Source organism: Halocatena halophila, from assembly GCA_027563145.1.
GTDB classification, from domain to species: domain Archaea; phylum Halobacteriota; class Halobacteria; order Halobacteriales; family Haloarculaceae; genus Halocatena; species Halocatena halophila.
Window position 1 is genome coordinate 1,355,910 of record CP071306.1, and the last position, 113,307, is coordinate 1,469,216.

Annotated in this window: 113 protein-coding genes, 6 tRNA genes and 1 pseudogene (2 of these 120 running past the window's edge); 62 read left to right on the forward strand and 58 right to left on the reverse strand. The window is 58.1% G+C overall.

Annotated features, from left to right (window positions below):
• Positions 1-385, forward strand: the 3' end of a protein-coding gene (locus JXQ78_RS07230; RefSeq protein ID WP_330630108.1) for an ABC transporter permease subunit. Its footprint begins 455 nt before the window's first position; the window shows 385 of its 840 coding nt (coding positions 456-840); its start codon lies off the left edge, out of view; its stop codon occupies positions 383-385.
• A gap of 3 nt (positions 386-388) precedes the next feature.
• Here the strand turns inward: JXQ78_RS07230 and JXQ78_RS07235 are convergent, their stop codons facing one another.
• On the reverse strand, positions 389-841 hold the full coding sequence (locus JXQ78_RS07235) for a VanZ family protein (RefSeq protein WP_330630109.1): 453 nt from the start codon (positions 839-841) through the stop codon (positions 389-391).
• A gap of 165 nt (positions 842-1,006) precedes the next feature.
• On the opposite strand from JXQ78_RS07235, the gene JXQ78_RS07240 reads away from it, so the two are divergent.
• Both JXQ78_RS07240 and JXQ78_RS07245 read left to right on the forward strand, forming a co-directional pair.
• Positions 1,007-1,594, forward strand: coding sequence for a 2Fe-2S iron-sulfur cluster-binding protein (locus JXQ78_RS07240; RefSeq protein ID WP_330630110.1), 588 nt, complete (start codon positions 1,007-1,009; stop codon positions 1,592-1,594).
• A gap of 54 nt (positions 1,595-1,648) precedes the next feature.
• Positions 1,649-1,721 (forward strand) — tRNA-Arg (locus JXQ78_RS07245).
• Positions 1,722-1,930: 209 nt separating this feature from the next.
• Here the strand turns inward: JXQ78_RS07245 and JXQ78_RS07250 are convergent.
• Entirely contained in the window at positions 1,931-4,204 is a 2,274-nt protein-coding gene (locus JXQ78_RS07250; RefSeq protein ID WP_330630111.1) for an MBL fold metallo-hydrolase, read from the reverse strand.
• A 205-nt stretch (positions 4,205-4,409) separates the two neighbouring features.
• Between JXQ78_RS07250 and JXQ78_RS07255 the strand changes: the two genes are divergently transcribed.
• Both JXQ78_RS07255 and JXQ78_RS07260 read left to right on the forward strand, forming a co-directional pair.
• Positions 4,410-5,000, forward strand: a complete 591-nt coding sequence (locus tag JXQ78_RS07255) for a hypothetical protein (protein WP_330630112.1) — start codon at positions 4,410-4,412, stop codon at positions 4,998-5,000.
• Between the two features lie 24 nt (positions 5,001-5,024).
• The gene (locus JXQ78_RS07260; RefSeq protein WP_330630113.1) at positions 5,025-5,882 is read left to right on the forward strand and encodes an acyltransferase; all 858 of its coding nucleotides are present in this window, start codon (positions 5,025-5,027) and stop codon (positions 5,880-5,882) included.
• Here JXQ78_RS07260 and JXQ78_RS07265 read toward each other — a convergent pair.
• Positions 5,879-6,250: a hypothetical protein gene (locus JXQ78_RS07265; protein ID WP_330630114.1), complete on the reverse strand. Its 372-nt coding sequence runs from the start codon at positions 6,248-6,250 to the stop codon at positions 5,879-5,881. The genes JXQ78_RS07260 and JXQ78_RS07265 overlap by 4 nt on opposite strands.
• 34 nt (positions 6,251-6,284) lie before the next feature.
• Here JXQ78_RS07265 and JXQ78_RS07270 point away from each other — a divergent pair, with 34 nt between their 5' ends.
• Positions 6,285-7,295: a thiamine pyrophosphate-dependent enzyme gene (locus tag JXQ78_RS07270; RefSeq protein ID WP_330630115.1), complete on the forward strand. Its 1,011-nt coding sequence runs from the start codon at positions 6,285-6,287 to the stop codon at positions 7,293-7,295.
• 4 nt (positions 7,296-7,299) lie between these two features.
• On the opposite strand, the gene JXQ78_RS07275 is transcribed toward JXQ78_RS07270, so the two are convergent.
• Positions 7,300-7,587, reverse strand: a complete 288-nt coding sequence (locus JXQ78_RS07275) for a hypothetical protein (RefSeq protein WP_330630116.1) — start codon at positions 7,585-7,587, stop codon at positions 7,300-7,302.
• A 132-nt stretch (positions 7,588-7,719) separates the two neighbouring features.
• Here JXQ78_RS07275 and JXQ78_RS07280 point away from each other — a divergent pair, with 132 nt between their 5' ends.
• On the forward strand, positions 7,720-8,409 hold the full coding sequence (locus tag JXQ78_RS07280; RefSeq protein WP_330630117.1) for a potassium channel family protein: 690 nt from the start codon (positions 7,720-7,722) through the stop codon (positions 8,407-8,409).
• A 2-nt stretch (positions 8,410-8,411) separates the two neighbouring features.
• On the opposite strand, the gene JXQ78_RS07285 is transcribed toward JXQ78_RS07280, so the two are convergent.
• From JXQ78_RS07285 to JXQ78_RS07300, 4 genes are all read right to left on the reverse strand, one after another.
• On the reverse strand, positions 8,412-8,915 hold the full coding sequence (locus tag JXQ78_RS07285; RefSeq protein WP_330630118.1) for a DUF5813 family protein: 504 nt from the start codon (positions 8,913-8,915) through the stop codon (positions 8,412-8,414).
• A 48-nt stretch (positions 8,916-8,963) separates the two neighbouring features.
• A tRNA-Leu gene (locus JXQ78_RS07290) sits at positions 8,964-9,048 on the reverse strand.
• A 51-nt stretch (positions 9,049-9,099) separates the two neighbouring features.
• Positions 9,100-9,435 carry a ferredoxin gene (locus JXQ78_RS07295; RefSeq protein ID WP_330630119.1) on the reverse strand — a complete coding sequence of 112 codons (336 nt, stop codon included), beginning with the start codon at positions 9,433-9,435 and terminating at the stop codon, positions 9,100-9,102.
• Between the two features lie 46 nt (positions 9,436-9,481).
• A complete protein-coding gene (locus JXQ78_RS07300) occupies positions 9,482-10,105 on the reverse strand; it encodes a nucleotide exchange factor GrpE (protein WP_330630120.1) in 624 nt (207 codons plus the stop codon).
• Between the two features lie 115 nt (positions 10,106-10,220).
• Between JXQ78_RS07300 and JXQ78_RS07305 the strand changes: the two genes are divergently transcribed.
• The 4 genes from JXQ78_RS07305 to JXQ78_RS07320 all read left to right on the forward strand — a co-directional run bounded on the left by JXQ78_RS07305 (position 10,221) and on the right by JXQ78_RS07320 (position 14,678).
• The gene (locus tag JXQ78_RS07305) at positions 10,221-13,181 is read left to right on the forward strand and encodes an FAD-binding and (Fe-S)-binding domain-containing protein (RefSeq protein ID WP_330630121.1); all 2,961 of its coding nucleotides are present in this window, start codon (positions 10,221-10,223) and stop codon (positions 13,179-13,181) included.
• Between the two features lie 36 nt (positions 13,182-13,217).
• A tRNA-His gene (locus JXQ78_RS07310) sits at positions 13,218-13,289 on the forward strand.
• Between the two features lie 129 nt (positions 13,290-13,418).
• Complete coding sequence (locus tag JXQ78_RS07315) at positions 13,419-13,898, forward strand: hypothetical protein (protein WP_330630122.1); 480 nt, start codon at positions 13,419-13,421, stop codon at positions 13,896-13,898.
• Between the two features lie 48 nt (positions 13,899-13,946).
• Positions 13,947-14,678 carry a competence/damage-inducible protein A gene (locus JXQ78_RS07320; protein WP_330630123.1) on the forward strand — a complete coding sequence of 244 codons (732 nt, stop codon included), beginning with the start codon at positions 13,947-13,949 and terminating at the stop codon, positions 14,676-14,678.
• Here the strand turns inward: JXQ78_RS07320 and JXQ78_RS07325 are convergent.
• Positions 14,656-15,843: a site-2 protease family protein gene (locus JXQ78_RS07325; protein ID WP_330630124.1), complete on the reverse strand. Its 1,188-nt coding sequence runs from the start codon at positions 15,841-15,843 to the stop codon at positions 14,656-14,658. The genes JXQ78_RS07320 and JXQ78_RS07325 overlap by 23 nt on opposite strands.
• A gap of 79 nt (positions 15,844-15,922) precedes the next feature.
• On the opposite strand from JXQ78_RS07325, the gene JXQ78_RS07330 reads away from it, so the two are divergent.
• Complete coding sequence (locus JXQ78_RS07330; RefSeq protein ID WP_330630125.1) at positions 15,923-16,303, forward strand: cupin domain-containing protein; 381 nt, start codon at positions 15,923-15,925, stop codon at positions 16,301-16,303.
• A gap of 36 nt (positions 16,304-16,339) precedes the next feature.
• On the opposite strand, the gene JXQ78_RS07335 is transcribed toward JXQ78_RS07330, so the two are convergent.
• Both JXQ78_RS07335 and JXQ78_RS07340 read right to left on the reverse strand, forming a co-directional pair.
• On the reverse strand, positions 16,340-16,516 hold the full coding sequence (locus tag JXQ78_RS07335) for a hypothetical protein (protein WP_330630126.1): 177 nt from the start codon (positions 16,514-16,516) through the stop codon (positions 16,340-16,342).
• Between the two features lie 420 nt (positions 16,517-16,936).
• Positions 16,937-17,113 (reverse strand): hypothetical protein, encoded by a 177-nt coding sequence (locus tag JXQ78_RS07340; protein WP_330630127.1) that lies wholly within the window; start codon positions 17,111-17,113, stop codon positions 16,937-16,939.
• Between the two features lie 83 nt (positions 17,114-17,196).
• Here JXQ78_RS07340 and JXQ78_RS07345 point away from each other — a divergent pair, with 83 nt between their 5' ends.
• From JXQ78_RS07345 to JXQ78_RS07360, 4 genes are all read left to right on the forward strand, one after another.
• Complete coding sequence (locus JXQ78_RS07345) at positions 17,197-17,661, forward strand: MaoC family dehydratase (RefSeq protein ID WP_330630128.1); 465 nt, start codon at positions 17,197-17,199, stop codon at positions 17,659-17,661.
• A 48-nt stretch (positions 17,662-17,709) separates the two neighbouring features.
• Positions 17,710-21,093, forward strand: coding sequence for a UvrD-helicase domain-containing protein (locus JXQ78_RS07350; RefSeq protein WP_330630129.1), 3,384 nt, complete (start codon positions 17,710-17,712; stop codon positions 21,091-21,093).
• A 168-nt stretch (positions 21,094-21,261) separates the two neighbouring features.
• Positions 21,262-21,849: a PH domain-containing protein gene (locus JXQ78_RS07355; RefSeq protein WP_330630130.1), complete on the forward strand. Its 588-nt coding sequence runs from the start codon at positions 21,262-21,264 to the stop codon at positions 21,847-21,849.
• The gene (locus tag JXQ78_RS07360) at positions 21,846-22,430 is read left to right on the forward strand and encodes a PH domain-containing protein (protein WP_330630131.1); all 585 of its coding nucleotides are present in this window, start codon (positions 21,846-21,848) and stop codon (positions 22,428-22,430) included. The genes JXQ78_RS07355 and JXQ78_RS07360 overlap by 4 nt, the downstream gene beginning before the upstream one ends.
• Here JXQ78_RS07360 and JXQ78_RS07365 read toward each other — a convergent pair whose 3' ends face one another.
• The 4 genes from JXQ78_RS07365 to JXQ78_RS07380 are packed head-to-tail and all read right to left on the reverse strand — an operon-like array spanning position 22,431 to position 26,819.
• Positions 22,431-24,137, reverse strand: coding sequence for an acyl-CoA carboxylase subunit beta (locus JXQ78_RS07365; RefSeq protein WP_330630132.1), 1,707 nt, complete (start codon positions 24,135-24,137; stop codon positions 22,431-22,433).
• 59 nt (positions 24,138-24,196) lie between these two features.
• A complete protein-coding gene (locus JXQ78_RS07370) occupies positions 24,197-25,144 on the reverse strand; it encodes a hypothetical protein (protein ID WP_330630133.1) in 948 nt (315 codons plus the stop codon).
• A gap of 53 nt (positions 25,145-25,197) precedes the next feature.
• Complete coding sequence (locus tag JXQ78_RS07375) at positions 25,198-26,034, reverse strand: class 1 fructose-bisphosphatase (RefSeq protein ID WP_330630134.1); 837 nt, start codon at positions 26,032-26,034, stop codon at positions 25,198-25,200.
• Positions 26,031-26,819 (reverse strand): class I fructose-bisphosphate aldolase, encoded by a 789-nt coding sequence (locus tag JXQ78_RS07380; RefSeq protein WP_330630135.1) that lies wholly within the window; start codon positions 26,817-26,819, stop codon positions 26,031-26,033. Before JXQ78_RS07380 ends, JXQ78_RS07375 begins: the two co-directional genes overlap by 4 nt.
• 147 nt (positions 26,820-26,966) lie before the next feature.
• On the opposite strand from JXQ78_RS07380, the gene JXQ78_RS07385 reads away from it, so the two are divergent.
• The 4 genes from JXQ78_RS07385 to JXQ78_RS07400 all read left to right on the forward strand — a co-directional run bounded on the left by JXQ78_RS07385 (position 26,967) and on the right by JXQ78_RS07400 (position 30,128).
• Positions 26,967-27,827 (forward strand): 3-hydroxyacyl-CoA dehydrogenase family protein, encoded by an 861-nt coding sequence (locus tag JXQ78_RS07385; RefSeq protein WP_330630136.1) that lies wholly within the window; start codon positions 26,967-26,969, stop codon positions 27,825-27,827.
• Positions 27,828-27,888: 61 nt separating this feature from the next.
• Positions 27,889-29,028, forward strand: coding sequence for an acyl-CoA dehydrogenase (locus JXQ78_RS07390; RefSeq protein WP_330630137.1), 1,140 nt, complete (start codon positions 27,889-27,891; stop codon positions 29,026-29,028).
• A gap of 44 nt (positions 29,029-29,072) precedes the next feature.
• Positions 29,073-29,327, forward strand: a complete 255-nt coding sequence (locus JXQ78_RS07395) for a DUF7111 family protein (protein ID WP_330630138.1) — start codon at positions 29,073-29,075, stop codon at positions 29,325-29,327.
• Positions 29,328-29,534: 207 nt separating this feature from the next.
• On the forward strand, positions 29,535-30,128 hold the full coding sequence (locus JXQ78_RS07400) for a hypothetical protein (protein WP_330630139.1): 594 nt from the start codon (positions 29,535-29,537) through the stop codon (positions 30,126-30,128).
• Positions 30,129-30,175: 47 nt separating this feature from the next.
• On the opposite strand, the gene JXQ78_RS07405 is transcribed toward JXQ78_RS07400, so the two are convergent.
• Together JXQ78_RS07405 and JXQ78_RS07410 are read right to left on the reverse strand one after the other, a co-directional pair.
• Entirely contained in the window at positions 30,176-31,306 is a 1,131-nt protein-coding gene (locus JXQ78_RS07405; RefSeq protein WP_330630140.1) for a DsbA family protein, read from the reverse strand.
• Positions 31,307-31,827: 521 nt separating this feature from the next.
• Positions 31,828-31,900 (reverse strand) — tRNA-Asp (locus JXQ78_RS07410).
• A 200-nt stretch (positions 31,901-32,100) separates the two neighbouring features.
• On the opposite strand from JXQ78_RS07410, the gene JXQ78_RS07415 reads away from it, so the two are divergent.
• Genes JXQ78_RS07415 through rpoA2 form a run of 5 tightly spaced genes read left to right on the forward strand, consistent with a single transcriptional unit; the run spans position 32,101 to position 39,861 of the window.
• Entirely contained in the window at positions 32,101-32,331 is a 231-nt protein-coding gene (locus JXQ78_RS07415; protein ID WP_330630141.1) for a DNA-directed RNA polymerase subunit H, read from the forward strand.
• Positions 32,328-33,893 carry a DNA-directed RNA polymerase subunit B'' gene (locus JXQ78_RS07420; RefSeq protein ID WP_330630142.1) on the forward strand — a complete coding sequence of 522 codons (1,566 nt, stop codon included), beginning with the start codon at positions 32,328-32,330 and terminating at the stop codon, positions 33,891-33,893. Before JXQ78_RS07415 ends, JXQ78_RS07420 begins: the two co-directional genes overlap by 4 nt.
• A 9-nt stretch (positions 33,894-33,902) precedes the next feature.
• Positions 33,903-35,732 (forward strand): DNA-directed RNA polymerase subunit B, encoded by a 1,830-nt coding sequence (rpoB, locus tag JXQ78_RS07425; RefSeq protein ID WP_330630143.1) that lies wholly within the window; start codon positions 33,903-33,905, stop codon positions 35,730-35,732.
• Complete coding sequence (locus tag JXQ78_RS07430; RefSeq protein ID WP_407934010.1) at positions 35,732-38,668, forward strand: DNA-directed RNA polymerase subunit A'; 2,937 nt, start codon at positions 35,732-35,734, stop codon at positions 38,666-38,668. The genes rpoB and JXQ78_RS07430 overlap by 1 nt, the downstream gene beginning before the upstream one ends.
• Positions 38,668-39,861 (forward strand): DNA-directed RNA polymerase subunit A'', encoded by a 1,194-nt coding sequence (rpoA2, locus tag JXQ78_RS07435; RefSeq protein WP_330630144.1) that lies wholly within the window; start codon positions 38,668-38,670, stop codon positions 39,859-39,861. The genes JXQ78_RS07430 and rpoA2 overlap by 1 nt, the downstream gene beginning before the upstream one ends.
• A 20-nt stretch (positions 39,862-39,881) precedes the next feature.
• Here the strand turns inward: rpoA2 and JXQ78_RS07440 are convergent, their stop codons facing one another.
• A complete protein-coding gene (locus tag JXQ78_RS07440) occupies positions 39,882-40,133 on the reverse strand; it encodes a hypothetical protein (RefSeq protein WP_330630145.1) in 252 nt (83 codons plus the stop codon).
• A 94-nt stretch (positions 40,134-40,227) separates the two neighbouring features.
• Between JXQ78_RS07440 and JXQ78_RS07445 the strand changes: the two genes are divergently transcribed.
• Both JXQ78_RS07445 and JXQ78_RS07450 read left to right on the forward strand, forming a co-directional pair.
• Positions 40,228-40,656, forward strand: coding sequence for a 30S ribosomal protein S12 (locus JXQ78_RS07445; protein ID WP_330630146.1), 429 nt, complete (start codon positions 40,228-40,230; stop codon positions 40,654-40,656).
• A gap of 3 nt (positions 40,657-40,659) precedes the next feature.
• Positions 40,660-41,274, forward strand: a complete 615-nt coding sequence (locus JXQ78_RS07450) for a 30S ribosomal protein S7 (RefSeq protein ID WP_330630147.1) — start codon at positions 40,660-40,662, stop codon at positions 41,272-41,274.
• A 12-nt stretch (positions 41,275-41,286) separates the two neighbouring features.
• Here JXQ78_RS07450 and JXQ78_RS07455 read toward each other — a convergent pair whose 3' ends face one another.
• Complete coding sequence (locus JXQ78_RS07455) at positions 41,287-42,030, reverse strand: DUF5781 family protein (protein ID WP_330632801.1); 744 nt, start codon at positions 42,028-42,030, stop codon at positions 41,287-41,289.
• A 162-nt stretch (positions 42,031-42,192) separates the two neighbouring features.
• Entirely contained in the window at positions 42,193-42,936 is a 744-nt protein-coding gene (locus JXQ78_RS07460; RefSeq protein WP_330632802.1) for a CPBP family intramembrane glutamic endopeptidase, read from the reverse strand.
• 184 nt (positions 42,937-43,120) lie between these two features.
• Here JXQ78_RS07460 and JXQ78_RS07465 point away from each other — a divergent pair, with 184 nt between their 5' ends.
• From JXQ78_RS07465 to JXQ78_RS07485, 5 genes are all read left to right on the forward strand, one after another.
• On the forward strand, positions 43,121-43,870 hold the full coding sequence (locus JXQ78_RS07465; protein WP_330630148.1) for an ABC transporter ATP-binding protein: 750 nt from the start codon (positions 43,121-43,123) through the stop codon (positions 43,868-43,870).
• Entirely contained in the window at positions 43,867-45,477 is a 1,611-nt protein-coding gene (locus tag JXQ78_RS07470; protein ID WP_330630149.1) for a hypothetical protein, read from the forward strand. The genes JXQ78_RS07465 and JXQ78_RS07470 overlap by 4 nt, the downstream gene beginning before the upstream one ends.
• Positions 45,477-47,084, forward strand: coding sequence for a hypothetical protein (locus JXQ78_RS07475; RefSeq protein WP_330630150.1), 1,608 nt, complete (start codon positions 45,477-45,479; stop codon positions 47,082-47,084). Before JXQ78_RS07470 ends, JXQ78_RS07475 begins: the two co-directional genes overlap by 1 nt.
• 109 nt (positions 47,085-47,193) lie before the next feature.
• On the forward strand, positions 47,194-49,386 hold the full coding sequence (locus tag JXQ78_RS07480; RefSeq protein ID WP_330630151.1) for an elongation factor EF-2: 2,193 nt from the start codon (positions 47,194-47,196) through the stop codon (positions 49,384-49,386).
• Positions 49,387-49,479: 93 nt separating this feature from the next.
• Positions 49,480-49,695 carry a hypothetical protein gene (locus JXQ78_RS07485; protein ID WP_330630152.1) on the forward strand — a complete coding sequence of 72 codons (216 nt, stop codon included), beginning with the start codon at positions 49,480-49,482 and terminating at the stop codon, positions 49,693-49,695.
• Positions 49,696-49,699: 4 nt separating this feature from the next.
• Here JXQ78_RS07485 and JXQ78_RS07490 read toward each other — a convergent pair whose 3' ends face one another.
• Positions 49,700-51,169, reverse strand: a complete 1,470-nt coding sequence (locus JXQ78_RS07490) for an ATP-binding protein (RefSeq protein ID WP_330630153.1) — start codon at positions 51,167-51,169, stop codon at positions 49,700-49,702.
• Between the two features lie 82 nt (positions 51,170-51,251).
• Here JXQ78_RS07490 and JXQ78_RS07495 point away from each other — a divergent pair, with 82 nt between their 5' ends.
• The 6 genes from JXQ78_RS07495 to JXQ78_RS07520 all read left to right on the forward strand — a co-directional run bounded on the left by JXQ78_RS07495 (position 51,252) and on the right by JXQ78_RS07520 (position 56,267).
• Positions 51,252-51,782: an amino acid-binding protein gene (locus tag JXQ78_RS07495; protein ID WP_330630154.1), complete on the forward strand. Its 531-nt coding sequence runs from the start codon at positions 51,252-51,254 to the stop codon at positions 51,780-51,782.
• Complete coding sequence (locus tag JXQ78_RS07500; protein WP_330630155.1) at positions 51,779-52,720, forward strand: homoserine dehydrogenase; 942 nt, start codon at positions 51,779-51,781, stop codon at positions 52,718-52,720. The genes JXQ78_RS07495 and JXQ78_RS07500 overlap by 4 nt, the downstream gene beginning before the upstream one ends.
• A gap of 166 nt (positions 52,721-52,886) precedes the next feature.
• Positions 52,887-54,152 (forward strand): translation elongation factor EF-1 subunit alpha, encoded by a 1,266-nt coding sequence (gene tuf / locus JXQ78_RS07505; RefSeq protein ID WP_330630156.1) that lies wholly within the window; start codon positions 52,887-52,889, stop codon positions 54,150-54,152.
• 5 nt (positions 54,153-54,157) lie between these two features.
• Complete coding sequence (gene rpsJ / locus JXQ78_RS07510) at positions 54,158-54,466, forward strand: 30S ribosomal protein S10 (RefSeq protein WP_330630157.1); 309 nt, start codon at positions 54,158-54,160, stop codon at positions 54,464-54,466.
• Positions 54,467-54,577: 111 nt separating this feature from the next.
• Positions 54,578-54,649: transfer RNA gene (locus JXQ78_RS07515), tRNA-Ala, on the forward strand.
• 358 nt (positions 54,650-55,007) lie between these two features.
• On the forward strand, positions 55,008-56,267 hold the full coding sequence (locus tag JXQ78_RS07520; protein WP_330630158.1) for an aryl-sulfate sulfotransferase: 1,260 nt from the start codon (positions 55,008-55,010) through the stop codon (positions 56,265-56,267).
• Here JXQ78_RS07520 and JXQ78_RS07525 read toward each other — a convergent pair.
• The gene (locus JXQ78_RS07525; RefSeq protein WP_330630159.1) at positions 56,261-56,896 is read right to left on the reverse strand and encodes a class I SAM-dependent methyltransferase; all 636 of its coding nucleotides are present in this window, start codon (positions 56,894-56,896) and stop codon (positions 56,261-56,263) included. The two genes, JXQ78_RS07520 and JXQ78_RS07525, sit on opposite strands and share 7 nt — an antisense overlap.
• Before the next feature lie 359 nt (positions 56,897-57,255).
• Between JXQ78_RS07525 and JXQ78_RS07530 the strand changes: the two genes are divergently transcribed.
• Together JXQ78_RS07530 and JXQ78_RS07535 are read left to right on the forward strand one after the other, a co-directional pair.
• Complete coding sequence (locus JXQ78_RS07530; protein WP_330630160.1) at positions 57,256-58,914, forward strand: ammonium transporter; 1,659 nt, start codon at positions 57,256-57,258, stop codon at positions 58,912-58,914.
• A gap of 39 nt (positions 58,915-58,953) precedes the next feature.
• Complete coding sequence (locus JXQ78_RS07535) at positions 58,954-59,418, forward strand: Lrp/AsnC family transcriptional regulator (protein ID WP_330630161.1); 465 nt, start codon at positions 58,954-58,956, stop codon at positions 59,416-59,418.
• Positions 59,419-59,425: 7 nt separating this feature from the next.
• Here the strand turns inward: JXQ78_RS07535 and JXQ78_RS07540 are convergent, their stop codons facing one another.
• From JXQ78_RS07540 to JXQ78_RS07555, 4 genes are all read right to left on the reverse strand, one after another.
• The gene (locus tag JXQ78_RS07540; protein ID WP_330630162.1) at positions 59,426-61,180 is read right to left on the reverse strand and encodes a nitrite/sulfite reductase; all 1,755 of its coding nucleotides are present in this window, start codon (positions 61,178-61,180) and stop codon (positions 59,426-59,428) included.
• Between the two features lie 259 nt (positions 61,181-61,439).
• Positions 61,440-62,762, reverse strand: coding sequence for an MFS transporter (locus tag JXQ78_RS07545; protein WP_407934044.1), 1,323 nt, complete (start codon positions 62,760-62,762; stop codon positions 61,440-61,442).
• An 11-nt stretch (positions 62,763-62,773) separates the two neighbouring features.
• Positions 62,774-64,846 carry an assimilatory nitrate reductase NasA gene (gene nasA, locus JXQ78_RS07550; RefSeq protein ID WP_330630164.1) on the reverse strand — a complete coding sequence of 691 codons (2,073 nt, stop codon included), beginning with the start codon at positions 64,844-64,846 and terminating at the stop codon, positions 62,774-62,776.
• Between the two features lie 329 nt (positions 64,847-65,175).
• Entirely contained in the window at positions 65,176-65,595 is a 420-nt protein-coding gene (locus JXQ78_RS07555) for an ester cyclase (RefSeq protein WP_330630165.1), read from the reverse strand.
• Positions 65,596-65,854: 259 nt separating this feature from the next.
• On the opposite strand from JXQ78_RS07555, the gene JXQ78_RS07560 reads away from it, so the two are divergent.
• The 5 genes and pseudogenes from JXQ78_RS07560 to JXQ78_RS07575 all read left to right on the forward strand — a co-directional run bounded on the left by JXQ78_RS07560 (position 65,855) and on the right by JXQ78_RS07575 (position 67,239).
• Positions 65,855-66,022, forward strand: coding sequence for a hypothetical protein (locus JXQ78_RS07560; RefSeq protein ID WP_330630166.1), 168 nt, complete (start codon positions 65,855-65,857; stop codon positions 66,020-66,022).
• Positions 66,019-66,075 (forward strand): annotated as a pseudogene (locus tag JXQ78_RS19040) (hypothetical protein); the annotation flags it as partial. The gene JXQ78_RS07560 and the pseudogene JXQ78_RS19040, both read left to right, overlap by 4 nt.
• A gap of 39 nt (positions 66,076-66,114) precedes the next feature.
• Entirely contained in the window at positions 66,115-66,447 is a 333-nt protein-coding gene (locus tag JXQ78_RS07565) for a hypothetical protein (protein ID WP_330630167.1), read from the forward strand.
• 189 nt (positions 66,448-66,636) lie between these two features.
• The gene (locus tag JXQ78_RS07570) at positions 66,637-66,831 is read left to right on the forward strand and encodes a hypothetical protein (RefSeq protein WP_330630168.1); all 195 of its coding nucleotides are present in this window, start codon (positions 66,637-66,639) and stop codon (positions 66,829-66,831) included.
• Between the two features lie 60 nt (positions 66,832-66,891).
• Positions 66,892-67,239, forward strand: a complete 348-nt coding sequence (locus JXQ78_RS07575; protein WP_330630169.1) for a hypothetical protein — start codon at positions 66,892-66,894, stop codon at positions 67,237-67,239.
• Here JXQ78_RS07575 and JXQ78_RS07580 read toward each other — a convergent pair.
• Positions 67,231-68,328: a DUF373 family protein gene (locus JXQ78_RS07580; RefSeq protein ID WP_330630170.1), complete on the reverse strand. Its 1,098-nt coding sequence runs from the start codon at positions 68,326-68,328 to the stop codon at positions 67,231-67,233. The two genes, JXQ78_RS07575 and JXQ78_RS07580, sit on opposite strands and share 9 nt — an antisense overlap.
• A gap of 32 nt (positions 68,329-68,360) precedes the next feature.
• On the opposite strand from JXQ78_RS07580, the gene JXQ78_RS07585 reads away from it, so the two are divergent.
• The 4 genes from JXQ78_RS07585 to JXQ78_RS07600 all read left to right on the forward strand — a co-directional run bounded on the left by JXQ78_RS07585 (position 68,361) and on the right by JXQ78_RS07600 (position 71,948).
• Entirely contained in the window at positions 68,361-69,059 is a 699-nt protein-coding gene (locus JXQ78_RS07585) for a YbhB/YbcL family Raf kinase inhibitor-like protein (RefSeq protein WP_330630171.1), read from the forward strand.
• A 12-nt stretch (positions 69,060-69,071) separates the two neighbouring features.
• Positions 69,072-70,064, forward strand: a complete 993-nt coding sequence (locus tag JXQ78_RS07590; protein WP_330630172.1) for a radical SAM protein — start codon at positions 69,072-69,074, stop codon at positions 70,062-70,064.
• 62 nt (positions 70,065-70,126) lie between these two features.
• On the forward strand, positions 70,127-71,011 hold the full coding sequence (locus JXQ78_RS07595) for a DUF7537 family lipoprotein (RefSeq protein ID WP_330630173.1): 885 nt from the start codon (positions 70,127-70,129) through the stop codon (positions 71,009-71,011).
• Between the two features lie 88 nt (positions 71,012-71,099).
• Positions 71,100-71,948: a DUF7537 family lipoprotein gene (locus JXQ78_RS07600; protein WP_330630174.1), complete on the forward strand. Its 849-nt coding sequence runs from the start codon at positions 71,100-71,102 to the stop codon at positions 71,946-71,948.
• A gap of 6 nt (positions 71,949-71,954) precedes the next feature.
• On the opposite strand, the gene JXQ78_RS07605 is transcribed toward JXQ78_RS07600, so the two are convergent.
• From JXQ78_RS07605 to JXQ78_RS07615, 3 genes are read right to left on the reverse strand one after another with little or no spacing between them, the layout of a single operon-like run.
• A complete protein-coding gene (locus tag JXQ78_RS07605; protein WP_330630175.1) occupies positions 71,955-72,269 on the reverse strand; it encodes an MFS transporter in 315 nt (104 codons plus the stop codon).
• The gene (locus tag JXQ78_RS07610; protein ID WP_330630176.1) at positions 72,196-73,167 is read right to left on the reverse strand and encodes an MFS transporter; all 972 of its coding nucleotides are present in this window, start codon (positions 73,165-73,167) and stop codon (positions 72,196-72,198) included. The genes JXQ78_RS07605 and JXQ78_RS07610 overlap by 74 nt, the downstream gene beginning before the upstream one ends.
• A complete protein-coding gene (locus JXQ78_RS07615; protein WP_330630177.1) occupies positions 73,164-73,568 on the reverse strand; it encodes a luciferase domain-containing protein in 405 nt (134 codons plus the stop codon). The genes JXQ78_RS07610 and JXQ78_RS07615 overlap by 4 nt, the downstream gene beginning before the upstream one ends.
• A gap of 216 nt (positions 73,569-73,784) precedes the next feature.
• Here JXQ78_RS07615 and JXQ78_RS07620 point away from each other — a divergent pair, with 216 nt between their 5' ends.
• Positions 73,785-74,441 carry a helix-turn-helix domain-containing protein gene (locus tag JXQ78_RS07620; RefSeq protein ID WP_330630178.1) on the forward strand — a complete coding sequence of 219 codons (657 nt, stop codon included), beginning with the start codon at positions 73,785-73,787 and terminating at the stop codon, positions 74,439-74,441.
• 27 nt (positions 74,442-74,468) lie between these two features.
• Here the strand turns inward: JXQ78_RS07620 and JXQ78_RS07625 are convergent, their stop codons facing one another.
• Together JXQ78_RS07625 and JXQ78_RS07630 are read right to left on the reverse strand one after the other, a co-directional pair.
• Positions 74,469-76,496, reverse strand: coding sequence for a DEAD/DEAH box helicase (locus JXQ78_RS07625; protein WP_330630179.1), 2,028 nt, complete (start codon positions 76,494-76,496; stop codon positions 74,469-74,471).
• Between the two features lie 40 nt (positions 76,497-76,536).
• The gene (locus JXQ78_RS07630) at positions 76,537-77,415 is read right to left on the reverse strand and encodes a complex I NDUFA9 subunit family protein (protein ID WP_330630180.1); all 879 of its coding nucleotides are present in this window, start codon (positions 77,413-77,415) and stop codon (positions 76,537-76,539) included.
• A 95-nt stretch (positions 77,416-77,510) separates the two neighbouring features.
• On the opposite strand from JXQ78_RS07630, the gene tmk reads away from it, so the two are divergent.
• Positions 77,511-78,089, forward strand: a complete 579-nt coding sequence (gene tmk, locus JXQ78_RS07635; RefSeq protein WP_330630181.1) for a dTMP kinase — start codon at positions 77,511-77,513, stop codon at positions 78,087-78,089.
• Positions 78,090-78,119: 30 nt separating this feature from the next.
• Here the strand turns inward: tmk and JXQ78_RS07640 are convergent, their stop codons facing one another.
• The 6 genes from JXQ78_RS07640 to JXQ78_RS07665 all read right to left on the reverse strand — a co-directional run bounded on the left by JXQ78_RS07640 (position 78,120) and on the right by JXQ78_RS07665 (position 82,043).
• A complete protein-coding gene (locus JXQ78_RS07640) occupies positions 78,120-78,542 on the reverse strand; it encodes a type II toxin-antitoxin system VapC family toxin (protein ID WP_330630182.1) in 423 nt (140 codons plus the stop codon).
• Complete coding sequence (locus tag JXQ78_RS07645; RefSeq protein WP_330630183.1) at positions 78,539-78,829, reverse strand: AbrB/MazE/SpoVT family DNA-binding domain-containing protein; 291 nt, start codon at positions 78,827-78,829, stop codon at positions 78,539-78,541. The genes JXQ78_RS07640 and JXQ78_RS07645 overlap by 4 nt, the downstream gene beginning before the upstream one ends.
• Positions 78,830-78,954: 125 nt before the next feature.
• Positions 78,955-79,377: a hypothetical protein gene (locus tag JXQ78_RS07650; protein WP_330630184.1), complete on the reverse strand. Its 423-nt coding sequence runs from the start codon at positions 79,375-79,377 to the stop codon at positions 78,955-78,957.
• A 328-nt stretch (positions 79,378-79,705) separates the two neighbouring features.
• Positions 79,706-80,458, reverse strand: coding sequence for a creatininase family protein (locus JXQ78_RS07655; protein ID WP_330630185.1), 753 nt, complete (start codon positions 80,456-80,458; stop codon positions 79,706-79,708).
• Positions 80,459-80,536: 78 nt separating this feature from the next.
• Positions 80,537-81,307, reverse strand: coding sequence for a sugar phosphate isomerase/epimerase family protein (locus tag JXQ78_RS07660; RefSeq protein ID WP_330630186.1), 771 nt, complete (start codon positions 81,305-81,307; stop codon positions 80,537-80,539).
• The gene (locus JXQ78_RS07665; protein WP_330630187.1) at positions 81,297-82,043 is read right to left on the reverse strand and encodes a 2-phosphosulfolactate phosphatase; all 747 of its coding nucleotides are present in this window, start codon (positions 82,041-82,043) and stop codon (positions 81,297-81,299) included. The genes JXQ78_RS07660 and JXQ78_RS07665 overlap by 11 nt, the downstream gene beginning before the upstream one ends.
• 170 nt (positions 82,044-82,213) lie before the next feature.
• Here JXQ78_RS07665 and JXQ78_RS07670 point away from each other — a divergent pair, with 170 nt between their 5' ends.
• The 5 genes from JXQ78_RS07670 to JXQ78_RS07690 all read left to right on the forward strand — a co-directional run bounded on the left by JXQ78_RS07670 (position 82,214) and on the right by JXQ78_RS07690 (position 88,005).
• Complete coding sequence (locus JXQ78_RS07670; RefSeq protein WP_330630188.1) at positions 82,214-83,071, forward strand: hypothetical protein; 858 nt, start codon at positions 82,214-82,216, stop codon at positions 83,069-83,071.
• A gap of 9 nt (positions 83,072-83,080) precedes the next feature.
• Positions 83,081-84,841: an ABC transporter ATP-binding protein gene (locus tag JXQ78_RS07675; protein ID WP_330630189.1), complete on the forward strand. Its 1,761-nt coding sequence runs from the start codon at positions 83,081-83,083 to the stop codon at positions 84,839-84,841.
• Positions 84,838-85,647 carry an energy-coupling factor transporter transmembrane component T family protein gene (locus tag JXQ78_RS07680; RefSeq protein WP_330630190.1) on the forward strand — a complete coding sequence of 270 codons (810 nt, stop codon included), beginning with the start codon at positions 84,838-84,840 and terminating at the stop codon, positions 85,645-85,647. Before JXQ78_RS07675 ends, JXQ78_RS07680 begins: the two co-directional genes overlap by 4 nt.
• 390 nt (positions 85,648-86,037) lie before the next feature.
• A complete protein-coding gene (locus JXQ78_RS07685) occupies positions 86,038-86,637 on the forward strand; it encodes a hypothetical protein (protein WP_330630191.1) in 600 nt (199 codons plus the stop codon).
• Between the two features lie 606 nt (positions 86,638-87,243).
• Positions 87,244-88,005: a hypothetical protein gene (locus JXQ78_RS07690; RefSeq protein WP_330630192.1), complete on the forward strand. Its 762-nt coding sequence runs from the start codon at positions 87,244-87,246 to the stop codon at positions 88,003-88,005.
• 476 nt (positions 88,006-88,481) lie between these two features.
• Here the strand turns inward: JXQ78_RS07690 and JXQ78_RS07695 are convergent.
• From JXQ78_RS07695 to JXQ78_RS07720, 6 genes are all read right to left on the reverse strand, one after another.
• Positions 88,482-88,554, reverse strand: a tRNA-Pro gene (locus JXQ78_RS07695).
• A gap of 59 nt (positions 88,555-88,613) precedes the next feature.
• The gene (gene trmY / locus JXQ78_RS07700) at positions 88,614-89,210 is read right to left on the reverse strand and encodes a tRNA (pseudouridine(54)-N(1))-methyltransferase TrmY (protein WP_330630193.1); all 597 of its coding nucleotides are present in this window, start codon (positions 89,208-89,210) and stop codon (positions 88,614-88,616) included.
• Positions 89,211-89,257: 47 nt separating this feature from the next.
• Positions 89,258-90,274, reverse strand: a complete 1,017-nt coding sequence (locus JXQ78_RS07705; RefSeq protein ID WP_330630194.1) for a DsbA family protein — start codon at positions 90,272-90,274, stop codon at positions 89,258-89,260.
• A gap of 123 nt (positions 90,275-90,397) precedes the next feature.
• The gene (locus tag JXQ78_RS07710; protein ID WP_330630195.1) at positions 90,398-91,363 is read right to left on the reverse strand and encodes an NAD-dependent epimerase/dehydratase family protein; all 966 of its coding nucleotides are present in this window, start codon (positions 91,361-91,363) and stop codon (positions 90,398-90,400) included.
• Positions 91,360-92,313, reverse strand: coding sequence for an NAD-dependent epimerase/dehydratase family protein (locus tag JXQ78_RS07715; RefSeq protein ID WP_330630196.1), 954 nt, complete (start codon positions 92,311-92,313; stop codon positions 91,360-91,362). Before JXQ78_RS07715 ends, JXQ78_RS07710 begins: the two co-directional genes overlap by 4 nt.
• Positions 92,310-93,479 (reverse strand): NAD-dependent epimerase/dehydratase family protein, encoded by a 1,170-nt coding sequence (locus JXQ78_RS07720; protein WP_330630197.1) that lies wholly within the window; start codon positions 93,477-93,479, stop codon positions 92,310-92,312. The genes JXQ78_RS07715 and JXQ78_RS07720 overlap by 4 nt, the downstream gene beginning before the upstream one ends.
• A gap of 94 nt (positions 93,480-93,573) precedes the next feature.
• Here JXQ78_RS07720 and JXQ78_RS07725 point away from each other — a divergent pair, with 94 nt between their 5' ends.
• Positions 93,574-94,068: a GNAT family N-acetyltransferase gene (locus tag JXQ78_RS07725; RefSeq protein ID WP_330630198.1), complete on the forward strand. Its 495-nt coding sequence runs from the start codon at positions 93,574-93,576 to the stop codon at positions 94,066-94,068.
• On the opposite strand, the gene argF is transcribed toward JXQ78_RS07725, so the two are convergent.
• From argF to JXQ78_RS07795, 14 genes are all read right to left on the reverse strand, one after another.
• Positions 94,065-94,952: an ornithine carbamoyltransferase gene (argF, locus tag JXQ78_RS07730; protein ID WP_330630199.1), complete on the reverse strand. Its 888-nt coding sequence runs from the start codon at positions 94,950-94,952 to the stop codon at positions 94,065-94,067. The genes JXQ78_RS07725 and argF overlap by 4 nt on opposite strands.
• A 1-nt stretch (position 94,953) precedes the next feature.
• A complete protein-coding gene (locus JXQ78_RS07735) occupies positions 94,954-96,018 on the reverse strand; it encodes a [LysW]-lysine hydrolase (RefSeq protein ID WP_330630200.1) in 1,065 nt (354 codons plus the stop codon).
• Positions 96,015-97,145 carry an aspartate aminotransferase family protein gene (locus JXQ78_RS07740; protein WP_330630201.1) on the reverse strand — a complete coding sequence of 377 codons (1,131 nt, stop codon included), beginning with the start codon at positions 97,143-97,145 and terminating at the stop codon, positions 96,015-96,017. Before JXQ78_RS07740 ends, JXQ78_RS07735 begins: the two co-directional genes overlap by 4 nt.
• Positions 97,142-97,999: an acetylglutamate/acetylaminoadipate kinase gene (locus JXQ78_RS07745; protein WP_407934045.1), complete on the reverse strand. Its 858-nt coding sequence runs from the start codon at positions 97,997-97,999 to the stop codon at positions 97,142-97,144. Before JXQ78_RS07745 ends, JXQ78_RS07740 begins: the two co-directional genes overlap by 4 nt.
• Positions 97,960-98,997 (reverse strand): N-acetyl-gamma-glutamyl-phosphate reductase, encoded by a 1,038-nt coding sequence (argC, locus tag JXQ78_RS07750; protein WP_330630203.1) that lies wholly within the window; start codon positions 98,995-98,997, stop codon positions 97,960-97,962. Before argC ends, JXQ78_RS07745 begins: the two co-directional genes overlap by 40 nt.
• Entirely contained in the window at positions 98,997-99,860 is an 864-nt protein-coding gene (lysX, locus tag JXQ78_RS07755) for a lysine biosynthesis protein LysX (protein ID WP_330630204.1), read from the reverse strand. The genes argC and lysX overlap by 1 nt, the downstream gene beginning before the upstream one ends.
• A gap of 28 nt (positions 99,861-99,888) precedes the next feature.
• Positions 99,889-100,053, reverse strand: coding sequence for a lysine biosynthesis protein LysW (gene lysW, locus JXQ78_RS07760; protein WP_330630205.1), 165 nt, complete (start codon positions 100,051-100,053; stop codon positions 99,889-99,891).
• A gap of 174 nt (positions 100,054-100,227) precedes the next feature.
• A complete protein-coding gene (gene argH, locus JXQ78_RS07765) occupies positions 100,228-101,703 on the reverse strand; it encodes an argininosuccinate lyase (RefSeq protein WP_330632803.1) in 1,476 nt (491 codons plus the stop codon).
• Positions 101,696-102,934, reverse strand: coding sequence for an argininosuccinate synthase (locus tag JXQ78_RS07770; RefSeq protein ID WP_330630206.1), 1,239 nt, complete (start codon positions 102,932-102,934; stop codon positions 101,696-101,698). Before JXQ78_RS07770 ends, argH begins: the two co-directional genes overlap by 8 nt.
• Before the next feature lie 262 nt (positions 102,935-103,196).
• Entirely contained in the window at positions 103,197-105,386 is a 2,190-nt protein-coding gene (locus JXQ78_RS07775) for an ATP-dependent DNA helicase (protein WP_330632804.1), read from the reverse strand.
• Positions 105,387-105,540: 154 nt separating this feature from the next.
• Positions 105,541-106,002, reverse strand: a complete 462-nt coding sequence (locus JXQ78_RS07780; RefSeq protein WP_330630207.1) for a hypothetical protein — start codon at positions 106,000-106,002, stop codon at positions 105,541-105,543.
• A gap of 105 nt (positions 106,003-106,107) precedes the next feature.
• On the reverse strand, positions 106,108-107,082 hold the full coding sequence (locus JXQ78_RS07785) for a glycerophosphodiester phosphodiesterase (RefSeq protein WP_330630208.1): 975 nt from the start codon (positions 107,080-107,082) through the stop codon (positions 106,108-106,110).
• A 79-nt stretch (positions 107,083-107,161) separates the two neighbouring features.
• Positions 107,162-107,809 carry an SDR family oxidoreductase gene (locus JXQ78_RS07790; RefSeq protein WP_330632805.1) on the reverse strand — a complete coding sequence of 216 codons (648 nt, stop codon included), beginning with the start codon at positions 107,807-107,809 and terminating at the stop codon, positions 107,162-107,164.
• Positions 107,810-107,965, reverse strand: a complete 156-nt coding sequence (locus tag JXQ78_RS07795) for an NAD-dependent epimerase/dehydratase family protein (RefSeq protein WP_330630209.1) — start codon at positions 107,963-107,965, stop codon at positions 107,810-107,812. It lies immediately after the preceding gene.
• 143 nt (positions 107,966-108,108) lie between these two features.
• Between JXQ78_RS07795 and thrC the strand changes: the two genes are divergently transcribed.
• The 5 genes from thrC to JXQ78_RS07820 all read left to right on the forward strand — a co-directional run.
• Positions 108,109-109,356 carry a threonine synthase gene (gene thrC / locus JXQ78_RS07800; RefSeq protein WP_330630210.1) on the forward strand — a complete coding sequence of 416 codons (1,248 nt, stop codon included), beginning with the start codon at positions 108,109-108,111 and terminating at the stop codon, positions 109,354-109,356.
• 66 nt (positions 109,357-109,422) lie between these two features.
• Positions 109,423-110,022: an HAD family hydrolase gene (locus tag JXQ78_RS07805; RefSeq protein ID WP_330630211.1), complete on the forward strand. Its 600-nt coding sequence runs from the start codon at positions 109,423-109,425 to the stop codon at positions 110,020-110,022.
• Positions 110,023-110,153: 131 nt separating this feature from the next.
• The gene (locus tag JXQ78_RS07810) at positions 110,154-111,575 is read left to right on the forward strand and encodes a DUF6498-containing protein (RefSeq protein WP_330630212.1); all 1,422 of its coding nucleotides are present in this window, start codon (positions 110,154-110,156) and stop codon (positions 111,573-111,575) included.
• A gap of 304 nt (positions 111,576-111,879) precedes the next feature.
• Positions 111,880-112,410 (forward strand): hypothetical protein, encoded by a 531-nt coding sequence (locus tag JXQ78_RS07815; RefSeq protein WP_330630213.1) that lies wholly within the window; start codon positions 111,880-111,882, stop codon positions 112,408-112,410.
• A gap of 176 nt (positions 112,411-112,586) precedes the next feature.
• Positions 112,587-113,307, forward strand: partial view of a DUF6498-containing protein gene (locus JXQ78_RS07820; protein WP_330630214.1) — the 5' portion only. It continues 698 nt past the right edge of the window; the window shows 721 of its 1,419 coding nt (coding positions 1-721); it begins with the start codon at positions 112,587-112,589; the stop codon falls past the right edge of the window.

Sequence of the window (113,307 nt, forward strand, 5' to 3'; positions counted from 1 at the left end):
CGTCTACGTCAGCCTCGGAATCGCTGTTTCGTCTCTGACCCGTTCGAAAACGAAGGCCACCGCCGGCGTCGTTGGTCTGTTCGTCGTGTTAAACTGGGGGTGGGGACTGATCGGGATTGGGCTTCACTGGATCATTGAGGGGACTCCGTTTTCGATGGGAGCGCAGCCAGACTGGTATCAGCTTTTCTCCCAGGCCAGCCCGGGCGGCGCGTTCTCACGGGTGAGCACTGCCATGCTCGACCTCCAGGGGCCGGCACAGCAGTTCGCCGTCACCGCTGACGATCCGTGGTTTCTGCAGTGGTACGTCGCAGTGGTGGTGTTGTTCGTCTGGATGATCGTCCCGCTGGCGATTGGCTATCTCCGATTCCAGTCGATGGATATCTGAGTCTCATTTCGATTCGAAGCCAACGTGCGACCGGGTGAGCCACCAGAGTGTGGCCACAATGAGTACGCCGACGGTGTTTGCAAGCCCGTCGAACGGATCAAGTTCGCGTGCGGTCGGCCACTGGAGCAGTTCGATCAGGAGCCCATAACTGACGGCGACGATACCGACCCAGCCCAATCGCCGTCGAATTGGCGGCTCCGCTGGGGCAACCACTGCGTAGGCAAGCACAGCAGTCAGTCCGGCATAGGAAAACCCATGCACCCATTTGTCGGCATCAACCAGCCCGAACGGCCCCTCTGTCAGGCAGATCACGCCCGGCTGGCGGCAGAATTCGGTCTGATCTTCCATTGGAACGGGTGTGTGTGAGAGTGAGAAGACCAGGATCAGAACGGCCACGACGGCGACCATGGCGTAGCGCGTCCGATCGGAGAGAAGCCGCAACTGGATGGATGGCATCGTCAGTATGTGAGGACCGATCAGATGAAATTCATTGTGGCCAACAGCTACGGTCGTTGTTCACGATCAGATGATCACACCGACAACGCAGTCAAACCGTCCGATCGACCCGAAGCGTTGTGAGCTTTCGCAACTCTGTTAAACACTTGTGCCTAACCGCTCAGCATGGTAGACACACTGGGGTTCGGGTTGGGGCTCCTGTTCACCCTGACGGTGGCAGTGCTCCACTTCTCGAAAGGAACGTCGTGGCGGCCTGGAGACGATATCTCCGACGAAGTGATGGAACACCGTGCCGCGAGCGTCCCCGAGACGAGCTTTCCCGAGCCGATGAGCCGATCGATCGGTGGCGGTGCTGTCGGTGGGGCTATCCCAGGTGAAACTGACGCCGAGGGCGAACTCGAAGCCGGCGACGAAGGGGCTGGCGCGGCCGACGACTCACCGGCCTCAATTTCTGACGACGAAGCCGAAACCTTCGAAGTCGAATTCGTCAAAGAGGGCGAAACGATCGACGTCAAAGAAAACACCACGATCCTGGAGGCCGGCGAAGACGAGGGCTGGGACATGCCATACGCCTGCCGTGAGGGACAGTGTATCTCCTGTGCAGGCCACATCACGGACGGCCACGCAGAAGAGTACGTCGAACACCACACCAACCAGATGCTCGGTGAAGCAGAGCTCTCCGATGGCTACACACTCACCTGTGTGGCATACCCCACCGCAGATCTCTCGATCGAGACCGGCGAATCACCGTAAGCGAGCGCAGCGACTCACAACCTATAAAACCAACCGGCGGCAACTACTCAACGAGAGCCTGTAGCTCAGTGGACAGAGTTCTTGGTTCCGGACCAAGACGTCGCGGGTTCAAATCCCGTCGGGCTCGTCATCGAGAGTGTGTTTTTCTGACGTTTTCGTCCGTGACCAACCTAGAAGTCATACCACTCACACGACTCGAGTCTGGTATCGGGATGGTTCAGGAGATATCGGGATGAAGTACCCAACGAGTAACAATAGAATTTTCTTGAAGAATCGACACTGTCTTCAGCAGGAGACGACCAATTCGAGACTCCTAACCGTGGGTCACCCGGTCGCTCAGTCCTCGAGATAGTACCAGAGAATGGCTGCTTCGACGACTGCCGCGCGATCAGCGAATGCGTACGCATCGTTGGCGACGATGGCACGTAGTTGCTGTCGATACGCGCCGAGACCAGAAACCGCCATCTCCCCACTCACGTCTGCTCCGAGCACCGACGCAATACCTGTCTGAACCAGCGCGCCAATGGAATCGAATCGATCATCAGCCGTGACAACCGTTTCGAGAACCCGATTGGTCGCGTCCGACCCCTCGACCGCCAGCGACAGCTCAAGTGGCTCGGTCCCATCAGCATCGCCGCCGAGTAGCGCGATCACATACTGTTCAACCGCCGCGACGATTGCTGTGTCGATCGACTCGTGCTCGCTTGTGCCCGCAATTGAGCGCTCAAGAAGCACACGTGCGAGTCCGGGTACCGCAACCGTCAGCGCATCGTCAGGGGTTGACACGCTGTCAGTCGGAGCACTCGATTTCGTTTCCGACGGCGGATCGTCACCGTTGGCAGCACCAGTCGTCATCTCGTCGGCAACTGACCCAGCGCCGTCGGTATCGTCGGTTGTGTGTGTCTCCGCTGACGTGGCATCGTCCGTCTCCTGAGACGCTGGCTCCGTCTCTGATTCGGTCGTGGGGGTGGAAACTACGCTGTTATCCATGGAGACGCCGCCAGTCTGCTCGCGCTTTGTGAGCATGGCCGCCAAGTCCGCTTGCGTGAGCGATCCGTCCTCAAGCGCAATCTGTACGTGTGGATCGGGATCATCGCCGAGGTTTGGCCCCGTCGATCGAACAATGCCGATCGATGGCCGTCCGTCGTCCGTCGAGCTGTCAGTCCCGTCGTTGCTGTGAGTTGTCATACGCGTAGTGGTGTGACTGTCGGTCTGTTTGACTGGCTGTGCGTCCGTTTGAACCGCTGGGTCTCCAGTGGGAACTGGTCGCTGGTGGAGGCGACGACCGATGGCAGCGACATCGAGTCCTTCCGCAGATAATGCTGGGTCGTCGTCGCGATCGATCGATGGCAGCGAAAGCGAGTCGTAAATGGCGGATCCGGCAAGCTGCTGGACGTTTCGCTGGTGGGACTGGCGAAACGTTGTGCCATCCATCCAGGGTGGTAACCGCCAGTGGCTGCCATCATAGAGGGTGTACTCCGTACAGTCTCCTGCACCCCAGACAACGCTCGAGAGGTCATTGAAACTATCGTGTGCCCCACCGTGACAGTGTGTGATGACCGTGTGAACTGGATCGACGCTGTCGTGGACCGACACCAGCGTTTCGCGACTGGGATGATTGATGAGCTCGAAATGGTGGATCGTACACGCGCCGTTGCGTTCTGGTTCCTTCCCGGAGCCAACGAGTTGAATAACACACGCGTTGGCGTTCGCTCTAAGGACGCCAAACAGTCGCCCACTGCTGCGGTCGCGTGGCACCTCTGGGCCAGCAATCGTGATCGTTCCCGGCGCAAGACACGCATGTGTGCTCTGAAACTCTGGGACGGTTTCGACCGCATGACAGTCGTAGCCGAGCGCTGCATAGAGCTTTGCCACCTGGCCGACGACGCGAATCGGGACCGTCCGGTCGAACGTTTCCCCAAGACCCGCCAGTAGATATGCCATCTGAACGCCAACCGTGCCGCTGGTTGTAACGAGCGTTGGCGAGCCACTCGAGGCCCGCTCGAGCGCAAGACCAAGCGCCTCGGTCAGCGACGATTCGAAGCTGGTGTTGGTCGTTCCTGTCAGAAAGAGGATGTCAACATCGCCGATACGATTCGCGTCGAATCCAGGATAGCCGGCTGCGCGTCGACAGGTAAAATCGCCTGTCGCCAGTAAATGCTGATAGCCATTGTCCTGGGCGACTCGAACGAGAAAGCCGACGGCTCCGGGGACGTGGCCCGCCGGAACGGGAGAAAGCTCGATTCCATCGGCGATTTCGATCCAGTCATCGATTGGCATTATCGCCCCAGAAACCGCATCGGTCGTCCGCACGTCGTACTCAACCCCTGCCACGTCGAGCACGTCGTCGAGAATTCGGGCCGTCGCGGGTGAGGTTAGAATCGGCACGCCCTCGCGATGGGCATTCGCGAGTTCGGCGTAATGATCCAGATGAGCGTGCGTCAAACAGATCGCCACGAGGCAATCATCGTCGTTCAGGAGTGTATCGAGCGCCACCCCACGGCCAGCATCAACGAGTAGACAGGGATTCTGGCGGTTGTCGCCATCGAATCGGAGGAGGAACGACTCGTTTCCAGCGGAGGGATTTGCATGCTGAAACGAAATTCGCACGGATACGTGTAGTCTTTCCGAATATATAATTATTATGTGTGAACGATTGGTTGAGACCTGGCAATTGGCCCGTGCTTTCGTCTCAGCGAACGCTTTTGCAGTTGTCGAATCCGTTGAGAACCGTTTCACGGCCACCAAACGATGGTTTCTGGCGACGAAATTTGGCTCACAGTATACCTTTCTGGCGCTCGGACGAACAGATACCGTGACCGCGATTCCGTCCTGGATTGACGACCGAATCGATCGGAATCTCAACAATACGCTCTCGCAGAAACACGTTATCGAGACCATGGTCGGTGCAGACCGTCCGTATTTCTCGATTCGCCAGCTACACGCCCGTATCAAGCCGGATGTCACCAGGGCAACCGTCCGAAATCGGCTCAATGAACTCCAGGAGATCGATATCGTGGCCACGGAGACGTATCCTGACTCCATCACGCTGTACTACATCGACCATCCGGAATCTGCGTGGCCACTGTCACCCGAAGGAAAGCGCGCGCTCCAGACGACAACTCCGCTTGATCGCCTTTCTGCCCGTGGATTTCTCACCTTCTCGGATACGGTTGGCATCCGAACGCTCGTACTCGCCGGACTCCAGTTGAGTCTGGTGCTGTTTGGCGTCGGAAGCGTGCTCACGGTTTTTGGCGCGGACAGCTCGATCGTCCAGAGCGATATGTTTCTGTGGGATACGGCAGTCGAACTCATACTCGTGAGCGTTTCTTTGCTCCTCACGGAGCGCGCTGTCAGATGGATGCGCGAGCGATTCGGGCCGTTCAATCCACTCTCCTCGACGTAGCCGCCAACAAACCGACAGTAACCCATGACTTCTGAGAATACACACGATGTGACTGCATCGACCGAGGGACCAAGACTCCTCGAAACGCGACCGATCGCCGGTATTCTGGTTCACCCCCTCGCTCTTCTTACGATGGGCGTTGGGGCCGGTATCTGCTATCTCGTTTCGTCGAACGAGTTCACCCGAGCAAACGCCCGGAATGCCCTTGACTGGCATCTCACGGTGTGGGCACTCATGGTGACAGCGTTCGGAGCGATGGGGGGTGGGGCAGTCGTTGCTGAAACGTCTGTAATCAGTCTCCCGCCGCTGGCCGGACAGCTCACTGGCATACTCTTCTTCGCCCTGTTTGCCCTGTTGATGGTGGTGCTGTTCTGGACTCTCCTTGCGGGGGGCTTCGCGACACTCATGGCGGCGTTTGGAACCGTCTGGCGCTATCCGCTTTCTGTCGCCGTCGTCGATCGACTCGAACGCCGTGGAGGCGTTCCCGGTGGCTGGCTGGGCGTGATCGTCGGCTATGTGGTGCTCACGCCGCTCGTTATGGCTGGTGTTCTTACTGGACCGCACGGTGGCCCATTCTTTTTCCTCAGCTTTGCTGGGGTGGCCGGTCTCACGATGGTGGGCGCGCCGCTTGCCGTCGTGGCGGTGTATCGCCACGGAATCCAGGGGAGAGCCACACAACCACGCCCTGCTGGTTTGACGATCGCCATCCCGGTGGTGATAGCACTCGCTGGCTTCGTTCTCAGAAGCGAGTACGCTCACTCACTCAATCCATCCGGCGATGCAATCTATATCTTCTTCGTGGCGTTCTGGCTCTCGTTGACCTGCTATCTCTGGAAGACGACAAGAGATCGCGATTCGAATCCACAACCGAACAGCCCCTAGTTCCGACGATACTCGTCGGGGAGTTCCACTTCCTCGGGAGCCGGCATCCAGAAGTAATCGATCGTGAGTCCGACGGCAAACGGCACGAACACGAGCAGTGCAAACACGATGCGGGGGCTGCCGAGATTGAAGCCAAAGCCGAGCAGGCCAAACAGCTGTGTGAGGACGACGAGCACCGGCGGGATCAACACGATGGCGAACACCACTGGTCCCCACGAGGACGACAGCCGGTTTCGGAACAGTCGGACGAGTAACGCGGTGGCAGCAGTGTTGAGGACCACGATGAAACAGAGCTGAAACACGTCGAACGCCGAAGCCATACAGAGCGTTTGGAACGAATACCCTTCGTCGTATCGAATCGTCGCCATCAATTCATAAGAGGCCAACGCCCAATCATCGTTCATGCACCGAATTATTGCCGAGAAATCGTTCGAATCTGCGCCGGTCAATGCCGAGCGCGCGCGCTGGCTGCTCGAACAGATGGTTCGTGCACGAACATTCGATGAGCGCGCGATTGCGCTCCAGCGACGCGGCTGGATCAGCGGTTATCCACCATATCGCGGGCAGGAGGCCTCCCAGATCGGCACAGCAAGCGCGCTGACCGATTCTGACTGGCTCGTCCCCACGTATCGCGCCAACGCGATGCAGTTTGCTCGCGGCGTTCCCTTCGAGGACATTCTGCGGTTTCGCCGGGGCCATCCCGAGTTCGACTCCGCACACGAGCTCCCAATTCTCCCACAGGCCGTGCCGATCGCCACGCAACTGCCACACGCCGCCGGAATCGGGATGGCAATCGACTACGCCGGCGACGACGCGCGCGTGCTCTGTTATTTCGGCGATGGGGCGACCAGCGAGGGCGACTTCCACGAGGCGCTGAATTTCGCCGGCGTTTTCGAGGCTCCGGTGGTGTTTCTCTGTGAGAACAACCACTGGGCGATCAGTCTCCCACGTGATCGACAGACACGCGCCCAGACGATCGCTCAGAAAGCAACAGCCTACGGCATCGCGGGGATGCGAGTCGATGGGAACGATCCGATCGCCGTCGCCGACACCGTCGAAACCGCGCTCGAGCGGGCCGAATCCGACGAACCAGTGCTCGTCGAGAGTCTCACCTACCGACAGGGGCCACACTCAACCAGCGACGATCCCGACCGCTACCGGGATGATGAGAGTGACCTTCCGGACTGGCGGACTGCCGACCCGATCGAACGATTCACCGACTATCTCATGGACGCGGGCGTGATTGATGACGCGTTCGACGAGTCAGTTCGCGCAGAGGCCAGATCCGAAATCGACGACGCCGTCGACCGGATCAAATCCGCAGAAGACGGCACGGCCGAGGAACTATTCGACCCAGTGTACGAGAAACTGACGCCGCGACTTCGTCGCCAACGAGCTTCACATCGAACCTGATCTTTCAGATCGTATCCGACGGGTCGTACTGCTGGCGAATCTGTGACACCTCCTGTGCGTACTGTTCGCGAGTACCGTCTTCGACCGGCGTGAGATCCGTCCGATCAACGACCATGCTCGCCGTTGTCTGTCGGCCAGTGTCGCTGAAGCTGGTCATCGCGCGTTCTTCCCGAAACTCGTACGCACCGTCCGGGGTGGCGTACGTCAGGATGATGAGATTCGGCCAGTCAGCCGAAAACGTCCGATCGACGAGCCACACACGCTCGGTTGCCTGAGTTTCTGCACGATGCATACTGTGCTATTGGTGCCCAAACTACAAAGTCTGTTCGTCCGACAGTATCTGGCATCCACGTGGCTGCTGTGATTTTTCCCAGAGTGGGAACTGGAGGTCAAAGTTATGTGTCTTGGTTGGCATAGGAAAGTCATGCGCTTTGTTATCGTTGGTGGTGGGCGTGTTGGAAAGCGGACGGCCCGGGTGCTCGAAGCCGAAGGCCACAGTGTGACGATCATCGAACGCCGCACAGAACGCGTCGATGCGCTCCGAAAGGACGGCTTCGATGTGATCCAGGGCGACGGCTCGCTCGAGTCTGACCTTCTCGGTGCGGATCTCGACGGCGTCGACGCTGTCGCTGGATTGACCGGCGATCTGACCGTCAATCTCATCACGTGTATGATCGCCGCGGCATACGATTGTCGGACCGTGTTGCGGGTGGACACGGACAAGTACGAATACGTGGTCAGAAAGTACGGCTCTGACATCGACGAGGTGATCTATCCCGAGCGACTCGGCGCGATTGCTGCGAAAAATGCCCTGCTCGGTGGAAACATTCGTGCGATCGCAGACATCGCCCATGAGATCCAGCTCGTGGAGTTTACGGTGCGCGAGGTGTCGCCGATCGAGGGCTACTCGCTCGCAGAGCTCGAACTCCCGGCGAACGCACAGCTGCTTGGCTTTGGGAAAGCAGACGAGCCGGTTTCGCTCCCGCAGGCCGACGCGTCGATGCAACCCGGCGATCGGTTGGTCGTCATCGCTGATTTCGACGTGCTCGGCGACGTTCGAAAGCTGATCGTCGGCGACGCTGGGCTGTCCGACGGGTCAGTGACTGCGTTATGATCTCATAGCGGTAGCGGGCCCCCACCTTTCTCGTCACCACCAGCCGTTGTCGCACTCGAGAGCAGTTCCGAGACGGGCGGTCGGTAGGTGTAGCCTGGAACGACACCCTCGATGTAGGTGCCCTCGACGTACTCTGCGAGCGCTTTACAGATGGCCGGGCCGCGATCGGCCGACGGGCCAGTGATCGACATCGTGACGGTCGCCTCACCATCGTTCGATTCGACCGTGAGCGATTCCATCGTGAGATCGTCACGAACGACCGTCGTGGCGTCTTCGAGACGGCGCTCGAACGTTTCGAGCCAGCCCGCTGAGACGTTCGGCCCAACGGGTTCTTCGACGGCACTTGCAAGCGTGGGTGTCACTACAGAGAGCGTGTAGGTTGGTGGCTCCGCAACAACCGTGATCTCGGTCTCGAAGGCGATCGAATCGAGGACGAACGTGTCTGCGTGTTCGTCGAACCGCTCATGACGGTCGAACGCGTCTCTGATGGTCTCCTCGGCCGGCATTGTGCACGTCTAGATCGTCGAGCCGAAAAGTCGTTGTGCTCGATACAATGCGGAGGGAGGGATTCGAACCCACGGACTCCTACGAGAGCGGATCTTAAGTCCGCCGCCTTTGTCCTGACTCGGCCACCTCCGCGCACTCGGATATCGTCGGTCGAACGAAAAGTGGTTTCGATCCGCGAAACCGTTACCAGTCCACGCTGACCGTGCCGTCACCGTGTGGATCCGGGGCGAGTTCTTCGTTCGTCCGTCGATCGATGACGTGAATCACGCCGCGATCTTTCTTTGCCGGGCAGACGTTCGCTGCCTCGACGTTGTGTGCGAGCTCGGCGTCATCGAAGAAGTACGTCTGTGGCTTTGCAATGCCACTGAGTAGATCCATCTCCCAGTTATCGGACACCTCCGCACACTTTCCGGCGGCGATGCATTTGTTCGCCTCGAAGATGAGCTTATACGGTTTCTGATCGACGGGCGGGGCGTCCTGTTCGCCGATTTCGCTCGGATCCACCGTCTCCTCGGCCATTATGCGATCGTACGGTGTCACCGTGTTTGGAGCTGTCGATCCAGGCCTACTCCTCGCTGACGGTGACCTGCGCCTCGCGGATGATTTTCTCGGCCATCGCGTACCCCTCGCGCTGGAGTTCGTCGATCGTTCCCGCTGGCTGGTCAGATTCGACGTTCAACAGCACCTCGTGGCGCTGTGGGTCCACGTCGTCGCCTGGTTCTGGGGCTATGATTTCGACGTTTTCCTTCTCAAGGACGGAATCGAACTGCGAAAGCGTCGCTTCGATTCCTTCACGGATGTCACCGTCCTGGTCGAGCCCGCGTTTTAGATTGTCTCGAACGTCGATGAGCCTGGAGACGAGATTCTCCGTAGCCCGTTTTTGCTCTTGCTGTCGACGCTTTTGCATCCGTTTTTTGTAGTTCTGAAAGTCCGCCTGCGAGCGTTTTAGCTTCGATTCCAGCGCATCGATCTCGGATTCCTGTTCCTCGATCGTCGACTCCAGGTCGTCGATTTCGGTGGCGATCTCCGTCGGATCTGTGGCTTCGATGCGTTCGATGAGCTCGGCCGGCGGGGTCTCCTCCGCAGTGGATGACTCCGAGTCCTCCTCGGTGGACGCCTCGTTCTCTGGGGGCTCGGAGGCAGTCTCCTCGTCGGGGCTCTCATCAGGAACCGAACTGTTCTCACTCATTGGAAAGAACCACGAACGCAGGCCGATTAAACGAACCGGAACGAATCCGTGACCGGCACAGGAGATTGGCTATCCCGAGCGAACAACAGATGGTTCCAGAGACGGATGGTGAGCCATGAGCAGCGATCAGCTGGCGGACCCTGCGGCCAGTGGGGGATTCGACTACACGAGTGATGCCATCGCCGAGCCCGAGCTGTGTGCAGTGCTCGATGAGCTGATCGACGGCGAGGTTCGGTTTGACACCTATTCCAGACAGCTGTACGCAACAGATGCCAGCGCGTACGCGGACGTTCCGATCGGCGTCGTCTTTCCCGAATCGACGGCCGACGTGGCAGCCGTCATGCGCTACTGCGCTGGGGAGTCGATTCCCGTCTTGCCACGCGGCGGCGGGACGAGTCTCGCCGGACAGGCAGTCAATGAGGCCGTTGTCCTCGATTTCACCGCCGCAATGGACGACGTGCTTGAGGTTGATCCGGCCACCCAGACCACAACGGTACAGCCCGGCGTGATTCTCGCCGAACTGAACGATAGCCTCACAGCCCATGGGCTGAAGTTCGCGCCGGATCCGGCCTGGGGAGACAAATCCACGGTCGGCGGTGCGATCGGCAACAACTCGACGGGGTCTCATTCGCTCGTCTATGGAAAGACTGACGCGTACATAGAATCCTGTGAGCTCGTGCTCGCGGATGGCTCGGTCGCTCACTTCGGGGAGATCGATCGCACGACGCTGCGTGAGCGAGCAGATCCATCGAGCGAGGAGCTCATCGAGCGGATCTACGCCACTGTCTGTGATGTCATCGACGAGCACGCAGCCACGATCGAGCAGCGCTATCCCGATCTCAAGCGAAACGTCTCGGGCTACAATCTCCCGGCCCTGCTGGGTGGGGACACGGTCAATCTCGCTCAGCTGCTCGCCGGCAGCGAGGGAACGCTCGGCATCGTCACCGAGGCCACTGTTCGACTTGAACCGATCCCCGAAACGAAGGCGGTGGCGTTGCTCACCTACGATTCGATCGGCGATGCGGTCGCAGACGTGGCACCAATCCTCAAGCACGACCCCGCCGCCGTCGAGGTGATGGACGACGTGTTGCTCGGGCTGGCCGCCGACACCGAGGAGTTCGCAGACGTGGTGTCACTGCTTCCTGACGACGCCAACGCCGTGTTGCTTGTCGAGTGGTACGCAAACAGTGACGACGACGGAAAACGCCAGGTGAACGAACTGCTCACAGACCGTCTCGGTCCCGATTCGCGTGCGAGCCACGCATTAGAGGCTCACGAACCGGCTCGTCGCCAGCGCTTCTGGAAGCTGCGGAAATCCGGTCTTCCAATCTTGCTCTCGCGAACCGCTGATGAAAAACACATCGCGTTCATCGAAGACACAGCGGTGCCCGTCGAGAATCTCCCGTCATTCGTCGCGGGCGTCCAGGAGATACTCAATGAATTCGACACGTTCGCGAGCTACTACGCACACGCTGGGCCCGGTGTCCTCCACATTCGACCGCTCGTCAACACGAAGACGATCGACGGCATCGAAACGATGGAAGCAATCGCCGACGCGATCACGGATCTGGTAGTAGCACTCGATGGAAGCGTCTCCGGTGAGCACGGCGATGGGCGCGCTCGCACCCAGTGGAACGAAAAACTCTACGGCGAGACGCTCTGGGGCGCGTTTCGGGCGCTGAAAACCGGCTTCGATCCGGACTGGCTGTTGAATCCTGGAAGCGTCTGTGGCGACGTCTCGATGACAGAATCGCTCCGGTTCGATCCAGAGTACGCGTTTGACGCCGGATTCGAGCCAGCGCTCGAATGGGACTGTGACAACGGATTTCAGGGGATGTCCGAGCTCTGTCATGGCTGTGGCGGCTGTCGGGGAGGGCAGACGACGACCGGTGGGGTGATGTGTCCAACGTATCGGGCGACAGACGAAGAGATCCAGTCCACACGCGGGCGTGCGAACATGCTTCGAGCCGCGATGAGCGGCCAGCTCCGACCGGACGAGCAGTTCGACCAGGAGTTTCTCTCAGAAGTGCTCGACGTCTGTATCGGCTGTAAGGGCTGTCTCCGGGACTGTCCCAGCGGTGTTGATATGGCAAAACTGAAAGCCGAAGTGAAACACGCCGACCACCAGCGCAACGGTGTTACGGTTCGCGATCGACTGTTCGGACGGATTGACGACGCGTTTGCGCTGGCCAGCGCGAGCGCGCCGCTGTCGAACTGGCTGCTCAACGCGCCTGGATCGAGCTGGTTTGCCGAACGCGTACTCGACATTGCACCCCAGCGATCGCTCCCGACGTTCGAACGCAAGACGTTCACCGACTGGATGGCAGATCGCGAGCCAGCGGTGTCCCAGGAGAATGGTATCCGGTCGGCCGTGCTGGTCCCTGACGCAACCGTCGAGCACAACGAACCCGCCGTGGGAAAAGCGGCCGTCAGGGTGCTTGAGGCCGCCGGCGTCCACGTTCGTGTGCTACCAGCGCTCGAAAGCGCCCGGCCACCGCTCTCGAAGGGATTGCTCGACAGGGCGAAATCAGTCGCCGAAGATGCGGTCGATCGGCTCACCCCACTGGTTGATGCTGGCTGGGATGTCGTTGCGATCGAACCGTCCGACGCGGTGTTGTTCCAGCACGACCTGGAGGATCTTCTCGGGAGCAAACACGCCGAACCGGTTGCCCAGCACAGCTACGGACTGTGTGAATATCTGAACCGATTCGATCTAGTTGCGGAGATGACGATATCGCAGAGTCCAGAGACATACGTCTATCACGGTCACTGCCATCAAAAAGCGATCAAAAAAGACCACCATGCGGTGGCGATGCTCCGTCGGCTGGGGCTGACTGTCGAGGTCATCGATAGTGGCTGTTGTGGGATGGCCGGAAGCTTTGGATATGAAGCCGAACACTACGATCTCAGCGTCGCTATCGGCTCGATTCTACACGACCAGCTCGCATCTCGTGATGGGAGCCCGATCGCTCCGGGCACCTCCTGTCGAGCACAGATCGAACATCTCACTGACGAGCAGCCACCGCATCCGATCGAAATCGTCGCAGCGTTGCTCGACACCAAAATAGAGTCGTAACCTATATCAAATCCGCATCGGATACTACTTACTGTGTCCGGGTTGGGGTAATGGCTATCCTTCAGGCTTGTGGAGCCTGAGACGCGGGTTCGATTCTCGCACCCGGACTGGTTTTTCATGCCGTACAGCTGAACTCACTGTTCTCTGTCGACCTGTCGCTACCGATTAGCTCCTTGGCCGATATTTCCACACCGCTCGAATTAGTATTTTATCCCTGGAAATGGTATTAACCCGAAAATGATGTGGATCGTTCCGATTCAGTCGGTGTTCCTGTCAACGCTCGACACCCAGATCGACATGGCGGACTGGGACGATCGAACGGTCGAATTTCCGTTCGCTGCGCGCGTGCTGGGGGTGACAGCAGACGCAGAGACGAACAACGGCGTGCACGCAGAGCAGTACTGGGACGCGATGGCTGCTGGCGATCCACTGTTGATCTATCAGCGTGACCGTGATCGGTACATCGGCTTTGGCCGGCTGGGGACCAAGACACAGACCACGTACTTCGACGAGGAGTACTGGCACGCCGGTGCGCACAACGTGTTCACGGTCGAAGCATACGACGACACGCTGGACGTAGAGACCGACGAAATCAATCAGATGCTGGGCTATGAGCCGTCGTTCACTCCGACAGGGCTCTCGAAGGTTCGGTCCGATCGGCCGATCAGTGATCTGCTGTTCTATCTCGACGTTGCTCGGGGACCACTGGCAACCTGAGCGGTCGCCGAACGGACGAGCTACGTCGTTCGAGCCAGTAGTGACCGCATGAACGTTGGCATCGTGACTGTCGGAAATGAACTGCTGTCCGGCGAAACGGAGAACACGAACGCGAGTTGGCTGGCCACACAGCTCACCGATCGTGGTGTATCGGTCGGTCGCATCACTGTCGTGCCGGACGAGGTTGCGACCATTGCTGACACCGTTGACTGGTTCACCAATCGTTTTGATGCCACGATCGTCACTGGTGGGCTCGGTGGAACCCCTGACGATCTCACCATGGCGGCAGTCGCAGAAACGTTCGAGCAGCCACTCGTTCCGAACGAGCGCGCACGCGAGAACGTGACCGCCGCGATTCGATCGTATCAGGCGGAAAATTCAGACGCGGCGATTTCGATTGACATCGAGAGCGAGGCGTCCATTCCGAAGGGCGCACGCGTGCTGTTGAACGAACCGGGGCTCTCACCCGGCTGTGTGCTCGAGTCGGTGTACGTGTTGCCCGGAATCCCATCGGAGATGCGATCGATGTTTGCGTCGGTCGCCCACGAGTTCAGCGGCGAGCGACGGACGCGGACGGTGTACACGACCGATCCGGAGTCACAGTTAATCGAGACGCTCGAAGCCGTTACCGACTCGTTTGCCGTCTCGGTTGGCTGTTATCCCGACGACGCTGCTGGACACAATCGTCTCACACTCACCGGGACCAATTCAGCGGAGCTGACCGATGCGGTTGCGTGGCTATCCGAACGCGTGGAACTCACCAGCGATTCTCATCAGTAATTGGTGTGGTAACACCGATATCATCACCGGCCACCTCGATAGCGTCCATGAGATCCGTTCGGGTGAGAACGCCAGCGAACGCGCCGTCATCAACGACGAGGAGCAGATCCAGCTTGGCGAGTTGGATCGATCTGAGTGCGTGGCTTGCCGCAGTATCCGGCGAGATTGTGTGTGGCGACCGATCCATCACGTCGCGGACCAGAAGGCGTCCGCGTTCGAACTCGTCTGCAGTTGGCGTCGATCCCAGCGTCACCAGCCCAACCAGCGTATCGTCTTCAACGACCGGAAATGCGGTCTGTTGTTCGGCGTAGATGCGATCGAACAGTTCGGTGAGCGTTCGATCCGGCTCAATCGTTGCCACCGCGGCCCTGCTCGTCAGCAAATCGCCAACCGTCAGGCCGTCGAAGCCAGGCGCGACGGTCGTCCGTGCGTCTTCGGCCGTTGCGCCGAGATAGATGACGAACGCGATCGCCACCAGCCCGAGATTGAGACCCGTGAGCACGCCGGCGATTGCCAAGACCACAGCCAGCAGTTTGCCGAGCTCAACGACGTAGTGGGTTGCACGGTCGTACGGAACCGCGATCGACAGCACTGCGCGAGCGATTCGGCCACCGTCCAGTGGAAGGCCAGGCAGCATATTGAGAAGGACGAGCGACAGGTTCGTGACGGCGAGAAATCCACAGAGAAAGACGCCACTGATGGCGAGTATGCTTTTTCCGGGATGAACCATCGTGGGGAGTGTTCGGAACGCACCGAAAAATACGACACCCATCACGAGGCTGACGACCGGGCCACCAGCGGCGATTGCGACTTCATCTTGCCAGTTTCGTGGGAGCTCCTGGAGATTCGTCAGGCCACCAAGCAGCCAGAGCGTGATCCCGGTAATCCGGTAGTCCAGTCGCTGGGCGACGATCGTGTGGCCGAGTTCGTGTGCCAGCACGGTCACGAACAGCCCCATTGCCGCAGCAAAGCCGATTGCGTAGGCGTGGCTGGAATCAGTGAGCACCGAGACTGGGATTGTGAGGGCGAACTGAGAATCGAGCAGCGCCACCCAGAACGGCACTTCAGCGCCAATCAGAAACGCCAACAGCGGGAGAACAACCAGGAGCGTCGCGTCCCCCCTGATCGGCACGCCGGCAATCCGTCCGAGCTGGACGCTCTTCATGACCCCTCGTTCAGCGACGATCGGCTTAATGGTGGGCCAACTCGAGAGCACTTAGTATCGAGCGCCACATCGGGTAGGCATGAGCGATCGCTCACCGGTGGTTCGACGCGCAGCTGAGGTAGAGTACGAAACGGTGGAAGCCGCGGACGGAATGGAAAAGGGCGTGCTCATCGGCGATGACCAGAACGCTCCGAATCTTGCGATTCGACGGTTCACGCTCGATCCGGGTGCGACCGTTCCAGAACACACCAACGAAATCGAGCACGAACAGTACGTACTCGCTGGCGAGTACGTCGTTGGCATCGAGGACGAAGAGTATGTCGTCAGCGAGGGTGATTCGCTGTTCATTCCCGCCGGCGCAGTCCATTGGTACCGAAACGAGGGCGAAACCAAAGGTGCGTTCATCTGTGCGGTGCCGGCGGGGGATGACGAGATCGAACTGCTCGAAGAGCGCGGCTAACCGACTGCCGTCTAATGCATTGTGCAACGACCGATTCTACCCGGTCGTAATCCGTGCGACGGCAGGGTGTTGCTCCTTGAGGCCAGTCGGACAGCCGAGACTGCGATAGCGCCCATAGGAATCGAGCAGTTCGATCAGTCCATCAGCCGCGCTCGCACAGCCGGGTCGATCGATCCGTTCGACAGGAGAACAGGGCCGACGTTCCCTGGCCAATATCCACCACGTGGTAGAGCTCAGCTTCCGAGAGCTCAGATCGTGAATCGACCGTCGAGAGGTTCACGCAGTTGCGATCTTCGTCTCTGAACAAAAATAGGGAAAGCGTCATCGTCGCCCCCAGAGTGGACAGCACAGGTGATGATCGCGATGACCGCGGAGCTGTCTGCGACAGACGACACAGCTGTGACTGTAGTGGTTCAACGAGTCGGTACAATTACGGTCGCGTGTGTTCTCCCATTGCGTGGGTGATCCTCAGTTTGAGAGCCCAGCGTCGGGTGTCCTTAGCACCCGGCGCATTCAACACGAACGCGCAACGCCCTCGCGACGCAGCTGTGCTCTCGTGTTGCATTGCCTTTCCGATCGATTATAAAGCTAATTAGGAATAATTGTGAAAGACGGATTCAGTAACAAATTCTCTCACCGAAGCCGGATGGCCAGAACGAGCACAAGAATGAGGAACGATTTGAGCAGCTCGAGTGATTCTTCGAACGACTGTGCTTTGAGCAGTGACTTCCCAAAACCGACGAGAACGGCACCCAGAACGAACAGATAGACGTATTTCATGAACCGACTGGGTGAGGACCGTCGCCACATGGTCCCCTTCTAGTCGCTCAGTGACAATGAATCCATTCTCGAAATCCGAGTGCTATTACTGGCTGTGGCCGCTCGATCAACGCATGACGGGACGCTACTACGAGGAGTTCGAAGTGGGCGAAACGATCGAACACGAAAAACGCCGGACCATCAGCGAGGCGGACAACCAGACGTTCTGCGACATGACGATGAACCAGCAACCACTGCACCTGGACGCAGAGTTCGCTGCTGATTCGCAGTTCGAACGTCGGCTGGTCAACGGCCTGTATACGATGTCGCTTGCCGTTGGGCTCACGATCGGTGACACGACCGACGGAACGATCGTCGCGAATCTCTCCTACGACAACGTCGAACACCCGAATCCCGTCTTCGTTGGCGATACGATCCGTGCACAATCGACCGTCACCGACAAACGAGAAACCTCCGATGGCGAACGCGGGATCGTCACCATGCACGTCGAGGCGTTCACCGTCAACGGCGAGTCCGAAACGCTTGTCTGTGAATTCGACCGGACTGCGCTGTCATTGAAACGTCCAGATGAAAATTAAAGACATAGATCACCAACATATAATACGAACTGTTGTGTGCAACTGTATGTGAAAATTTCAGGACTTATCGACCGCATTCGACGTGTCCGAACCACCAGTGTATTTGCGATAATTGTCGTTATCGGACTGCTCTGGAGTGCTCTCGAAACGTATGGACGTATTCTGGCGATCTCGCCCGCTGTGTCGTTGGTCTTTGACGTGTTCGAGCTACTCTCGAATCCATGGATTTTCTCCGGAACGGTCGTGGTGATCGGCACGGTTGTGGCCTACGTATGGCATACCGTTGACCATTTCTGGACCAAAGCGGCTGCCAAATTCAATGCATGGAAAGCACGATTGCTTCCGGATGAGAAACCAATTGTCACCGGGATCATCGAACACGGAGATTGTCAGTGGAAAGCGAGTTACACAACTACAGATCGTGTTACCACGCCTGAACGACTCTGTCCGTTCTGTCAGGTTGGGCTAATCGAGCGGACCATCACACAGCGGGCTCTCGATCGGCCGAACACCCCAATTGGTGCTGACGATCGAACCTATGAGAAGACGACCGAACTCCGAGAGAACATCTATGGAACCGCAAAAACAGGGACCGACGAGCACGTCCGCGCGTTGGCCTGCCCGGATGATGACTGTCGGTTCTCGATTGGGGCCCAATCGCAGACAAAGGCCGACGAATCGGCTGTGAGACAGCTATTTCAAGAACATTTCGATCACATGGCAGCTGGGGAGACAAAGCCGTTCGAGCGCTGGCGAACTCTCGCAGCGGAACAAACGAATGCAGAGGACCTGGAGACGACGGATCTCTGGGACGTGTACGTCCGAAAAACTGATGCTGACGATTCAATCGTGGCGACCCAACGATTCGGCGGCGGACTTCCCGGAAAAGAAGAGTCGCCTAGCTGTGCGGCGCTCGAAGACCACCGAAGTGACGCGAATGCCGTCGAACAGCTGCTCGAACGAACGCCTCCCCACCTCGATCAAGTGTTCGCAAAGCTGTTTCGGATGAGCTATCTCCGTGATCTAAAGGAGATTCACGACGAGATGGATACGCAAGATGAGCGCTGTCGTGAGGGGCTCCAGCAGCTCGAGGCTGCCTACGGATCGACGGTCGAGCGTGTCCTTGCGGGTCGGTACGAACGCGAACGGCCACGCTGTGAGCTAGGGGCAGCCCAGATCGAACTCGAAGAAGCAATGGATGATTACGCCGCGCTTTCGGATTCGATCGATGAGGAGTACCTTCCATTCGAACGAGGGACATGGCTATATCGAACGAGACACGCCCTGGAAGACGCCACCTCGTACGTACAGCAACTCCAACAGTTCAACTCCTACGAAATCACACTCACGAATCGAATGGAAACGTTCGATGGCAGATACAAACCATACGAGCGAGAACAGCAGTACATGACCTCGCCGGATGAGGAGTTTCTCACCGACGAATGCGAAGCAATACGGGCGGACCTTCGTGACCTTCACCGAGAGCTGGAGCTTTCGATTCTTCCCGAAGAGAACGAAGAGTGGGCCAACGAACGGTTGGCTACCTACAACGCCTATGCCGACACCCTCAGCGATTACAACGAACGGTTTATTCAGAGCGAAAAGCAGCGATTTTCGAAACTTTTCGAAACTGAACACGGATCGCTCAATGAGGCACAACAGGAAGCAATCGTCAAAAACGACCGTCACAATCTCGTTGACGCCAGTGCTGGCACAGGCAAAACGCTTACTCTCACGTATCGTTTCCTGTATCTCCATCGCAAGGGAGTCCCGCTTGATGATATTGTCGCCGTAACATACACGAACGACGCCGTTGCGGAGATGCGTGATCGAATCAGCGATGCACTCGGTATTGATGATCAACGGCTAAACATTTTCAATTATCATCAGTTCGCCATCAATCTCGTCGGTGATGAGTTCGAATCTTCGTCGTTCGATCTTGATGAGCCCCACGAACGGTTCGTGTCGCGAATACTGCGTGCAGATCCGTCGCTCCCAGAGTGTGATGAAGGGACAGTCAACCAGTTTAGGGAGGCTCACCAGCGGTTTCTGACCATTGGTGCGGAATATATTGAAACAAGCAGGTACGGTAAATCCGCACACGAATACTGCATCGATAAGTACACTGACTTTCTCGAAAACGCCAGGACGTTTGCACTTTCACCCGAAGCGGTTCGTGATCGGACGGACTCCACCGATGAGATCCAGCAGGCTTTCTGTACCGCTGGATCCTGGTTACTAGAAGCCTTCCTCGAATACGCAGATTCGATTGGGGGGCCTGCAGACTTTACGGCAATTTTAGAATCTGCGATCGAAGCTGGCGAACGTGATCCAGTGCGGTTCGAGGCGATGTTCCAGCATATCCTTCTCGATGAGTTCCAGGATGCAAACCAGATGATCATAAAATTCGTCAAACAATTCATGGGAGAAACGAGCGATACGCGCCTATTTGCCGTCGGTGACGACTGGCAGAGCATCTATGGCTTTCGGGGGTCCGACCCGTCATTTTTCATCGATTTCGACGACCAGTTCCCCGACAATGCGAAAACCCAGCTCGAAATCAACTACCGCTGTCCTCCAGCGATCGTTCAGGCTGGAACAGAGTTGATGCAGTACAGCGAAGACGAATTGACGTACAAAGACGTCACAGCCGACTCTGACGTTGAATCAAAACCCACGGTGCGCACCCTCAGCGGCGTTTACGACCGCCGATTACCGAGTACGGTCGTCGATATTGTAGAACAATCACGTACTGCACCCGATATCGATACCGGTGATATCATGGTCCTCTCTCCAACTGACACTGCAGGTCCGTTCACGGATGCTATCAGGGAAACGCTCGAAGAACGGTCGATCCCCCACGGAAACGGGGATAACGCGGTAACAGTCCAGACAATACACAAATCGAAAGGCACTGAAGCCGAGGTGGTAATTCTCGCGAACGCACGGGAGCAGACGTACAATGGGCTGCCGAAACCCCACAGGGAAAATCGATTGCTCGATCCCGTAATTGATAATCAGGCGTCCCACTTCGCAGAGGAACGGCGTGTGTTCTACGTAGCAATGACAAGAACAAAGCGCGAGCTTTACATCGTCACTGAACACGGCAACGCGTCACGATATTTGTCTGACATTGATCATCATCTTGAGGAACAACGATCCGACACATGGGACCTTACTGGCACCGTTGGAACCTGGAACAACCTCGGACACGGTGATCCCAAACCGTTCGAAGCCATGTTCTTCTGTGATGGATTTTCAATTCCACTCGTTGCCTGGCAGAGTACTCACCTGAAAGAACTCGTCCCAGGGAACGAGTACAGACTCTCCAACATAGATCCACAAAATAATGGTTTCGGAGAGCAGATCGTTATCGATGAATCAGTCGTGAAAGAACCGATCACGACGGTGTCTCCTTCGGCGCAGGACTGAGAACGCAACACAAACGAGAATCTGAGAATTCGAAGTCGGTGAGATCCTTGCCATTTCACTGATGACGACCTATTAAATGCCGGAGATATCGTTCTTCGGCTCCAGCCCCACCCATTTTATTTCACATCAGACCCAATAGTTATGATCCTCAATGAAGTTGGGTTTCATATGGGCGATACACCGTCGGCAGATCGGTTTGAGTGGTTGACGCTCGAGACCGATGAGGAACTGTTGTGGGGCGAGACGCCCCATCGTTTGAGTCTCTACGTATCGGTTGCGGTCGGGCTCCCGCTCTGTTTACTACTCGTTGGAATTCCACTCGTGATAAGTTCGTATCTGGATCACACGCGCACGCATTACGTGGTGACGAACCAGGCAGTGTATAAGAAAACGGGCGTTTTCTCGCGGAACGTCAAACGGATCGAGTTTGATAAGGTACAGAACACCTCCTATCAGCAGACGTTCATCGGATCGAAGTTCGGCTACGGGACGGTTGAGGTTGCAACCGCCGGAACCGGTGGCGTGGAGTTGCTCTTTCGAAACGTGGCCAATCCCCGAACGATTCAGTCGATAATCAACGAACAGAGCACTGACACCGGTGGAGACGAGTCAACCCAGGAAAAACAGGACGTGTTAGAAGAGATCCTCTCAGAGCTCACTGCAATTCGGCGCACTGTGAGCGAGGACACTGAACCAACGATCGGGATTTCGGATCCGTCGAACGGCGACACGGAAACGATCGACGAATCGCCATGAATAACATTGAGACAATACTTCCGAATCAGCACAATGAAACCGTCCAGTGGCTCGGCCATCCACGGCGCATGCGCATCACCGGACCAGCCATTGCGGGCGTTGCACTCATAGCACTGAGTTCGCTGGGACTCATCATTCAACTCCGTGATATCGTTACCATCCCACAGGGAGCGATTCTTATCGCCGTCGTCGGGATTGTCCTCGGTCTGGCGATACCGATCTGGAACTACGTGGTGTTGCTCAACACTCAGTTCATAATCACCGACAAAGCGGTGTACAGCAAACGCGGCGTCTTTTCCACCCGTGTCGATCGAATCAGTCACCGGATGATCCAGAACAGCACACTCATCCAGGGCCGATTGGGTCGATTGTTGAACTACGGCTCGATCAGAGTCGACACCGCCGGCGTGGCCGGCGCGCTGACGTTTTCGGACATTCGACATCCACGTGAGATTCTGGACAGAATCGAGTCGATCCAGGGGATCGAACACACAGAACCGGAGATACCCGGAACGATCGAGGAGTGGACGGCAATTGCCGAGGAAGTACGCCAGCTTAGAGTCGCGATCGAAGCCGACTGATCAGAGGACCGTCCCGTGTTTTTTGGACGGAATATCCTTATCGACCGTCTCGTAGAACGCAAACCGATTGGCGAGCTCACTGCGAAGCGACGATGGCGGAACGATCTCATCGATCACCATCTCGCTTGCCATTCGATGTATGTCGATATCCTCCCGGTAGGCTTCTCGCAGCTCCTGCTCACGCTTTGCCCGTTCGTCCGGATCGTCGATCGCGTTGAGCTTGTTGGCATACACCGCATTGACGGCTGCCTCTGGCCCCATAATACCGATCTCACCCGACGGAAGCCCGATAGTCGATTCGGGACCGTATGCTGGCCCGGACATCGCATAAATCCCTGCACCATAGGCTTTGCGCACCACCACACACTGCTTTGGAACCGTCACCGAGGAGGTGGCATAGATCATCTTCTTTCCTTTCTCAAGAATACCCTCGGTTTCGACGGCCGAGCCCGCCATAAAGCCCGGCGTATCACACAGATACAACAGGGGAATCTCGAACGCATCGCATTTCCAGATGAATCTGGCGGCCTTCTCGGCTGCGTCCGGAAAGATCGCACCAGCGCGTGCTGCCGGTTGATTCGCCACCACGCCGACTGGCCGCCCGTCGATCCGGGCGAACGCAGTGAGTATCTCCGGTCCGAACTCTGGTTTCAGCTCAAGGACCGAGTCGGCGTCGACCACACAGTCGAGCAGCTCGCGCATGTCGTATCCCTTGTTCGGATCCGTTGGAATGACGCGATCGAGCTGCGACGGTGAGACCGATGGGGCGACGGGATCAGCCTGTGGCGGCGTCTCCTCGCAGTTGTCCGGCAGATACGAGATGAGCTGCGCAACGAGCTCGCGGGCATGCGTTTCGTCGTCAGCAATCAGGTCTGCACTCCCGGACTGCTTGGTGTGAATCTCTGGCCCGCCGAGTGCCTGCATGTCGATCTCTTCGCCGGTCACCATCTCCACCATTCGAGGGCTAGCGATCGCCATCGCGGACATATCACGGACCATAATGGTGAAATCCGCGAACACCGGCGTGTACGCTGCACCCGCAATACACGGGCCATACAGCACACAGATCTGTGGTACGCGCCCGGAGAGCATCGAGTGATTGTAGTAGTACTTCCCGATCCCCTCTCGGTTGGCGAAAAAGCCCGTCTGCTGGTCGATTCGTCCGCCCGAGGAGTCCATCAGATACAACACCGGCCGACCGGTTTCGAGCGCACGTTGTTGCATTCGAAGGAACTTCTCGACGCCCTTCTCGGCCATCGATCCGGCTTTCACCGTGAAATCGTTGGCCATGAAATGAACGGTCCGGTCCTCAAACTCGGCTCCGCCGGTGAGGAGTCCATCCGCCGGCAGCTGATCATCAGCGTCGAATTCGGCGAATCGTCCGTCCTCGAACAGCAGTTCGTCGAACCAGAGATCGAGTCGGTCACGAACGAACAGCTTTCCCTGCTCATCGAGCCGTTCTTTGTACTTCTCTGGGCCACCTCCTTCGATACGAGCGATCTCTTCGAGCAGCTCGATCTCTCTGTCCGTCGGGCCCACATCATCGGCCGGCACCGCAGTACCAACTTCGTCTGCTGTGTGAACGACAGCTGGGGCCTCTTCGTCCCCGACGTACACCTCGACTTCCTCGACGGCGTGTCTGGCGAGTGCCGCCGCGGTCGCCCTGGCCTCCTCCTCGCTGGCGTCCGCATCGATCCGTACCTTCATACATAATATTCTTAAACGGACCTAATAGGGCTTTGCGAACTTCCGTCGCAGATCGGTCGCTATCGCCCCAGATCGAATCGGTCTGTGAGTCCGATCAGGTCCGCGTTCTCGAACGAGTGCGATGCTATCTCCCCGGTCCAGATTCCCACATCGTGGTGGTGGTCGTACGTAACCGGCCCAAAAGAAGCCGTGTGCGATCCGGTGTGGTGATTGTGGTACTCGAGTGCGGTGGGGAATGACCCACTCTGGTGTTCTTCCGTGTGCGAGCGCAGTTCTGGCGTCCCATCGCTCCAGAAACAGACGCCATCAACCGTTGGGACGACGGCAACCGGCCCGCCATCGGATCGGCCAAGCGCTTCTCTGTGTTCGACCGGCCGGTGGCGATCGAATTCGCTGTAGGCGTGTGCAAGGCTTCCGGTCGCCTCCTCATCGAGCCGGAAGTGATTCCCATCCACGTCCAGCCAGCCGGTGAGCGAAAGCGCCGGTCGATGCTCGACGACACGATACCACTCGATCCCGGAGTCACCAGTCGAGCCCAAAATCTCGGTCACCGGCTCGACGTCACTGGTGTCGAACCCAACGGTGAGTCGTGTATTCCCCATCCGACCCGAGAGCCTCGCTGTCCGTCCACGAAGCTCGATCGTCAGTCGACTGTCCAGAAATCTGCCGACGGCCATCGGATCAGACAGCGATTCAGGCGGCACATGACAGACGAACGGCGGCAACAGGCGTGACCGATCGACCAGCACGGACCCCTGGTCCCGGTCGTACACCCAGAGCCGGGTGACACCAACGATACCGTCGTCGATCACGGTTCCCGAAAGAACGAGTGATCTGTCTATCCCCCAGAATCGTAGCAGAGTCCGACCACCTCGCCACGGCAGGAATCGCGAATGCGATAATCGCGATTGCGCGGGCGCAACTGGCGATTCACACTGCCCCCGAAACGTTCCCGTGGTGAGCGTTCCATCCGAAATCGGCACGGCAGGCGCAGACCCGAGCCCCATACGTACACACGTGGATAGTATGAAGTATGTGTTGTGGTGTCTGCAACAAATAATTACTCTGCGAGTGTTTCTTCGAGCCGGTCGATGTAGGAGGTGTTTCCGACGTGTACGGGAACGCGCTGATGGAGATCGGTAATTTCCACGTCGAGCAGCGACTGCGATCCATCGGATGAGCTGCCGCCGGCGGCGTTGATGATATGCGCGATCGGTGCGCCTTCAAACAGCAACCGGAGTTTCCCGTCTGGATGTGTGTCGAGCGCGGGATACGCGAAAATTCCGCCGTAGGTGAGCACCTGGTTCACGTCACCGATCATTGCACCGCCGTATCGGAGTTTCAGCTCCGTTGCGACCGTTTCAGCATACGAGGCGAATGGGGCCGGCCAGTCGGGTTTTCGGCCACCGAAGCCGTACACCACCGGATCGGCCGGGATGGAGAGATCTTCACGAACCGCCGTTGGTTCACCGTCTTCGATGACGTACTCGGTGACGCCATCGTCTGCGACCACCATCGTGGTGAGTGGTCCATAGAGCACGTACCCGGCTCCAACGAGCGATCGACCGGTCGTTGGAAGTGACTCCTCGTACACCCCAACGATCGTCCCCATCGCGTTGTTGGATTTGACGTTCGAAGAGCCATCGAGAGGATCCACAGCCACGGTGTAGCCCTCACCGTCGCCGACAGCGGCGTCGCGCTCTTCGCTGGCGTACTTGCCGACACTCGACAGCGAACACAGCCGCTCTTCGAGGAGTCTGTCGGCGTACACGTCGGCTTCGAGCTGTGTCTCACCGCTCGGATTGACGCCGTCCTCGTATGTGCGCCGACCGGCGAGACTTGATCGAATCTCGCTGGCCGTTTCGGCGACGACCTCGAAGATCGGTGAAAGTGTCATGCCTCGAGTGCGGCGTCGACGGTCGTCTCCTCGAAGATGACCTTTTCGAGTGCATCGAGAATCTGCGTCGGATTCTCACGTTGCCAGACGTTGCGTCCGACGGCAAGTCCTTTCCCCCCAGCGTCGATGACCGCCTTCACGCTCTCTAGGAACTCCCGATCGGAGGTTTTCGACCCGCCGCTCATCACGACCTTCGTTTTGCCGGCCATCTGCACGGCATGTTCCATTCCGGCTTTCGAGCCGGGGTATTTCACTTTGGCAACGTCTGCGCCAAGCTCGAGCGCAAGTCGGGAGGCGTACGCAATGACGTCGCTTTTCGTATCGTTTTTTAGCCCCTGGCCGCGCGGATACGACCACATCACGACGGGCATGTCGTGCGCACGCGCATCTTCCTGTATCTCACGGAACTCTTCGGTCATCTCGACCTCGTGGTTCGATCCGCCGTACAGCGTAAAGCCAACGGAGCTGGCACCAATCTCGTGGGCGTACTCGACCGAACAGTTGACAGAGCTGTCGGGTTCGCCCATCCAGAGATTTGAGGTACCGTTGAGCTTCAACAGGAGATCGGTGTCGTCTTCGTAGGAAGGATAGTACGCCTCGGCAACCCCCTTTTGCACGGCGATCGAGGTCACTGCTGGATGTGTTGCCGCCTCGAACGTACGGGCTGGATCTGCGCTCTCGGGGAGACCGGTGAAATCCGCCGGCCCGTGTTCGAGACCGTGATCGTACGCAAGTATGAGTACTTTGCCGTCCCGTGTGAGAGGCGTCTCGTCGATCGGGATCATAGTTCGAGTGTATCGGAGCGGCGTAATCAGTGTACCGGCATTCGATCAGAAAAATATTTACTCACTTTTGCAAGTATCTGCTTGCTAATGGGTTCTCCTGGCGTGAAAACACGGTAGGTTTAGGCCGGCGGATCGCAGAGCGAAGGTATGGAGTTTCGCACGGAGATCGAGAGCGTTGCGGTTATCGGCGCTGGGACGATGGGAAGTGGGATCGCACAGGTTGTCGCCCAGGCGGGCTATGAAACGCAACTCTATGATATCGACACCGACCGCGTTGAAGCCGGCTTCGAAACGATCGAATCGAGTCTCTCGAAGCTCGTCGAGAGCGATCGACTGACAGCCACGGAATCGGAGACAACACGCGACCGAATCACCGGCACGACGGAGCTCTCAGCGCTTTCCGACTGCGATCTGGCGATCGAGGCTGCCGTCGAGAATATGGAGATCAAACAGGAGATTTTCGCCGATCTCGACAGCACGCTCGATTCGGACGTCATACTGGCGACAAACACGAGCACGCTGTCGGTGACTTCGATTGCGAGTGCAACGGCCCGTCCCGAACTTGTTGTGGGGCTCCATTTCATGAATCCGGTGCCGGTGATGACAGGGGTCGAGCTGGTCTCTGGGGCACACACGACCGATGCAGTCGTCGAGTTTGCGGATGAATTCGCCCAGGAACTGGGAAAGGAGACCTGGCTGTCGGACGATAAACCGGGCTTTGTCTCGAACAGAATCTTGATGCCATGGATCAACGAGGGAATTCGGGCGTATGACGAGGGGGTTGCCACGAAAGCGGACATCGACCGCGGGATGAAACTCGGGACGAACGTTCCGATGGGCCCGCTTGAGCTTGCCGACCACATTGGTCTCGATATCTGCCTCGATGCGACTGAAACGCTCCACGAGGAGCTTGGCGATCGGTACACCCCGGCGTATCTGCTCAAACGAAAGGTAGCAGCCGGTGACCTCGGTAAAAAGACCGGAGCGGGCTTTTACAGCTACGAGTAGGCACCACTCCCGCGCCAATCGTGATGCTAACTATCAAGAGTGGGTAGTACCCACATCAATCATGGACTTTCGTTTGACAGACGAACAGCGACAGATCAAGGAGATGGTCTCGGAGTTTGTCGACGAGGAGATCGTTCCCGTCGCCGATGAGATCGACACCACCGACGAATTCCCAACAGGGTTAGTAAGCGAAATGGGCGAGCTCGGGCTGATGGGCATGCCGTTTCCCGAGGAGTACGGCGGCGCGGGTCTGGACTATCACTCGTATGCGATCGGCCTCGCAGAGATTGCTCGTGGCAGTGGTGGACTCGGCACGGTTGTTGCGGCCCACACATCGCTGGCCGGCAACATGCTGTACGAATTTGGGTCCGAAGACCAGAAAGAGGAGTATCTGACACCGCTGGCGGCAGGGACCGACGTTGGTGCGTTTGCGCTCTCTGAGGCTCAGGCGGGAAGTGACGTGCCAGCAATGGAAACCACCGCCGAGCGCGAGGGCGACGAGTACGTGATCGACGGTGGCAAGCTCTGGATCTCGAACGGTTCGGTTGCGGATACGATCACGCTGTTTGCAAAAACCGACCCTGCGGCGGAGTCGAAGGGGATTTCATCGTTCATCGTTCGACCTGGCGAGGATGATGGCTTTTTCGTCGAAGGAACGGAGCACAAACTCGGTGATAAGGGCTGTCCAACCGCCGAACTCCGCTTTTCGGAGCTTCGACTTCCAGCCGACCGCCGACTGGGCGAGGAAGGTGAGGGGTTCGTTCAGGCGCTCAAAACGCTTAATGGCGGCCGGATAACCATTGCTGCCCGTGGTGTCGGCATCGCACAGGCGGCACTCGATCAGGCAATCGAGTACGCAACCCAGCGTGAGCAGTTCGAGCAGCCAATCAGTGAGTTCCAGGCCATCCAGCACAAACTCGCCGACATGGACACCAAGGTGAACGCCGCTCGATTGTTGATGCACCAGGCCGCCGATCTGAAGCTGCGCGGCGACTCGTTCATCAAAGAAGCCGCACAGGCAAAGCTCTACGCCAGCGAAGTCTCCCGAGAAGTGGCCAACGAAGGCATTCAGATCCACGGTGGCTATGGCTACACGACTGACTTTCCGGCAGAGCGCTTCTATCGAGACGCGAAACTGAACGAGATTTATGAAGGCACCAGCGAAGTGTTGCGAAACACGATCGCAAACGAACTGCTCTGAGCGCAATCGATAGGTTCGAACCGCTGGACCCCTGTTGTGTTGGTATGCCGACCGAGACGATCACCGCGCAGTACGAATCCACGCCAAACGAACACCGGGTGACGATTTCACACGGTGAAAAGCGCGTTACGATCGCACAGAATGCCACTGGCTATGCAATCTGTTCGGTCCGATCAGGCGGTAACGAACTGGAGCGCTACTACGCACTGGATATGGCACTTGATCACGCCGCCGAATATCTCGGTGTCGATCCGCGAGCGATCGAACTTCCCGAACAGGCCCAAACCCTGGGGATCTGAGGAGGTGTTTTCTGTCTTGCTGGCTCGTCCCAGCACTCTCAAGCTACTAATTATTTCGTTCTAATGTATTTCTGTTCGAACAGTAAATTGTCGGTGTAGAGCTTCCAAAACGATTAATTGGTGGCCTGAACACCGATAGCTGTGCACGACTCACGGACAATAGTATTTGTATTGATACTCGTAATCATGATCGCAGGCTGTAGCAGTGTGATTCCTCAACCCGACGCACCCAGTGGAGGGATAGATGATGAAAGCATTGGGACTCCAACACCCACATCGGTCGATTCGACAGCCCCTGGACCTGCAGAAACCAAAGCGGGTAACACTGAATCGACAGCAGAGAGTGGACCGCTGACGCCGGCGACGAACACATCGGAGTTTGAACGACCAACACCGCCGAAATCCCCCGAATCAAAACCTCAATCGCGCATTCACTCCGTTCGGTTCAGTCACCGTGAACCGTCTCCAAACGGCAGCGGATACGCAGATTTCGATCTGTTCGTTCGTGCGAATACGACGATGCGAAATGTGGACCCAGAACCCGACGTGGACGGTGAGCCGTACTTCTACGTCACCGTTGAAGGCAACGGTGTGAGCCGGGCGAGCGTTCCGTACCGCGACAACGGCACGTTCGGTCTCGAAGTGCCAGTAAGGGCACTCACTCCCCATTCTGCGGGAACGCTTTCGGTCTCAGTTGGGCTCTACGATGTGGATCATGCCCACGATGATCATTACGACTCCTGGAACGGAACGATCGAGTATACCCCAGCAAACGGTCCAGTGTCTACTGGACTTTCCTGAACGGGGACACCGGAAATTTCGGTGCTAGAACGCGAAAATCGTGTCGTTCACCGACGTCCACAAACGCCGGAGATTGCGTCTTCGGTGACAGTGCTCGAATCCTTTGCGGATGCAGATTTTGCCTCGATGGTGTTGGACGAGACAGTTGCACCGATGTCGTCGAGACTGACCTCGGAGCCGTTTTTCACGACCGTGATTGGCTGTGTGACGACGAGATCGGTAACCTCACCAGTGTAGGTGTAGGTGTCTTCCCACGGACCGAGGCCGCCCTTTGCGGTCGAGCCGTCGATCGTGTCGGAGTCCTCAAGCGAGGAGTCCATTGCACGACTCTGTTCGAATTCGCCCGAAACGGTGAGCTGATAGTCTGCCCAGCCCTGCACGTTGGAGCCGTCGAGCGTGATCGTGTTCGTCGAGCTTCCAGAGCTGCTGGTCGATCCTTTCGTGACCTCCTCGGAGTCCTGCTTTGGCTTGTAGGTAGCAGCCGAAGAGATATTTGCCGCGATGAAATCGATCGTGCTCTCGGCACCGTTTTTCTGTGGACCGACCACAGTCTGCCCACCGATCTCGAGCGTTGGGGTGTGTGGAATCTTCAGGTCCTCAGAATCAGCGTGCGAATCTTTCACGAGGCTGTCGTACTTTCCGTTTTCGGCCGCAGCGACGACCTCGGAGATGTTGTCTACGCCAGCCTGGGACATGCGTCCTTCGAGCGAGCTCGGCGTCACTGTACCCGAAACCAGGTCGTCGAACATGTTCTCGAAGAGCGTCCAGTACGAATCGGGATCTTCCTCCCAGACACCGAGCGTCGTTGCGCTGATTTCTGGGTCGCTCGAGGAAATGAATCCTCCCGACGTGCCGTGAGTCGTTCCGCGCCCATATGGGTCGTACGAAATCGTACGGAAGCGGAAGTTCAGCTTGTCGGTTTGTACGAGCTCATCAACGATGTGTGGCAACACACTCTTGACGAACTCCTGTGTGAACGGACATTTGAAGTTCCCGTACAGCGTTGCCGTCGGGTTGTCCGGGCTCTTTCCCATCGTTGGGTAGAGAAACGATGCGTTGTCTGGAACAGGCGCGTTGTGCACATCGGTTTTAGCACTCGCCGTACCAGCACCGGCAGCGACACTTGTTACCGCAGCGCTGCCAGTAACTGCCAGGAACTTTCGACGTGATGGCTTCATCCGGCTAACACTCCTCCGAACAGGACTAAAAAGGGGGCCGGTCGTTTACCGACATTTCAGGCCAATTCAGACCGTTGCAACTGTTGCAAACGATTGTTTAATCGCAAGACGGCGGAGCTTTTGCACTGATTAAATTGTGGTTGTCAAAATGCCTCCAAGTGGCCGGTTAATCACTGGATATGGCGATGGAATCACCCCCTTCATATTATTACTTCTTGTTAGAGTGTTGATTAAATGTGGTACTGTAATGAGGCGCGAAGGGGGCCGACCGGCTTTTCCTTCCGGGCGATCAATTGGAAGGTCCGTTTGCAACTGCTCGTTTACACAGGTCGGTTGGGAAATGGTCCACGGAGTGGGGTGCGTAACTGACGTGAGTTTGGGCGTGGATGTAACTCTCTTAACCAGATCTCACGAATAGATGGCTCACCATTGTGCACAGTAGAATTGACAGCAGTCGCTGATCGATTGCTCGGCAACATACGAACTACACACTAAGAACATTACTGCGAAAGGAATTGAAGCGCCCGAGGCGGGATTTGAACCCGCGTCACGACCGTGACAGGGTCGTATGATGGGCCACTACACCACCCGGGCTGCCTGCATTCCATTGTATTCCCGACTTCCATTTAAGGCTTTCCAATCGATCGTGTGCTGGTACTGACTGGCGTGCCAAAAACTGGTATATCGCCAGCGAGCGGGCTGCTGACCGTCGGTAGTAAGGCTTATGCCGGTTGGTCCGATATGCCTCTGTAGTATCTCGAGATAGCCTTCTCCATCACTGGCCAGAGACACACATGGTAGACGCAACCGAACACGAGCTCGTCCCAGAGCATCACCTCGTAGAAGAGGAGAGGCTCGAAGAAATCCTTGACGAGTACAACATTGACCGCACAGATCTTCCAAAAATAAAACGACTTGATCCGGCCCTTCGGGATGTCGATGCAGAAGCCGGAGACGTCATTCGAATCGAACGTGATTCACGAACCACTGACACCGCGATCGTATACCGACTGGTAATAGAATGAACAGGGAAAGTAGACGCGCAATCTCTCGGGAATATTTCTCTCGTGATCGACTCGCAGCGCATCACTTCCGATCGTTCAACGCCTTTCTCAACCGGGGGATGCAGGAAGTGGTTGATGAAAAGGAGACGATCGACACCGACATCGGGGATAAGGAAGGCCAGGAGCCAGTGTGGGTTGAGCTTGGCAACGTCCGAGTGACCACGCCGCGCGTGCGTGAAGCCGATGGCTCCGAAGAGCTGCAGTATCCCCAGGAAGCACGGCTGCGAAACATAACGTACGCTGCACCGGTGTTCATGGAGATGACCATCGTTCGCGGCGGTGCAGACGAAGAAGAGCACATCGTCGATCAGTCCGAGACGAAAGTCGGACGCATGCCGATCATGGTGGGCTCAGAAAAATGCAACATCACTGGATTCTCCGATGAAGAACTGATCGAGATCGGCGAGGATCCTGCCGATCCTGGTGGCTATTTCATCGTCAACGGCTCCGAACGGGTGTTGATGACCTCCGAGGATCTGGCACCGAATAAGATTCTTGCAGAGGAAGACACGAAATACGGCGAAACAATTCAGGTAGCAAAAACGTTCTCACAGCGCCGTGGCTATCGCGCGCTCGTGCTGTGTGAGCGAAACAGGGAGGGACTGCTCGAAGTGTCGTTCCCCTCTGTTTCTGGCTCGATCAACTTCGTGACGCTCGTGCGAGCGCTCGGGCTCGAATCGGACGAAGAGATCGTCCACCGGGTCAGCGACGACCCCGAGGTCGTCAAATTCATGCTGGAGAACCTAGAGGCCGCAGAAGTGCAATCGACGACCGAAGCCATCGAGGCACTCGGTCAGCGCGTCGCACAGGGCCAGGGGAAAAATTATCAGCTCAAACGCGCCAACTACGTCATCGATCGCTATCTCCTCCCACATCTCCATGAGGACGGCATCGACGAAGAGGAGGTTCGGCTCAACAAGGCGTTTTACCTCTGTCGGATGGCAGAAGCGTGTTTCGAACTCGCGCTCGGTCGTCGCGAGGCAGACGACAAAGACCACTACGCGAACAAGCGCCTGAAGGTGTCTGGCGATCTAATGCGTGATCTGTTCCGCACCGCGCTGAACAAGCTCGCACGCGACGTGAAATACCAGCTCGAGCGTGCGAACATGCGTAATCGACAGCTTTCGGTGAACACGGTCGTTCGGTCCGACGTGTTGACCGAGCGGCTCGAACATCCGATCGCTACGGGCAACTGGGTCGGTGGTCGATCGGGGGTTTCACAGCTCGTCGACCGGACGGATTACATGGGCGTCCTCTCTCACTTGCGCCGGCTCAGAAGCCCGCTTTCGAGAAGCCAGCCCCACTTCGAGGCACGAGATCTACACGCCACCCAGTGGGGACGGATCTGCCCGTCAGAAACGCCTGAGGGGCCAAACTGTGGGTTGGTGAAAAACTTCGCACAGGCAATGGAGCTGTCACAGAACGTCGAGGACGAACGCACACTCAAACGTGAGCTGTCGGCCATGGGTGTCAGGGGGATCGCCGGGCTCGACACGCTCGAACGCTCCGCAGCGGGCGACTAACACCGAATCATGAGTAGTCAGGGACAAGACGCGAAAGTCTACGTTAACGGGAGTTTGATCGGCACACACCCCGAGCCAGAGCGGCTCGCGAGCGACATCCGCGAAGCACGGCGGCGCGGTGACATCGGCGAGATGGTGAACGTTGCCGTCAAAAAGCGCACGGGCGAGGTAATCATCAACGCCGATGCGGGTCGGGCACGGCGCCCACTCATTGTCGTTGAGAACGGCGAACCACGGGTCACCGATGCGGATATCGAAGCGGTGAAAAACGATGAGATGGAGTTCGAGGATCTCATCAACACCGGCGCGGTCGAGTTCATCGACGCCGAGGAAGAAGAAGACATCTACGTCGCCGTCGATGAGGACGACCTCACGACCGACCACACACACCTCGAAATCGATCCACAGCTGATGTTCGGCATTGGTGCCGGCATGATTCCATATCCCGAACACAACGCCTCGCCGCGTATTACGATGGGTTCGGGAATGATCAAACAGTCGCTGGGGCTGCCGTCGGCGAACTATCGAATTCGTCCGGACACCCGCCAGCATCTGTTGCACTACCCACAGCTCTCGATGGTCAAAACCCAGACCACCGAACAGATCGGCTATGACGACCGGCCTGCTGCACAGAACTTCGTCGTTGCCGTGATGTCGTATGAGGGGTTCAACATCGAGGATGCGCTAGTGTTGAACAAGGGGAGTGTCGATCGCGCACTCGCGCGATCACACTTCTTTAGAACGTACGAGGGTGAAGAACGGCGCTATCCGGGCGGCCAGGAGGACCACTTCGAAATTCCGGACGATGAGGTGCGTGGCGCACGCGGTGAGGAAGCCTACGCACACCTCGACGAGGACGGTCTGGTCAATCCGGAGACTGACGTTGACGAGAATGACGTCCTGCTCGGTAAGACCAGCCCGCCACGATTTCTCGAAGAGCCCGACGACATGGGCGGACTCGGCCGACAGAAACGCCGTGAAACCAGCGTAACGATGCGTTCTGGCGAGAACGGTGTCGTCGATACGGTCACGCTGATGGAAGGCGAAGACGGCTCGAAGCTCTCGAAGGTCAGCGTCCGTGACGAACGGATTCCAGAGCTTGGCGATAAGTTCGCTTCCCGACACGGTCAGAAGGGTGTGATCGGTCACATCGCACCACAGGAGGATATGCCGTTCACACAGGACGGCGTGGTTCCTGACCTGGTTCTCAATCCTCACGCTTTGCCCTCCCGGATGACGGTGGGCCACGTGCTGGAGATGCTCGGTGGCAAAGTCGGCGCACTCGAAGGCCGACGTGTCGATGGAACCGCGTTCCAGGGCGAGGACGAAGAAGAACTGCGGTCGGCGCTCGTCGATCACGGCTTTGAGTCCAGCGGCAAGGAAATCATGTACTCCGGTGTCACCGGCGAACAGATTGACGCGGAGATCTTCGTCGGCGTGATTTTCTATCAGAAGCTCTATCACATGGTCTCCAACAAGATTCACGCCCGCTCTCGTGGGCCGGTGCAGGTGCTGACCCGCCAACCCACCGAGGGTCGCGCCCGCGAAGGCGGACTGCGTGTTGGAGAGATGGAACGCGATGTGCTGATCGGTCACGGCGCAGCGATGGCGCTCAAAGAACGGCTGCTGGACGAATCCGACCGCGAGAAAGTGTACATCAGCGCCGAAACAGGCATGGTCGCCGTCAACGACGTGAACCAGCACCGGGTGTACGACCCGCTTACTGGCGACGAAGGAGACATCCACGAGGTGGAGATCAGCTACGCGTTCAAGTTGTTGCTCGATGAGATGATGGCGCTCGGCATTCGACCACGACTCAATCTGGAGGACGCAGTATAATGTCAATTCAAACGCCAAAAGACATCAGCTCGATCGATTTCGGGCTGATGGATCCCGAGACGTATCGTGACATGTCGATCACGAAAGTGATCACGGCAGACACCTACGATGACGATGGGTTCCCCATCGACATGGGGTTGATGGACCCTCGGTTGGGTGTGATCGATCCGGGACTCGAGTGTCCAACGTGTGGACAGCGGTCTGGTTCCTGTCCGGGACACTTCGGGCACATCGAACTCGCCGCGCCGGTGATTCACGTTGGGTTCTCAAAGCGTGTTCGCCGGTTGCTGCGTGGCACCTGTCGGAACTGCTCGAAGCTGCTGTTGACGTCCGAAGAGCGCGGTGAGTTTCTCGACCGACTAGAGCGGACGATCGAACTCGGCGACGATCAGTCGGACGTGATGAAAGCGGCAATCCGCCAGGCTAGAAAGAAAGATCAGTGTCCACACTGCGGGGAAAAGCAGTTCGACATCAAACACGAGAAGCCAACGACCTACTACGAGGTCCAGGACGTGTTGACGAACGAGTTTCCGGAACTGATCGCGGCGGCAATGCAGGGCGATGCGGTTCGCGATGAGGATCCAGACGACGTTGATCGCGATCCGATGTCGCCAGACGAACTGGCAAATGAGACCGGCATCGAGCTATCGCGCATCAACGAAATCTTATCGGGGACGTTCCGCCCGCGCCCGGAAGATCGCAAGGCAATTGAGAAGGCACTGTCGGTCGATCTGACCGAGGAGGACATGAACAAGCTGATGGCCTCAGACATTCGCGACTGGTTTGAGTCCATTCCCGACGAAGACCTCGAAGTGCTGGGAATCGATTCGGACCACTCGCGACCGGAGTGGATGATTCTGACGGTGTTGCCGGTGCCACCAGTGACGGCTCGACCGTCGATCACGCTGGACAACGGCCAGCGTTCCGAGGACGATCTGACGCACAAGCTGGTGGATATCATCCGGATTAACCAGCGATTCATGGAAAACCGTGAGGCTGGTGCACCCCAGCTCATCATTGAGGACCTCTGGGAGCTGCTCCAGTATCACGTAACGACGTTCATGGACAACGAAATCTCCGGGACGCCACCGGCTCGCCATCGCTCCGGTCGGCCACTGAAGACGCTCTCTCAGCGGCTGAAGGGCAAGGAGGGTCGCTTCCGTGGCTCTCTCTCTGGCAAGCGGGTGAACTTCTCCGCCCGGACGGTTATCTCGCCAGATCCGACGCTCTCGCTGAACGAGGTGGGTGTTCCCGACCGCGTGGCAGAAGAGATGACCCAGACGATGACGGTCACCGAACGCAACCGCGAGCAGGCCCAACAGTACGTCTCCAACGGGCCGAACACACATCCTGGTGCGAACTACGTCAAGCGACCCGACGGTCGGCGACTGAAGGTAACCGAGAAAAACTGCGAAGAGCTCGCAGAAAAGGTAGAAGTCGGCTGGGAGGTCAACCGGCATCTCGTTGATGGTGATATCATCATCTTCAACCGACAGCCATCGCTCCACCGAATGTCGATTATGGCCCACGAGGTCGTGGTGATGCCATATAAGACGTTCCGGCTGAACACGACGGTCTGTCCGCCGTACAACGCCGACTTTGACGGCGACGAGATGAACATGCACGCCCTCCAGAACGAGGAGGCTCGTGCGGAGGCCCGCGTGTTGATGCGGGTACAAGAGCAGATTCTCAGCCCCCGCTTCGGTGAGAACATCATCGGCGCGATTCAGGACCATATCTCGGGGACGTATCTGTTGACCCACGAGAACCCCGAGTTCAACGAGACGCAGGCGCTAGATCTCCTCCGCGCCACGCGCGTTGACGAACTTCCAGAGCCAGACCGTATCGACGGCGACATCGAGTACTGGACGGGGAGAACCCTGTTCTCGGAACTGTTGCCGGACGGACTGGATCTCGAGTTCACGAGTGCGACCGGCGACACCGTGCTGATCGAAGACGGCGAACTCATCGAGGGGACGATCGACGAGGACGGTGTCGGCGCGTTCGGTGGCACCGTCGTGGATACGATCTGCAAGCAGTACAGCACAACCCGTGCGCGGATGTTCATCAACGAGGTTGCTGCGCTGGCCATGCGTGCGATCATGCACTTTGGCTTCTCAATCGGGATTGACGACGAGTCGATTCCGGGCGAGGCACGCGCAGAGATCGACGAGACGATCGACAACGCCTACGATCGGGTCGAGGAGCTGATCGAGATCTACGAGAACGGCGATCTCGAGTCGCTCCCTGGACGGACCGTCTCGGAGACGCTCGAGATGAAGATCATGCAGGCGCTCGGAAAGGTGCGTGACACGGCCGGTGACATCGTCAGCGATTACTTCGGCGACGATAACCCGGCAGTTGTGATGGCCCAGTCTGGTGCGCGTGGGTCAATGTTGAACCTCACGCAGATGGCCGGCTGTGTCGGCCAGCAGGCAGTTCGTGGCGAGCGGATCAATCGTGGCTATGAGGATCGAACCCTGAGTCACTACAAAGCCGACGATCTCGGCGCAGACGCCCACGGCTTCGTGGAGTCGTCCTATCGTAGCGGGCTGACGCCACGTGAGTTCTTCTTCCACGCAGTGAGTGGCCGCGAGGGGCTGGTCGATACCGCAGTCCGGACCTCGAAATCCGGGTATCTCCAGCGCCGACTCATCAACGCGCTCAGCGAGCTCGAAACGCAGTACGATGGAACCGTGCGCAACACCAAAGACACCATTGTGCAGTTCGAGTTCGGTGAGGACGGCACGAGCCCGGTGAAGGTCTCTTCCGATGTGGACCACGCAGTGGACGTTGCAGAGATTGCCGACAGCGTTCTCGACGCCGAGTTCGAGGACGGCGGCGCAACGTTCTTAGAACAGGTTCGAGACGAGACAGACACGCGAACGAATCTCTCCGAGCGAATGGACGCAATTACCGCACAGGGTGATGACTGATGGCAGTATCCGAAGATATCGAACTCGTCGTCGAGGACACACAGCTCCCGCGACGTCTCAAGAACGAGGTGTACAGCGTACTCAACGAGAAAGGCATCTCTGATGTAGAAACCGCAGATCAGGTCGCACAACGTGTCGAACACGAGTACGTCGAATCTCGTGTTGATCCGCTCGATCCCGTGGGAACGGTGAGTGCACAGTCGATTGGTGAGCCTGGCACTCAGATGACAATGAACACCTTCCACTACGCGGGGGTTGCAGAGATCGACGTCACGCAGGGGTTGCCACGGCTGATCGAGCTGGTGGACGCCCGAAAGACGCCCGACACCCCGACGATGAAGGTGAATCTCGAGCCAGAGTTCGCGAACGACCGCGATCGAGCACACGAAGTCGTCTGGAAGATAGAGGCGACGCGCATCCTTGCGCTCGGTGACGTCTCAACCAACGTGGCCGACATGCTGGTCAGCATCGATCTGAACGAAGAAACGCTGCGCGAGCGCTGGCCAACGGTTGACAGCCTCGATTTGATCGTTAACGACATCTCCGAGACGATCGAGAGCGAGCTGGGCGTCGAAACGTATCATCAGGGAACGACCGTAGAATTCGGCCCGGACGAGCCGAGCTACCGAGATCTCCTCCAGCTCGTCGAGGAGTTGCGTGACATCGTCTTTAAAGGAATCGGCGACATTTCTCGGGTCGTCATTCGCAAAGAAGAGATCGAAGGGCAGGACGAACAGGAGTTCGTACTTCACACCGAGGGTGCAGCGTTCGGAAAAGTTCTCGAGATTGAGGGCGTAGACGCTTCACGCACCACCACGAACAATATCCACGAAGTCTATCGTGTGCTCGGTGTTGAGGCCGCCCGCGAGCGAATTATCGAAGAGACGATGGATACGCTAGCAGAGCAGGGACTCGACGATGTGAACATTCGTCACCTGATGCTCGTTGCCGACATCATGACCAACAACGGCGAGATCGAATCGATCGGTCGTCACGGCATCTCCGGCAACAAAGAGAGTGTTCTGGCCCGCGCAGCGTTCGAGGTGACGGTCAATCACCTGCTGGATGCGGCCGTTCACGGTGAATCCGACGAACTTGATGGCGTCACCGAGAACGTTATCATTGGCAAGCCGATAAAACTCGGAACGGGCGACGTAACGCTTCGCATGGGCGCGAGTGCTCCATCGGAGTAAGCCTTCTACATGCGTCGTTTTTACTGAAGGTAGGCGGTGATGGAGGCCACGATCACGATGACCAGAATGATTAGTGCAAGCGAGTAGAGTAATCCAATAGCGAGGCTGATGAACGGCGTGTACGTTAGCATCTCCGTTTCGATCGCGAGATAGGCAAGCAGGTTTCCGAGGAGATACAACGCGATGACAAAGAGCAGGGCTTTGCCGACCACGCCGGTGAGCAACTGTTTGATACCGCTCACTGCGCCGTCGTCATCCGACTGGTTCGACATGGATCAGGCCTACGGTGGCCCGGACAAAGAGCGTACTCCTGGCGATTTGTGAAAAGGAACGCTTACGTAGCTCGGTCGGGTATTCGGGCGTACTATGGCGAACGGCAAGTACGCCGCGCGGAAGCTCAAGAAGGACCGCCAGAACCACCGGTGGTCCGACTCGAAGTACGCGCGACGCGCACGCGGACTCGGTGAGAAATCCGACCCGCTCGAAGGCGCACCGCAGGGGCGAGGTATTGTACTGGAAAAGGTTGGCGTGGAAGCAAAACAGCCCAACTCGGCGATCCGGAAGTGTGTCCGGGTCCAGCTCATCAAAAACGGCAAACAGGTCACCGCGTTCTGTCCTGGTGACGGCGCGATCTCGTTCATCGACGAACACGATGAAGTGACGATCGCCGGCATTGGCGGTGCGAAGGGTCGTGCGATGGGCGACCTTTCCGGCGTGAACTACAAGGTCGAGAAGGTCAACGGCGTCAGTATGATCGAACTCGTCCGTGGGAACGCTGAAAAACCGGTGCGATAACGTATGAGTGAGACGAACACCCCCGAACCAGACCAGCCCGCTGGCAGCGACGATCTCGATGTCGATGCAAAGCTGTTTACGAAGTGGGATGTCGACGAGATCGCATACGAGGATCCTTCGACAGAACGGTATATCACCGTTACACCGGTCGCTCACACGATGGGGCGACACTCTTCGAAGCAGTTCAAAAAATCGGAGATCAGCATCGTCGAGCGACTGATCAATCGGCTCATGGCGACCGAAGAGAACACGGGCAAAAAGCAGCTGACCACGCGGGCCGTCCGCCGTGCGTTCGATATCGTCAACGAGCGCACCGACGAGAACCCGGTGCAGGTGCTCGTGACGGCCGTCGAGAACGCCGCGCCACGTGAGGAGACCGTTCGGCTCAAATACGGTGGCATTTCGGTGCCACAGGCCGTCGACGTTGCGCCACAGCGCCGTGTCGATCAGGCACTGAAGTTCATCGCGGAAGGGACACACTCCGGGTCGTTCAAGACTGCGACCGACGTTGAGGAGGCACTCGCCGATCAACTGATCGGTGCTGCCAACTACAACGTCCAGACCTACGCGATCAACCAGAAAGAAGAAAAAGAGCGCGTCGCCGCTGCCGCGCGATAATCTCTCTTCACTCTATGTGGACGTACACTCCGCGTATCGCCGAGTGATGTCCATCAACGTCTGTTTGTATTCGCTTTTTTCAGGATCGATCGAGAGCGACCGGAACGCGTCTTTGAACGCCGTGATATCAATATTCGGCGCGTCATTGGCGGCAGCGTGTGCCAGATCATAGAGGAGGTGATCAGCGCCAACCAGCGAATGGCGTTCACACAGTGCGAGTGCAAACGCCGCATTCACGGCCGTAATGTTCGGGTCCGCGGCGGTGGACCATCGCGTCCACATGCTCGGCACTGATCGTGCTCGGTTGCGAACGGCGCTTGCGAGCGCCGATTCGAGGAACGTGATGAGCTTATTCGCCGGCGAAATGGCGAGTGTGATGTCGTCGGCGTAGATGTCTTTCATGTGATTGGCGATCTGATAGCAGTGGGTCAGCGTCTGGCGGTCGACTGACCGGCCCGCGAGCGCGAGATAGACCGCCTCGGTGGTCGATTGCGTGTGTGATGGATGGGCCTGTTCGTTGCGTTGCATGTGCGAAAACTCGTGGAGGGCGAGCTCGCGGGCCATCGCACTGGTCGCAGTCGTTGTGGCCATGTTCAACAGATGGTACTCATCACCGTGGGTTGTCCAGGTCCGTTCGTCAGGATCATCCCGAAGCCGAACCCGAACGTCTTTTTCGAGATCATACTCCGTTTCGAAGAGATCTCTGGCGCTCAAAAACGGCTCTGAGGGACCATCGCCTAGCACACGGAGGTCCATGTGTGTAAGTATCACGCGCGCAACTGTCATGACTCTTGTGTCGATGGAAACACTGGTGAAAGAAAATCGGTCGGATGGGGTTGCGGACGATGTCGAGAGGAAGCCGCGATTGATTCGTTTTTTACGCGCATTCAGACGGAAATTCGACCAACCACACAGAGCTCAGACGAACGGCGTGAGAATCCCCAGTGGAACCGTCCAGGCCATCGCGTGTGCTATAATCGTGACGAGAAGATTCTCCGTTCGCTCGTATGCGTATCCCCAGATCACTCCAGGAACTGTCGTCGAGAGACCCCAGTACAACGCACTTTCGAGACCAACTCCAGACTGGATGATGCCAACGAGCAGATGCAACAGTCCGAACAGCAGCCCGCTGATGAGAACAATGCCGAGTCTGTCGAACGCCGGGCGAAGGAGTCCCTGAACGATTCCGCGGTAGAGCAACTCCTCGGCCGGAGCGGCGAACAGATATTTGACGACGAACGCGAGCGGCCAGAACGAAGGGTTTGAGGCCAGATCGATGGCACCAGTACTGCCCACAGACGGCGGTGAGAGCCCAACCGCAGAAAGCATCGGAGTAACAAATTCCCCACTAGCCACCATTAACGGCGGTAACACGGCGATCCAGGCGATATCACCGAATGTGGGCCACCGAATCCGGCACAATTGATCAGGACGCGTATGGAAGTAGAGCAGTGCTCCCCCGAACAGGGCGAATCCGAACTGGATCTGGTGCTGGGCTGCAATTCGGAATGCGACCGTCTCCCTGATCCATGCAGGCAAAACAACACCAAGGAGTACAATTCCGAGTAGCCCTGCGATGAATCCGCCTGTGGCGACACAGAGTGCACCAGCTGTGCCACGAGCGCGTGGTTGGGAAACAATTATACTGAGTTCGGGGACCATCCGACTCACAGCAGCTTGCCCTCCGTGAGCACTACCGTGATTTTAAATTGCCACATACCGGATGTGTCTGACGATAGAGTCGTATTAATTTCTGACGATCGTTCTGCTGATGAACGTCGTTTACTTTCAAGTCTGAAATCACCACAACTGATATGCATACAAACAGAACAGTTGGCCACATTCAATGTGTCCTCCTGCTATCGAAACCGACGCCCTTCGGAAGACCTACGGGACCACGGTTGCACTCCAGTCGTTGGATCTCTCGATCGAATCCGGGTCGATCTACGGCTTTCTGGGGCCAAACGGTGCGGGGAAAACGACGACCATGCGGTTGTTGACGGGGCTTTCAGACCCTACGAGTGGTACCGCCAGCCTCAGCGGGACGCCGGTAGATGATCGCCGTTCGATCGCCGATCTCGTCGGCTATCTCCCGGAGAGCCCACCGCTGTACGGTGAGTTCAGCGGGCGTGAGCAACTCGAATACGTCGTTGGATTGCGAACGCTCGACGCCGATCGAACCGCAGAGCGTATCGAAGAACTGCTTGCCCAATTCGATCTGACCGAGGATGCCGATCGGCGGATCAGTGGCTACTCCACCGGGATGAAACAGAAGGTTGCATATATCCAGACGATTCTCCACGATCCACCGGTGTTGTTGCTCGACGAACCGACCGCTGGTCTCGATCCACGGGCAGCTCGCCAGCTCAAAGAATCAATCACCGAACGCAGCGAAGGCGGCACGACCGTGTTTTTATCGACGCACATCCTGCCGGTCGTAGAGGAGCTTGCGGACACGGTGGGCGTGCTGTATGACGGCGAGCTCGTCGCCGAAGGGAGTCCGGATGCCGTAACCGAACGGGCAGAGGCCGACGGCGACGCGACGCTTGAGGATGCGTTCCTGGCCGTGACGAGCGAGCCCTCGGCCAACCGATGAACTGGCGAGAAGATCTACGGACGGGATCGACCATCGCGAGGGCTGAGCTGCGCCGTTCGGTCCGGTCGATCAGCAGTGATCGCCGCCGGCTCGCAGAGGTCGCCGTCGTCGCCGTGAGCGTTTGCCTACCATTGCTGGTGTTGGTCCCGGTTCTCATTGGCGAAGGTTGGCGCGTGCGAGCGAGTACTGCACTCCCACCAGTGGCCGGTTGGGTCACGGTAGCCACGATTGGCCTCCTTATTCTCGCGGTCTATCGAACGGTGAGTGCCGTCGGGGCGATCGATCAGGATGCACTCGTGTTGACCACCGCTCATCCGCGTGCGGTGGTGATCGGCCTCACCGTTGCGGAGTGGGTCCGTCAGCTGTTCACCGTCGGAGTGATCGGGTGCGTGCTCCTCACCGCGTTCGGTGTTGGCGCTGGCGTTCCCTGGCTCGGACTGACTGCGTTTCTCGTTGGAACGCCACTGTTCTGGTGGACGATCGTCGCTGGCTACGTTGGTGGAATGGGACTGCTCGTGCTTGACGATCGACTCCAGTTCGATCGCCGGTTGCTCGCGGTGGGTGGTGTGCTCGTCTTTCTCGTCGTTACCATCGGTTCGCAGCTGTACGTCAGTCGTTTCACCGGGGCCATTACAGCGCTGTCGCCAGAGGCGATCGCCATCCAACCGCTGTTTGCGTACGCGCAGCTCGCATTCGTCGGCACGCCGTTCGCAGATCCGATTGGAAGTGGTCCGCTCATCGTTGGACTGTTCGTGATCATGAGCACGCCACTCGCACTCTCGATTTCTACCAGGCTAGCAACACGTCACTGGCTGGCTGACGATCAACGAACCACGAACCGGTCACACGTCACGACTGGTGGGTTCTCGCCGCCCATCCCATTCAGCTGGTCGCCCGCAGGATTCGTCGCATGGGGAGCACTCATTCGGGCGATTCGTGAACCGCGGAACCACGGCCACGTCTTCACGGCGTTCATTGCGATCGCGCCGTTCGCGGGAGTCTACACCAACGCTCCAGCAAGCGAGCACGGTCTGCTACTCGCGCTCGGTGGGGTGCTCCTGGCGACCGTGTTGTCTGGAGAACTGTTCGTGCTCAACCCGATCGGGGAGCTCACAGAGCAGCTCCCACTGGTGTTGCTCACCCGGCTCTCTCCACGGACGCTGCTTCGCGGGCGTGTCATCGGCGCTACGACGGCTGGAGTGGTCGTTCTCACCAGCGTGGGACTGCTTGCGCTTTCCATCGGCCTCAACCTTCGGTCGTTCGTTCTGGTGTGGCTCGTTGGCAGCGTCTTCTGTCTGGCGGCGGCGCTGTTTTCCACTGGATTGGGGGCGGCGATACCTTCGAGTGACACCACCCAGCAGTGGGGAACTGAGACGGTCACCCCATCGATCGCAGCCCAGATCGTCTTCCTGTTCACCGTCTGGGACGGCGCGACGATCGGCGTTGTGGTGCTCTGGCTGATGCTCTCTGGCTGGCTGACGGTGACACCGGTCGTCGTGGGTGGGCTGGTGTGCTACAGCGTGGTGGTCGTCGGTCCCGCACTGGCTTCCTATCGATCGGCCGTTCGGCGATTCGAATCGATCACGCTTGCGGCGGTGATCGAATGATGACAATCTGGGCAGATTTCGAAGATGGTGTCCAGATTGTCCGTGGAACACTGCGCCGGGAGCTCAGATCGTACACCACCAACCAACGGCGACTGATCGGGTTGCTCGTCACCATCGTATTTTATCTATTCACTCTGTCGATTTCGATTCCGGCAACCTATACGATCGGCCAGGGTGTTACTGGACTCGATTCGATCCCCTATTTCGGTGTGTTGTGGACGCTGTTTCCTCCCGGGATGGTCGGGATGATGGCGTTGCTCTCGGCCGATCGAATCGCGACGATCGAGGCGAGCGATCTCGTGTTGATGATCGTTCACCCACGTGGGGCCCTGCTTGGACTGCTCGGCACAGAATGTATCCACCTGTTGCTCTGGTTTGGACTCCCAGCCGGGCTCGTCGGCGGTTCGTTCATGCTCGGTGCCAACGTTCCGTCCGCCCTCCTCGTCGGTGGGACGCTCGTGCTGGTCGTGCTCTGCTGGGCGGCCGTCTGGGGCTACGCGCTGGGTATCGGAACGTTACGAGTGCTGCGCCGTGTGCCACGATTCCAGCGACTCCTGAAAATCCTCTGGGCGGTTGTGATCGTCGCCGTGTTGTTTGCCTCTCAGTTTATCGGTCGTCAGATAGTGAGCGGGCTTGGCGGTCGGCCGTTCCACTCGCTGGCGGCGATACTCAACGCCGGTCCGTTCGCCTCGTTCGGAGCGCTGACGTTCGTTGGAACGCCAGTCGGTGGGTCGGCTTCACTTGACGGGCTGGCAATACTGGCCGTGCTGGTTCTCACAATCCCAGTAGGACTCGGTGTGAGCACCCACCAGGCGAGGTCGTTCTGGTTTCGTGACCGAGCCCCACCAAAACAACATTCTGACCGACAGAAACCAACAGAATTCGAACCGCCGTGGCCACTCGACCGGTCGCGTGCCGGCCACGTGGCGTGGGGACTGCTCCTGCGGGCAAAACGAACGCCACAGAAGCTTGCCCATCTCCAGCAACAGGGGATCTTGCTGATCATGGCCGGTCCGCTCGTGTTTGAGGCCGGACTCTCTGGAGGATTGCTTGCGGCGTTGAGTTGTATCGCCGCAACGCAGGTCGCTGGGGCTGCATTCTGTGCGAATCCGCTCGGTGATGACCGTCCACTGGGGACGCTCCTGTTTCTCACCGATGTCACGCCACGAGCGCTCGCTCGCGGTCGCATGCTTGCCGGGCTCGTGCTCACAGTTCCGGTTGCTGTGATCGGATCCCTGCTCACGATTGCCATTGGCACCCCACCGCTGGCGGCGATCAGTGTTGCGTTCGTTGGCGCAGTGTTGTGTCTCCCGGCGACTGGCCTCGCGCTCGGGCTGGGATCGCTGTATCCGATCTTCGAGGAACGCGAGGTGTTCGGTACGGAAGCGATCTCACCGTCGTTTGGGGTGCTGTACGTCTATGAGATGATCGTTCTCGGTGGAACCGTGATCGGACTCTGGGTGTGCTGGGTGCTTGCAACCGGAACTGCAAGTCTCTCGTTGGGGCTCGGAATCGGGCTTGTGGTGTATGGTTTGTTCACCACGGTAATTCCGTACGCGGGCTACCGATATGCGGTTGGTCGTCTTCGATCGCTCACGATCGAGTGATCAGGCGTCGAACAGCTCTGCGAATCGGGGTGGGGGGTTCTGCCACCCGGAACCACAGGGCTCAACCGAAACACTACGCTTTTCACTGCCCTGCTGATATAGCGGGGTAATGGGCCGACGTAAGAAGATCGTACAGGAATGTGAGCGACTGATGGACGAGCCGGAGCACATCCGGAACATCGCGATCGCCGCCCACATCGATCACGGAAAGACGACGCTAACTGACAATCTGCTTGCGGGTGCGGGAATGATCTCTGAGGATCTCGCTGGCGAGCAGTTGGCAATGGATACCGAGGAAGACGAACAGGAACGTGGGATCACCATCGACGCAGCAAACGTTTCGATGACCCACGAATGGGAAGACACCAACCACCTCATCAATCTCATCGACACGCCTGGCCACGTCGATTTCGGTGGCGACGTGACGCGTGCGATGCGTGCCGTCGACGGCGCGCTCGTGGTCGTGGACGCTGTCGAAGGGACGATGCCACAGACCGAGACGGTCGTCAGACAGGCGCTTCGCGAGGGTGTCAAGCCAGCGCTGTTCATCAACAAGGTCGATCGGCTCATCAACGAGCTCCAGGAAGGTCCCCAGGAGATGCAACAGCGCCTCCAGGGCGTCATCCAGGATGTCAACGAGCTCATTCGCGGCATGGCCGAGGAGAAATACGAAGAGGAAGGTTGGCGGGTTTCCGTCGAGGACGGCACCGTCGCCTTTGGCTCGGCACTGTACAACTGGGCCGTTTCGCTGCCATCGATGCAGGCAACGGGCATCGACTTCGGCGATATCATCGAATACAACCGCAGTGGTGAGGACGGCATCCGCGAGCTAAAAGAGCAGTCGCCGCTCTCGGACGTTGTCCTGGATATGGTCGCCGAGCACTTCCCGAACCCACTCGATGCACAGCCAGAGCGCATCCCAACCGTCTGGCGTGGCGATGCAGACAGCGACATCGCAAATCAGATGCAGGCCGTCGATGAAGACGGCGAGGTCGTCTTCATGGTCACCGATATCGGGATGGACCCACACGCCGGCGAGATCGCCTCCGGGCGTGTGTTCTCGGGGACACTCGAGCGCGGGCAGGATCTCTACGTTTCGGGCACTGCCGGCACGAACCGCATCCAGTCGGTGGGTATCTTCATGGGTGGCGAACGCGAGGAAGTAGAGCGCGTTCCGGCCGGCAACATCGCCTGTGTCACCGGACTGCGCGATTCGATCGCTGGCTCGACGGTCACGAGCGTCGAGATGACGCCGTTTGAGTCGATCGAACACATCTCCGAGCCGGTGATCACGAAATCCGTAGAGGCACAGCACATGGACGATCTGCCAAAGCTCATCGAAACCCTTCGGCAGGTCTCCAAAGAGGACCCAACGATCAAGATCGAGATCAACGAGGACACTGGCGAGCACCTCATCAGCGGACAGGGCGAGCTCCACCTCGAAGTGATTACCCAGCGTATCGAGCGCAATCAGGGTATTCCGGTTACCACAGGTGAGCCGATCGTTGTCTTCCGTGAGTTCCCACGCGATGCAAGCGACGTTGTTGAGGGGATCTCTCCGAACCGACACAACCGCTTTTACATCAGCGTGCAGCCGCTCAGCGAAGAGCTGATCGAGCTGTTGAAGATGGGCGATGCGAGCAACGACATGCCAGAGCTCGAGCGCCGTGAGGCTCTCATGGAGGCTGGGATGGACAAAGACACCGCGCTCAACGTCGAGCACATTCACGGTGCAAACATCCTCATCGACGATACGAAGGGAATTCAGCACCTCAACGAAACGATGGAGCTCGTCATCGAAGGCCTCGGCGAGGCACTCGATGATGGCCCACTTGCTGCTGAGCCAGTCGAAGGAGCGCTCATCCGTCTGCACGACGCCAAGCTCCACGAGGACGCCATCCACCGTGGCCCAGCACAGGTGATCCCGGCAGTTCGTGAAGCCGCACACAACGCGCTCATCGACGGCCGGATCGCACTGCTCGAGCCGATCCAGAACGTCCGCATCGACGTTCCGAACGAGCACATGGGTGCTGCTTCGGGCGAACTGCAGGGTCGTCGTGGCCGCGTCGATGACATGTATCAGGAAGGCGATCTGATGGTCGTCGAAGGAATTGCGCCAGTGGACGAAATGATCGGCTTTGCCAGCGACATTCGTTCGGCAACCGAGGGTCGTGCCTCCTGGAACACCGAAAACGCCGGGTTCCAGGTGATGGCCGACAACCTCCAGACAGAGACGATCATGGAGATTCGCGAGCGTAAAGGCATGAAAACCGAACTTCCCGTGACTGTCGATTACTTCTAACTCTCGCTCACGGGGTGTGGTTTTCATTTGGTGAGCCGCCGGCTTGCGGTATTGGTGGGTGATTCTTAATGGCGACCGCTACGTACGTGTGGTATGGATGATCTGTCCAGACGCTGTCCTGACTGTGACGTCTTGCTCGATCAGCTGACGCTTCGGACTGAAAGCTACGCGGATCAACTACAGGTCGTCTCTGACGAGCGACGGAGTGGGATACTCGGGAAGCTCGGACAGCACGAAAAAGAGACCGCCGTGCCGTACGTCTGTCCGGAGTGTGGATTGGTTCGGCTGTATGTCGATCCCGATTCGTGACGGATTACTGGGCCTCGAACACGGCTTGCATGTCGTTAAGATCGAATAGATGCCACCGATCGTCGCACTGTGCTCGAACGCCGTCTTCGAAACCTGCTCGCGAGAAAATAGCATACTCTTCATCACGAGCACCGGTTTTCCAGCGAACATGACCGGCTTTCTCGGTGAGTTGGTCCACGAGATCGATCCCGACGGGGGTAGTCGTCCATTTGCACTCACCCAACAGCACCGAAGGCGTTCGATCGTCGAGTGCGACGATGTCGATCTCCTCGCCCCCGTACCACCAGCTGCCAACGCTCCCGTAATTTCCACTGAACGAAGAAGAACGGATGCACTCCCAGACACACTCCCGTGCGACGTCCTCGAACGTCTGCGAAACGAATCGATCGAGTTCTGGGAGAATTCGATTGGTGAGTACCTGTTCCGGAGCCTGCTCGATTCCTGATTGATTTGGTTCAACGAATCGAAACCAGAACCTGAGAAACGGATCCTTGATCGAGTACAGTGATCGCTTCGATCGTTGTTGTTCTGCAGTCACCGGAACTTTTCGTTCGATCAGTCTAAGGCGTTGTAATCGGGAGAGATAATTCGGAAGCTGCGTGCTGTCTATCCCTGTGTGTCCAGCCATCTCGTTTGGAGTTGTCGCTCCAAGCGCTATTGATTCTAAAATTGACATATAACGCGATGGCTCGCGGAGCTCCGATCGAAGCAAAAACTCGGGTTCAGAGAACAGAATTGACGTTTTTGAGAGGTGGTTTTGAAGCAAGTTGTCAGCTAGTGGCTGCGCGTAATCGAACAACATGAGATACATTGGCATCCCCCCAGCAACTGCGTACGTTCGGATACTGTCAATAAATGAGTACTCAATTACTTCGTTTGCTGTGGAAAACGAAAACGGTTGAAGATCAATTTGACCGCTCCGGCGGCCAAATAATGGGCTTTCCCGGCCCAGAACATCAGACTCCATGACCCCGATTGATGAGCCACATAGGATCAGTGTTCCATCAGTTTGCGTCCGAATTCCATCAACTACCGTTTGGAGTGCACCGAGCACCGCTTCGTCCGATTCAATCTGGTACGGAAACTCGTCAATAGCAATGAGTGGAGACGTACTGCAAAGAATTTCCCCCAAATATTCCATCACGTCGTGCCAATCCGAATGACGTGGAACCCGGCTTTCGTCGAATGCTGCAAGCTCTTCAAGGAGCTTTCTCTGCTGGACTGCTGGAGCATCCTTTGTTGCCAGATGATATATACTATCTGTTTCTTCACATACTTTCTTCACGAGCTCAGTTTTTCCAACCCGTCTACGGCCATAGATCACAACCATACTCAACGAATCTCGATCGTGCTGTTCTCGCAGTGTTGTCAATTCGTCAGTACGGTCGTGGAACAACATTACGATTATTATTATTACGATGTTTGATTTAGGTCTTTGGTCGCAGTCTGTCCATATCGAATCACCGGCAAGCATACGTGACGAACGAGGTGATTAAGGTGTTCTCGTGATTGGTCACGACAATGCTATCGACGCGAGACAGCACGGAGGTGGCCGGATGAGCGACCGAGATCCGGTCCGTGCTCACACCGTTCGGCTCGAACTCGATGATGAGCCGGGCGAACTGCTCAACGCACTCGGACCGATCGCCGACAACGGCGGTAATCTGCTCTCGATTTTCCACGAGCGTGGCAATCGGACACCGCGGGGGCAGATTCCCGTCGCGGTTGATGTCGAGGCGACCCCCGAGCGCTTTGACCGGATCGTGGCTGCGTTGCGCGACGCAGGTGTCAACGTCGTTCAGGCCGGCACGGAACATTATGGCGACGAGTTGACGGTCGTGCTCGTCGGGCCGTTGCTCGAGAGTAATCTCTCCGAGACGCTCTCACGAATCGAATCCGAATCCGATTGTTCGATCAAAAACGTCACCCTGTCGATCGGCGAATCAGCCACAGATCCCTCGAGTGCACGCCTTCGTCTTGCGGTCCACACCGGGGCCAGCGACGCCGCTCTGGATGCCGTTCGCGGAGTGGCATACGACCAGGAACTCCAGGTGATCTCACCGCTCGCTGGGGGTGAGTCCGCATGAAACTCGCCATCATGGGTGCGGGGGCGGTTGGTACCAGCGTCGCAGAACTCGCCTCGACGTACGACCACACCGTAACCGGCATTGGAGACTCCTCAAGTGCGGCGGTCGATCCCGACGGCCTTGACGTTGGGGCCGTTCTCGAGCGAAAGCGAACGAACAACACGGTTGGTCGGTCTGCTCCAGAGGACCTGCTCGATGGAGAGTACGACGTTCTTATCGAAGCGACACCGACGACGCTCGGCGATGCCGAACCTGGATACAGTCACGTCACGTCCGCCCTCGAACGCGACCGACACGTCGTTCTCGCGAACAAGGGTCCAGTTGCTGAACGATACGATGACGTTCGACGGGTAGAACAAAAAAGCGAGGGGACCATGCTGTTCGATGCCACTGTCGGTGGAGCGATTCCGGTCGTTTCGACGATCGAAGCTTTCGATTCGGACTCCGTGACGGCCGTCAGGGGCGTGCTCAACGGAACGGCGAACTTCATCCTCTCGAGAATGGCGACCGACTCACTGGACTACGAACACGTACTCGCAGAAGCCCAGGATCTCGGCGTCGCAGAGGCTGACCCGACGTTCGATGTCGATGGGACCGACGCCGCGCTCAAATGTGTGATCATTGCCAACGTCCTCTATGGCGGTGGCTACACGATCGAAGATGCCCTCGTCGAGGGGATTCAGAACGTGCCCGCATCAGCACTCTCGCTCGCTGCCGAAGACGGACGAACGATCCGCCTCATCGGCGACGTTGCCGACGAGCGGATTCTCGTTGGACCACGACTCGTCCCAGAATCCGGTACCCTCGCCGTCTCCGGGACACAGAACATCGTACAGATAGAGACCCAACACGCCGGCCGACTCAATGTGAGTGGCCGGGGAGCCGGCGGTCACGAAACCGCCACTGCCGTGTTGAGAGATGTCGGATTGCTTGAATAAGTGCGGCGACCTTGCGCACGGCTAGTTGTATGGCCACGGACTGTCAATCGTGTGACGATCTGTCAAACCGCTGTACGCGAAGCGGGTGTGCGGGGCATGGTTTCGAAATCGTTTTATGAGTTTCACCCGGTAGTAACCCCTACAGCGCTTTGCGCGTGAGATATCAATGGCAGACAAACCACACCAGAATTTGGCGATTATCGGTCACGTCGACCACGGGAAGAGTACGCTCGTCGGTCGACTGCTCTTTGAGACAGGCAGTGTCCCGGAGCACGTGATCGAACAGTACCGCGAAGAGGCAGAGGAGAAAGGCAAAGGCGGCTTCGAGTTCGCCTACGTGATGGATAATCTCGCAGAGGAGCGCGAGCGTGGTGTCACCATCGACATCGCCCATCAGGAGTTTGACACTGACGACTACTACTTCACCATCGTGGACACGCCGGGTCACCGCGACTTCGTGAAGAACATGATCACTGGTGCGAGCCAGGCAGACAACGCAGTGCTCGTCGTGGCGGCGGACGACGGCGTTCAGCCTCAGACCCAGGAGCACGTTTTCCTCTCGCGCACGCTCGGTATCAACGAGCTGATCATTGCAGTGAACAAAATGGACCTCGTCGACTACAGCGAGGACGACTTCGAGTCGGTCAAAGAGGAAGTCACTCAGCTGCTCAGTCAGGTCCAGTTCAACGCCAACAACACGAAGTTCATCCCGACTTCGGCGTTCGAGGGCGACAACGTCTCGGATCTGTCGGACAACACGCCGTGGTACGACGGCGAGACGATTCTCGACGCACTCAACGACCTGCCTGAAGTCGAGCCACCGACGGACGCGCCGCTCCGACTTCCGATCCAGGACGTGTACACGATCTCGGGCATCGGTACGGTGCCGGTCGGTCGTGTTGAGACGGGACTGCTCGAGGCTGGCGCGAACGTTTCGTTCCAGCCGAGCGATGCCTCCGGTGAGGTCAAATCCGTCGAGATGCACCACGAAGAGGTGCCCAAAGCGGAGCCGGGCGACAACGTTGGATTCAACGTTCGTGGCATCGGCAAGGACGACATCCGCCGTGGAGATGTCTGTGGTCCGGCCGAGGAACCCCCATCGGTCGCCGAGACGTTCCAGGCCCAGATCGTCGTCATGCAGCACCCAAGCGTGATCACGGCCGGTTACACGCCAGTGTTCCACGCACACACCGCACAGGTCGCCTGTACGATCGAGTCGCTTGACGCGAAGCTCGATCCGGCCAGCGGTGAGGTCAAAGAAGAGAATCCGGACTTCATCAAGAGCGGCGACGCCGCGATGGTGACGGTTCGGCCACAGAAGCCAATCTCGATCGAGCCAGCGTCGGAGATCCCCGAGCTCGGGAGCTTCGCCATCCGTGACATGGGTCAGACCATTGCAGCGGGGCAGGTCCGGAGCGTCGAGGAGCGATAACATAAATGCAACAAGCACGCGTTCGGCTGGCGGGAACCAGCCCAAACGATCTCGACACGATCTGCGACGACGTTCGAGAGATCGCCGATAAGACTGGAGTGAGTCTCTCGGGGCCAGTGCCGTTGCCGACGAAGACGCTGGGCGTTCCGTGTCGGAAGTCTCCAGATGGTGAGGGGACGGCAACGTGGGAGCACTGGGAGATGCGCGTTCACAAGCGGCTGATCGACATTGACGCCGACGAACGCGCGCTTCGGCAGCTGATGCGGATTCAGGTCCCAAACGACGTTAGCATCGAAATCGTCCTCGAGGACTAATCGCGTTAGAGACGGTCGGTGCTGATACGAACGGTCGTATCTCACGCGCATCTTTCGCGTCGGCGCGTGAACGGAAAGTGTTAACCGCAATGGGAGACTTGGTCGGACTGCGGGCTCGTAGATCAGTGGCAGATCGCTTCCTTCGCAAGGAAGAGGCCCTGGGTTCAAATCCCAGCGAGTCCATCGACGAACGAAGTGAGGAGATGGCGAGTTGGATTTGAACACGTAGGTCGCAGCGCGAACGCAGTGAGCGACCGTCCTACTCAGTTCAAATCCCAGCGAGTCTATTGTCGATCCAGGATTTCTCGATCACTCACACTGTGCACTGATAAGAGTGCGATATTCACGGGCAACGGCCTCAATCTGTGTTTCAGTGGCCCTTAGCATAATGATAGAGCCGGCAGAATTCGGACCGGCTCTTTCGTAGCTACCAACCATGAATAACTACTTATCTAAATCGTATTTATCTACGAAAACCATCTCCTTGGCCATTCGGAAAGACCACAACCCTAATACGTAGATGCCAGCTGAGTAACGTATAATGACCCGTCGGTCGGTGCCCGAGTGGACTAGCAAAGCGTTGTTGCTGCTTGGAATTGGGAGCATCGTACTGGCATTTTCGTTTTCTGCACTCACAGCGCCGGACATCACGGCCCAATCGAGTACCGACAGCACGGACGACGATTCGTTCAGGGTGGCAATCGGGTTGCAGTCCGGAACGAACGGCTTCGGTGGGATGGACGAAGCACACGTCCGGATGATAAACAGCACTGGAACAACACTCTGGGAGTATGGCGACGCCCACGCGTATTTCGACGTCTCCGTTCTCGACAACGGTACGGTCTTGACCGCGTTCATGAAAAAGGGCTATGAGTCGGGTTGTGAGCCGTACGACACGCCATGTTCGAAAACCGGCTTTCGACTGATCAAGCCCGACCCAGAGCCACACGTGATCCGTGAGTACACGTTCCCGGTCCGATCGGACGTGAACAGCGAGGTCCACGACGTGGAGCTGTTGTCTAGCGGCGAGGTCGTGCTGACGGATATGGACCGCGAGCGCGTCTTCACCGTGAACGGCGACGAAATTACCTGGAGCTGGAACGCATCGAGTCGATACGACGCGCCCCCGGACCCAACGAAAACCGACTGGCTCCACATCAATGACGTGGATTACCTTGGCGACGATCGCTTTCTCGTCAGCGTCAGAAACGCAAATCAGCTGGTAATCATCGAACGCGGAGCTGGCGTCCAGCAAGTGATCAACGCTGACGAATCGAAACGCGTGCTGAATCAGCAACACAACCCACAGCAACTGACCGAGGACGCAGTGCTCGTCGCTGACAGCCACAATGACCGCGTCGTCGAACTAACCCAAGAAAACGGCGAATGGACGCCGGGGTGGACGCTCCACGACACCGGTGAGGTACCGTTCGACTGGCCACGCGATGCCGACCGACTCCCCGATGGCCGGACACTCATCACGGACACACTGAACAATCGCGTCGTCATGGTTGATCAGAACGGAACGGAACTCTGGAGCCACCAGGCAAACTACCTGCCCTACGAGGCAGATTACGTCGGCGTTGGTGAGAGCGCTACTGGCCCCGTGCTCTCGAACTCAGATTCATCCGTCAACGGGAACGCTCGAACCTCGATCCCGGTGGTTTCCTATCTGCTCGACAGTGCCCGACACGTGGTTGCGCTCCCGTTCTGGGTGACTGAACTCCATGTGCTCGTGCTGGTCGGTGGGCTCATCACGAGTGGATTTGGTGGGTATCTGGAGTACGCCGGGAATCAGTAATCCACTAACGCACCCTCGAATACGACCCAGGGCAGTTCATCCGAATCATCGTCTGTCATGTTTTCTGCAACCCGCGTTTGATCGACGATCTCGAATCCGGCGCGTTCGAGCTGCGTTGCTGTTGTTGTTTCGCCCGCGATTTCCCATTCCATCCGAACGTCCGTCTCGAGCCATCCCTCGTTCTCGCCGGTCCACGCGTTCGTTCCTTCGATGAGAAGCAGCCGTCCGCCGGGGTTGAGCAGTCGCGCAAATTCCTCGATAACAGTCTGATGCTCGGCCAGCGGAACGTGGATCAACGCCCAGTAACAGACGATTCCCGCAAATGTATCGTCCGCGTACGGAAGCTGTGTGAGATCACCCATCGCCAGCTCACTCGATGGGGCGTTCGATCTGGCGAACTCAAGCTGTGCCCGTGAAAAATCAACGCCGACCGTGCGGGCGTGCTCGGTGAGCAATGAGAGCACTGGCTCGCCACCACCACAACCAGCATCAAGCACCCGATCCGCCGACGAAAAACTACTGGCAAACGATCGAGCAATCTCTGTTGCCGGCGACATAATCGTTCGACTCTCGGTGTAGGTTTCGGCGAGTTGATCGTAGCCCTCCCGTACAGCAGTTTTTTCCGCCATACAACCCATCAGAGCCATCATTGGAAAGCAGTTTTCCACCCATGTGCATGACCCACAAGAATCGAAGCGCGCAAGAGGCTTACAGCGCCGTCTGGCAACTTTTGCAGTGGACGCCCGTCCAGAAACCAATGGCCAATCGTGCAAGGATTGGACAAAATACAACCTTATATTCTCTTCAGTGTGCAGTAAATGTGACGACCGTACGATTCTGAGCGTCTAAGCCACATATTTTCAACTCAAGCTTTATGTGTGACTATTCCGTGGTATTTCGACGTGAGACGCTACTGGTTTGCACAGCAGAATGGCGTAATGGTGGACGAACATCAACAAAGTGCTGCCGTAATCACGGAGGTGTGTGGATGAACACGCACCTTCTGGCGGTGGATCCGGGAGCGATCGCGAACTCGGTGAACATGGTGTGGGTGTTGACGGTGACGTTTCTCATCTTCTTCATGCACGCCGGCTTTGCGATGCTGGAGGCCGGACAGGTCCGTTCGAAGAACGTGGCCAACCAGCTGACAAAGAACATGCTCACCTGGTCGGTAGGTGTGATCACTTTCTTTATCATCGGGGCTGGTGTGAGTGGGGCCGTCGCATCGTTGACGACAGGTGGTGGCGTCGGGGAGCTCTTTGGCACTTTGAGTGCTGGATCGCAAGAATGGGTTAACTGGCTGTTCGGTGCGGTGTTCGCGATGACAGCGGCGACGATCGTCAGCGGAGCTGTCGCCGGCCGGATGAAACTGCGGGCGTACATCACCTACACGGTGTTGCTCGCTGCGGTGATCTATCCGGTTGTGACGGGGCTCACCTGGGGTGGCGGCTGGCTGGACGCGTTGGGGTTCGGTGACTTCGCCGGTGGCATGATCGTCCACGGGATGGGCGGCATCGCAGGGCTGACGGCGGCGTGGATCGTCGGCCCGCGGATCGATCGATTCAACGACGACGGGAGTGCGAACGTCATTCCCGGCCACTCGATCACGTTCGCGGTGCTTGGAACGCTGATCCTCTGCTTTGGCTGGTATGGCTTCAACGTCGGCACGTCGGCAACGCCGTTGCTGTCGGATGCCAGCGGTCTTGGCTCCTTTGCGACCGTGGGCCGGGTTGCGCTGACGACAACGCTCGGGATGGCTGCCGGGGCGATCGGCGCTGGTGCGGTCTCGCTGTACAAAACACAGAAAGTTGATACGCTGTACGTTGCCAACGGGATGCTCGCGGGCCTGGTTGGGATCACGTCGAACACGGATCTGATCACCTGGTATGGCGCGTTAATCATCGGCGGGATTGCGGGCGCACAGCTCCCGATCGTCTTCGAGTTCATCGAGAAAAACCTCAACATCGACGACGTCTGTGCGGTGTTTTCGGTCCACGGAAGTGCAGGCGTTCTCGGTGCGATTCTGATGGGTGTACCATTTTTGACGACGTCCAGCGCGGAGGTGAGCATGGTGGCACAGATCGTCGGTGTGGCTGTCATCGCGCTCTGGACGATCGCCACGACTGGCGCTGTCTTCGGTTCGTTGAAGGTACTCGGCCAGATCCGGGTTTCACAGTCACACGAACGCGATGGACTTGACGTGAGCGAACACGGTGTCGAAACGTACCCCGAGTTCGGCCACGAGAACACCACCGCCACAGACGGCGGCCGGCTGCGGACCGACGGCGGCGAGCCAAACGACGGCGAGATCAAAATGGTGATGGCCTACATTCGGCCCGACAAACTGGGCGACGTAAAACGCGCGCTCGCAGAGGTTGGAGCGCCGTCGTTGACAGTCACCAACGTCTCTGGCCGTGGCTCACAGCCGGCGAAAAAGGGCCAATGGCGTGGTGAGGAGTACACCGTCGATCTCCACCAGAAGGTAAAAATCGAGTGTGTCGTCGCGGACATCCCGGCTGAAGATGTCGAGATGGCGATCAGCGAGGCCGCACAGACCGGTGATCCTGGCGATGGCAAGGTGTTCGTCCTGCCGGTCGAGAGCGCACGCCAGATTCGAACCGACAAAACCGGCCGCGACGCCGTGTAGACAGCCCGTATTGTTTCCGATCGTTTCGAGCTTTCACAGATGACGACCGAATTCGATTCAATAGACAGAACCGTAGTGAATGCGCTCCAGGGCAATGGCCGGGCGACGATTCTGGATATCGCAGACCGCACGAACATCCCAGCGACAACCATCCAGAAGCGACTGCAACGGCTTGACGAGGAAGGGGTGATCGACGGCTATGAATCGATCGTGGACTACGGCCAACTGGGGTTCGAACTCACGGTCGTGTTCAAGCTCGTCGTCGATCAGGTCACCGAATCGATCACGCAAGCACTCGAAGCCGACCGCTACATCATCAGCTGCTATGAGGTGACTGGCGAGTTCGACCTGCTCGCAATTGGTCGGTTTCCGGATTCAATCACCATGAGCGAGCGCGTCCAGTCAATGCTCAGCGATCCGGCCATCAGGGCAGGCAGCACCGATATCGTCCACGAGACAATCCTCGAGAACGAACCGGTCACGCTCAAGAAGATCGAGCACTGAGAGAAGGTCAGTCGTCTGCGGTAGCCGGTCTGTCACCGACCGGCCGTTCGTCCGACGCAAACGGGTACCACGACTGCTTTCCGTCGTAGAGACAGGGGTCTTCGTAATCTGTTTCTTCTGGGTGTGCGAGTTCGATCAGCGTCTCGTGTCCGGTGGCATCGACCCATTCACGGAACGTCTGACCATCACTCCGAAGGGCCCCAAACGCTTCGAGGAGGTTTTTCAACAGCCCCGGCACCTCGTCTGCTGGCACGCGCTGGTGGACCCACTCGATAAATGACGGCTCCGTACCGATGGAGCCACCAACACCTACGTCGAGCGCCTCGACGATCTCCCCGTTCTTTCGTGCTCGCATTCCCTGCAGACCGATATCTGCGGTCAGCGCCTGCCCACAGTCGGCCGTACAGCCCGAATAATGAATCTTGAGCTGTGATACGTCCGCCGGCAGTGTTACGTTCGCACGCAGCCACCGAAGCATCACTGCCATTCTTGCTTTCGTTTCTGTCAGTGCCAGCGGGCAAAACTCCGTTCCCGTGCAGGCGATTGCGCCCCGACTGAACGGGCTCGGTTCGGGTGGCAGCTCCTCGAGTAAGGATTCTGCCAGCAACGCGTCTAGTGCATCGTCGGAAACGTCCATCACGATCGGATTCTGGCGTCTCGTCAGCCGGATTTCACCGGATCCGTATCGATCAGAAAGCGTGGCAAGTTCTATGGCTTCGTCTGCGTGGAGTCGACCACACGGCACGCTCAGGCCAACGTAGTTTCGTCCATCCGCTTGCTTGTGGACGCCAATGTGGTCGTATTTTCCTGCCGTACTCGATCTGCCGGCGTTGTAGGTGTACTCGTCGCGGAGATTCGTCCCGGCGCGGTGGAGTTCGAAACCGACGCGTTCTGTCAGTTGCTCACGGATCGCGTCGGTGCCGTGCTCATCGACGAAAAAGCGAGCCCGGTTCCGGTTTCGATTCGTTCGATCGCCGGTTTCGTGGTAGTACTCGACGAACGCGCGGACGATTTCGTAGGCGTGGTCGGGCGGGACGAAGACATCGAGCGAGCGAGCACGACGCGGTTCTCGTCCGCCAAGTCCCCCGCCAGCCCGCACGTTGAACCCTTTGACGAGTTCGCCATCGATGAGTGTCTGTGCCGGCTCTAAGGCCACATCATTGATCGAATCCTGCGCACAGCCCTCGCGACAGCCAGTGACACTGATGTTGAACTTCCGTGGCATGTTGCAGAGCGAGTCATCGCCTCGGAGGTCGGACTGCAACTGATCGAGGATCGGGCGCGTCTCGAGAAACTCGTGGCGGTCTTTCCCAGCAACGGGACAGCCCGATATGTTGCGCATTGAATCACCCCCCGACGACCGCGAAGAGAGCCCAACTGATTCCAACCGCTCGAACACTGCCGGAATGTCCTCGAGTTCGAGCCAGTGGAGCTGAACGGACTGTCGAGTCGTCAGGTCGAGGTAGCCGTTACCGAACACGGGATTTTCGACCGGCCCGCTCGCAAACTCAGCTGCCACCTCACCGATGGTACGCAACTGCCCCGGCGTGAGCACACCACCACAGTTGCTCAACCGCAGCATGAAATAGCCCTCCTGTCCACTCCGCTGGTGGAACAGCCCCCAAAATTTAAACCGCGAAAACCACGCTTCGCGCTCGTCTGCCGGGATCGAATCGAATCCGGCGTTGGCAAACTCGATGATCCGCTCACGGAGCGCATCACCATAACAGTCTGCCTTGTACGCTTCTTTTTTGTGTGTCATCGAACCATCATGGAATTCATTAGTCCAACTTTCAAGCTAATTTCTGACCATTCAAAATTCATTGTGCGATAGAACAATTAGTTCATAGACCTATAGTTGTAATCGTTGAATATCTCGGAATCAATGGGGGTAGAATGGGACGAACGTTCCGAATTGAAAGTTGCTTTGGGAATATAAGGATGTATATATCGAGTTTTCGCGCCATTAGCCGCAGAAAATAGTTATATCGTACAGAAGACGAAAAGTCCAGTCCGTATCCTCACTCGATCGTCGTCGATCGATCGTCGTCGGAGACCGACTGTGGCTGTTCGACGCCGACCGAAAGCACGCCGTCGACGTGTGCTCTCACAGCGCGGCGTGGAATGGCGAGCCAGGCGTTGAATAACACGATAGGCAACACGGCGAGCGCGACGATGAGATAGCCAGCGTGGATGAATCCGACTGCACCAGCCGTCGAGTAGAGCAGTGGAAAGCCAATTCCTCCGACCGTTCCGATGCCACCAACGATGCCCGCAGCAGAGCCAGAGCGGTGGGGAAAGGTCGCCGGGAGCTGCGCGAAGATTGCGCCGGCACCAAAGCCACAGCACAGCCCGACGAACAGCCCGACACCGACGGTGAGCAAGACGCTTCCGGTGCGTCCGGCGACCCAGAACGCAACCAGTGACAGCACCACAGCAGTGAGACAGATGACGGTCCACTGCTCTCGATAGCGGCCGCGAAAGACCGGGAGGAGATCTAGCTCCCGTCTGACGAGCACGTCACTGAGCCAGCCACCGAGCGGTCGCAACAGCCCAGCAGAGAGCGAAAACGTCGCCATAAACGTGCTTGCGAGCACCATTTCGACGCCAAAGCCTTCCTGGAAGTAGGTCGGAAGCCAGCCGTTCAACGAGAGGGTCACACCAAAGCTCATCAGATAGCCAAGCGAGAGCGCAACGACGCCGTACCGTGTCGCGGTGTGGAGCCACTGCTTTAGCCCGGCCGATTTGCGGGCCTTGGTGGCTTTCGCTTTGGTCGCTGCGGATTCACCCCACAGTCCGTAGATCACACCCACCACCACGGCGAGAATCCCCGAATAGAAAAATGCGGCTCGCCAGCCGGTCTCGAACAGTGGCCCAGACCAGTTGGCAAACAGCCGTGGCAACAACAGCGCGCCAACGGCCACCCCGGCGTCGCCGATGCCACCATAGATCCCCTCGGCCGTGCCGAGCTGGTCTTTGGGAAACCACTGTGCAATGTGCTGGATACCGACAACGAACGTGACGCCTGCCGAGCCGACCACCAGCCGGGTGAGAAAGAACAGCTCGTAGCTGGTGATAAACGCACTCCAGACGGAGAAAATCCCAACGTAACTCAACACGACGGCGAATACGCGTGGGGCTCCATAGCGATCGGCGAGCCAACCGGCCAGGAATCTCCCGGGTGGGGTGATCCAGACGGCCGCACTCGTGAGCAGGCCGATCTGTGCGAGACCGAGGCCGAACGCCCCACCGATCTGTTCAGTAAACGGTGCGAACGAAAACCAGACCAGAAACGAGACGTTGAATCCGACGGTTGCCAGCGCGAGCGTCCGCCATTTCGTCATTCGGATACCCATTATGCGTTGGCCTCCGACGGTTCGGTAGATTGGGCGGTTGCGTCCTCAGACAGCTGGAGTCGCACCGCACACTGCTTGTAGTTCGGTTCGTCCGAGTCTGGGTCCGTTTCGGGGATCGTCAAGCGGTTGGTATCAGGATGATGAATTGGGAGCCACACCATCCCTTCCGGAATTGAACTGTCGAATCTGAGACGAGCCCGGATTGCGCCGCGTCTTGAGTCGATCGTGAGCACGTCCTCCGGGCTGTGGTCTGCCGTCACCGGATTGATGCGCCCTTCGACGATATCAGTGGGACCGGATCGAACGCCCGTATTGTAGCGGTCACTCTCGCGGGCAGTTGTCAGAACGAGCGGATACGTTTCATCAGAGGGCTCTGGCAGCGTATCGCCGAAGGCAGTGCTCGAGAACCGAGCGCGCCCGTCCGCAGTAGCAAACGACCAGGATCCATCGTCGTAATACCGGTAGCCACCGGCCGTGGTCTTCGTTGGTGCTGGCCACCGAACGGCGAGCTCTCTGTCGAGTCGCTCGTAGGAAATTCCAGAACAATCAGCTGGTGTGTCTGCCGTCAGAGCAGTGAACTCTTCGAACACCGCGTCCGGTGTCGGTGTCCCCGACTGTGTTTCGAACAGCGGCCCACCGAGCTGCGTGGCGATAGCATCGATAATCGCGAGATCGGAGCGAACCCCGCTGGGTGTTTCCGTCGCTGGGCGCACCCGAGAGACGGTCCGTTCCATGTTCATTGCGGTGCCATCGGATTCGCCCCACGTGGTGGCGGGCAACACCACGTCTGCATACTCGGTCGTCGCGGTGTGGAACGCGTCCTGAACGACGACAAACGCATCGTCGAGTCGCTCACGGACTGTGTCAGCGTCGGGAAGCCCGGCGACAGGGTTCGTCGCAACACAATAGAGCGCCTCAACGGGCCCAGTTTCGATCGCCTCAACAACGCCCACCGGTCCTGGACCGCTGTCGGTAGGAAGGCGCTCAAGTGGCACGTCCCAGTGGTCTGCCACGGTTCGTCTAGCTGGTAACTTCTCGAACGAACGGTGGCCGGGCCAGGTGCCTTTCGAGGAACAGACGCGCGTTCCCATTGAGTTGGCCTGTCCTGTGAGCGAGAACGGACCGCTTCCCGGACCCATGTTTCCGGTGGCCAGACAGAGATCGATCAGTGCGTGCGCACTCAGCGTTCCGCGCACGGACTGGTTGATCCCCATTCCCCAGTAGACGATCGTTCGATCGTCAAGCAGTCGGCCGAGCCGTGCAACCGTTTCGGGGTCGACGCCGGCCGCTTTCGCAGCCGTTTCCAGGGCAGGAAGATCATCGAGCAACGTCGAGAGCCCGCTCGTTGCAGCCCCAACAAAAGACCTATCGATTCGATCGGTCGAGTCGAGAAACGCGAGGACAGCCCTGGCAAGCGCCAGATCACCGCCTGGAGTGAGAGCAATGTGGCAATCGGCCGCCTCGGCAGTCTCCGTTGTTACCGGATCGACGACACAGAGCGTTCCCTCGTCAGCGCTTTCGCGGATCCAGCGAAACAGCACCGGGTGAGCCGCTGCAGGATTTGCACCCCACACCACGTGTGTCGTGGCCTTCGGAACGTCGTCGTATGTGGGCGGCGGTGCGTCCGAGCCAAACGCGCGATAGTACGCTCCGACGGCGCTGGCCATACACAGCGTCGTGTTCGCGTCGTAGTAGCGCGTCCCGAGTACACCCCTGGCGAACTTCCCGAGCGCGTAGGCGGCTTCGTTCGTCTGCTGGCCGCTCCCGAGCACACCGATTGCGTCCGGTGACCGTTCCAGAGTTGCCCTGAATCGGTCGCCCACCCGTGTCAGCGCCACGTCCCACGTCGTGGGAACGAGTTCGCCGTCCTTGCGGACGAGCGGCCGACTCAACCATGTGCCCGCCGGCGATGCAGTCTCGCGAACGCCGCGACGACAGGCGAGCCCGCGGTTCGTCGGATGCTGGGCGTCGCCCCGAACCACATCGAGCCCGTAGCCCGCGTCGACACCACGCTGGAGGTGGCCACACCCAACCGCACATCGCATGCACGTCGTCTGCACCCAGCGACTCATCCCTGTAACACCTCATGGCTGGGCTGATTACTGAACACTCGATCGATTATGGCTGTTAATAATGTTGAAACACAATTGTATGCCATCGATTATGGATACGAAGACAGCTATTAAAACAGTATTTGTTGAGTTAGTGAATATCTGGCCTGTACCTTTGGACATCCAATGAATTTAGACCGCCCTTTGAGAATCATTACCGCACATCTGACGAGCTATCGCGATTATTTTTACAATATTCATAGAAATGATCGTTATTATCTGTATTAAGAACGTCGTAGCTCGTGAACTGTCCCCCTGGTTGATTCGAATGGGCCGTTGTTGAGCGCACATCAGGGTGGTTCGATCGAGACGCCAATCTGCTGAAGGAGTCCGAGCTGATCGCTCTGTGTCCAGGTTTCGATCAGTTTACCGCCGTCGAATCGGTTGATTTCGATGGCCGAGAGCTCGATTGGTTGGTCGGTTGGTGGAATTCCAAACAGTTCACCCTGATGCGTTCCCGTCATTGTCCACCGGAGTGCAACCATTTCTCCTGCGGTGATCGTCTCCTCGACCGTGAACTCCATATCCGGAAATACTGCTTCCGTGTGGCTCGCGAGCGCTTTGTACAGCTCTGGACCACGCAGCTGTTCGGCCAGTTCGCGGTCGTGAATGAGGTACTCTTCGTGGACCAACTCGTCTGCGAGCACTGGATCGGCTCGGTTCCACACTGCGTCGTACAGTCTGGTGATTACCGTTTCGGGATCGCTCATGGGGTGTGCTACGGGCGTGGTGGAAATGGTCGTTGTGGGAGAAAATTGATAAAATGATGATATCGGGGACTGACCGATACGAACTCGTGAAAAAACGGGGCCGAAAACGAACCGATGGGTGATGCACCCACAGAGAGATGGGTATGCGAGTTATCTCCTCTCTGCGGCATGGATTCGTATGGCCAGCGTTTTGATAAGAATACTGGTGGATCTAATGATCATTTGAACCATCGTCACAGTTTTGGAATTCGTAACGTCTATGGAAATGCGATCGATACGATCTGGTGGCATGTACACGGGTGTCGTCGAAACGATGGGAACGGTTGAGCGGAGCGAACGTCGTGGAGCAGGCCACGAGCTAGAAATTGCGACCCAAACGACGGGACTGTCAGCGGGCGATTCGATCGCCGTCCAGGGGTCTGTCTGACGGCCGAATCCGTCGACAACGAGCGATTCACAGCGTTTTGCTCGGCAGAAACGATCGAACGCACATATCTCGGAGCTCTCGATGCGGGGACTGTGCTCAACATTGAGCGACCGGTTGGCGTGGATGATGTTTTCGACGGGCATCTCGTGACCGGAACGGTCGATGGCACGACCGAACTGAGGGCAATCGACGGCGAACGGCTGACGATCGCGACTCCACCGCGACTCGAACCGTGGCTCGTCGAGAAGGGTGCGATCGCGCTCGATGGGGCGAGCCTGACCGTTGTGGCCGTGGAAAAGTCGACGTTTTCCGTGGCGCTCGTACCTGCAACCCGGAACCGAACGACGTTCGGTAGTGCCACTCCCGGTGACCGGCTTCACTACGAGGCAGATCTGGTGGCGAAATACGCGGCGAGGGCAACCTGATCGGTGTGATATTTTTGGTTATTGGCCTGAAATGTTCTATATAATCATACGCGGAGAGCTGCTCACTGGCGCGATTACGGCCGGGAGTGTCGTTGGACTGCACGTTATCGACGAGAAAGTGTTTCCCAGACGCTCATCGTTCTCGGTGTCGTCTTTGCCATCACGGGAGGGCTCTGCTTTCGGCACCAAATGATCGCGCTCGAGAGTCATCCGTGGAGTGAGGTGTTTTTTGCCGGAATGTTCAGCCTCTCGATGTCGGCCATCCATCCCGAACCCGGAATCGGTCCGGTTCTGCGAATGATGCTGTTGTGGTTTGTCATCGGCTGCTGTGCGCTCAACTGGGGTGTTGCCTGTGCAATGAGCGCACGCGAGCAGCCGGCCTAATTGGGACGGTTGATCAGACACCGACGGTGATTTTATGTCACCACAAAGTTATGATCGGACGTGATCGAACCACGTGAACTTCTGGCAGGGATACTGTGTGGCGGCTTCGTCGCGGGAATGCTTGCGCTCGGCGATCCGTTTCGAGTGCGACTGGTTGGTGCGGTCGGGATTGTGGTCGCGGTCGCGGGCGTGCTCTGTTATCGTCACCGCAAAATCTGGCTTGAGAGCTCGGGCACCGCAGAAGCGCTCGCAGTTGTGCTCTTGCTCGTGGTGCCGTTGTTCGGGATTCACAGCTCGCTGGGCATCGGATCGGGCGTTGGGTTGACGCTCGTCTGGTTGATGATCGGATTCGGCGGCGCGCTGTGGGGCGTCGGCTGTGAGATGGCCGTTACGGATTCGTCAGGGTGAGGCGTCGCGCGGATCGCTACGAGCACCGTCGGTCCCAAGCTTTGATTCAGCAATCGCAAACACGAGCGTGCTGAAAACGCCAAGAAGCGTGCTAGCAGTCAGGGTGATGGCGAGCGCGGTTGGCGAGAGCGCCTCAAGGACGTAGCCAGCGACGCTGTAGAGCACCGCAGCGATCGCAACCACGTAGAACGGCGCGTTCAGATGCCGCCAGCGGAATCGATCCCGGAGATACTCATCGGCAATGTGGCCCAGACTCGCGATGATTCCGGCACCGGCAATCCAGACGATGGTGCCATACACCAGCCGTGCGCCAGTATTGATCGTCTCGGCGGTCGTCTGTGGCATCGCCAGATCCTCAGCGCCGTTGACGCTGCCGATGAGCACGAGCGCGAGCGCAACGACGTACGTGACGACGGTGATCCGACCGGTAAACAGCCCCCGGCGAATCCGTTCGACGGCGGTATCGAGCGTCCGGTCGAGTCCGAGTCCGCGCACGAGGAGATACGCACCCAGAATACCACTCGCCACGCCGAGCGTCAGATTCGGAATCTGCTCGAACTGTCGGGTGATCTCGACGAGGGGATAGATGAGCAACAACATCCCGATCGGGATCAGCAAGGTGCCTCGCGTTTCGGGGTCAGCGAGGACCTGTTTGATGGTGTAGTACATCGATTCCAGATCCTGTGCCTGGCGGACGACAACCCGCCGGACGCTATCGATTGGGACGCGCGAGCGAATGACGGGAATCACGCTTTCGTCCTGTGCGCCGTCCGTGACAACGATCGCGTGGACGTCTTCTGCGGTCGAGAGCGAGGCCAACACGGTGTCGACCTCCTCGCCAACAGCCCGATTGGCTGCCACGTCGCCACCGTCCGTGCCGGTGACGGCGGCCACAGTCACGGTTTCATCCTCGATCGTTTCGCCGAGATGGACGCCTTCGAACAGCACGTTCACGTCCGAATCCTCCGGATCGGCAGTGGCAAGCGCGACGGCTGCCGCCTCGACATCGGATTGGCCAATAACCGGCGTCTGCACGTCGGTTTTGCGGCCAAGGTCGTCATCGAGATCGACACAGAGGACCACCAGCATTATCTGGACTAGAGAAGCGGGGACTAACTAATGTGTCGGGCGACGACAACCAGCGCGGACGAGAGTATATGGGCGTTCCGGACGCACACGATGCTATGCGAACGCGACGAGAGTTTCTCGGAGCCGCCCTCGCTACCACGGTGGTCAGCGGCTGTGTCGATCGGTCGGTCTCACAGGCGTCTTCACCGGGGCTGTTCGTGCCGTCGCTTGAGCAGGGAACAATTCAGGCTGACAACACCTGCGACGGTGGCGATCACTCGCCCGAAATTCAGATCACGAACGTATCACGAAAGACGAATTCGCTCGCGCTCGTGGTCGATGCGCTCGCAAATGCGGCCAGCGATCCGAGTGCCCATTGGCTGGTATGGAATTTGCCACCTGAGACGGCGACAATTCCATCCGGAATTCCACAGCGACCGACCGTTACTGAGTCGCTGCTCACGCCCGATCCGGCCCTCGAACGAAGTGCAACCGAAGGATCGTTCGTGCAGGGGACCAACCACCGCGACACGATCGGCTATGCCGGCCCGTGTCCAACCGACCGGCCACTTGCCACCACATATCGGTTTCGTCTCTACGAGCTCGGCGCTCGCCTTGAGCTCGGGTCTGAAGCCGGCCGTGGGGCGGTCATGAACGCAATCGGCGAACAACAGCGGAGCAGTGCCGAAATCTCCGCCACGTATGACCGTCGAACCGGCCAAACGGTCGACTTTTCCGGCTCCACGGAGTAGGCCATTCAACGAATGATTTCGAAGGGCTGTGAACAGTGCGCCGAGGGCGGCAAGATGGTGCTGTTCGTCTATGGCTACTGCGACCAGCGTGACTGTTTTTACTGCCCGCTTGGGGAGAATCGAAAGAACGTCACCGATGTGTACGCCAACGAACGGCGAGTCGAATCGGACGCCGACGTACTCGAGGAAGCACACCGAATGGATGCGCTTGGCACCTCGATCACCGGCGGTGAGCCCCAGGAGGCAATGGAGCGAACCTGTCGATATCTGTCGCTGCTGAAAGACGAGTTCGGTGAGGATCACCACACGCATCTGTACACCGGGATCACCGGTGGTCGTGAGAACATGCGCCGGCTCAGCGAGGCCGGACTCGATGAGATTCGATTTCATCCGCCGCTTGAGCTGTGGGGTGACCTCCACGGCACCGAGTGGGAAGAGATCCTCCATATTGCCCGCGAAGAAGGGCTCACGCCGGCGTTCGAGATCCCTGGCATCCGTGCAGAACCCGAATTTCTGGAGTTTCTCGACGAGGGGGCGGCCGAGTTCTGTAACATCAACGAGTTCGAAATGAGCGATGGCAATGCCAAGCGAATGAAAGAGGCCGGATACGAACTCCGGGATGGCCACATGAGCGCCGTTGAAGGAAGTCACGGCGTCCTGGAGACGATGGCGGACCACGAACGCGTCTATTTCTGCACCAGCGTGTTCAAAGACGCAGCGCAGCACCGCAACCGGCTCAAGCGCATGGCCAAAAACATCAGCCGGCCGTTCGATACGGTGACCGACGACGGCACGCTCGTCTACGGGAAAACCTGGCTCTCAGAGAGCGAGCTCGAGGCGCTTGGTGTTCCCGAGGAGTTTTATGCTGTTAAATCGGAGCACGTCGAACTCGCGTGGTGGCTCCTCGAGGAGATGGTCGAGGACGGAGACACAGCCAAGGGTGAGATCGTCGAGCAGTATCCGACCGTCAACGGAACTGTCGTCGAACGGACACCCCTCGCGTGAGTGTCAACCACAAATGGTACGATAACCACAACTATCAATTACTACTAGCGTGAAGGGCGGCTATGTCCCGCCTGAAGACAGTTGGTTCCCTCTGTCTCGTCGCGCTGGTCGTCCTGTCTGGCTGTGCTGCCTTCGAGAGCGGTGATTCTGGCACACCAGCAGCCACATCGAGCACTGACGGCCCTGCGACGGGACAATCCAACGGGCAAACTGCCACGGCAACGCAAACGCCCGAACTGACGCCGGCTTCTATTGACCATCCATCCGGGTGGAATGAATCGGGTATTGCAGACGGCCTGGAGGCGTATCATGCCCATTATGAGGCACTGTACACCTACAACAGCTTCACGCGTATCGAACGCTCGCCGTATCTAGAGCCCCATCAGACGCTATCCAGCATCGGTCGCTACGACCAGGACGCAAAACTACTGGACATCGCATACAATGTGACGGAGAACGGCTCGACCATCATGGAGCAGGGCGAGTATCAATCAGAAAAACAGTATTACTTCATGAATGGCACTGATTCGCGCAACTTCGAGCATGCGGAGCGATACTCGTACGACTCCTATATGAAACACAGGACGAACAAGCCGTATGCGCGCAGCGGTCCGGTGTATTATGCCGTGAGCGACGTCCACTACGACGGTGCCGAACGGATCGTCAGGGATGGCGAGACGATGTTTGAATACCAATCGAACGAGCTGCAACCGAACGGGACGCTCAGTTTCGTTCCGCCGGTGTTAGGCGAGACGACTGCCCAGGAGTTCTCCATGACGACGATCGTCGACGGTGATGGAATGATTCGCCACATCGAATACGAGATCACCTACACGATTGCGGGTCGTGGAACGTTCACCCGCACTGGCCGCCTCGAATTCACCAAGCTCGATGACACCACCGTGAACGAGCCCGACTGGCTTGAGGACGCAAAAGCGGCCAGCTAATCGTCACACGTTCTTCACAGCACACATTTAGACAGCAATCTGGCCGGCGTATCGAAGGATTGTCAGTGGTTCAGAATGAGTGCCATTTATGCGACGAAATGTGGCGGTTTCGATCGGACTTATCGCCTTGTTGTTGCTCTCTGGCTGTTCCGGACTCGATCTGTCTGGATCGACCGAAACAGAGACGACTGCAGGGACAAGCACGCACACAACGACGGGCACAGACACGATGACACCTGCACAGATCGAGCACCCCGATGGGTGGAACGAGACGGGGGTTGCTGACATAATGGCGGCGTATGAGAGCCATTACCGGGCACTGTTTGCTCACGATAGTTTCACACGGAACGTGTCGATGCAATATCTGTATCCCAATCAAACGGTCGAATCGACCGGCGCGTACGATCTCTCTGCGAGTACGTATTATCGTCACGAACGGGGTACGTTGAATGGGTCTCGATCGATCGCCCGTGCCTGGTATCAGACCGACAACCAGCTTTACATCGCGAATCTCACGGGACGTCCATCGTACAACAGCTCGGATAGCAATTCGTTCGAGAGCAGCGTCGCCTTTTTCACGAACACGCCAATTGGACAGAGTGGCCCCATTTATTACACAATCAGCTCCGTTCACTTCTCCGGATCTGAACGGATCGTCCGCGACGGTGAGACGATGTTCAAATTCGAAGCGACTGCTATCGATGCGAACGACACCACGCATTTTATTCCACCGATGGTGAATGACTCCACCGTCGATTCGTTTTCGATGACGACGATCGTCGACGGCGAGGGATTGATTCGGTCTGCAGAGTACGACATAACATACACAACATCCGCAGGGAAGACCCACTCTCGGTCCGGTTTCATCAAATTCACCGGATTGAACGAAACGAACGTGGCCAAACCGGACTGGCTTGCCGAGGCGAAAGCCAACTGAGCAACGTTAGGCAGTTTCACGATCTGCACTGGGCAGGCTCCCTCCAAACTGATTCAGGAGGCCAATGGCGAAAGCACAGCTTCCCAGTAGCAGTCCAGCACCGAGAAATGTGGAGCCAACGCCGAGCGAGGTGCGGAGTGGCTGAACGACGAGCGGTGAGAGAAACTGCCCGAGAAAAGTGGCACTCGTCAGTGCACTGAGTGCTCGCCCGCGTGCGTGTGTTGGTGCGACCGTCGCGATCCAGGCGTTAAGATTCGTGATGAGAAACCCACTGCCACAGCCGGCGATTGCGACGCCCGTGACGATACCGAGGAGGATCATTCGTTCCGATCACGGCGTAGCCAACGCCCATGAGCCCGAACGTGAGCACGACGATATCGAGCACACGGAGCGTTCTGCGGAGTCGGCCGTACAACAACGAGGCGATCCCACCAGCCCCAGCCGAAACCGCAAGGACGGTACCGATCAGTGATCCGTTTGCACCAGCCTGGGTTTCGAGATAGAACGGGAGCTGTACCGGAATCATATAGAAGAATATCTGGCCAACCAATCCCAGCGCGACGATGACACCGAGCGTGCCGAGTGGAAACGCCCCTGTTCGCTTGTGGTTGGAATCGACAGCTTCGGGAGTGGACTCATGCGTTTTTGGTTCCGGTAGTGCAATTGCCATCGCCGGGAGCAACACCAGCGCCAGCGTGTAGACGAGAAAGGGAACCCGCCAGCCAATATCGGCAAGAACGCCAGCAAGGGGCAAGAGAACGACACCGCCAAGCGACATAAACGCGCCCTGCCGTCCGAGCACGGTTTCTCGCTTGCGTTCGTCGTAGTAGTCGGAGATGAGTGCCGTCACCGTCACCATCACGCCTGCAACGGCGACACCGAGCACGGCCCGCCCGGCGAGAATACCGATCAGCGAATCCACGACGAGTCCAGATCCACCCGCGATGGCGTAGACGACGGTCGATCCCAAAAGCACCCACCGACGGCCGTATCGGTCGGCGAGTACCCCCATGATGGGCGAACAAATCGTGATGAACAGCCCATGCATCGTGAGCACGAGTCCAACGAGAATCTCGGCGTTCGGTGCGGTTGAGAATCGCTGCTCAATGACTACAAGCGCGGGGGCGATCGTTGCGCCAGCCATAATCGTGAGCATGCTGGCGAGCAACAACGTCCCCTGTGCGAGCCGCGGTCGAGAGAGCGCCGTCCGGGTGCTCATATGTCACCGATCGCCTCGAACACGTTCCTCAGCTCGTCGCTGGGCTCCAGCGAGTCAAGTTCTGCTTCGATATCGATTCGTTCTTTCCACGTTTCGTCTGCCGTCGCGAGCACATGATAGCAATACGAAAGTCGAAGCAGCCAGATCGCCCCCGTACTGTCCTCGTCGTCGTCAATGCGATACGACACCCACCCGGAGTCGGGAACCACGTGGTGTTTTTCGGCCCGTCCTTCCGAGACGAGGATGGTTCGAATGCGTTTGGTGAACGGAATGTCGAGGAGCGACTCGCCGTGAATGTGACCCAGTTCGCGTTCGTCGAGTGTGAACTCACGACCACCGCGGTCGTGTTCGCGGATCGTTACGCCAGGCCACTCACGAACTTCTTGTTCGATCGAACTCATTGGTCTCCCTCCTGCGGTGAAACTGGCGTCGGCTGTCGGTCGAATGGCAGTGCCGTTCGGTGGTTGCTTGCTGTCACCATGAATGAAACGTGGTGCTATTCAGCCGTGTAGATTCTCGTGAATATATTCACCTTCGTGGTCGACGGACGGTGTTGTACTGCGGATTGTCGAGATGTCCGTGAAAGGATTTTGTAGTTCCGCTGAGTGTATCGCACGATGGCCCGTGTTCGATTTTCGTTCGATGCCACAGCGTGTGCAGATCCGCTGGCAGCACTCTCTGCGAAACTGCCTGATGAGGTGTTCACGATCTGTTCGAGTCACCCAACCGACGATGGAATTGTTGGTCTCATCGAACTCGATACCACGACACCGGAAATGGTCAAACGGGCGTTCGAGGACGCATCGTCGGTAACCTACGAGTTGCTGTACGAGGACGGCCAGACGCTCGCAATACAGTATCTCATCCCACCAACGGAGACGAATCGAATCCTTCGGTCTGTGGGTGTCTTGCCACGATTTCCGGCGACGTTGCAGGATGGCTGGCTGCGTGCCGAACACACCGGCTCCCACGAGCAGCTGGCACAATTACCCGAAGAAATGGCTGCTGCAGGGATTCCTTACGAAATCGAGTCGATTACACAGACCTACGATCCCCGTGAACTGCTCACGGATCGACAGCACGAGTTCATCACTGCAGCCCTCGAGCAGGGCTACTATGCGAGTCCACGCGAGTGTACACTCACGGAACTGGCTGATGAATTCGGTGTGAATCCCTCTGCTGCTAGCGGGGTGCTCCACCGAGCAGAAGCGACGCTCATCAAAGAGAGTTTTTCAGAGTCATTGCCTTTCGACGACCATCACCAGGACGACTAAGCTGTCGTTCGGAGCCAGTCGCAGTGCTCACTCATCAAGCAGCTCGACAGCGCCGACGAGTTCGTACGGATCATCGCCCTGTCGGATGCTATCGAGCATCACGAACGCCCGGTGCGGATCCAGAAAGTGCCGACAGATCACTTCACCGAGCGGCGTCGGACTGATTCCGTCGATGAAATCATACTCCAGAAGCTTTCCGAGCGCGTGTTTGGTCGGTACGTCACCGATCATTCGATCGTTCAGTCGTTTCGCATTCGTCCCACCGACGACGACGTTGGCGAGCGTCTCTTCGATCGCGCTGGATTCGTCGTAGCGGGTGATCACGGACTCCATCTCTCCTTTCAGGAGTTTGAACGCCACTTCGTCCTCGGTCATCTCCATCGAGTTGTGATAGACGCCATCCGGTTCGACCAGCAGATAGACGGTTCCCTCGTCGTGGAAATCCGGTCGGCCAGCGCGGCCCAGCATCTGGCTGAACTCCTGGACGCTGAGCCACTCGATACCCATCGCCAGCGAGTCGAAAATCACCTGTGAGGCCGGAAAGTCGACGCCGGCTGCCAGCGCTGCCGTGGTGACGACCGCCGCCAGCTCCTGGTCGGCGAACTTCCGTTCGACAGTTTTGCGACGTTTGTAATCGAGTCCGGCGTGATACGGTGCGCTATCATACTCCAGCGATCGACTGATCGAGTGACAGCGCCGGCGGGAGTTGGTGAAGATGATCGTCTGCCCACGGTAATCCTTCGAGGATTTCGTATCGAAGGCGCGTCTGACGAGCTTGTTTTCGATGTGTGATTTCTCTCTCGCTTCGGCGAAGGTGACGTGGCGCTCGATCGGCACCGGCCGTTCTTCGAACTCGACGAGCGTCGCCTCAAGTGAGCCAGCAAGCTCGCGGGGATTGCCAACGGTCGCGGAGAGATACACCCATTGGGTGTCGCCACGAGCCCGTTCGCAGTGGTGTTTCAACCGCGAGATCAACCCATCGAGGCGGTGTCCCCGGTCGGTTTCGCCAAGGGTGTGTACCTCATCGATCACCACTGTCCCAATGTCGCCGAGCTCTTTGCCGGTCCGAAGCGCGTGATCGATCCCCTCGTACGTCCCAACGATCACGTCGGCATTCGGATGGAACTGCGCTCCCGAATCGCGAATCCGGCTTGCACCGACACGAATCGTCACGTCGACGATGTCGCCGTATTTCTCGGTGAACTGCTCGTGTTTCTGGTTGGCGAGTGCCACCAGCGGAACGAGAAACAGCATTTTTCCCTCGCCACGGAGCACGCGATCAATACCGGCCAGTTCGCCGATCAGCGTTTTTCCCGTTGCGGTTGCGCTCACTACGAGCTGATCCGTTCCATCGAGTGCGCCGTTGTTCACGGCCAGACTCTGCACCGGTAGCAGTGAGTCGAACTGCCCGGCGATTTTCGGTTGTAGTTCTGAATGGATATCCAGCTCATCGGTCGGCACGGGATCAATCGCGTCAACCGTTGCGCTGATTTCGTCGAATTTCGTGAGTTCGGGATCGAGCTGTCCGGAGAGGAGATTGATGATTCGATCGAGATCACCGGTTTCGAGCAGTAACTCCTCAAGACGATTGCGAGCACCGGATCGAAGACTCCGATAGTTCAGCTCTGAATCCAGCTCCTTTCTCGCACACGAGAGACAGATCTCTTCGTTGTCGGCCCGAATTGCTGTCTCGCTCGTCAGTGGCGAGTAGCGATTGGCGTTCGCACACCGACGGCACGTCCGAACGGCAGTGGCCTCGAGCTGATAGCCAGCGAGCATCGACGTGAGGCGCTCGCGGGCCGCTTTCGAGGTTTGTTCTGAGATCCGAATTCGTTCGGCCCGACGGGCGATATCGACGAATTCCTCGGGCGGGCGGAGGTCCTCGTCGTCGCCCTCTTTGACCCTGAGTCTGGCGGGTCGTGGGCCAGCATTCGTCGATTTTAGTTCGAGGACAGCCTGAAAGAGCCGTTCGCCATCGCGTTCGACGACGACCGCAAAGTCGTCCGCGCGCTCGTGGAGAAACAGGCATTCGACTGCCGACACCTGTCGTGACACGTTCAGTACTACTTCGTCTGGCTATTTTACTTCCCCGGACTCACACGCCGAGATACGCTTCGAGCGTCAGCAGCTCAGAGGGTGACCTGTCAAAGGCCGCAAGGTCACCATCGTCAGTCGTGTTGTCCAGCTGTAGCGATTTTGCCTGGTCCGGTCCCATCGGTGCGTATGGAATGTGGCCAAGCACCGACAGGCCAACGGTGACGAGTGCCATCGGGATCGGGATAATTCGGACGGTTCGACCCTGTGATCTGGCTATCAGTCGCGTCACGTCGGCGAGTGTTTTGACTGCTGGGCCGCCAATCTCGTAGCTGTCATTCGTCAGCGATTCCGATTCGACGGCCGTAGCAAGGATTTCGACCATGTCCTTCACCCAGATCGGCTGGAATCGTGTGTGTCCGCCGCCGGGCAGTCCGGTCACGTACGGCGTCATCAGTCGTTCGGTGAACGGGATGAACTCCCCGCCGTCGCCGAAGACGATCGACGGTCGGATGATGACATGATCGATCGGGGCCGATTCGACGGCGACTTCGGCGTCGCCTTTCGCCTGGAGATACGCCGTTGGGCCGTGCGGATCAGCACCGAGCGCGCTCATCTGGACGATCTTTTCGACGCCGTGCTCGCTGGCAGCGTCGATGACGTTTTCGGTCCCGCCCAGGTGGATGTCGAAGTGTTTGTCGTTGCCGCCGCGCGGTCGAAAGAGCGGTGAGAGCGCGACGAGGTTCACCACGCAGTCGATACCTTCGAATGCGGGTTTGATCGACTCGTAGGCCGTCACGTCGCCCACGGCGAGTTCGATCTCGTCGTCGGTGTTGGTTGGCGTTCGCGCCAGTGCCGTCACCGTGTGACCGCGGTCTGCGAGCGCGGTACAAAGCACGCTGCCGATGAAGCCAGTGCCGCCCGTGACAAGCACGTTCATGCCACAGTGTTCGTTCTCGGACGTGGTAAGCCTACAGGCACGGCGCATCGAAATACAATCCCCGGTGCTTTCTATCTCGCCCGCAAAGCCCGGCCATGCTCATCACGCTCGAAGGGATCGATGGGGCGGGAAAGACGACCGTGTGGGAGGCGCTGCATGACAGCGTCGATGCGGAGTTCACCCGCGAGCCAACGCAGTCGTGGTACGGCGACTGTGTGCGCGAGTCGGTGGCCGACGATGACGCCGATCCGCTGGCGGAGCTGTTTCTCTACACTGCCGATCACGCCGCGCATCTCGCCGACATAGTTCGCCCGGCACTCGAAGACGATGAGGTCGTGATCTCCGATCGGTATGCCGATTCGCGCTATGCCTATCAGGGGGCGGCGCTTGCGGGCGAGATTCGCCGGCCGATGGAGTACATTCGAGGGATTCACAAGCCGTTCACCCGCGAGCCAGACGCAACGATCTATCTCGAGATCCCACCAGAACAGGGCGCACAGCGGGCGGGAGCGACCGATAAGTTCGAGAGCGCCGAGTATCTTCGAGCGGTGCAGTCGAACTACGAACAGCTGATTGAGTACGACGAGGAGCGATTCGTTCGCGTGGATGCAACCCAGCCGCCCGAGGACGTGATCGAACAGACCGAGTGGATCGTCGAGCAGCTAGTGGAGTGAGTTGTGGGGAGGAGATGGCGTTCGGGTTGTTTAGGCTGGTTCTGATCGGAACCGCTCGATATCAAATCCATCTTCGATTGGGCCTTCCCAATCATCATCAGCACCCACGATCAGGCGCGCATCGAGACTAGCAGCGGTCGCCAGTACAAACGTCTCTCCAAGAGCGATCGAATACTCTGCTTTGATCTCGGCAATGTCCCGTGGATTGGGAGTGATCTCCTCGAAGTTCGTCCACAGTACCTGCTCGACGTATTCATCAGTCGCTTCGATCGCTACACCTTCAATGTGGCAGATGATATAGCGAACGTCTGCAGGTGTTGCTGTACGTACGAATCCGGCAATCTCGCCGTTGTATATCTGGTCCAGCCACCCATCGATGATATCTGCACCGGGTTCATCGAAATAGTGGACGATAAATGCCTCTGTATCGAAAACGACCCGATTGCTGCTCACTCATCATCACCGAGGAGCCGATCGTCTCGCTCTTTTTCTTTTTGCCGTTCACTGCGGAGTTCCCGAGTTGCAGCGTACGGCCCCTCCGTTGAATCTGCTCCCATTCCTTTGAATTCTGATGGATGTGGGACCTTCTCTACCGTCAGCTCCTGATGCTCATCCAGTTTGAAACGGACTTTTCCTGGCGCTGAGATTCCTACCTTCTCCCGTATCTCCCTGGGAATTGTAGCCTGACCGCTCCGTGTGACAGAGACGGTTTGATCGATTATTTCTTCGGCTACACTCATAGTTTGATCTGATTTATAATCAAATCTCGTTCTTACTCAATCAGTTATTGTTTATCAGGAAATCTTTAGGTGGCTACTCGAATCATCGTGGGGGTAGGTATTTAATATCACTCCTGGGAATCCCATCAGACTGTAGCTTTTTGACTTGCCGAAGCATCGATCCGTTCGAGCGGCGACTTCGGATCCGAAGCGAGGGTCAGTTGGTAAATCTCGCCAATGTTCGTTTCGTGATAGCGGACCTTCGCGCCGGTGTCGAAGGTGGCGGCCACGACGGTTTCTCCAGTCGCGCGATAGCGCGTGATTCGCTCGGTTCCGGGCAAGTGCTCGTAATTCGTCCGTTCGCTCGCGAGATCGGCCATCGTCAGAATCTGTTCAATACGCGTTGCGTGCGGACAGCCGGTCGATTGACAGGGCCGACACCACGTCCCTTGGCCGATGTCCACCACGTGGTAGAGCTCGGCCTCCGAGAGCTCAGATCGTGAATCCACCGTCGAGAGATTCACGCAGTTACGATCCTCGTCTCTGAACAAAAATAGGGGAAGCGTCATCGTCGCCCCCACAGCGGACAGCCAAGATGATGATCACGGTGGCCACGAAGCTGGCGCCGACAGACGACACAGCTGTGGCTGTAGTAGTTCAACGAGTCGGTACAATTACGGTCGCGTGTGTTCTTCCATGGCATGGGCAATCGCATCTCGTGAGAGCCCAGCGTCGGGTGACCTAACCACCCGGCGCATTCAACACGAATGCACAACGCCCCGTGGCGCAGCTGTACCCTCGTGTTGCATTGCCTCCCCGATTGCTTATAAAATTATGTAGGAATAATTGTGAAAGACTGTTTGAACAATAGGTTTCTCGATCCGTTCGCGGTACGCATCACGCTCTTCGTTCTTCGATCATCGCCGCGTACTCCTCGGTGACACGGTCCAGCAGCAGTTCACCAGCGTCGGCGGTTGCCGGGTGGGGATCTCCGAGCACGCCGTTTTCGGTGATCGCAGCCATCCCGTCGCTGAGGAGTGTGCTCACTGGTACGTCGCCCTCGTGGCCGACCTCGAACGCGTCCGTGTTGACCAGTCCAGCATCGATTGCGAGCATGATCGCGGTTTCGATGGCCCCCGCGTGGAGAACGGTCTGCTCGTACTCAATCCCTGCCGCGCTGAATTCATCGCAGAGGATCTCCATGTGGGCATCAATATCGGCGATCGGAAGTATGCTCGCGTCGATCGATCGTGAGAGCTCGGGCACAACAGTTTGTATCGGTGCGAAGTTCCCGCCATGAGTCGGAACGAGAACGATTTCCCCGAATCCGTGCTCATCAAGCGAGCGACAGTAGCCCTCGATCGTTGCCATCAGCGTCTCCGGTGGAATCGAGATCGTCCCGGGAAAATCCATGTGGTGGCCCGAACAGCCCGGACGAATCACGGGGGCAGCGAGTGCGTCACCGAGTTCCAGCGCAATTCGTCGGGAAAGCTCGTCGCCGTAGCTGGCATCCATCGAGAGGGGCAACTGTGGGCCGTGCTGTTCGATCGATCCCACTCCAACGATAACTGTTCGAACGCCATCGGACAGCGCTCGCTCGATCTCCGTCGTCGTCAGTGACTCCATGCGAACCGTCTCGGAAAATTGCATAGCTGACACGTCGGTACACAGGATACTATTCGTTTCCCAACAGAGCCCAACGGTACCAACTGACACGATATCGGTGCCCTACGCTACGCACGCAGCTATGTCTGAAAGTGCTTTCATCTCGAGAACGTTGTACGTAGCGCCCACGTGGGCTGCAATCTCCCTGTATCCTGAAAGTGGCTCGTGATCGTCGGCCGTGCCGTCGTTATCGTGAAGATGTAGAACGTGAATCCGATCACCGAACCGATCCACGAAGCGTTCGTAGGGAACGCCGCTGGCCTTGGCATGTCCAACATCGAGCGTCAATCGCAGATACTCCGAATCAATATCGAGATCTGAAAGAAACGCAGCCATCCGATCCGGTGTCGCCGTGTGACGCCGTTCAGATGACTTATCCCGGCTATTTTCCAGACAGAGCGGAACACCAACGTCGGCCGCATACCGCGTGCACTCCTCGATCGACCTGAGCGCCTGCTCTCGGCTGCGTGCTTGAACGTGTGCAGGATACCGGACACGAGAGCTGCCACCGTGAACCACCACGCCACCTGCATCCACCGCTGTGGCCATATCGAGGGTGTGTTTGACCCCCTCCACTGCGGCGTTTCGAAGTCGTTCGTTGCGATTTCCCATCGCACAGTCGATGTGAGGCGCGTGAAACGTCACTGAAAAATCTCGCGACGCCAAAACGTTTTCAAGGGGGGCCAGCACATCGCCATCCTGAACATCGACGTATCCCTGGCGCACCTCGATATGGTTCAATCCATGATGCTCGAGAAACGAGGCAAACTCCGCTATTGACTCCTCAAATCGGACATCGAGCGACGCTCCGAAGCGAGGGGACTCAGCACTCATCCTCACTGCAGTCCGTGGCATCGACGAGGCGGTCATCTCGAAGGACCGGAACGACATCCCGACGGTTGATGTCGGTCGCAAACTCGTGCAGGTCGCGCTGGCGCGTCTCGTGTTTCTCGGCGTACCCTGGTCCCTTGCTCGTCACCAGCAGTGAGGCAAAGTGCTCTCGTTGGACTGCTGATAACGGTTCGTCGTTGAGAAATCGATCGATCACCACGGCCCCGAGTAGATCGTCCATCGTCTGATGGCCACTCGAACCACAGCTAACTAGGAAGGTCGGTCGGTCACGGTCACGGAGATGCTCGGCAACTGCCTGCGCGTTCGTGTATCCGCCGACGAACACGGATACGTCGTCACCGCCCCGGCGTCGCAATCGTGCGACGGCTGTGCCGCCGTTCTTCGAGGTCATGCTCACTGGCCGATTGGAAACTGGGAGATCCTGTACGTAGCTCGGCGAATTGAAAAAATCGTATCCGTCATCCGGTTCGTACGCTTCAGTCTTTCCACCGCCGATAAGCGCCTCTGGATGGCGAGCCTGATACGCGAACTCGTCGCCACGCTCGTCAGTGATGTGTACGTATTCAGCACCGTTGGCCAGCAATTCGGTGACCGTCGTCGAAAAGTGAGTGACATCGATGACAACGTAGTCACCAGGTTCAGGGACACCCGGAATGTGTGACCGACCGTCGATGAGCTTCGACTTGAATGAGGACTGGTGGAGACTACCTGTTTCCATCAAACAATCGTCCGATAGTGTTCTTGTTAATCACTCCTATGAGATGTATTGATGAATATTTCATATAATTATGAATATTGCTCTATAAATACATATACATGCGAGGTTCGTGGGACATATACATCTCATATAAATGCTCTATTTGATCACTTCTGAATCCTCCGCTGTAGATGGCTACAGCAACCTGGACCGGATTCAAGGGAGTTTCATTCGATCGACAGGACATGATGGTGTTCATTCTGATCATGTCTCTATCGGGACTGCAAAATGCGTTTACAGAGATACTCCCCGAGTTCACGGTTGGGCCACTCGAGCTCGGTGTTGGTGAGTTCCTGTTTATTCCCATCGTGTTGGTGCTTCTCTTCCGGACAGTGTGGTCGGCACTGGCCGTTCCGGTTGGCGAAATCGTCTTTGGTGAGATACTCCTCGGAGAGTTTAACGGACTGGGAGCAATCGAAGGGCTGTTGCTGATCACTGCCGCGTACTACTTCGCCACAACATTGCTGCAGGACCCCGAGAACCGGACTCAGTTGGCAATCGTTGTCTTTCTCGCCGAGGCGATCGAGGAATTTTTCGCGATGTTCATCGATATGGGAAAAGTCTGGATTGGGGTCGAGGAACTAGAAGCCGTTCCAGGACTGCCAGAGAGCATCGTTATCCTTGAGGTAGTTGATTTTGCCACCCAGATGCTCATCACTGGAATCATCTTTGGCGTTATACCTGCACTGTACCTGTATCCGAAACTCCACGGAAAGATCGAACCATTACTCGGAATGGAGCCATACGAGGGAGAGCGTGGGGCATCGATCTGGCGAGGTATTAGTATACAAAAGTTGTCGCTCATCCTGTTGGCGTTTCCGATCGCATTCGTGGCCGAAGCGGCCAGTGAAACCGGGAGCTTCATCAACGTGGTGTGGAGCCCGGAGTTTCTCGAACTGTACGGTCAGAATTTCATCGTCGTTCCGATTATCGTCACCACCATCGTTGCCATTGTCGTCTGGTATCGCGCCAGCCGTCAGGACGCCTGAACACCACCAATGAACACCCAAAACGACGCCAGCATATCCGTTGACAATCTCTCCGTTCGGTATCCAGGCAGCGACGAATACGTCCTGGACGGAGCGACTGTCGAGATCGATGCTGGTGAGTTTGTTGCAGTGATCGGGAAAAATGGATCCGGGAAAACAACGCTCTGTAAGTCATTCAACGGTCTCATTCCGCATTTCTACGACGGCTCATTTGACGGGCGTGTCACCGTTGGGGGGATCGATACCGCCGACGCGACGGTTTCCCAGCTCTCCGAGCACGTGGGCTACGTGTTCCAGGAGTTCGACAATCAGCTTGTCAGTCCAACGGTCTCCGACGAAGTGGCCTTCGGACCAATCAATCACGGACTTGAGGATTATCGCGAGCGAGTTGCTCGAGCGCTCTCACTGCTCAATCTCGATGGGATTGAAGACCGGTTTCTCTGGGAACTCTCTGGGGGACAAAAACATCTCGTCGCACTAGCCGCCGTGTTGTCGCTCGATCCTTCCATTCTCGTGGTTGACGAGCCGGCTGCACAACTGGATCCGGTCCATGCTGGTGAGACCTACGATCATCTTGCTGCCCTCAACCACGAACAGGGCATGACCATCGTCGCGATTGAACACCAGACGGAGTTCATCGCCGAATACTGTGACAGCGTGGTGCTCGTCGAAGATGGCCGAGTAGCGTGGAAAGCGCCGGTCGAGAGAGCACTCAATCGCCTCGAAGATCTTCGCAGAAACGATATCCAGCCACCACAGATCACCCGGACGGCTGCGAAGATTAGTGATACGAACGAACGGTTGCCGATTGGATTCGACGAGGGGTGTCGCTGGTTCAGGAATGTGCTCGATTCGACCACTATGCACTCACCATCAGTGACGGTGGCCGATGCTGGAGAAAACCTGCCAGTTCGGGACAATAAAAGAACTCCACTCATCAGACTCTCGTCCGTATCGCACACGTATCCAACGCTCCGTGGAGAAGACAAGCAGGTCCTTGATGCGCTGGATCTGGCGGTGTATTCGGGTGATCGCGTCGCACTGGTTGGGAGTAACGGTGCCGGCAAATCGACGATTCTCGAACTGCTAACTGGTCTAAAAACGCCCACAGAAGGGACAGTGTCGATTACCGACACAGACACAGCCACGACGCTCCCCGAGCGGATAGCAGATGACGTGGTGTACGTGCCACAGAATCCCGAATCGATGTTCGTCAAAGACTCGATCCGGGCAGATATCGCCCACTACCTGCAATCGCGAGATCTGGAGGATGTGGCTGCTCGAACCGACGACGTCGTCTCATTTCTTGATCTGGAGGCGCTTGAAGATCGGGACGGGCGGTTGTTGAGTGTCGGCCAGCAGCGTCGGGCGTCGCTTGCGATCGGAGTGGCCACCGCTCCCTCGATCATTCTTCTCGATGAACCAACTGGGAGCCTCGATCTTGCGAGCCGAATGGAAATCGGTCGAACAATCTCTAGAGCCGGTGAGCGCGTCGAAACCGTCATTATGGCAACCCACGATCTTGAGCTGGCCGCCGAGTGGGCCAATCGCATACTCGTCCTCGACAATGGAGAGATTCTCATGGACGGACCGCCAAAAACAGTGTTCGCGGCGACAGACGTACTGGCGGAGGCAAATCTCGAACCACCGCAAGTGGTGCGACTGAGCGAGGAGCTCGGTTGTACATCCGTCGCTCTCTCAACTGATGAACTGGTCAGTCACCTGACTTCAGAGCGACCCACTGCCTCTACAGGAGCGAGCCATCAATGACCGCACTCGATTCCCTTCGGGATGCTGCGTCAGTTGATGCGGTCACGACCGATCTCCTGCGGACTGCCTACGACAACGACGGATCGTTCCTCCATCGACTTGATCCGAGAGTGCTGTTGCTATGGTACGTCGTGTTTCTGTTCGTGCCGTGGCTGTTCTACGAGATGGACGTATTGCTCGCCCTGTTCGTTTTCGTCTCCGTCCTCGCCGTTCTGTCCCGTGTCAGCGTGTATCTAATCGCCATCATGGCGTTCAGCGTCGTGACGAGTCTCACATCCTATGCGATTGTGACGGCGTTCACAGGCGATCCGATTGCGGCGATCCAAGCCCTGCTGCCGTTCACGGTCAAGGTGACGATCATCTCGATATCGAGTCTCGCAGTGTTCTCAAGCATGAGCCCGAAAACGTTGGCTCGTGGGCTCTTGAGTCTCGGAGTCCCTCGGCAGTTCACGTTTGTCATCGCCTATGGATATCGCATGTTACCGGTGTTGTTCCAGGAGTATCACGAACTCGTGAATGCGTTACGACTCCGAAGTGCCGTTCCAGATTCACCGGGACGATTCCGGTGGCGGTACTACCGGTACTTGCTCAAACTCTCGATGAAAGCGTTCTATCCGATGATATTCAACGTTGCAAAGCGGAGTCGAGTTACCGTCGAAGCAATGGAAGCCCGCGGATTCTCGAGCTCACTCGACAGCGATGCGAGTCGGGAGCTGCAACTGGAAGGGATGGAAATTCGACCGGGAGATGTCGTGTTTTTCTGTGGATCGCTCATCTACGTTGCAATCGTTGCGAGCGTCCTCTGAACGTTTCAATCCTACTACGGTGGTACTGCAACAAGAGTTGCGTAGCTCCAGTGAATCTGCGGACGAACACTCGTTTACCAGAATTAGTTAGATAGTAGTCACTTTCAGTACTGATCCGCAGCCAAAAGTGTGTCACCACTGGAATGAAGATCATTGGGACGGTTCTGATTGATCACACAACGCCATTGAAATCCAACACATACGAAACTTTATAACCCAGTGGGTTGGCACAATCAATTGGGAATGCCAGCCCGAGATGTGGTCGCGCGTATCAAATCGCGCCGGGTGGTCATAACACCCGACGCTGGGGTTCCCATGCGGACAGAAACCCATGAAGGGAAATGCACCGCGGTACTGTAATCCTGTCGTATCGTCAATGACTAGCACACGGTGTGCTCGCTGTGGCCAGCCGGTGGCTCGCCAACGGGCGCACGCAACGGGCTGTCCGTCGTGGAGGGTTGGCTCGTGAGTCTTCCCCAGTTCAGTTTCCGGACGGTCGATGGGCAGATCAGCACGTTGGAGGGGATCGAGGATCGTGCGGAGCTTTCCTCTGCTGAGTTGCATCACGTTGTGGATATCGCCGAGAACTGCTGGTGTCGGCCCTGTCAGTCAACCGAGTGCCGGCACAGTCGTCAGGTGGAGGAGGTGCTCGCGATTGCTGATCTGAGCGAGCGCTCGGGCGGGGGGGTTGATGCGCTTCCGTCGCTCGATCGGATCACGCGGTTTCGCTCGCAGGGCGAGACGATCTACACCGCCTGGTTCGATAATGATGCTCGGTTGCGGGCGCACGAGCAACGAAGCGGTGACGTTACGCTGTTGGCGTTTTCTCCAGATCGGCCGGAGGATCCGGCACGGGCGCAGACGCAGGATGAAGCTGTGTCTGCTGCAAGCTGTTTGCTAGAGGCTGTTGTTCCGTTCTGTGAGGCTCGGTCGACCGAGGAACTTCCCGTGATCCTCCAGCTGTTGGTCTCTCCAGCCCACGACGACTAACCCCAACTACGGAATTTTTTGAATCCGTATGTGGTTAGAATTATTCGCCACGAGTGAGTCACTAAATAATTCTAAATCGGACGGGTGGAGCATCTTCAAATCATCCATCGCGATAGCATTGGAGTAAGTCTGCTTCAATCGTACTAGGGTGGTTCTGTAACGTTGTCAATCATCGGTATACAGAGACTATACTTAGTACTAACAGGACAGTCTAACCAGAGACCCTGGGGGTACAGTAGCTATTTGAGGTCTGTGGTAAACGGCCGATAGATGAACAAATGATTTTCCTGTAGATTCCCACCGACCCAGATCGATCGAAATACTGTTCAGCGTCTGTTGCGTCGACGTTGGTAAACATAACAGAATTTAAATAGATTGAGAAATAGACCAGAAGGAGATCAGAGCACCCAGCAGCTCTGGCATGAGCGCAACCACAGATTACAACTAGTACGACAGTAATCTCCTCTAACACTTCTATAGGAATTCCATCACATACTAATAGTGGTAATTCGATGTGGTAGGTATACACATCCGACTGGGACAAAACCGGTCGCCCGGTTTTCCCCAGACGTGTTGACCCACGTCCGAGGATGGGTTGGACTGAAAATGAAGTTCAAACCCAACGAAATCGACGGACGGAGTATAGTTAACTGTGATGGAACCAGCGATGTCATCGAGATTGTCTCAAAGCTCTGCGATCAGCAGACAGAGTTGCTTGAGACGATTGCTCAGCAGGGAGAGCGAATCACCCATTTGGAAGCAGAGATCACGGAGAAAGACGAGACAATCGAGCAGGTACACGAACGGGTTACCGATCTCGAAGACGAGCTAGAATCCTATCGCGAATCGAACGAACGGGACAAGGCCGATATCAGACAGGACGTGACGGAGAACGCACGCCAGACGGAGGCCTCAGAGAAACACACAGAAGCAGTTGCGCGGAAGGTCGAGACGCTTGATGGAAGCGAGCAACGAACCCCACTGGAGCAGATCGTCCGATTGCCGGAGGAAATTATCCACAAGGCAAAACTAACGGCCAACCAGCGACGAGCGCGAGCCATCGCCTCCGAAATCGGCGGACTGGCCACGACAGTGCCGAAAGGAAAGCGACTGGATTCAACGACGATCAAACAGGAGCTCAAACAAGTGTATGGATCGGCTCACGACCAGACGGTCGCCCGAGTCATGTCGTTCCTTGATCGCCTCGGTGGTGATCGAACGGAGGTCGTCCACACCGGCCAAGGAAAAGCCGTGATATTCGACGACTGGCTCGCGAGACGACTTCAGACGGCTGAACAGTTCACTGCTGAGGCCGTCGATAGCGTCCTCACGAATGTTGTGAGCGTCACTCCCAGAACGGGCAGCTAAGGTGTGAGCAAGCGCCCTCCGATAGGGATCTATACAGGACACACATTTCAGCACGAATGACGGTCGGAGGAGTGGTAGCAGCAGGTGTGAGCAAACGTCCTTCCTTTCAGAAGTCGTACGCTGGATATTGCTAGCTATTGCTGGTCGAATAACGACCATCTAGATTCTAGCTCACGACGATCGTGAGCGAACTACTGGTGAGATCTCAATAGGATGTAGCACGAGACAGAGTCTGCTGCCAGCTGTTTGCTAGATACCATCGTTTATGAAATATGATCAATAACGGTACTTCCCACGATCCTTGTTTTCCTTGTTTCATCCGTGCACTCCGACTATTCACGACGACGGGATTTTTTGAAACCATATATGACTATGATAACCCACCGCGAGCGGAGCGAGCGGTCTTTTTTTCATCAACGTTTTTTCGACGAGTGGTGAGCGGAGCGAACCCGAGTCTAAAAAAGGTTGGCGGGAAGTGGGCCGGCGCAGATTCGAACTGCGGTTACGGCCACCCGAAGGCCGAAGGATGCCAAGCTACCCCACCGGCCCGCAGTTCCTAGTGCGGGCACGAACCTGTTAACGCTTCCGGGTTCGATTGACCTGATGGCTCAGTATCGCGTGAAGCCGTCGGTGTCCAGATAGTTGTGCGCGACCGTGATCGAGTGATCGGCGTGCAATCGCTCAGGAGAAAGTGACACTCGCACGCTCGATAGCTCCGCAAGCAGATCGACCTCCGCGTCGGTGAAATCCAGATGATCGGAGAGAACGAACACCGGATCGTCGGGGAGTGAAGCCGACGCTAACGGCTCGCCGTCCTCGTGCAACTCGACGATCGATCCGTTCTCAGCAGCCGATCGCAGGGTCGCCTCGGTGTCGCGCCGGAACAGCGATACCCCGGGCGAAGGCGTGGCCGGAATCGCACCGATAGCGCGGTCGCGATCCTCGAGGGTGCTCCGGATTCGTGCCGCCGTAGAGCGTTCGTCTGGATGCAACCCGCGAAGCTCGCTGCCGTCGAACCGAATCGTCAACTCGTCGGCGAGCACGATATCGATGCGAACGGCCGACCGAATCCCATGGGAGCGAAACAACGCGGCGTTGCAACACCGACAGACGAGATCAAGCCGACCGGCACCGCCAGCGAGATCCGCAAGCGAAAATGACGGCGTCGTCGGCGCCTCGTGAGCGAGCACGATGAACTGGCGCATACTCGCTTTGTGAGAGCAAGCGCCTTCACCACGTCGATGGCGGGCGCTCAGAGCACCTCGGCGATAGCGGCCTTATAGTTGGATATCGGGACCGTCCCCGTCACCTTCGTCGCCGCATTCGTCTCCCGATTGTACACGTAGAATATCGGCGTTCCCGGCGGATGCCATTTCTTGCGAGCGGCCGCTTTTGCGGCCTTGATGTCGTTCCAGAGCGACTGCGTGTTGCGATTGTAATGGCGCTGTACGCGCTGCATATTGATGCCGACCGCCCTGGCGTGTGCAGAAAGCTTCTCGATCGATGCCCAGCCACTGTCGGGCTTTTTTTGGTGTTCGAACACCCGATGATGCCACTGCCAGAACTGTGATGGCGAACGCCCTTTCACCGTCTGCCAGATCGCACCTGCCAACATTGATGCCGGCTTGGAGTTGTCACCCTTGAACGGAAACGGCAAGAAGACGAATCGTACCGTCCCTGGAGCAACGTATTGCTTGATCAGCTTCGGATGTGTCCGCAACGAGAACGTCGAACAGAATGTACAGAGATAATCGCTCCAGTAGAGAATCTCCACTGGTGCCTCTGGAGCACCCATCACCGGATACCCAGACCGGTCGACACCAAGGGCAGCCGTCCCCGAACCCGCAGAAAGATACGGGTGAGCGAAATCGGACGGCGTCTGTGGCGTCTCCGTGGCCGTCTCAGTAGCAGTTTCCGTTGGTGTCTCACCCGCCGTCTCGGAATCCGTCGAAGGCGATGCCTCCGTCGGAGTCGCCGTCGACTCTGGCGTTGTGGTGGCAGAAGCCGTCTCGGTAGACTGCTGTGTAGTGGCTGTCGATGTCTTCCCGCCCTGCCCTTGAGCCGTCCGCGTCCACCCCGACTGCGGCGGTGGACCGCCGGCGGGCCCAACATCGAGCGTCGATGGAACGTACGTCTCATTTCCCGACGGACCCGGTGCTCGTGCAACGTTCTCCGAATCGCTGAGACACCCTGCAGTCGCTCCCAACAACGTAGCCGTGGTCGCCGCCAACAACGATCGACGAGTCGTCGTCCGCCTATTATCACTCATCTTACATCCACCCACTCTCCATTCCACAGCCGGAATGGCCAGTCATACGTGTACATACTACATACTTCATTACGAGAGCAGGGCTTAGTAGTTACGAAGCACGGGGCCACTCTGGCGAGAAACTCACCGATCGAACGCGGCGACAACGGACTCGCGCAGGCTGTGCTGTGGTTCCCAGCCGAGCGTTTCTGTCACTTTTCTTGTATCTACGGTGAACGTGTCGGTGAGCGTCTCCGCGCTGCGTGGATTCTCGACGAGTTCGATCGGCACGTCGTGACCGAGCTGTTCGGCTGCGACCGACTGAACGAGCTCTGCGATTGCCATGACGGAGGGATCTTCATCGGAGCCAACGGCAAATCGAGTCGCGCCGGTCTTTCCGGCCGCTTGCTTTTCGAGCAATCGCTCGGTGCTGCGAACATAGAGACGTGCGATGTCGCTGACGTGGACGTAGTTTCGCGCCTGGGTTCCCGGTTCGTACACCGTCAGTGGCTTTCCAGCGAGCGCTCGCTCGACGAAGAAGTTGAGAACGACCGACTTCGAAACCGTCCGATCGGGCAGCTGGTGTGTGCCATACACGTTGGAGATCATGAACAGATGCGCGGGAAACGCTCCATCAGCGAAGGTTGCGACGGCGCGTTCGCCCAGCACTTTCGATTTGCCATACCAGTTCAACGGCGTCCGCACCGCGTCGCTGGTAATGGGGAACGTGGTTGGATCACCGAGAACGGCCATCGAGAACGGAAACGCAAGCGCAGCGCCGTGGTTCTGACACCACCGTGCGATGGTGTTGGTGGCCTGAACGTTGACGCTGAAACTTCGGTCGGGATCATCATCGCAGTCTTCAACACCGCTGATGGCAGCGAGATGAATCACGACATCCACACCGTCAAGCGCACGGGCGAGTGATTCAGACTGTCGAATGTCAACGTGCTCGACCGGACAGTCGCCGATCTGTCGAACGGTCCCGCGATAGAAGTTGTCGATTGCAGTCAGTTCGTACTCCGGATGAATCGTCTGTAGCTGATCGATGACGCAGCTGCCAATATAGCCTGCCGCGCCGGTCACAGCGATCTGTGGGTGTGAACTCATTGTGGGGTTGGATGATGGGTCCTGGGTGTGGCTTGAAACGCTGTGGCGAGTTCTGCAATGCCATCACGTAGCGTCCGCTTCGGCACAAAGCCTGTCGACTGGAGCTGATCGAAGCGAACGTTGTACGACGGACCGGGCTGTTTGTCCTCGAGATACGTCACGTTACAGCCACCGATTGCGGTATCAACGAGCGAGGCGATCTCTTTGATCTGGTAGTTCTCGTCTGGATCGCCAACGTTGTAGACTGGCTGCTCCCAGTCGTCGGGATGGATCGCGGCGTGGGCGTACGCACGAGCAGCATCTTCGACGTGAATGAACGGCCGCCAGTTCGTTCCGTCGCCGTAGACGGTGATCGGACTCCCAGTCAACGCCTGAAACACGAACCGATTGACGACGAGATTGAACCGGATGCCCGGTGCGAGCCCGTAGTTGGTGGCAAGCCGGAGTGCTGTCGTCTCGAAACCATGGGTGTCGCCGGCTTCAACCAGCAACGATTCGCTTTCGAGTTTCGATTCCGCATAGGGATTCAGTGGGTTTGGCGTCGTTCGCTCATCAACTGCTCCCTCGATGGCACCATACACGTTACACGACGAAGCAAGCACGAACGACGACACGTTGTGGGCACCACTGGCCGCAAGGACAGTCTCGGTGCCGTCGCGATTGATCGAAAGGGTGTGTTCGCGCCGATCGTTCGAGCGTTCTGCGCCAGTCACGGCGGCCAGATGGATCACCGTCTCACAGCCCTCGATCGCACGATCGACCACAGCACGGTCGCGAACGTCACCACGAACGAACGACACTGTCGAGTCGAGCGAACCGAGCAGCGCGCGCGGAGAGCCCGACGAACAGTCGTCGAGCACGACGATCCGCTCGATTTCGGGCGCTGTGCGGAGCTGCTCGAGCAGGACGCTCCCGATGTATCCACAGCCTCCGGTAACCAGGACGTTCATTCTTCGAGAACGTCTGGCAGGAACCGATCCTCGTGTCCGACGATCGTTTCGCGGTGCTCGATGAGCGTTGCTACGATATCGCGGACGCCGCTTTCGAACGACTGGCGCTGTTCGCCGATGAGCGACATGTAGCGGTCGTTCTCGATCTCCATCTGGTGGGTTTCGTCCTCCTGTCGTGGATTTTCCACGTGAGTAACGTCCACGTCGAGGTCGAACTCGTCGGCCACGTTCGCGATCGTATCGGCCATTTCGACGATGCTGATCGGACGGGTTGTCTGGTTGTACACCACGTGCTCGTCCGGTCGGGTTTCGGAATCTTCCAGCGCGAGTCGAGAGAGGCCCTCGACGGCATCCTCAAGACTCACAAACGGCTTTCGCTGCTCGCCTTTGCCGTACACCGTCAGCGGATAGCCAGCGATTGCCTGGGCGCAAAAGCGGTGTGCCACGACGCCGAAGTAGTAATCGAAGTCGAATCGCGTCCGGAGCCGTTCGTCCGCGCTCGTTTCGGTCGTTTCGGTGCCGTAGGTGATCGCTGTCCGAACGTCACTGATCGGGAGCCCAAACTGCGTGTTCGCAAGGCGGAGATTCGCCGCGTCGTGGCTTTTCGTCAGATGATACCACGACCCAGCCATCGCCGGGAACGGAACCGAATCACGTTCGCCCTCGTGTTCCATCACTGCCCCGCCTTCGGGGATCGGAAACTCCGGTGCGCCGTAGACGCCAGTGGTTGTCGTCTCGATGAAATGCGTCTCCGTGAGCCCAGCCTCGTGGAGTCCCCAGACGAGATTCCGAGTCGCCTGCATGTTGTTGTGCTGGGTGTAGTTCGCACGCTCGCCGTTGAGCTGCGAATACGGCGCAGAGGGCTGTGCAGCCGTATGAACGACGGTGGAGGGCTCGTGAACCGCGAGCAACTCGTCGACGAACGACCGCTCTGTCAGATCGCCTTCAACGAACGAGAGATTCTCAACGCCGTGAACGTCTCGCGCCGCCGCCAATCGCTCGTCGATGCTCACGATGGGCTGTGCGCTCGTCGAGCCAACCGATTCCACCCACTCTCGACGGGCGAAGTTATCGACCAGTACGACTCGCTCATCAGTCTGTGTCGCGATACGAAGCCCAGTCGGCCAGCCAATGTACCCGTCGCCACCAGTTACGAGGATGCTCATTAGTTACTCAGATAGCGAGTAACTCTCGCGATGAAAATAGCTTTCCATTCGGCTCCGCTGGCGTTTTCCTGCTCGCCGTGGTGGTGTGTGATCGATGGTAACGATCCGACCGGCAACGACACACGACGTTCCTGCTATCCGTGCGGTGGCGCGTCGCTCCTGGCGGGCCGCACACGCTCCGCTGCTCGGTGGGGACCGCGGTGAGTCGTTTTTCGAATCCGAGTACGACCGTCGGACGATTCAAAAGAAAGTAGTGGCCGATCGATCCCGATTCATCGTGGCGGTCACGATGACGGGCGTGGCCGGATTTGCGGTAGTCGCTCCGGTGAACGACGCCGCTGACGTGTACGGATTGAGCTGGCTGTATGTCGATCCGGACCACTGGCGGCGTGGTATTGGAACGCGCCTGCTCGCTCGCATCAAGCGAGCGGTCCAAAGACAAAACGGTCGCCGAATCCGACTCGGCGTGCTCGCCGGAAACCAGCGCGCCATCGACTTTTACGAACGGATGGGATTTTGGCGACACAGCACCTATTTTGACGACCGGATCGACGCGCGTGGCTACATCTACGTCACGGACGTTCCCTAGTCGATCACCGTGGTCAACAGCGCGTTCTGTGCATGCAGGCGGTTTTCTGCTTGCTCGAAGACGAGCGCGCGCTCGCTTTCGAGCACGTTATTGGTGATCTCCTCGCCACGATGGGCGGGTAAACAGTGTAACACGCGCTGGTCGTCAAGCAACGTGTCATTCACCTGAAAGCCATCGAACGCTTCGAGCTTCTGTTCGCGCTGGGCTTCCTCTCCCATGCTCACCCACACGTCAGTCGCGACGACATCAGCGTTTGCGACGGCCTCGTGTGGCGTCGTGGTGGTGGTGATCGTTCCGTCGAACGCAGCCGTCCGATCGAGCACGGACTCGTCGATCCCGTATTCGTGGGGCGTGGCCACTGCACAGTCGATTCCGACCATCGCACAGCCCAGCACGAACGACTGGGCAACGTTGTTCCCATCACCGACCCATGCCGCTTTCACGTCGAACGAGTCGAACGCCTCGCGAATCGTGAGGAGATCGGCAAGCGTCTGACAGGGATGAGAAACGTCAGTGAGTCCGTTTATCACGGGGACGCTTGCGTGTTCGGCGATCGTTCGGGCGTCCTCGTGGTCAAAGACACGAACCATGATCGCATCGACATAGCGACTGACCGTCCGGGCCGTGTCTTTGAGTGGCTCGCCGCGACCGAGCTGTGTGTCGTCCGGACTGACGAAGATGGCGTGTCCGCCGAGCTGAGTCATGCCGGTCTCGAACGAGAGTCGCGTTCGCGTGCTCTCCTTTTCGAACAGCATGGCCAGCGTTCGGTTCGCGAGCGCCGTCGACGGTGTCGAGGCTTTCAACGAGGCTGCCCGATCGAGCAGCTCGGTGAGCGCGGTTGGCGTGCGGTCGTCGATGTGGAGGAAGTGGTCTGGTGATGTCATCTCAGTCGCTTATGAGGGCAGTGCAGACGGATTCGAGCACTGCAATGGCGTTGTCGAACGATTCCAGTGGAAGGTGTTCGGTTGGCGTATGATCCAGTTCGGAGTTACCGGGTCCGTAGGTGACCATCGGACAGTCCCAGGCGTCGGCGAACAGGTTCATGTCGCTCGTCCCGGTTTTCCGAAGGAGTCGTGGCTCACCACCCTGCTCGCGAATGGCAACCCGGAACGCACGTGCGACTGGCGTCCGTGGATTGGTCATCACGGGTGGCACGTCGTCGTACCAGTGGATGGTTCCGCCGTTGAGCTGTGCGTCGGCGAGCTCGCGGATTGCTTCGGTCGTCTGTGCGGGTGGCACCCGAAACTGCACGTCCATCGTCGCCTCGACGGAAAGCCCATCGTCGGTGGTGCCGCCCTCAACCGCGATCGGCTTGGTGGTGACGCGCTCGAAGACAGGCGTCCACTCATCGGGCGCTAACGCGTCGCCAACGGCCTGATACCAGTCCATTGCGTCCTGGATGGCGTTATTCTCGGGCCGAGAGGTGTGACCAGATTCGCTCGTGGCCACGTATGTGCCCGCGAGCAGCCCACGATAGCCAAGCGTCACACCGTCCCAGCCGCTTGGCTCGCCGTTGATAACGGCTCCGGGCTCCTCCCGGTTCTCGATCAGATGGCGCGCGCCCCTGGAGTCCACCTCTTCGCCGACAACGCCAACGAAGCTCACGCCGGTCGAAACGGCCGCGACGGCCATCGCGACGAGCGGCCCCTTAGCGTCGACGCTCCCCCGACCCCACAGGGCGGGCACGTCATCCTCAGCGGCCGGCTCGATTCTGACTGGGATCTCGCCGGGCACCGTGTCGACGTGTGAGGTGAGTAACACGCTATCGTCGGCTGGCGCGCGCACGTTGCCGACATCGTCGATCCAGGCCTCCCGGTCGTGTTCGGCGAAGTACTCACACAGTCGCTGTGCACACTCGCGTTCCTCGCCACTCACCGAGGGGATCGAAACGATCGATTGCAACAGCTCGCGCGGCGTGGTTTTCGTTGTGGTGTCGGCGTGCTGGTTCATGTGATCACCGCCGTTATGGCCTCTGTGATCCGCTCTGCGTGGTGCTTCTCGATGATCAGCGGCGGGAGCAACCGCACCACCGACCGGCCGGCCGGGAGCGCAAGCACACCCTCTTCGAGTGCGAGCGTCGGCAACAACCGATTCGCGCCGCGTTTTACCTCGATTCCGATCATGAGCCCCTCACCACGAACGTCGCGCACGTCATCGCCAATCGCGTCGACCAACCCCTCCTGGAGCGTCGTGCCGACCTCGGCTGCGTGGTCATCAAGCGCCTGCTCGGTCAGGACGTCAATCGTGGCGCTCGCAGCTGCACAAACCACGGGCGTTCCGCTGAACGTCGAGCCGTGATTGCCTGGGGCATCCGCAATCCACTCCCGACAGAGGGTTGCTCCCATCGGGAACCCACTGGCGAGTCCTTTCGCCGTGGTGAGGATGTCCGGAACGACATCGGCCTGCTCGGTCGCCCAGATCGATCCGGTGCGACCGAGCCCCGTCTGAATCTCATCAAGGACGAGCGCTGCACCGGTGTCAGTCGTTAGCTCGCGTGCGCGTTCGAGATAGCCGTCCGGCGCAGGGTTGATGCCGCCTTCACCCTGCACGGGTTCGAGCAACACGGCCGCCGTCTCCTCGTCGATCGCGGCTTCAAGCGCTGCCTCGTCGCCGTACGGAACGAACTCGAAGTCTCCGGCCAGCGGTTCGAATGACTGTTTATACTTCTGTTTCCACGTTGCGGCGAGCGCACCGAGCGTCCGCCCGTGGAAACTCCGCTGGGCAGCGATGATCTTCGAGCGGCCGGTTGCGCTCCGGGCGAACTTGATGGCGGCCTCGTTGGCCTCGGTGCCCGAATTACAGAGCCACACCTTCGAGATATCGCCCGGTGCGAGCGCCGAAAGCTGTGCGTACAGCCGATCCCGAACGTCCATGGGATAGGACCCCTGCACGTAGGTGAGCGACTGTGCCTGCTCGGTCACTGCATCGACGACTGCCGGATGACTGTGGCCGATCGGCGTGACAGCGTAGCTTGCGCCAGCGTCGAGATACTCCGTGCCGTCCTCGCCGTAGAGATACGGCCCCTCGCCGCTGTCGATCCGCAGTGGCTTCTCGTTGAAGACGAATCCAGCCGTCATACTGCCTCCGGGAAGATTGTTGTTCCAGTCGCACGCTTCAGCGCATCACCGACCGGTGCGTCACTGTTCGCACTCGAAATCGTCGCACTGCGAGCGCCGCCATCCAGCGCCTCGGTCGCGGCCATCACTTTCCGGGTCATGAACCCCTCGGCGGCCTCGGTGAGCCGTTCGTAGCCGGCTGGCGTTTCGACCGTCTCGATCACCGAGGACGTATCGTCGATATCTTCGAGGACGCCGGGCACGTCGGTGAGCAAGATGAGCTCACCACCGAGTGCGCCAGCGATCGCTGCAGCCGCACGGTCGGCGTCGGCGTTGACCGCCACGCCGTCATCCGCGAGCATCGGAACGGTCACCACCGGCGTGTAGCCATCGTCGAGCAGTGTGGTGAGCAGCGTATCGTTGACCGAGTCGATCCGCCCCGAGTGATCGCCACGGCGAATCTTCTTTTTCCCGTCTTCGAGCACGCGAACCGCTGACTTTCGCGGTCCGGTCAGCAGTCCGCCATCGACGCCCGAGAGCCCGACTGCATCTACACCGGCGTCGGTGAGCTCCGTCACCAGCGACGTGTTGAGCTTGCCGGGAAGCACCATCGAAAACACCTCCATCGTCCGCTCGTCGGTGAACCGACCGACGACGCCGGATGGCGTTTCGACGTACTCCGGGGACTCCCCGAGCGCCTCGAGCGTGTCATCGACCGCGGTGGAGCCACCGTGAACGACGACGATATCGGTTCCGTCCTCGGTGAGCCCTGCGATATCGGAGAGCGCGCCAGCCGGATCGACCGCCCGCGCACCACCGATTTTCACGACAACCGTCATGGTGCCCCCACGGGGTGAAGCCCCTGGAACTGTAATCCTGCACGCTCTTCGAAGCCGAGCGCGATATTCGTCGCGTGGATCGCCTGCCCGGCCGAACCCTTCATCATGTTATCGATCGCGGAAAACACCACGATCCGGCCATTCGACGGATCGATTTCAAAGCCAACCTCCGCGATGTTCGTTCCGGCGACAGCCTTTGGCTCCGGATAGCGGTAGACGCCACCACCACCGGAAACGAGCCGAACGAATGGCTCATCGTCGTACGCCTCGCGGAAGGCACCCCAGAGATCGCCCGTCGTCACCGGCTCGTCGGGAAAGACGTGACAGGTCGCGCTTGCACCACGCACCATCTCCACCGCGTGAACGGTGAAGCTGACCGGACCGACAAACTGCTCGATCTCGGCCTCGTGGCGGTGGCCGGTCGGGGCGTACGGCCTGACAACCCCCGACCGCTCGGGGTGTGATGAGCTTTCCCCACCACCGGCACCGCCCTCCGAAGAGCCGACTTTCACGTCAACGACGATCCGTTCGTCGTTGCCGAGAATTCCCGCATCGACCAGGGGCTTCAGCCCGAGGATCGTGGCCGTCGCATTACACCCACCCGACGCGATCAGCGACGCACCGGGAAGTGCTTCGCGCGTCAGTTCGGGGAGTCCGTACACCGACTCAGAGAGCAGTTCCGGCCGACTGTGGCCGTCGTAAAACTGCTCGTACTGTTCCTCGGTGTTCAGCCGGAAATCAGCGCTCAGATCAACCACCGTGTCCGCAACGTCGCGGAACCGATCGATCCGGTCCATCGAAACGCCGTGTGGTGTCGCCGCGAACAGCACATCGACAGATTCGAGCTCGTCGGGCGGGCTAAAGCGCAGCTCCATCCCCCGCAGATTCGGGTGGACGTGGCCAACCGTTTTGCGGCTGTACTGTCGACTGGTGGCCTGTGTGAGTGACAGCTCCGGATGGCCGGCGAGTAACCTGCAGAGCTCGCCACCGGTAAAGCCGCTCGCGCCGACGACACTCGCAGTCTGGGCTGCCATCAGGCAATCACCTCCGCAGTGACCTGCTGCTCAAGCCAATCGACAACCCTGGCTGGCACGTCAACGTCGGTTGTCTCCGCGAGCGCCTTGAACTCGACCGTGTGGTTCACCTCGTGGACGGTGTAGTCTCCGTCTGCGGTCTCCATCAGATCGATACCGAGCAACCCACCACCGACCGCGTCGCTCGCCGCGGCCACTAGCTCACGAGCGCGCTCGTCAGGCTCGAATGTGGCCGTCTCGGCACCCTGTGCCGCGTTGGTCAGCCAGTGGTCCGACGAACGAACCATGCCCGCGATCGGCTCGCCGTCCGTGGCGAGCACCCGCACGTCACGGTCTGGCTTTGCAACGAACTCCTGGATGTAGAACACCTTGTGTTCGTAGTGACCAAGCGTTGCCTTGTGCTCGAGAATCGCTTCGGCCGCCGACCGGGAGTCGATCTTCGCCATCAACCGACCCCAGGAGCCGACAACCGGCTTGAGCACGCAGGGATAGCCGAACGACTCGATGATCTCGAGTGCGCTCTCTTTTGTAAATGCTACCTCTGTCCGTGGCGTCGGGACGCCCGCCTCAGCGAGGGCGAGGCTGTTTTTGGCCTTATCGGCACACACAGCCGCAGTCTCGGGACCGTTGACGACCGGAATCCCGTAGCTGTCAATAAACCGACTCGCGTAGATGCTTCGCGACGTGGCCAGACACCGATCAACCACGAGATCACACTCCGAAAGCGGTGGTTCTGGCGTTTCCACGTCGAATCGGAGACTGCGAACATCCAGCTTGACCACATCGTGGTCGCGGTCACGCAGTTCGTTCAACAGCAGCTTCTCGTCGTGGCGTATCCGTGAGTAGAGCACTCCAATGGTCATGGATTCTGGTGTGTGCCGGGTCGACACCTTACTCGCCCCAGTCCTCTTCGAGCTCGGGCGCGGTGTCAAGCGAAACGGGTTCGGTCTCGATGATCTCGAGCTCGCTCCCGCACGTTCCGCAGTCGATGATTTCGCCGTTCTCTACGTCGTCGTGGAGCTGGACAGTTGCCCCACACTCGATGCATTCTGCCATGTGACACACAGTCGATTGTCGATTTACTTAAACCCATCGAACTTATCAGGAAACAAATATATTGCAGACGCTATGCTAACGGTGTGTTAGGGCATATTAGCGCCAGTCTCGAATTGAATATCACGAGTTTGTTATATGTCCCCGAGGGGGGACGGGATCGGTGGTCGTCGCGGTTCAGACATACTGGTGGGTCACCTCTGCGAGCTGTTCGTGGGCACTCACAAGCGATTGATTCCGGGCTTCGAGTTCGTTTTCGTGCTCGGTCAGTTCGGTCGTGAGCAGTTCGAGTTGGCTGTCGATCGCCGCGGGTGCGGGGCCGCCACGCGAACTCCGATCGGCGACGCTCTGGCTTGGATCGAGACGTTTCTCGATCGTGTTCTCGCTGCAGTAGGTCTCGAGCGGTTCCTCGAGGATTTCGTCTGCAGCGTCGCGGATGGCCTCGAGATCGCTCCCGTGCTGGGCCGCCTGAGCGACGATTTCGTGGGCAGTTCTGAATGGGAGACCGCCCATGGCAAGCTGATCAGCCACACCGGTCGCAGTGGTAAAGCCCTCTCCAGCCGCCGCCTCGAGTGTCTCTACCTGAAATGTGGCCGTGGCGATCGCTCCAGCAGTGACAGTTGTTGCCTCGGTCACCGCATCAACGGTGTCCCAGGCGTGGGGCGTCGCGTTCTGGAGATCGATGTTGTACGCCCGTGGGAGTCCCTTCAGCGTGTTCAACAGTCCAGTGACGCCGGCGTGGGCAATTCCAGCAGTCGATCGCACGAGCTCGATCGAGTCCGGATTTTTCTTCTGTGGCATGATCGAGGATGTCGAGGCATAATCGTCGTCGAGTTCAACGAAGCCACGATTCGCATAGATGACGAGATCCTCTGCGATGCCCGACAGCGTGGTCGCCAGGCCGGCAAGTGCGGTCGTCGCCTCGAGCAGGAAGTCGCGACTCGAGGCCCCGTCCATCGCGTTCTCGACGAGTCCGTCGAATCCAAGGAGTGTGGCCGTCCGCTCGCGATCGATCGGAAACGGCGTCCCACCGAACGCACACGATCCGAGCGGCGACTGGTTCGTCCGGTCGAACGCCTCGAAGAGCCGCTCGGTATCGCGCGTAAGCGCGCGTTCGTATGACACTGCCCAGTGGGCAAGCGTCGTCGGCTGTGCCGGCTGGAGGTGGGTGAACCCACACATGACGGTCTCGCGGTGGTCGGTTGCCACCGCGGCGAACGCTTCGCGGAGCCCGATCGCGGCGTCGATCGCCTCCAGCAGATCCTCACGCAGCCGGTAGCGAATGCAGGTCGCCACCTCGTCGTTCCGTGAGCGTGCCGTGTGCATCTTTCCACCCTCTGGTCCGACCTGCTCGATCACCGCGGATTCGATCGCTTCGTGCACGTCTTCACCTCCCTCGAGCGCATCGTGGCCCTCGATGGCGATCGTATCCAGTGCCTGTAAGATTGTTCCGGCCGCTGTGGCGTCGATGATCTCCGTTTCTGCCAGCATCACCACGTGCGCACGATCGACGGCGATATCCGCTTCAAAGATCCGGGCGTCGGCCCCCAGTGACGAGAGAAACCCACGGGCAGGTCCGCCACTGAACCGATCACCACGAACGGCGGTGCCGTCGGTGTGGGCTGTCGACTCCGCGCCGGTGGGGTCAGTCATCGTCAGAGTGGGTGGGTGAAACGACTGCGTCCTGATCGTCACTCGCAATCGCCCCGCGTGCGAGGCGGTCCTGATAGCCGTGATATTTGGCAACGCCGGTGGCGTCTGCCTGTTCGATCCCATCAACGGTCTCGGTGTTGAACGACGCTGCCGACTCGGAGTAGACGGCGTACTCGCTTTCGCGGGCGACCGCGCGTGCGTGGCCGCCTTCGAGCTTGACCGTGACAGAACCGGTTACTCGGGTCTGGGTGGTGTCGATGAATCCCTCAAGTGCGTCCACGAGTGGTGCGGACAACAGCCCCTGGTAGGCGTTTTCTGACCACTCCTGATCGATCGTCGTTTTCGTGGCGCGCTCGTTGGCGGTCAACACCAGCCCTTCGAGTGCCTCGTGCGCAACGCCGAGCACGGTCGCCGCGGGGTGTTCGTAGTTTTCGCGCACTTTCAGCCCGAGCATGCGATCTTCCATCATGTCGGTCCGACCGATGCCGTGTGCGCCAGCGAGTTCGTTCAACGTCTCGATCAGCGCAACGGGCTCAATCTGCTCGCCGTCGATGCTCGTCGCGTAGCCGTCTTCGAAGCCGATTTCGACGAGTTCGGTCTCGACACCGCCCGGCGAGCTGGTCCACTCATAAATCGACTCCGGTGGCACGTAGCTCGGATCCTCAAGGTCGTCACCCTCGATCGAGCGACTCCAGAGGTTCGTGTCGATCGACCAGGCACCCTCATTGCCGCCCTCGACCGGAAGATCGCGTTCGGCAGCGTACTCCATTTCGTACTCGCGGGTGAGTCCCAGCTCACGGACTGGCGCGATCACGTCGAGTTCGCTGGCCCGCCAGACCGCCTCAAAGCGCAGCTGATCGTTCCCTTTGCCGGTGCAGCCGTGCGCGATCGCCGTACAGCCCTCGCGCTGGGCCACTTCGAGGATGGCGTCTGCGATCACTGGCCTGGCAAGCGCCGTTCCAAGCGGGTAGCCCTGGTAGTCCGCGTTCGCACGCACGGCCGACAGACAGAGCTCTGCGAACTCCTCGCGAGCGTCAACAACGTAATGGTCGAGCCCGAGCGCGTCTGCGGTCTCTCTGGCTTCTGAAAACTCCTCGTCTGGCTGGCCAACGTCGACGGTAACGCCGATAACCTCGTCGTAATCGTATTCCGATTCGAGCAGCGGCACGCAAACGGTCGTATCGAGCCCCCCAGAGAAGGCGAGCGCGACAGTTTCTGTGTTTTCTGACATTATTGCTGTGGTGGAGATGAGACTGACGATGCTCGTCAGTGGTCGATTTCAGTGCAAATTCTGTGAGGAAAGTGTAGAGTCGGGCCTAACGGCCCGGTCGTCGTCGTCGGAGAACGAGCGTCGAGAGCCCACGGCTCACGGTGGCGTCGGCGTGAGTGGTGGGCGCTGTGAGCATGTACTTCCGTCTACTACGAGCGTGCTATTAAACGCTTTTGGCCCGGCAACTTTTCTGTGATGTGGGTTTGCGTACCACTCGTTTTGCTCACGGCGTTGGTGGTCCTTCGACCCAGCCATCCATGTCGGTGTAGAAGTTCAGCAGGCCGAATTTGAGCTTCTTCGGTTCGATGTCGATCATTTCGCGTCGTTCTTCGGTAGGGAAGGTTTCCAAGACGCTGTACTGTGTCATCTCCTTGTAGCCCCGAGCAGTGTATCGTTCGTCAACGAGCAGTCGCGCCCCGAAATCCTCTGGCGAGCGAACGACGCGGCCGAGCGCCTGGCGCGTTTTCCTGACGGTAGGCACTTCGATGGCATACTCCCAGCCGGCATCGGTATCATCCTCGCCAAAGGCGTTCTGGTAGGCCACTTGAACGCCGTCCATTCGATCGTCAAGCCGTGGATACGGGACGCCAACCACGACCACGGTTCGGGCGTCGTCCCCATCGAAGCTGACACCCTCGGTGAGGGTTCCCCAGAGCGAACTGAACAGCACACCGTTGTCGTCGCTGGTAAACGACTGTTTCAGCGTTTCGACGGCCGTTCCCGGCTCATCACAGTAGCACGTGGCATCAACGTGATCGACGAGTCGGTCGTGATACCGGCGTGCTTCCCGATAGCTCGGGAAAAAGCAGAGGACGTTTCCGGGCGTGAACTCGATCGCATCCTCCAGAATGCCGCTGAGCAACACCTGGAGCTCGTGTTCGTCACGCCGTCGCGCAAACAGGGCCGGGGTGTCCACGGCGTACGTCCGACGTCTGTCTTTTGGGAACTGTGGTCCGTATGCTAGCGTCGCCACGTCATCATCAGATTCGAGCCCGAGTACAGCCGCGATCACGTCGAACGGACGCAGGGTCGCGCTCATCAGCACGCTCGCGTGGAGCTCCGCAAACAGCGGTTCGGTCACTTCTCTTGGAAGACAGGTGTATAGTTCGGCACGCCCATACACCCCCGTGTCGGAGCCATCGTCACGGACGCTCAGCAGTGGGTAGGTTCCCTCAGCACCTCCCTCGAGCAGCCACTCGTCGATGAACGAGGCCGCCTGGAGGATGCGACACTCCTTTCGCGACTGATTTTCCCCGTTCTTGTAGGCGTCTTCGTACGCCTGATCGAGCGTTTCGCCGAGTTCGACGGCCGCTTCGAGATCGGAGTGGATTCCGTTGCCGCTGTAGGTGTCCAGAAACGCAAGCGTTAGCGCATCGCGGCGGTCATCGTTGGCTATTGAGAGGTCGTACCACTCATCGCCAACGGATTCCGTTTCGCCAAAGCCGAGCGTTTCGTCGTAGGTCTCACGGAGGGCTCGCAGAAAGGCTTCAAGCACGTTTCGGGTGGGCTCGACGCGAGAGTCTTCGAATTCGGCGAGTTCATTCAGCGCGCTGTCAACAGTATGCTCGGTGAGCGTCCGTGTTGCGTGGTCTCTGGCCGCCGATTCGATGTTGTGGGCCTCATCGAACACCACCACCACGTCTTCTGGGTCACGACCCAGCCAGCGAAAGAAGTGCTCTCGGATCATCGGATCGAGCACGTGGTGATAGTTACAGATGACGAGATCGACGCCTTCGATTCCCTCTTTTAACAGTTCGTAGCCACAGAGGCCAGCCTGTTCGGCGTAGTCGTAGATTTGATCTGGCGTGCGGACATCATCGAACAGCCACTCGTAGAACGCATCAGTTTCTTCGGTGAGATTCGCGTAGTATCGCTCACAGATCGTCTGCTCTTCGAGGTGGTCGATCGTCTCCTCAAGTGCGTCGAGTTCGTCGGCGACCGCGTCCTGTCCGTCGACGACGGCTGGTGCGTTCTCATCGGTGGCTTCTTCGATCAGCACGCGCTGGGTTTCGAGCAGTTCCTGGCGCTCCTGTTCGGTTTCGGCCAGTTCCCGCGTCGTATCACGGAGTGCCTGACACTCCTCATAGCCCACGTCGATGTGACACATGTCGAGTTTCCCTCGAAACACGACCGCTCGAATCGGTTCGGCATCCACGATCGCCCTGGCTTCTTCGATGAACTGGCGGGTTTGCTGGTGGACGTTCGTCGTGATGACGACGGTTTTGTCGTCGTCTCTGGCCCGTTCCAGTGCGGGGGCCAGGGCAGCCAGCGTTTTGCCGGTTCCACACGCCCCCTCGAACAGCACGTCCGATCCCGACGCGATCGCGTCGTCGATCGTTTCCATCGCTTCCAGCTGGTGGTCGTACGGCGTCTCGTATGGAAAGAACCGGAGATACGATGGCGTTGCCACGATCCACCCTTGTTCATTCTGGGTGAAAAACGTTCGCGGTTTTTCTCACCGGTTTCTCGGGGGACAGTGGCTGGCCCGCTCTCACGCGCCGGATGGGTGGATAGCCCGGTGGCTGATCGGTTGGTTCTCCGAAAAATCGGCCGAAATTTGATCGACGTTACAGGATTCCAAGCGGAACGATTCCCAGGAGATCACCAAGGATTCCCAGCGGAACGCTCTCCAGGAGACCACCGAGGAGACCTAGCGGAAGGCTTCCCAGGAGACCACCGAGGAGACCTAGCGGAAGGCTTCCCAGGAGACCACCGAGGAGACCTAGCGGAATGATCCCCAGAATACTACCGAGGGGGCCCAGCGGAACACTTCCCAGGAGACCACCAAGGAGACCTAGCGGAAGGCTTCCCAAGAGGTCACCCATGAGACCCAACGGTGCGATCCCGAGGAGGCCGCCAAGAAGTCCAATCGGCGTTACCGTGATTGCCTCAGTGACTGGCAGGCTGAGCTCACCCATTCCCAGCGCAAGCGGGAACAGTCCCACAACGCCGAAAACCGGAGAGCTTGACACCTGATCGTCAGTGTCGATGTCCAGCTGCTCGTTATCGAGCGTGTCTGATTGTGACATCTTCCCTTGTTGCTGGGATGGATTAATATATATTGTCTTCGATCTATCTGTAGAGTGATATTAGAATATGCATTCAAATCACACAATACACCCTCTCTACCAGAACTATTGATATGTGTTTGAGTTTTTACTCGTTGTTCGTCCAGGATGCGAAATGAGATTCGGATAATCACAGATGAGTCCATCGACGCCAGCGTTGGCAAGTTGTGTGGCCTGATACCAGTCAGTGATGGTGTAGACGTTGACCACGCGCTGTTCTTCTCGTGCGACATCGATGAGATCGATGTTGGCGAAAGGGCCATCGGTGTAGTACTCATCGCCGAAAAACGGCGTGTTCTTGATCATATTTCTCGGTGGATGAATCGCCTCACAATCATAGCGACGAACCACCTCGAGTCCGTCCACGATGGAGTCCCAGAGGAGAAAGCCGACCGGCAGCCCCGGTGCCTGCTCGCGAATTTCGGCTATTGCAGCCTCGTAGAACGAGGAGACGAGCACCGGATTGTCAACCCCCGAGCAGATTTCGAGAACGCGCTCGGTGAACGGTCGCCAGATCGCACGCTGATTCTCTAATGCATCACCTGCAGGTCCAAAGACCACGTCGTGTGAGCCTGGATTTTTGAACTCGATGTTGACGCCGACGTGTGGTGGAATTTCTGCGAGAACGTCGGATAACAGTGGGACGGTCTCGTTGCTGTCGAGCACGCTGGCGCTGGTGACCACATCCGTCGGTGTCTCCCAGACGACACCCGATTCGTCTGTGAGACCACGCTCTCCGCCATCCCGACTTGAGAGCCGATCGTCGTGGAAGACAACCACGTCACCGTCACGAGTGGGCATCACGTCGATTTCTATCATCGCCGCGCGCGAGTAGTGTGGTCCACGGGAGGCCCGGCGTGCGGCCAGCGCCGTGTTTTCGGGATAGATCCCTGCGAAACCACGGTGGGCGACAATCGATGGCCTCCAGTGCGATGGCGAATCGGGATCGTCGGGTCGGGCGTTTGCAGTTCCGAGCGCGCCGAACAGCGTCATGCCTGTGCCAGCTACGAACTCCCGTCGGTTCAGTCTGGGTGTCCTCATCGACAGCTAACCCACTATCACATATTGATTCAAGGGTTGCTAATGGAGATATATAGTGGCATATACGGATGGGTTGCACTCATTCGTCCTCTGGATACTGGTTGTTGAGCCAGTGCTTCCAGGTGACCGTCCCAGCGGCGTGATCCGGACAGGTAGCATGGCCGGCTCGAAATCCACGCAATGTCGCCCCAAGGGCCGGAACAGGAATAATCGGGCGACGAAGTCCGCGATGGTCTTTGAACGTTGCAGCCAGTTCACTGATAGTACTGATCGTCGGGCCTCCAACGGTGACAGTCCGATCACAGCTGTTGTCGGTCGCCAGCCCACCGATCGTGTCGGCGAGCGTGGCAGCGGCGATCGGCTGTAGTGACACCCTGGATGGGATCGGCCACACCGACAGTTTCGAAAGTGATTCGAAAAGTGTCCCAAGAAACGAGTAGAACTGCGTTGAGCGAACGATGACCGAGGAAACAGGGCTTTCGGCGACCACTGTCTCCGCAGTCCGTTTGTGTTCGTAGTATGAAAGCGGAATTTGCGTTACGCCAACGATCGACGGATAGACAACTCTGCTGACACCAGCCCCATGGGCTGCATCAAGAAGTCGTTCGGTCCCTTCCACATCGACCGATGCAGTCGCACCCATTGGTGCGGTAGCCGCATGGATCACTCCCGTGACACCGGTCAGGGCGGCCTCAATTCCCTCATTCGAACGAAGATCGAGTTGGATTCACTCACAGCCGCCGATGGCCGTGTCCGGGGGTGAACGACTCGCCGATCGGACGGTGTGGCCCATTGCAGTGAGTTTCTTCACGAGTGCAGTTCCGAGCGTTCCCGTCGCCCCGGTCACAAGCGTGTTGTCATGGCATAGAATTGGACTGCGCACCGAGTACGGTTGCCGAACACCTTCGAAAGGCCGAATCCAAAATTCTGCAGGCGCTGTTCTCCCGGTAAGTGGATGAAAAAGACAGTGACACCGATTCGCACCGGACCGCTTTGCTTATGCGTCCCATGGAATAAGAGCCGACAATGACCAACCTTGCGCTCACCGAGCGAGTGCCCGATGTCGCCACGGATGGGGTCTGGCTCGAATGCATCGAGACGGGAGAAACGTACGCGCCGTTCGAGGAGATTCGATACACCTCAGAGGAAGACCATCTGCTCGAGGTCCGCTACGCGGAGTATCCGGGATTCGAGGCGTTTTCGGGCCGTGGCGTCTGGCGATACGCCGAGGCGTTGCCGTTCGATTCGGGGGTGTCAATTCCGGAGGGTGACACGCCGCTGTATCACGTCCCCCGGTTAGAAGACGAAATTGGCGTCCAAAACCTTCGAATCAAACACGAAGGGATGAATCCCACCGGGAGTTTCAAGGATCGAGGCATGACCGTCGGCGTCGGTGTCGCACAGCGACTCGGCGTCGACCGGCTCGTCTGTGCAAGCACGGGCAACACGAGTGCTGCACTAGCAGCGTACGGCGGCCGCGCCGGGCTCGAAACGCTCGTGTTGCTCCCAGCCGGAAAGGTCGCCGCCGGGAAGGTTGCCCAGGCCAGCCTCCACGGCGCACGCATTCTGGAGGTGGACGGCAACTTTGACGACTGTCTCGATATCGTTCGCGAACTGGCCGATCGAGGTGAGGCGTATCTGCTCAACTCGCTCAATCCGTTCCGACTTGAGGGCCAGAAAACGATCGGCTTCGAAATCCTAGAGCGGTTCTATGCCGACGAAGGACGATTCCCAGACCGGATCGTGTTGCCGGTCGGCAACGCCGGAAACACGGCCGCGCTGTACAAGGCGTTCCGGGAGCTGGTTGCCGCCGGCGAACTCGATGCAGACTCTGTTCCAAAGCTCACGGGGGTGCAGGCTGAAGGAGCCGCACCGATGGTCGAGGCGATCAAAACTGATAGCGACACCGTCACGCGCTGGGAGTCGGTCGAAACCCGCGCCACGGCAATCAGAATCGGCAATCCCGTCAACGCACCGAAGGCACTCCCCGGCATTCGCGAAACCGGCGGCACTGCCGTCGCCGTGAGCGACGAGCAGATCACGGACGCCCAGCGCTCGCTTGCTCAGGAAGGTATCGGCGTTGAGCCCGCCAGCGCTGCCAGCGTCGCCGGACTCCGGCAGTTGCGTGCCGATGGAGTCGTCGAATCCGAGGAGGATGTGGTCTGTCTGACGACCGGCCATCTACTGAAAGACCCGGACGCTGCAGCCACAGCCGGCAACGACCCCGAACCGGTCGCTAACGACGCGGATGCCGTGCTGGAACTGCTGGAGTGAGTCAGTTTCAGCAGTCAAGTGATAGTATAGAAACTCTTTTTTGCAGACCGATCCGTAATTGTGGAGATGGCTGCGATATTTTTCGATCTCGATGGAACCCTGCTAGAGTTCGATCGGGCGTATAGTTCGATTCTCTCGGCTGCGTTCCGATCAGTTGGTGGTGAGTCGCGACGGGCCTGGGTTGATGGCTACAGCGAGGCCTTTTTCGAGGCGTTTGAGGCGTGCGAGCCCGAACCGTATCGGCGTGCGTTCGACGCGATCGACGTTGCACATGAAACCGAACTGCTTGTGGAGGCGCTACAGAACCAGGAGGTATCGGCCTGTCAGCCGTCTCCAGACGTCCATTCGGCACTGGACCGGTTGGCTGGCGAGTTCGAGCTTGGCGTGGTAACGAATGGAGTTCCCGATTGGCAGCGCGAGAAGCTTCGTGCCTACGATCTTGAAGAGCGGTTTGACGTGATCGTTGCCTCGTATGCGGCCGGCGCGCACAAACCAGATCCTGCGCCGTTTCGGCTCGCAGAACAGCGCTTACCAACAGAAAAATACACGATGGTCGGTGACGACGATGCGGATATCGCTGGTGCCAACGCTGTTGGCTGGTCGTCAATTCGATACACTGGTGGGGGATTCGCGACGATCGCCGAGGAGTTGTTAGCCGAGCGCTGATCGGACACGCTGTTACGGTCGAATCCCGGCTGATCTGCGACGGAAACAACACGTCAGCACTGGTTTCACAGCTGCTCATCGCCGCGAGTTTCCGCCATCCGTTTATAGCAGAGAGAATCATGCAAGAGTGAATGTCAGCTTCGCAGATTGGCCGTATCCCGCCGCAATCAGTACGCCACCTCCCCGTGCTGGCCGGCAATCTGGTCCCACTCGTTGGCATTCTCCAGTTTGGGTGGGATCCCAGAACGCTCGCCGTGATATATGGAATCGAATTTCTGCTGTTGTTCCCACTCGCTGCGGTGAAAGCACTGTTCGCCCAGCAGCCACCGGGAGAAGATCCAGGCGATGATGATGAGGGGATTGAGCTTCGAAGCGATCTCAACGAAAAACGCGGATGCGTAAGAATTCATGACCGGCTCCCGCCGATCTATTTACGAACTGTTCCGTTTTCGCTGCAAATACTTGAACTGGGTGTGATTGGAAGCTCATTTTTATTGGCTGGTATCGGTAGCATCGTTCCTCTCGCGACGACACTCGCCCAGCCAGCAGTGTTCGCAGGAGGCCTTTCGCTCGTTGTCGGACAGTTGATCGACACCGGCTACAGCTACTTTCACCGAAAACAGTACGTCGAAGCCTCCCCGTACGCCGTCGTCGAACGTCCGTTCCGGTTGGTGTTATTTCACTTTTTAGTTTATATGCTGATCGAAAATTTTGATTCGAACGGGACACTGTTGGTAGCGAGTTTCGTGATCGTAAAGATGGCTGCGGACTGGTCAGGCATCCGTGCAGAAGATGATGGTGGGAGCCGACTCACAAGGTGGCTCGCGGGATTAGACGAAACCGAGTCGATTGCGCCAATGGAACCACCCGTTGGCACACCCACCGCAACGTTTGACGTGGACAAACGAGCAGCGGTTGCCACCGCACTCTGGCGGACAACCACGAAGTCAGCAATCGGATATGTGATATTAGTTTTTATTAGCTGGTTATGCTGGATAACCATTATTTTCGGCAGAATACCATCACGCAGAATTTTGCTTATGAGCGCAATCGTCGCGGTAACGTTGTTTACCGTACTGTTCTGTGGGAATCTGATCGAACGACTACTCGCAACGGGCTGGTTGCGATATGGACGGTTCGAGGACCGAATCGTTGCAATCGATCGACTGACGGGTGAGCCACAGTGGAGCGCCCCGATTGAGTCCCTCCGAAACGTCGCGGCTGATGAGTATGCATTCCCGGATCGGCTGTTGGGTACACGAACGATTGACGTAACCGTGGGGTGGGACGACGAGAATGAGCGGGCGATCGGCCCGATCAATCAGCCGGACGCCTTCATTCGGGCATTCGACTTCTCCGACGATGTGATCGAACTCCAGGAACTCAATCGATGGGTCGCTGGCACTGCCGTCGTGGCGGCTATCGGCATCATCCTGGCTATCGTCGGTGGGGCATGGATGGTAGAATCACTTCGTAGCGTTGAATTTTTCGTGGCTGGCACACTACTGCTGGTCATCGTTCCGAATGTTCTCTGGGATTTTGCTCATGGGTAACCTATTGTTCAAACAGTCTTTCACAATTATTCCTAAATAACTTTATAAGCGATCGGGAAGGCAATGCAACACGAGAGCACAGATGCGCCACGGGGCGTTGTGCGTTCGTGTATGAACGCGCCGGGTGTGCACACCACCCGACGCTGGGCTCTCGTCAAGGCGATTTGCCCATGCAATGGGAGAACACACGCGACCGTAATTGTACCGACTCACTAACCTACTACAGCCACAGCTGTGTCGTCTGTCGGCGCCAGCTTCGTGGCCACCGTGATCATCATCTTGCCTGTCCACTCTGGGGGCGACGATGACGCTTCCCCTATTTTTGTTCAGAGACGAGGATCGCAACTGCGTGAACCTCTCGACGGTGGATTCACGATCTGAGCTCTCGGAGGCCGAGCTCTACCACGTGGTGGACATCGGCACCGGAACATGGTGTCGGCCATGTCAGTCCACGAACTGTCCGCACGCCACCAGAATTGAGCAGATTCTGACGATGGCAGATCTGGCGAGCGAACGGACGAACTTTGAGCACTTGCCTGGGATCGAGCGGATCACACGCTATCGCGCGACTGGGGAGACGGTCGTGGCCGCGACGTTCGACACTGGCGCGAAGGTCCGATATCACGAGACGAACACCGGCGAAATTCATCAGCTCACCTTCCCCGCTGACGATCCAAAATCACCACTCGAACGGATCGACCGACCGGGCTGTTCCAGTGCAGCAGACGGGTTGATCGACCTGCTCGATGCGTACGGCCGGTATCGCAGTCTCGGCTGTCCAACCGGCCTCAAAGATCAACATCCCGCAGTTGCTCGGATCACCACTGAGCGCTAGCAAGCAGGGCAGGCCGGCGAGCGGATCGTTCAGTCGTGAGGCCCCCTCACAGTGATTTCCTGGTCAGAATCGGCAATCGAATCTCGACTGATCTGCGACGAAAACAGCACGACAGCGTTGGCTTCACTATGCGTTTCCGTCACCCGTTTATAGCAGAGAGAATCATGCAAGAGTGAATGTCAGCGCTGCAGAATGGCCGAGCCCTTCCCCAGTCGATACGGCACCTCCCCGTGCTGACTGGCAATTTAGTTCCACTCGTTGGTGTCCTCCAATTCGGCTGGGATCCTAGAACGCTCGCCGTCATCTACGGAATTGAATTTCTGCTGTTGTTCCCACTCGCTGCGGTGAAAGCGCTGTTCGCCCAGCAGCCACCGGAAGAAGACCGTGACGACGATGCAGAGACAGACTTCCAAAGCGGTCTCAAAGACAAACGCGGAAGCGTGAGAATTCATGACCGGCTCCCGCCGATCCATTTGCGAACCGTTCCATTTTCACTGGAAATACTTGAACGGGGCACGTTTGGCAGCGTCTTTTTGCTGGTCGGTATCGCTAGCGTTGTTCCTCTTGAGTCGACACTCACCCAACCAGCAGTACTCACTGGCGGCCTTTCGCTCGTTGCCGGACAGCTGATAGACACCGGCTACAGCTACTTTCACCGAAAACAGTACGTCGAAGCCTCCCCGTACGCCGTCGTCGAGCGGCCATTCCGGATGGTGTTCGTTCTCTTTATCGTCTTGACCTTCGTCGCAGACATTGACAGTACCGGTACGCTGGTGGTAGCGGGCTTTGTGGGCGTAAAAACGCTCTCAGATTGGGCTGCCGTCCGCGCAGAAGACAACGGTGGTGGCCGACTCATCAGCTGGCTCGCTGGACCGGATGAAGCCGTTTCGCCTGCGC

Bases quoted from the DNA above. Each gene is read 5' to 3' on its own strand.
- JXQ78_RS07235 (WP_330630109.1), bottom strand. From the start codon at position 841: ATGCCATCCATCCAGTTGCGGCTTCTCTCCGATCGGACGCGCTACGCC.
- JXQ78_RS07240 (WP_330630110.1), top strand. From the start codon at position 1,007: ATGGTAGACACACTGGGGTTCGGGTTGGGGCTCCTGTTCACCCTGACG.
- JXQ78_RS07260 (WP_330630113.1), top strand. From the start codon at position 5,025: ATGACTTCTGAGAATACACACGATGTGACTGCATCGACCGAGGGACCA.
- JXQ78_RS07265 (WP_330630114.1), bottom strand. From the start codon at position 6,250: ATGGCGACGATTCGATACGACGAAGGGTATTCGTTCCAAACGCTCTGT.
- JXQ78_RS07270 (WP_330630115.1), top strand. From the start codon at position 6,285: ATGCACCGAATTATTGCCGAGAAATCGTTCGAATCTGCGCCGGTCAAT.
- JXQ78_RS07275 (WP_330630116.1), bottom strand. From the start codon at position 7,587: ATGCATCGTGCAGAAACTCAGGCAACCGAGCGTGTGTGGCTCGTCGAT.
- JXQ78_RS07280 (WP_330630117.1), top strand. From the start codon at position 7,720: ATGCGCTTTGTTATCGTTGGTGGTGGGCGTGTTGGAAAGCGGACGGCC.
- JXQ78_RS07285 (WP_330630118.1), bottom strand. From the start codon at position 8,915: ATGCCGGCCGAGGAGACCATCAGAGACGCGTTCGACCGTCATGAGCGG.
- JXQ78_RS07295 (WP_330630119.1), bottom strand. From the start codon at position 9,435: ATGGCCGAGGAGACGGTGGATCCGAGCGAAATCGGCGAACAGGACGCC.
- JXQ78_RS07300 (WP_330630120.1), bottom strand. From the start codon at position 10,105: ATGAGTGAGAACAGTTCGGTTCCTGATGAGAGCCCCGACGAGGAGACT.
- JXQ78_RS07305 (WP_330630121.1), top strand. From the start codon at position 10,221: ATGAGCAGCGATCAGCTGGCGGACCCTGCGGCCAGTGGGGGATTCGAC.
- JXQ78_RS07315 (WP_330630122.1), top strand. From the start codon at position 13,419: ATGATGTGGATCGTTCCGATTCAGTCGGTGTTCCTGTCAACGCTCGAC.
- JXQ78_RS07320 (WP_330630123.1), top strand. From the start codon at position 13,947: ATGAACGTTGGCATCGTGACTGTCGGAAATGAACTGCTGTCCGGCGAA.
- JXQ78_RS07325 (WP_330630124.1), bottom strand. From the start codon at position 15,843: ATGAAGAGCGTCCAGCTCGGACGGATTGCCGGCGTGCCGATCAGGGGG.
- JXQ78_RS07330 (WP_330630125.1), top strand. From the start codon at position 15,923: ATGAGCGATCGCTCACCGGTGGTTCGACGCGCAGCTGAGGTAGAGTAC.
- JXQ78_RS07340 (WP_330630127.1), bottom strand. From the start codon at position 17,113: ATGTGGCGACGGTCCTCACCCAGTCGGTTCATGAAATACGTCTATCTG.
- JXQ78_RS07345 (WP_330630128.1), top strand. From the start codon at position 17,197: ATGACGGGACGCTACTACGAGGAGTTCGAAGTGGGCGAAACGATCGAA.
- JXQ78_RS07355 (WP_330630130.1), top strand. From the start codon at position 21,262: ATGGGCGATACACCGTCGGCAGATCGGTTTGAGTGGTTGACGCTCGAG.
- JXQ78_RS07360 (WP_330630131.1), top strand. From the start codon at position 21,846: ATGAATAACATTGAGACAATACTTCCGAATCAGCACAATGAAACCGTC.
- JXQ78_RS07365 (WP_330630132.1), bottom strand. From the start codon at position 24,137: ATGAAGGTACGGATCGATGCGGACGCCAGCGAGGAGGAGGCCAGGGCG.
- JXQ78_RS07370 (WP_330630133.1), bottom strand. From the start codon at position 25,144: ATGGGGCTCGGGTCTGCGCCTGCCGTGCCGATTTCGGATGGAACGCTC.
- JXQ78_RS07375 (WP_330630134.1), bottom strand. From the start codon at position 26,034: ATGACACTTTCACCGATCTTCGAGGTCGTCGCCGAAACGGCCAGCGAG.
- JXQ78_RS07380 (WP_330630135.1), bottom strand. From the start codon at position 26,819: ATGATCCCGATCGACGAGACGCCTCTCACACGGGACGGCAAAGTACTC.
- JXQ78_RS07385 (WP_330630136.1), top strand. From the start codon at position 26,967: ATGGAGTTTCGCACGGAGATCGAGAGCGTTGCGGTTATCGGCGCTGGG.
- JXQ78_RS07390 (WP_330630137.1), top strand. From the start codon at position 27,889: ATGGACTTTCGTTTGACAGACGAACAGCGACAGATCAAGGAGATGGTC.
- JXQ78_RS07395 (WP_330630138.1), top strand. From the start codon at position 29,073: ATGCCGACCGAGACGATCACCGCGCAGTACGAATCCACGCCAAACGAA.
- JXQ78_RS07405 (WP_330630140.1), bottom strand. From the start codon at position 31,306: ATGAAGCCATCACGTCGAAAGTTCCTGGCAGTTACTGGCAGCGCTGCG.
- JXQ78_RS07415 (WP_330630141.1), top strand. From the start codon at position 32,101: ATGGTAGACGCAACCGAACACGAGCTCGTCCCAGAGCATCACCTCGTA.
- JXQ78_RS07420 (WP_330630142.1), top strand. From the start codon at position 32,328: ATGAACAGGGAAAGTAGACGCGCAATCTCTCGGGAATATTTCTCTCGT.
- rpoB (WP_330630143.1), top strand. From the start codon at position 33,903: ATGAGTAGTCAGGGACAAGACGCGAAAGTCTACGTTAACGGGAGTTTG.
- JXQ78_RS07430 (WP_407934010.1), top strand. From the start codon at position 35,732: ATGTCAATTCAAACGCCAAAAGACATCAGCTCGATCGATTTCGGGCTG.
- rpoA2 (WP_330630144.1), top strand. From the start codon at position 38,668: ATGGCAGTATCCGAAGATATCGAACTCGTCGTCGAGGACACACAGCTC.
- JXQ78_RS07440 (WP_330630145.1), bottom strand. From the start codon at position 40,133: ATGTCGAACCAGTCGGATGACGACGGCGCAGTGAGCGGTATCAAACAG.
- JXQ78_RS07445 (WP_330630146.1), top strand. From the start codon at position 40,228: ATGGCGAACGGCAAGTACGCCGCGCGGAAGCTCAAGAAGGACCGCCAG.
- JXQ78_RS07450 (WP_330630147.1), top strand. From the start codon at position 40,660: ATGAGTGAGACGAACACCCCCGAACCAGACCAGCCCGCTGGCAGCGAC.
- JXQ78_RS07455 (WP_330632801.1), bottom strand. From the start codon at position 42,030: ATGGACCTCCGTGTGCTAGGCGATGGTCCCTCAGAGCCGTTTTTGAGC.
- JXQ78_RS07460 (WP_330632802.1), bottom strand. From the start codon at position 42,936: ATGGTCCCCGAACTCAGTATAATTGTTTCCCAACCACGCGCTCGTGGC.
- JXQ78_RS07465 (WP_330630148.1), top strand. From the start codon at position 43,121: ATGTGTCCTCCTGCTATCGAAACCGACGCCCTTCGGAAGACCTACGGG.
- JXQ78_RS07470 (WP_330630149.1), top strand. From the start codon at position 43,867: ATGAACTGGCGAGAAGATCTACGGACGGGATCGACCATCGCGAGGGCT.
- JXQ78_RS07475 (WP_330630150.1), top strand. From the start codon at position 45,477: ATGACAATCTGGGCAGATTTCGAAGATGGTGTCCAGATTGTCCGTGGA.
- JXQ78_RS07480 (WP_330630151.1), top strand. From the start codon at position 47,194: ATGGGCCGACGTAAGAAGATCGTACAGGAATGTGAGCGACTGATGGAC.
- JXQ78_RS07485 (WP_330630152.1), top strand. From the start codon at position 49,480: ATGGATGATCTGTCCAGACGCTGTCCTGACTGTGACGTCTTGCTCGAT.
- JXQ78_RS07490 (WP_330630153.1), bottom strand. From the start codon at position 51,169: ATGCTTGCCGGTGATTCGATATGGACAGACTGCGACCAAAGACCTAAA.
- JXQ78_RS07495 (WP_330630154.1), top strand. From the start codon at position 51,252: ATGAGCGACCGAGATCCGGTCCGTGCTCACACCGTTCGGCTCGAACTC.
- JXQ78_RS07500 (WP_330630155.1), top strand. From the start codon at position 51,779: ATGAAACTCGCCATCATGGGTGCGGGGGCGGTTGGTACCAGCGTCGCA.
- tuf (WP_330630156.1), top strand. From the start codon at position 52,887: ATGGCAGACAAACCACACCAGAATTTGGCGATTATCGGTCACGTCGAC.
- rpsJ (WP_330630157.1), top strand. From the start codon at position 54,158: ATGCAACAAGCACGCGTTCGGCTGGCGGGAACCAGCCCAAACGATCTC.
- JXQ78_RS07520 (WP_330630158.1), top strand. From the start codon at position 55,008: ATGACCCGTCGGTCGGTGCCCGAGTGGACTAGCAAAGCGTTGTTGCTG.
- JXQ78_RS07525 (WP_330630159.1), bottom strand. From the start codon at position 56,896: ATGGCGGAAAAAACTGCTGTACGGGAGGGCTACGATCAACTCGCCGAA.
- JXQ78_RS07530 (WP_330630160.1), top strand. From the start codon at position 57,256: ATGAACACGCACCTTCTGGCGGTGGATCCGGGAGCGATCGCGAACTCG.
- JXQ78_RS07535 (WP_330630161.1), top strand. From the start codon at position 58,954: ATGACGACCGAATTCGATTCAATAGACAGAACCGTAGTGAATGCGCTC.
- JXQ78_RS07540 (WP_330630162.1), bottom strand. From the start codon at position 61,180: ATGACACACAAAAAAGAAGCGTACAAGGCAGACTGTTATGGTGATGCG.
- JXQ78_RS07545 (WP_407934044.1), bottom strand. From the start codon at position 62,762: ATGACGAAATGGCGGACGCTCGCGCTGGCAACCGTCGGATTCAACGTC.
- nasA (WP_330630164.1), bottom strand. From the start codon at position 64,846: ATGAGTCGCTGGGTGCAGACGACGTGCATGCGATGTGCGGTTGGGTGT.
- JXQ78_RS07555 (WP_330630165.1), bottom strand. From the start codon at position 65,595: ATGAGCGATCCCGAAACGGTAATCACCAGACTGTACGACGCAGTGTGG.
- JXQ78_RS07560 (WP_330630166.1), top strand. From the start codon at position 65,855: ATGGAAATGCGATCGATACGATCTGGTGGCATGTACACGGGTGTCGTC.
- JXQ78_RS07570 (WP_330630168.1), top strand. From the start codon at position 66,637: ATGATCGCGCTCGAGAGTCATCCGTGGAGTGAGGTGTTTTTTGCCGGA.
- JXQ78_RS07580 (WP_330630170.1), bottom strand. From the start codon at position 68,328: ATGCTGGTGGTCCTCTGTGTCGATCTCGATGACGACCTTGGCCGCAAA.
- JXQ78_RS07590 (WP_330630172.1), top strand. From the start codon at position 69,072: ATGATTTCGAAGGGCTGTGAACAGTGCGCCGAGGGCGGCAAGATGGTG.
- JXQ78_RS07595 (WP_330630173.1), top strand. From the start codon at position 70,127: ATGTCCCGCCTGAAGACAGTTGGTTCCCTCTGTCTCGTCGCGCTGGTC.
- JXQ78_RS07600 (WP_330630174.1), top strand. From the start codon at position 71,100: ATGCGACGAAATGTGGCGGTTTCGATCGGACTTATCGCCTTGTTGTTG.
- JXQ78_RS07605 (WP_330630175.1), bottom strand. From the start codon at position 72,269: ATGATCCTCCTCGGTATCGTCACGGGCGTCGCAATCGCCGGCTGTGGC.
- JXQ78_RS07610 (WP_330630176.1), bottom strand. From the start codon at position 73,167: ATGAGCACCCGGACGGCGCTCTCTCGACCGCGGCTCGCACAGGGGACG.
- JXQ78_RS07615 (WP_330630177.1), bottom strand. From the start codon at position 73,568: ATGAGTTCGATCGAACAAGAAGTTCGTGAGTGGCCTGGCGTAACGATC.
- JXQ78_RS07620 (WP_330630178.1), top strand. From the start codon at position 73,785: ATGGCCCGTGTTCGATTTTCGTTCGATGCCACAGCGTGTGCAGATCCG.
- JXQ78_RS07630 (WP_330630180.1), bottom strand. From the start codon at position 77,415: ATGAACGTGCTTGTCACGGGCGGCACTGGCTTCATCGGCAGCGTGCTT.
- tmk (WP_330630181.1), top strand. From the start codon at position 77,511: ATGCTCATCACGCTCGAAGGGATCGATGGGGCGGGAAAGACGACCGTG.
- JXQ78_RS07645 (WP_330630183.1), bottom strand. From the start codon at position 78,829: ATGAGTGTAGCCGAAGAAATAATCGATCAAACCGTCTCTGTCACACGG.
- JXQ78_RS07650 (WP_330630184.1), bottom strand. From the start codon at position 79,377: ATGACGCTTCCCCTATTTTTGTTCAGAGACGAGGATCGTAACTGCGTG.
- JXQ78_RS07655 (WP_330630185.1), bottom strand. From the start codon at position 80,458: ATGCAATTTTCCGAGACGGTTCGCATGGAGTCACTGACGACGACGGAG.
- JXQ78_RS07660 (WP_330630186.1), bottom strand. From the start codon at position 81,307: ATGAGTGCTGAGTCCCCTCGCTTCGGAGCGTCGCTCGATGTCCGATTT.
- JXQ78_RS07665 (WP_330630187.1), bottom strand. From the start codon at position 82,043: ATGGAAACAGGTAGTCTCCACCAGTCCTCATTCAAGTCGAAGCTCATC.
- JXQ78_RS07670 (WP_330630188.1), top strand. From the start codon at position 82,214: ATGGCTACAGCAACCTGGACCGGATTCAAGGGAGTTTCATTCGATCGA.
- JXQ78_RS07675 (WP_330630189.1), top strand. From the start codon at position 83,081: ATGAACACCCAAAACGACGCCAGCATATCCGTTGACAATCTCTCCGTT.
- JXQ78_RS07680 (WP_330630190.1), top strand. From the start codon at position 84,838: ATGACCGCACTCGATTCCCTTCGGGATGCTGCGTCAGTTGATGCGGTC.
- JXQ78_RS07690 (WP_330630192.1), top strand. From the start codon at position 87,244: ATGAAGTTCAAACCCAACGAAATCGACGGACGGAGTATAGTTAACTGT.
- trmY (WP_330630193.1), bottom strand. From the start codon at position 89,210: ATGCGCCAGTTCATCGTGCTCGCTCACGAGGCGCCGACGACGCCGTCA.
- JXQ78_RS07705 (WP_330630194.1), bottom strand. From the start codon at position 90,274: ATGAGTGATAATAGGCGGACGACGACTCGTCGATCGTTGTTGGCGGCG.
- JXQ78_RS07710 (WP_330630195.1), bottom strand. From the start codon at position 91,363: ATGAGTTCACACCCACAGATCGCTGTGACCGGCGCGGCAGGCTATATT.
- JXQ78_RS07715 (WP_330630196.1), bottom strand. From the start codon at position 92,313: ATGAACGTCCTGGTTACCGGAGGCTGTGGATACATCGGGAGCGTCCTG.
- JXQ78_RS07720 (WP_330630197.1), bottom strand. From the start codon at position 93,479: ATGAGCATCCTCGTAACTGGTGGCGACGGGTACATTGGCTGGCCGACT.
- JXQ78_RS07725 (WP_330630198.1), top strand. From the start codon at position 93,574: ATGGTAACGATCCGACCGGCAACGACACACGACGTTCCTGCTATCCGT.
- argF (WP_330630199.1), bottom strand. From the start codon at position 94,952: ATGACATCACCAGACCACTTCCTCCACATCGACGACCGCACGCCAACC.
- JXQ78_RS07735 (WP_330630200.1), bottom strand. From the start codon at position 96,018: ATGAACCAGCACGCCGACACCACAACGAAAACCACGCCGCGCGAGCTG.
- JXQ78_RS07740 (WP_330630201.1), bottom strand. From the start codon at position 97,145: ATGACGGCTGGATTCGTCTTCAACGAGAAGCCACTGCGGATCGACAGC.
- argC (WP_330630203.1), bottom strand. From the start codon at position 98,997: ATGGCAGCCCAGACTGCGAGTGTCGTCGGCGCGAGCGGCTTTACCGGT.
- lysX (WP_330630204.1), bottom strand. From the start codon at position 99,860: ATGACCATTGGAGTGCTCTACTCACGGATACGCCACGACGAGAAGCTG.
- lysW (WP_330630205.1), bottom strand. From the start codon at position 100,053: ATGGCAGAATGCATCGAGTGTGGGGCAACTGTCCAGCTCCACGACGAC.
- argH (WP_330632803.1), bottom strand. From the start codon at position 101,703: ATGACTGACCCCACCGGCGCGGAGTCGACAGCCCACACCGACGGCACC.
- JXQ78_RS07770 (WP_330630206.1), bottom strand. From the start codon at position 102,934: ATGTCAGAAAACACAGAAACTGTCGCGCTCGCCTTCTCTGGGGGGCTC.
- JXQ78_RS07780 (WP_330630207.1), bottom strand. From the start codon at position 106,002: ATGTCACAATCAGACACGCTCGATAACGAGCAGCTGGACATCGACACT.
- JXQ78_RS07785 (WP_330630208.1), bottom strand. From the start codon at position 107,082: ATGAGGACACCCAGACTGAACCGACGGGAGTTCGTAGCTGGCACAGGC.
- thrC (WP_330630210.1), top strand. From the start codon at position 108,109: ATGACCAACCTTGCGCTCACCGAGCGAGTGCCCGATGTCGCCACGGAT.
- JXQ78_RS07805 (WP_330630211.1), top strand. From the start codon at position 109,423: ATGGCTGCGATATTTTTCGATCTCGATGGAACCCTGCTAGAGTTCGAT.
- JXQ78_RS07810 (WP_330630212.1), top strand. From the start codon at position 110,154: ATGTCAGCTTCGCAGATTGGCCGTATCCCGCCGCAATCAGTACGCCAC.
- JXQ78_RS07815 (WP_330630213.1), top strand. From the start codon at position 111,880: ATGACGCTTCCCCTATTTTTGTTCAGAGACGAGGATCGCAACTGCGTG.